General features: G+C 42.1%; 113 protein-coding genes and 2 tRNA genes (1 of these 115 running past the window's edge). 73 read left to right on the top strand and 42 right to left on the bottom strand.

The window, feature by feature from the left end; all coding sequences use genetic code 11:
• Nucleotides 1-209, top strand: partial view of an ATP-dependent helicase gene (locus ACSLP7_RS03070; protein WP_435577952.1) — the 3' end only. The gene continues 2,113 nt to the left of window position 1, outside the view; only the last 209 of its 2,322 coding nucleotides appear in the window; the start codon falls outside the window, past its left edge; it ends in the stop codon at nt 207-209.
• A gap of 21 nt (nt 210-230) precedes the next feature.
• On the opposite strand, the gene ACSLP7_RS03065 is transcribed toward ACSLP7_RS03070, so the two are convergent.
• Nucleotides 231-1,136, bottom strand: a complete 906-nt coding sequence (locus ACSLP7_RS03065) for an alpha/beta hydrolase (protein WP_435577951.1) — start codon at nt 1,134-1,136, stop codon at nt 231-233.
• A 123-nt stretch (nt 1,137-1,259) separates the two neighbouring features.
• A complete protein-coding gene (locus ACSLP7_RS03060; protein ID WP_435577950.1) occupies nt 1,260-2,153 on the bottom strand; it encodes an alpha/beta hydrolase fold domain-containing protein in 894 nt (297 codons plus the stop codon).
• Nucleotides 2,154-2,300: 147 nt separating this feature from the next.
• Between ACSLP7_RS03060 and ACSLP7_RS03055 the strand changes: the two genes are divergently transcribed.
• Nucleotides 2,301-2,918, top strand: a complete 618-nt coding sequence (locus ACSLP7_RS03055) for an L-threonylcarbamoyladenylate synthase (protein ID WP_435577949.1) — start codon at nt 2,301-2,303, stop codon at nt 2,916-2,918.
• On the opposite strand, the gene ACSLP7_RS03050 is transcribed toward ACSLP7_RS03055, so the two are convergent.
• From ACSLP7_RS03050 to ACSLP7_RS03030, 5 genes are all read right to left on the bottom strand, one after another.
• A complete protein-coding gene (locus tag ACSLP7_RS03050) occupies nt 2,915-4,333 on the bottom strand; it encodes an MBOAT family O-acyltransferase (RefSeq protein ID WP_435577948.1) in 1,419 nt (472 codons plus the stop codon). The genes ACSLP7_RS03055 and ACSLP7_RS03050 overlap by 4 nt on opposite strands.
• Before the next feature lie 6 nt (nt 4,334-4,339).
• Complete coding sequence (locus tag ACSLP7_RS03045; protein WP_435577947.1) at nt 4,340-5,377, bottom strand: hypothetical protein; 1,038 nt, start codon at nt 5,375-5,377, stop codon at nt 4,340-4,342.
• Between the two features lie 146 nt (nt 5,378-5,523).
• Nucleotides 5,524-6,036, bottom strand: a complete 513-nt coding sequence (locus ACSLP7_RS03040) for a lipocalin family protein (protein WP_435577946.1) — start codon at nt 6,034-6,036, stop codon at nt 5,524-5,526.
• Between the two features lies 1 nt (nt 6,037).
• A complete protein-coding gene (locus tag ACSLP7_RS03035) occupies nt 6,038-6,505 on the bottom strand; it encodes a DinB family protein (RefSeq protein WP_435577945.1) in 468 nt (155 codons plus the stop codon).
• A gap of 3 nt (nt 6,506-6,508) precedes the next feature.
• Complete coding sequence (locus ACSLP7_RS03030; RefSeq protein WP_435577944.1) at nt 6,509-6,982, bottom strand: Dps family protein; 474 nt, start codon at nt 6,980-6,982, stop codon at nt 6,509-6,511.
• A gap of 160 nt (nt 6,983-7,142) precedes the next feature.
• Between ACSLP7_RS03030 and ACSLP7_RS03025 the strand changes: the two genes are divergently transcribed.
• A complete protein-coding gene (locus ACSLP7_RS03025) occupies nt 7,143-8,654 on the top strand; it encodes an NADP-dependent isocitrate dehydrogenase (RefSeq protein WP_435577943.1) in 1,512 nt (503 codons plus the stop codon).
• Nucleotides 8,655-8,733: 79 nt separating this feature from the next.
• Here the strand turns inward: ACSLP7_RS03025 and ACSLP7_RS03020 are convergent, their stop codons facing one another.
• Nucleotides 8,734-10,611: a tetratricopeptide repeat protein gene (locus tag ACSLP7_RS03020; protein WP_435577942.1), complete on the bottom strand. Its 1,878-nt coding sequence runs from the start codon at nt 10,609-10,611 to the stop codon at nt 8,734-8,736.
• Nucleotides 10,612-10,940: 329 nt separating this feature from the next.
• Between ACSLP7_RS03020 and ACSLP7_RS03015 the strand changes: the two genes are divergently transcribed.
• Entirely contained in the window at nt 10,941-11,885 is a 945-nt protein-coding gene (locus ACSLP7_RS03015) for a hypothetical protein (protein WP_435577941.1), read from the top strand.
• Nucleotides 11,886-11,933: 48 nt separating this feature from the next.
• Here the strand turns inward: ACSLP7_RS03015 and ACSLP7_RS03010 are convergent, their stop codons facing one another.
• Complete coding sequence (locus ACSLP7_RS03010; protein ID WP_435577940.1) at nt 11,934-15,065, bottom strand: VPS10 domain-containing protein; 3,132 nt, start codon at nt 15,063-15,065, stop codon at nt 11,934-11,936.
• 246 nt (nt 15,066-15,311) lie between these two features.
• On the opposite strand from ACSLP7_RS03010, the gene katG reads away from it, so the two are divergent.
• Nucleotides 15,312-17,519 (top strand): catalase/peroxidase HPI, encoded by a 2,208-nt coding sequence (gene katG / locus ACSLP7_RS03005; RefSeq protein ID WP_435577939.1) that lies wholly within the window; start codon nt 15,312-15,314, stop codon nt 17,517-17,519.
• Between the two features lie 52 nt (nt 17,520-17,571).
• Here katG and ACSLP7_RS03000 read toward each other — a convergent pair whose 3' ends face one another.
• The 12 genes from ACSLP7_RS03000 to ACSLP7_RS02945 form a co-directional block, all read right to left on the bottom strand.
• A complete protein-coding gene (locus ACSLP7_RS03000; RefSeq protein ID WP_435577938.1) occupies nt 17,572-18,552 on the bottom strand; it encodes a DUF4421 family protein in 981 nt (326 codons plus the stop codon).
• A gap of 54 nt (nt 18,553-18,606) precedes the next feature.
• On the bottom strand, nt 18,607-19,593 hold the full coding sequence (locus ACSLP7_RS02995; protein WP_435577937.1) for a hypothetical protein: 987 nt from the start codon (nt 19,591-19,593) through the stop codon (nt 18,607-18,609).
• Between the two features lie 53 nt (nt 19,594-19,646).
• A complete protein-coding gene (locus tag ACSLP7_RS02990; RefSeq protein ID WP_435577936.1) occupies nt 19,647-20,525 on the bottom strand; it encodes a pirin family protein in 879 nt (292 codons plus the stop codon).
• A 2-nt stretch (nt 20,526-20,527) separates the two neighbouring features.
• Entirely contained in the window at nt 20,528-20,884 is a 357-nt protein-coding gene (locus ACSLP7_RS02985; RefSeq protein ID WP_435577935.1) for a hypothetical protein, read from the bottom strand.
• 79 nt (nt 20,885-20,963) lie between these two features.
• A complete protein-coding gene (locus ACSLP7_RS02980; RefSeq protein ID WP_435577934.1) occupies nt 20,964-21,677 on the bottom strand; it encodes a class I SAM-dependent methyltransferase in 714 nt (237 codons plus the stop codon).
• An 11-nt stretch (nt 21,678-21,688) separates the two neighbouring features.
• Nucleotides 21,689-22,405 (bottom strand): membrane or secreted protein, encoded by a 717-nt coding sequence (locus tag ACSLP7_RS02975; protein WP_435577933.1) that lies wholly within the window; start codon nt 22,403-22,405, stop codon nt 21,689-21,691.
• A 5-nt stretch (nt 22,406-22,410) separates the two neighbouring features.
• Entirely contained in the window at nt 22,411-23,289 is an 879-nt protein-coding gene (locus ACSLP7_RS02970) for a YitT family protein (RefSeq protein WP_435577932.1), read from the bottom strand.
• Between the two features lie 6 nt (nt 23,290-23,295).
• Nucleotides 23,296-23,826: a hypothetical protein gene (locus tag ACSLP7_RS02965; RefSeq protein ID WP_435577931.1), complete on the bottom strand. Its 531-nt coding sequence runs from the start codon at nt 23,824-23,826 to the stop codon at nt 23,296-23,298.
• Nucleotides 23,816-24,061 carry a DUF2007 domain-containing protein gene (locus ACSLP7_RS02960; RefSeq protein ID WP_435577930.1) on the bottom strand — a complete coding sequence of 82 codons (246 nt, stop codon included), beginning with the start codon at nt 24,059-24,061 and terminating at the stop codon, nt 23,816-23,818. The genes ACSLP7_RS02965 and ACSLP7_RS02960 overlap by 11 nt, the downstream gene beginning before the upstream one ends.
• Before the next feature lie 112 nt (nt 24,062-24,173).
• Nucleotides 24,174-25,034, bottom strand: coding sequence for an OmpA/MotB family protein (locus ACSLP7_RS02955; protein WP_435577929.1), 861 nt, complete (start codon nt 25,032-25,034; stop codon nt 24,174-24,176).
• A 79-nt stretch (nt 25,035-25,113) separates the two neighbouring features.
• On the bottom strand, nt 25,114-26,106 hold the full coding sequence (locus tag ACSLP7_RS02950; RefSeq protein ID WP_435577928.1) for a glycosyltransferase family 2 protein: 993 nt from the start codon (nt 26,104-26,106) through the stop codon (nt 25,114-25,116).
• Nucleotides 26,107-26,116: 10 nt separating this feature from the next.
• Complete coding sequence (locus ACSLP7_RS02945) at nt 26,117-26,560, bottom strand: type I restriction enzyme HsdR N-terminal domain-containing protein (protein WP_435577927.1); 444 nt, start codon at nt 26,558-26,560, stop codon at nt 26,117-26,119.
• A gap of 27 nt (nt 26,561-26,587) precedes the next feature.
• Between ACSLP7_RS02945 and holA the strand changes: the two genes are divergently transcribed.
• Entirely contained in the window at nt 26,588-27,586 is a 999-nt protein-coding gene (gene holA / locus ACSLP7_RS02940) for a DNA polymerase III subunit delta (protein ID WP_435577926.1), read from the top strand.
• A gap of 7 nt (nt 27,587-27,593) precedes the next feature.
• Here holA and ACSLP7_RS02935 read toward each other — a convergent pair whose 3' ends face one another.
• Entirely contained in the window at nt 27,594-28,292 is a 699-nt protein-coding gene (locus ACSLP7_RS02935) for a DUF6090 family protein (protein WP_435577925.1), read from the bottom strand.
• 42 nt (nt 28,293-28,334) lie between these two features.
• A complete protein-coding gene (locus ACSLP7_RS02930) occupies nt 28,335-28,715 on the bottom strand; it encodes a DoxX family protein (RefSeq protein ID WP_435577924.1) in 381 nt (126 codons plus the stop codon).
• A gap of 198 nt (nt 28,716-28,913) precedes the next feature.
• On the opposite strand from ACSLP7_RS02930, the gene ACSLP7_RS02925 reads away from it, so the two are divergent.
• The 10 genes from ACSLP7_RS02925 (at nt 28,914) to ACSLP7_RS02880 (ending at nt 43,990) form a co-directional block, all read left to right on the top strand.
• Entirely contained in the window at nt 28,914-31,712 is a 2,799-nt protein-coding gene (locus ACSLP7_RS02925) for a choice-of-anchor I family protein (RefSeq protein ID WP_435577923.1), read from the top strand.
• Between the two features lie 87 nt (nt 31,713-31,799).
• Nucleotides 31,800-32,711 (top strand): 1,4-dihydroxy-2-naphthoate octaprenyltransferase, encoded by a 912-nt coding sequence (gene menA / locus ACSLP7_RS02920; protein ID WP_435577922.1) that lies wholly within the window; start codon nt 31,800-31,802, stop codon nt 32,709-32,711.
• Between the two features lie 39 nt (nt 32,712-32,750).
• On the top strand, nt 32,751-33,431 hold the full coding sequence (locus ACSLP7_RS02915) for a metal-dependent hydrolase (protein WP_435577921.1): 681 nt from the start codon (nt 32,751-32,753) through the stop codon (nt 33,429-33,431).
• A complete protein-coding gene (locus tag ACSLP7_RS02910; protein ID WP_435577920.1) occupies nt 33,432-34,484 on the top strand; it encodes an o-succinylbenzoate synthase in 1,053 nt (350 codons plus the stop codon). It begins immediately after the preceding gene.
• A gap of 3 nt (nt 34,485-34,487) precedes the next feature.
• Nucleotides 34,488-35,441, top strand: a complete 954-nt coding sequence (locus ACSLP7_RS02905) for a lysostaphin resistance A-like protein (protein ID WP_435577919.1) — start codon at nt 34,488-34,490, stop codon at nt 35,439-35,441.
• A gap of 20 nt (nt 35,442-35,461) precedes the next feature.
• Nucleotides 35,462-36,541, top strand: coding sequence for an AMP-binding protein (locus tag ACSLP7_RS02900; protein ID WP_435577918.1), 1,080 nt, complete (start codon nt 35,462-35,464; stop codon nt 36,539-36,541).
• Nucleotides 36,542-36,607: 66 nt separating this feature from the next.
• Nucleotides 36,608-37,060, top strand: a complete 453-nt coding sequence (locus ACSLP7_RS02895; RefSeq protein ID WP_291186387.1) for a hypothetical protein — start codon at nt 36,608-36,610, stop codon at nt 37,058-37,060.
• Between the two features lie 200 nt (nt 37,061-37,260).
• The gene (locus tag ACSLP7_RS02890) at nt 37,261-39,468 is read left to right on the top strand and encodes a TonB-dependent receptor plug domain-containing protein (RefSeq protein ID WP_435577917.1); all 2,208 of its coding nucleotides are present in this window, start codon (nt 37,261-37,263) and stop codon (nt 39,466-39,468) included.
• A gap of 66 nt (nt 39,469-39,534) precedes the next feature.
• Complete coding sequence (locus ACSLP7_RS02885; RefSeq protein WP_435577916.1) at nt 39,535-42,633, top strand: hypothetical protein; 3,099 nt, start codon at nt 39,535-39,537, stop codon at nt 42,631-42,633.
• A 34-nt stretch (nt 42,634-42,667) separates the two neighbouring features.
• Complete coding sequence (locus ACSLP7_RS02880) at nt 42,668-43,990, top strand: M24 family metallopeptidase (RefSeq protein ID WP_435577915.1); 1,323 nt, start codon at nt 42,668-42,670, stop codon at nt 43,988-43,990.
• On the opposite strand, the gene ACSLP7_RS02875 is transcribed toward ACSLP7_RS02880, so the two are convergent.
• From ACSLP7_RS02875 to ACSLP7_RS02860, 4 genes are all read right to left on the bottom strand, one after another.
• Nucleotides 43,987-45,543, bottom strand: a complete 1,557-nt coding sequence (locus ACSLP7_RS02875; protein ID WP_435578015.1) for an amidohydrolase family protein — start codon at nt 45,541-45,543, stop codon at nt 43,987-43,989. The genes ACSLP7_RS02880 and ACSLP7_RS02875 overlap by 4 nt on opposite strands.
• 69 nt (nt 45,544-45,612) lie before the next feature.
• Nucleotides 45,613-46,872 (bottom strand): MFS transporter, encoded by a 1,260-nt coding sequence (locus ACSLP7_RS02870; RefSeq protein ID WP_435577914.1) that lies wholly within the window; start codon nt 46,870-46,872, stop codon nt 45,613-45,615.
• A 1-nt stretch (nt 46,873) separates the two neighbouring features.
• Nucleotides 46,874-47,932: a redoxin domain-containing protein gene (locus ACSLP7_RS02865; protein ID WP_435577913.1), complete on the bottom strand. Its 1,059-nt coding sequence runs from the start codon at nt 47,930-47,932 to the stop codon at nt 46,874-46,876.
• 36 nt (nt 47,933-47,968) lie between these two features.
• Nucleotides 47,969-49,597 carry an acyl-CoA carboxylase subunit beta gene (locus ACSLP7_RS02860; protein ID WP_435577912.1) on the bottom strand — a complete coding sequence of 543 codons (1,629 nt, stop codon included), beginning with the start codon at nt 49,595-49,597 and terminating at the stop codon, nt 47,969-47,971.
• 147 nt (nt 49,598-49,744) lie between these two features.
• On the opposite strand from ACSLP7_RS02860, the gene ACSLP7_RS02855 reads away from it, so the two are divergent.
• The 6 genes from ACSLP7_RS02855 (at nt 49,745) to ACSLP7_RS02830 (ending at nt 54,289) form a co-directional block, all read left to right on the top strand.
• Entirely contained in the window at nt 49,745-50,281 is a 537-nt protein-coding gene (locus ACSLP7_RS02855) for an NADPH-dependent FMN reductase (RefSeq protein WP_435577911.1), read from the top strand.
• A gap of 3 nt (nt 50,282-50,284) precedes the next feature.
• The gene (locus ACSLP7_RS02850; protein ID WP_435577910.1) at nt 50,285-50,722 is read left to right on the top strand and encodes a MarR family winged helix-turn-helix transcriptional regulator; all 438 of its coding nucleotides are present in this window, start codon (nt 50,285-50,287) and stop codon (nt 50,720-50,722) included.
• A gap of 15 nt (nt 50,723-50,737) precedes the next feature.
• Nucleotides 50,738-51,616, top strand: a complete 879-nt coding sequence (locus ACSLP7_RS02845; RefSeq protein WP_435577909.1) for a pirin family protein — start codon at nt 50,738-50,740, stop codon at nt 51,614-51,616.
• 94 nt (nt 51,617-51,710) lie between these two features.
• Nucleotides 51,711-51,893, top strand: a complete 183-nt coding sequence (locus ACSLP7_RS02840; protein ID WP_272832119.1) for a CAL67264 family membrane protein — start codon at nt 51,711-51,713, stop codon at nt 51,891-51,893.
• A gap of 12 nt (nt 51,894-51,905) precedes the next feature.
• Nucleotides 51,906-53,597, top strand: a complete 1,692-nt coding sequence (ettA, locus tag ACSLP7_RS02835; RefSeq protein WP_291187625.1) for an energy-dependent translational throttle protein EttA — start codon at nt 51,906-51,908, stop codon at nt 53,595-53,597.
• Nucleotides 53,597-54,289, top strand: a complete 693-nt coding sequence (locus ACSLP7_RS02830) for an HAD family hydrolase (protein WP_435577908.1) — start codon at nt 53,597-53,599, stop codon at nt 54,287-54,289. Before ettA ends, ACSLP7_RS02830 begins: the two co-directional genes overlap by 1 nt.
• Nucleotides 54,290-54,291: 2 nt before the next feature.
• Here ACSLP7_RS02830 and ACSLP7_RS02825 read toward each other — a convergent pair whose 3' ends face one another.
• Both ACSLP7_RS02825 and ACSLP7_RS02820 read right to left on the bottom strand, forming a co-directional pair.
• Nucleotides 54,292-55,062: a hypothetical protein gene (locus tag ACSLP7_RS02825; protein ID WP_435577907.1), complete on the bottom strand. Its 771-nt coding sequence runs from the start codon at nt 55,060-55,062 to the stop codon at nt 54,292-54,294.
• A gap of 71 nt (nt 55,063-55,133) precedes the next feature.
• Nucleotides 55,134-57,644: a VPS10 domain-containing protein gene (locus ACSLP7_RS02820; RefSeq protein WP_435577906.1), complete on the bottom strand. Its 2,511-nt coding sequence runs from the start codon at nt 57,642-57,644 to the stop codon at nt 55,134-55,136.
• Nucleotides 57,645-57,742: 98 nt separating this feature from the next.
• On the opposite strand from ACSLP7_RS02820, the gene ACSLP7_RS02815 reads away from it, so the two are divergent.
• Complete coding sequence (locus ACSLP7_RS02815; RefSeq protein WP_435577905.1) at nt 57,743-59,764, top strand: S9 family peptidase; 2,022 nt, start codon at nt 57,743-57,745, stop codon at nt 59,762-59,764.
• Here the strand turns inward: ACSLP7_RS02815 and ACSLP7_RS02810 are convergent.
• From ACSLP7_RS02810 to hutI, 5 genes are all read right to left on the bottom strand, one after another.
• Nucleotides 59,757-60,185, bottom strand: coding sequence for a hypothetical protein (locus tag ACSLP7_RS02810; protein ID WP_435577904.1), 429 nt, complete (start codon nt 60,183-60,185; stop codon nt 59,757-59,759). The genes ACSLP7_RS02815 and ACSLP7_RS02810 overlap by 8 nt on opposite strands.
• A gap of 190 nt (nt 60,186-60,375) precedes the next feature.
• Entirely contained in the window at nt 60,376-61,320 is a 945-nt protein-coding gene (locus tag ACSLP7_RS02805; protein WP_435577903.1) for a bifunctional helix-turn-helix transcriptional regulator/GNAT family N-acetyltransferase, read from the bottom strand.
• 65 nt (nt 61,321-61,385) lie between these two features.
• Nucleotides 61,386-61,988, bottom strand: a complete 603-nt coding sequence (locus ACSLP7_RS02800; protein WP_435577902.1) for a cyclodeaminase/cyclohydrolase family protein — start codon at nt 61,986-61,988, stop codon at nt 61,386-61,388.
• Between the two features lie 50 nt (nt 61,989-62,038).
• Nucleotides 62,039-63,082 (bottom strand): glutamate formimidoyltransferase, encoded by a 1,044-nt coding sequence (ftcD, locus tag ACSLP7_RS02795; protein WP_435577901.1) that lies wholly within the window; start codon nt 63,080-63,082, stop codon nt 62,039-62,041.
• Nucleotide 63,083: 1 nt separating this feature from the next.
• Nucleotides 63,084-64,325 carry an imidazolonepropionase gene (gene hutI / locus ACSLP7_RS02790; RefSeq protein WP_435577900.1) on the bottom strand — a complete coding sequence of 414 codons (1,242 nt, stop codon included), beginning with the start codon at nt 64,323-64,325 and terminating at the stop codon, nt 63,084-63,086.
• A gap of 96 nt (nt 64,326-64,421) precedes the next feature.
• On the opposite strand from hutI, the gene ACSLP7_RS02785 reads away from it, so the two are divergent.
• The 14 genes from ACSLP7_RS02785 to ACSLP7_RS02720 all read left to right on the top strand — a co-directional run bounded on the left by ACSLP7_RS02785 (nt 64,422) and on the right by ACSLP7_RS02720 (nt 77,814).
• Nucleotides 64,422-65,591, top strand: a complete 1,170-nt coding sequence (locus tag ACSLP7_RS02785; protein WP_435577899.1) for a trans-sulfuration enzyme family protein — start codon at nt 64,422-64,424, stop codon at nt 65,589-65,591.
• A gap of 5 nt (nt 65,592-65,596) precedes the next feature.
• On the top strand, nt 65,597-66,313 hold the full coding sequence (gene bshB1 / locus ACSLP7_RS02780) for a bacillithiol biosynthesis deacetylase BshB1 (RefSeq protein ID WP_435577898.1): 717 nt from the start codon (nt 65,597-65,599) through the stop codon (nt 66,311-66,313).
• Nucleotides 66,314-66,401: 88 nt separating this feature from the next.
• Nucleotides 66,402-66,477, top strand: a tRNA-His gene (locus ACSLP7_RS02775).
• A gap of 521 nt (nt 66,478-66,998) precedes the next feature.
• A complete protein-coding gene (locus ACSLP7_RS02770) occupies nt 66,999-67,982 on the top strand; it encodes a hypothetical protein (RefSeq protein ID WP_435577897.1) in 984 nt (327 codons plus the stop codon).
• A gap of 284 nt (nt 67,983-68,266) precedes the next feature.
• Nucleotides 68,267-68,473: a helix-turn-helix transcriptional regulator gene (locus ACSLP7_RS02765; protein ID WP_435577896.1), complete on the top strand. Its 207-nt coding sequence runs from the start codon at nt 68,267-68,269 to the stop codon at nt 68,471-68,473.
• A gap of 5 nt (nt 68,474-68,478) precedes the next feature.
• Nucleotides 68,479-70,752, top strand: a complete 2,274-nt coding sequence (locus tag ACSLP7_RS02760) for an N-6 DNA methylase (RefSeq protein ID WP_435577895.1) — start codon at nt 68,479-68,481, stop codon at nt 70,750-70,752.
• Nucleotides 70,742-72,097, top strand: coding sequence for a restriction endonuclease subunit S (locus ACSLP7_RS02755; RefSeq protein ID WP_435577894.1), 1,356 nt, complete (start codon nt 70,742-70,744; stop codon nt 72,095-72,097). The genes ACSLP7_RS02760 and ACSLP7_RS02755 overlap by 11 nt, the downstream gene beginning before the upstream one ends.
• Nucleotides 72,097-74,133: a DUF4357 domain-containing protein gene (locus ACSLP7_RS02750; protein ID WP_435577893.1), complete on the top strand. Its 2,037-nt coding sequence runs from the start codon at nt 72,097-72,099 to the stop codon at nt 74,131-74,133. Before ACSLP7_RS02755 ends, ACSLP7_RS02750 begins: the two co-directional genes overlap by 1 nt.
• Nucleotides 74,134-74,383: 250 nt before the next feature.
• Nucleotides 74,384-74,536, top strand: coding sequence for a hypothetical protein (locus ACSLP7_RS02745; protein WP_435577892.1), 153 nt, complete (start codon nt 74,384-74,386; stop codon nt 74,534-74,536).
• The gene (locus ACSLP7_RS02740; protein WP_435577891.1) at nt 74,537-74,914 is read left to right on the top strand and encodes a hypothetical protein; all 378 of its coding nucleotides are present in this window, start codon (nt 74,537-74,539) and stop codon (nt 74,912-74,914) included.
• A 184-nt stretch (nt 74,915-75,098) separates the two neighbouring features.
• Complete coding sequence (locus ACSLP7_RS02735) at nt 75,099-75,785, top strand: hypothetical protein (RefSeq protein ID WP_435577890.1); 687 nt, start codon at nt 75,099-75,101, stop codon at nt 75,783-75,785.
• Nucleotides 75,786-75,933: 148 nt separating this feature from the next.
• The gene (locus ACSLP7_RS02730) at nt 75,934-76,587 is read left to right on the top strand and encodes a DUF2306 domain-containing protein (protein ID WP_435577889.1); all 654 of its coding nucleotides are present in this window, start codon (nt 75,934-75,936) and stop codon (nt 76,585-76,587) included.
• Nucleotides 76,588-76,733: 146 nt separating this feature from the next.
• Complete coding sequence (locus ACSLP7_RS02725) at nt 76,734-77,243, top strand: GNAT family N-acetyltransferase (protein WP_435577888.1); 510 nt, start codon at nt 76,734-76,736, stop codon at nt 77,241-77,243.
• Between the two features lie 112 nt (nt 77,244-77,355).
• Nucleotides 77,356-77,814, top strand: coding sequence for a hypothetical protein (locus ACSLP7_RS02720; protein WP_435577887.1), 459 nt, complete (start codon nt 77,356-77,358; stop codon nt 77,812-77,814).
• Nucleotides 77,815-77,963: 149 nt separating this feature from the next.
• Here the strand turns inward: ACSLP7_RS02720 and ACSLP7_RS02715 are convergent, their stop codons facing one another.
• Nucleotides 77,964-78,221 (bottom strand): winged helix-turn-helix transcriptional regulator, encoded by a 258-nt coding sequence (locus ACSLP7_RS02715; protein WP_435578014.1) that lies wholly within the window; start codon nt 78,219-78,221, stop codon nt 77,964-77,966.
• A 227-nt stretch (nt 78,222-78,448) separates the two neighbouring features.
• Here ACSLP7_RS02715 and ACSLP7_RS02710 point away from each other — a divergent pair, with 227 nt between their 5' ends.
• The 4 genes from ACSLP7_RS02710 (at nt 78,449) to ACSLP7_RS02695 (ending at nt 81,682) form a co-directional block, all read left to right on the top strand.
• Entirely contained in the window at nt 78,449-79,225 is a 777-nt protein-coding gene (locus ACSLP7_RS02710; protein ID WP_435577886.1) for an MBL fold metallo-hydrolase, read from the top strand.
• Between the two features lie 219 nt (nt 79,226-79,444).
• Nucleotides 79,445-80,020, top strand: coding sequence for a TetR family transcriptional regulator C-terminal domain-containing protein (locus tag ACSLP7_RS02705; protein WP_435577885.1), 576 nt, complete (start codon nt 79,445-79,447; stop codon nt 80,018-80,020).
• A gap of 58 nt (nt 80,021-80,078) precedes the next feature.
• Nucleotides 80,079-80,975 carry an SDR family oxidoreductase gene (locus ACSLP7_RS02700; protein WP_435577884.1) on the top strand — a complete coding sequence of 299 codons (897 nt, stop codon included), beginning with the start codon at nt 80,079-80,081 and terminating at the stop codon, nt 80,973-80,975.
• Nucleotides 80,976-80,977: 2 nt separating this feature from the next.
• Entirely contained in the window at nt 80,978-81,682 is a 705-nt protein-coding gene (locus ACSLP7_RS02695) for an SDR family oxidoreductase (RefSeq protein ID WP_435577883.1), read from the top strand.
• Nucleotides 81,683-81,848: 166 nt separating this feature from the next.
• Here ACSLP7_RS02695 and ACSLP7_RS02690 read toward each other — a convergent pair whose 3' ends face one another.
• Together ACSLP7_RS02690 and ACSLP7_RS02685 are read right to left on the bottom strand one after the other, a co-directional pair.
• A complete protein-coding gene (locus ACSLP7_RS02690; RefSeq protein ID WP_435577882.1) occupies nt 81,849-82,997 on the bottom strand; it encodes an acyltransferase family protein in 1,149 nt (382 codons plus the stop codon).
• Between the two features lie 202 nt (nt 82,998-83,199).
• Nucleotides 83,200-83,976 (bottom strand): NUDIX hydrolase, encoded by a 777-nt coding sequence (locus tag ACSLP7_RS02685; RefSeq protein WP_435577881.1) that lies wholly within the window; start codon nt 83,974-83,976, stop codon nt 83,200-83,202.
• 90 nt (nt 83,977-84,066) lie between these two features.
• Between ACSLP7_RS02685 and ACSLP7_RS02680 the strand changes: the two genes are divergently transcribed.
• The 12 genes from ACSLP7_RS02680 (at nt 84,067) to ACSLP7_RS02625 (ending at nt 93,929) form a co-directional block, all read left to right on the top strand.
• The gene (locus tag ACSLP7_RS02680) at nt 84,067-85,989 is read left to right on the top strand and encodes a glycoside hydrolase family 3 N-terminal domain-containing protein (protein WP_435577880.1); all 1,923 of its coding nucleotides are present in this window, start codon (nt 84,067-84,069) and stop codon (nt 85,987-85,989) included.
• Nucleotides 85,990-86,180: 191 nt separating this feature from the next.
• Complete coding sequence (locus tag ACSLP7_RS02675; RefSeq protein WP_435577879.1) at nt 86,181-86,906, top strand: acetolactate decarboxylase; 726 nt, start codon at nt 86,181-86,183, stop codon at nt 86,904-86,906.
• Nucleotides 86,907-86,947: 41 nt separating this feature from the next.
• A complete protein-coding gene (locus ACSLP7_RS02670) occupies nt 86,948-87,418 on the top strand; it encodes a hypothetical protein (protein ID WP_435577878.1) in 471 nt (156 codons plus the stop codon).
• A gap of 129 nt (nt 87,419-87,547) precedes the next feature.
• Nucleotides 87,548-87,847, top strand: coding sequence for a hypothetical protein (locus ACSLP7_RS02665; protein ID WP_435577877.1), 300 nt, complete (start codon nt 87,548-87,550; stop codon nt 87,845-87,847).
• A 153-nt stretch (nt 87,848-88,000) separates the two neighbouring features.
• Nucleotides 88,001-88,873, top strand: a complete 873-nt coding sequence (locus ACSLP7_RS02660; RefSeq protein ID WP_435577876.1) for an RNA polymerase sigma factor — start codon at nt 88,001-88,003, stop codon at nt 88,871-88,873.
• Between the two features lie 118 nt (nt 88,874-88,991).
• Complete coding sequence (locus tag ACSLP7_RS02655) at nt 88,992-89,495, top strand: SRPBCC family protein (RefSeq protein WP_435577875.1); 504 nt, start codon at nt 88,992-88,994, stop codon at nt 89,493-89,495.
• 57 nt (nt 89,496-89,552) lie between these two features.
• The gene (locus ACSLP7_RS02650) at nt 89,553-89,981 is read left to right on the top strand and encodes an SRPBCC family protein (RefSeq protein WP_435577874.1); all 429 of its coding nucleotides are present in this window, start codon (nt 89,553-89,555) and stop codon (nt 89,979-89,981) included.
• 16 nt (nt 89,982-89,997) lie between these two features.
• On the top strand, nt 89,998-90,504 hold the full coding sequence (locus tag ACSLP7_RS02645) for an SRPBCC family protein (protein WP_435577873.1): 507 nt from the start codon (nt 89,998-90,000) through the stop codon (nt 90,502-90,504).
• A gap of 172 nt (nt 90,505-90,676) precedes the next feature.
• Nucleotides 90,677-91,051 carry a hypothetical protein gene (locus ACSLP7_RS02640; protein WP_435577872.1) on the top strand — a complete coding sequence of 125 codons (375 nt, stop codon included), beginning with the start codon at nt 90,677-90,679 and terminating at the stop codon, nt 91,049-91,051.
• A gap of 12 nt (nt 91,052-91,063) precedes the next feature.
• Entirely contained in the window at nt 91,064-91,570 is a 507-nt protein-coding gene (locus ACSLP7_RS02635) for a hypothetical protein (RefSeq protein WP_435577871.1), read from the top strand.
• Between the two features lie 103 nt (nt 91,571-91,673).
• Complete coding sequence (locus tag ACSLP7_RS02630; RefSeq protein ID WP_435577870.1) at nt 91,674-93,149, top strand: rhomboid family intramembrane serine protease; 1,476 nt, start codon at nt 91,674-91,676, stop codon at nt 93,147-93,149.
• A gap of 111 nt (nt 93,150-93,260) precedes the next feature.
• Nucleotides 93,261-93,929 carry a TapB family protein gene (locus ACSLP7_RS02625; protein WP_435577869.1) on the top strand — a complete coding sequence of 223 codons (669 nt, stop codon included), beginning with the start codon at nt 93,261-93,263 and terminating at the stop codon, nt 93,927-93,929.
• A gap of 2 nt (nt 93,930-93,931) precedes the next feature.
• On the opposite strand, the gene ACSLP7_RS02620 is transcribed toward ACSLP7_RS02625, so the two are convergent.
• Complete coding sequence (locus tag ACSLP7_RS02620) at nt 93,932-94,480, bottom strand: hypothetical protein (RefSeq protein ID WP_435577868.1); 549 nt, start codon at nt 94,478-94,480, stop codon at nt 93,932-93,934.
• Nucleotides 94,481-94,575: 95 nt separating this feature from the next.
• Here ACSLP7_RS02620 and ACSLP7_RS02615 point away from each other — a divergent pair, with 95 nt between their 5' ends.
• Genes ACSLP7_RS02615 through ACSLP7_RS02595 form a run of 5 tightly spaced genes read left to right on the top strand, consistent with a single transcriptional unit; the run spans nt 94,576 to nt 99,295 of the window.
• The gene (locus tag ACSLP7_RS02615; RefSeq protein ID WP_435577867.1) at nt 94,576-95,118 is read left to right on the top strand and encodes a DinB family protein; all 543 of its coding nucleotides are present in this window, start codon (nt 94,576-94,578) and stop codon (nt 95,116-95,118) included.
• A gap of 59 nt (nt 95,119-95,177) precedes the next feature.
• A complete protein-coding gene (locus ACSLP7_RS02610; protein WP_435577866.1) occupies nt 95,178-96,089 on the top strand; it encodes a hypothetical protein in 912 nt (303 codons plus the stop codon).
• Nucleotides 96,090-96,104: 15 nt separating this feature from the next.
• Complete coding sequence (locus ACSLP7_RS02605; protein WP_435577865.1) at nt 96,105-97,526, top strand: alginate export family protein; 1,422 nt, start codon at nt 96,105-96,107, stop codon at nt 97,524-97,526.
• 57 nt (nt 97,527-97,583) lie between these two features.
• Nucleotides 97,584-98,030 carry an amidohydrolase family protein gene (locus ACSLP7_RS02600; RefSeq protein WP_435577864.1) on the top strand — a complete coding sequence of 149 codons (447 nt, stop codon included), beginning with the start codon at nt 97,584-97,586 and terminating at the stop codon, nt 98,028-98,030.
• Nucleotides 97,973-99,295, top strand: a complete 1,323-nt coding sequence (locus ACSLP7_RS02595; RefSeq protein WP_435577863.1) for an amidohydrolase — start codon at nt 97,973-97,975, stop codon at nt 99,293-99,295. Before ACSLP7_RS02600 ends, ACSLP7_RS02595 begins: the two co-directional genes overlap by 58 nt.
• 70 nt (nt 99,296-99,365) lie before the next feature.
• Here the strand turns inward: ACSLP7_RS02595 and ACSLP7_RS02590 are convergent, their stop codons facing one another.
• Together ACSLP7_RS02590 and ACSLP7_RS02585 are read right to left on the bottom strand one after the other, a co-directional pair.
• Nucleotides 99,366-100,064 (bottom strand): hypothetical protein, encoded by a 699-nt coding sequence (locus tag ACSLP7_RS02590; protein WP_435577862.1) that lies wholly within the window; start codon nt 100,062-100,064, stop codon nt 99,366-99,368.
• 5 nt (nt 100,065-100,069) lie between these two features.
• A complete protein-coding gene (locus tag ACSLP7_RS02585) occupies nt 100,070-100,606 on the bottom strand; it encodes a hypothetical protein (protein ID WP_435577861.1) in 537 nt (178 codons plus the stop codon).
• A gap of 39 nt (nt 100,607-100,645) precedes the next feature.
• Here ACSLP7_RS02585 and ACSLP7_RS02580 point away from each other — a divergent pair, with 39 nt between their 5' ends.
• The 6 genes from ACSLP7_RS02580 to ACSLP7_RS02555 all read left to right on the top strand — a co-directional run bounded on the left by ACSLP7_RS02580 (nt 100,646) and on the right by ACSLP7_RS02555 (nt 105,813).
• Nucleotides 100,646-101,695, top strand: coding sequence for a M14 family metallopeptidase (locus ACSLP7_RS02580; protein ID WP_435577860.1), 1,050 nt, complete (start codon nt 100,646-100,648; stop codon nt 101,693-101,695).
• Nucleotides 101,696-101,706: 11 nt separating this feature from the next.
• Nucleotides 101,707-102,375, top strand: a complete 669-nt coding sequence (locus ACSLP7_RS02575) for a hypothetical protein (protein WP_435577859.1) — start codon at nt 101,707-101,709, stop codon at nt 102,373-102,375.
• Nucleotides 102,376-102,428: 53 nt separating this feature from the next.
• The gene (locus ACSLP7_RS02570) at nt 102,429-103,700 is read left to right on the top strand and encodes an erythromycin esterase family protein (protein WP_435577858.1); all 1,272 of its coding nucleotides are present in this window, start codon (nt 102,429-102,431) and stop codon (nt 103,698-103,700) included.
• A gap of 87 nt (nt 103,701-103,787) precedes the next feature.
• The gene (locus tag ACSLP7_RS02565) at nt 103,788-104,213 is read left to right on the top strand and encodes a hypothetical protein (protein ID WP_435577856.1); all 426 of its coding nucleotides are present in this window, start codon (nt 103,788-103,790) and stop codon (nt 104,211-104,213) included.
• A gap of 121 nt (nt 104,214-104,334) precedes the next feature.
• On the top strand, nt 104,335-105,093 hold the full coding sequence (locus ACSLP7_RS02560; RefSeq protein ID WP_435577855.1) for a thioredoxin domain-containing protein: 759 nt from the start codon (nt 104,335-104,337) through the stop codon (nt 105,091-105,093).
• 129 nt (nt 105,094-105,222) lie between these two features.
• A complete protein-coding gene (locus ACSLP7_RS02555; protein WP_435577854.1) occupies nt 105,223-105,813 on the top strand; it encodes an aspartyl/asparaginyl beta-hydroxylase domain-containing protein in 591 nt (196 codons plus the stop codon).
• 74 nt (nt 105,814-105,887) lie between these two features.
• On the opposite strand, the gene ACSLP7_RS02550 is transcribed toward ACSLP7_RS02555, so the two are convergent.
• Nucleotides 105,888-106,619: a bacteriorhodopsin-like gene (locus tag ACSLP7_RS02550; protein ID WP_291184874.1), complete on the bottom strand. Its 732-nt coding sequence runs from the start codon at nt 106,617-106,619 to the stop codon at nt 105,888-105,890.
• Nucleotides 106,620-106,723: 104 nt separating this feature from the next.
• On the opposite strand from ACSLP7_RS02550, the gene ACSLP7_RS02545 reads away from it, so the two are divergent.
• Both ACSLP7_RS02545 and ACSLP7_RS02540 read left to right on the top strand, forming a co-directional pair.
• Nucleotides 106,724-107,608: a Brp/Blh family beta-carotene 15,15'-dioxygenase gene (locus tag ACSLP7_RS02545; RefSeq protein ID WP_435577853.1), complete on the top strand. Its 885-nt coding sequence runs from the start codon at nt 106,724-106,726 to the stop codon at nt 107,606-107,608.
• A gap of 48 nt (nt 107,609-107,656) precedes the next feature.
• Nucleotides 107,657-108,886, top strand: coding sequence for a cytochrome-c peroxidase (locus ACSLP7_RS02540; protein WP_435577852.1), 1,230 nt, complete (start codon nt 107,657-107,659; stop codon nt 108,884-108,886).
• A gap of 51 nt (nt 108,887-108,937) precedes the next feature.
• Here the strand turns inward: ACSLP7_RS02540 and ACSLP7_RS02535 are convergent, their stop codons facing one another.
• On the bottom strand, nt 108,938-109,957 hold the full coding sequence (locus tag ACSLP7_RS02535) for a M28 family metallopeptidase (RefSeq protein WP_435577851.1): 1,020 nt from the start codon (nt 109,955-109,957) through the stop codon (nt 108,938-108,940).
• Nucleotides 109,958-110,175: 218 nt separating this feature from the next.
• On the opposite strand from ACSLP7_RS02535, the gene ACSLP7_RS02530 reads away from it, so the two are divergent.
• From ACSLP7_RS02530 to ACSLP7_RS02500, 7 genes are all read left to right on the top strand, one after another.
• Nucleotides 110,176-110,580, top strand: coding sequence for a hypothetical protein (locus ACSLP7_RS02530; RefSeq protein ID WP_435577850.1), 405 nt, complete (start codon nt 110,176-110,178; stop codon nt 110,578-110,580).
• A gap of 3 nt (nt 110,581-110,583) precedes the next feature.
• A complete protein-coding gene (locus ACSLP7_RS02525) occupies nt 110,584-112,380 on the top strand; it encodes a hypothetical protein (protein WP_435577849.1) in 1,797 nt (598 codons plus the stop codon).
• Nucleotides 112,381-112,458: 78 nt separating this feature from the next.
• Nucleotides 112,459-112,543 (top strand) — tRNA-Ser (locus ACSLP7_RS02520).
• A gap of 431 nt (nt 112,544-112,974) precedes the next feature.
• Nucleotides 112,975-113,577, top strand: a complete 603-nt coding sequence (locus tag ACSLP7_RS02515) for a hypothetical protein (protein WP_435577848.1) — start codon at nt 112,975-112,977, stop codon at nt 113,575-113,577.
• 61 nt (nt 113,578-113,638) lie between these two features.
• Nucleotides 113,639-114,022: a hypothetical protein gene (locus ACSLP7_RS02510; protein ID WP_435577847.1), complete on the top strand. Its 384-nt coding sequence runs from the start codon at nt 113,639-113,641 to the stop codon at nt 114,020-114,022.
• A gap of 35 nt (nt 114,023-114,057) precedes the next feature.
• Nucleotides 114,058-114,555, top strand: a complete 498-nt coding sequence (locus ACSLP7_RS02505; protein ID WP_435577846.1) for a hypothetical protein — start codon at nt 114,058-114,060, stop codon at nt 114,553-114,555.
• A complete protein-coding gene (locus ACSLP7_RS02500; protein WP_435577845.1) occupies nt 114,552-115,325 on the top strand; it encodes a DUF6624 domain-containing protein in 774 nt (257 codons plus the stop codon). Before ACSLP7_RS02505 ends, ACSLP7_RS02500 begins: the two co-directional genes overlap by 4 nt.
• The last annotated feature ends 18 nt before the right edge of the window (nt 115,326-115,343 follow it).

Genomic DNA, 115,343 nt, shown 5'->3' with positions numbered 1-115,343 from the left:
CTATGAGTAGAGCCACCTCAAACCCCGGAACAAATCTCAGCGATTCCGAGGTTCAGGTAGGGTCTATAGTGGAACATATCAAATTTGGTAAAGGTGAAGTCCTAAAACTTGAGGGAATAGGCAGCGACACCAAAGCTGAGATTCGTTTTGAACACGGCGGACTCAAAAAGCTTTTACTTCGCTTTGCAAAGCTGAAGCTGCTTTCTTAGAGCCGTGGCTTACAAGTACGTTTACTTTAGGTATAGTTTAACACCCTTTTCTATCTGTAGAAATGCCTCGTCCCATTGCTCATCATTCCAAGCATTGGAGTGACCAGCGTCAAATTCTTTTAAATGACTGTCAATACCTGCACGCTGTAGGGCTTCTAGGTAGTTCTCGCCATTAGTTAAAGGCACTTTCTTGTCGTCTTGTCCATAGATCAACAGTCGGGGAGAAGTAAAGATGTTGATGTTGTAAATTGGACTCAGACTTTCTAAAGGATCAGTTCCATAAGCTTCTGGATCAACCAAAAGCTCAAAGAGTAGTTCAAAGTTGTCAGCTCTGTTGAGGTAAGGGTCTGTAAAGTCTGTTGGACCAGCGATACTGGTTACGAACTTCACTCGATCATCAGTATCAAAGACACTGTCATACATGAGGCCAAGGTGTCCGCCAGAACTGCGTCCAATGATTCCAAACTCGGGCATAACGTCAAAACTTCCAGAAAGAGAAGTAACGTGGTCAATAACCTTTCCGATGTCATGGAATTGCGTAGGGAACGCAAAATTGTCCGCACTAGCTAAGGTATAGTTCATGTTTACGATAGCTACGTTTGGCATACGCTCTAACATAGCGGATACCATGTCGTTTAGATTTAGTTTGTCGCCGTGCATCCAGCTACCACCGTGCAACAAGATCAAGACTTTTGTCTTGCGTTGATCTCTGTTGATCGGTAAGTAAATGTCGTAACGTTGGTGTTCATTGTCGCCATAACTAATGTCACTAAACATTACTGATCGTTCATCATAAGCTGCTGAATTTTCAATGTCGGCGAAACTGATTTCCTCATAGCCTCTGAAGCTTGAGTTGATGGGTGCGTACCCAGTTAAAAGTAAAATTGCGGTAAGAACATACAGGATCGGGGTTTTGTAATTGAACATATGTAGGTTCTTTAGATTAGGTAGACCTAAAATAGTATTATTCCTACATAAAGACGATTAAACGCATATTAAATCGTTTAAATGCATAAAATATTAACATTTAAGCAAAAATGCGTTAAAATGTTACGGATTTACCGGAAGGTGTTCTAGTATGTATGCGATCAATTGCTGTTGTAAATTCTCATAATTCTCTGGACTCCAATCATCTCCGTGGCCACCATCGTATATAGTGAAGCTGTGAGAGATACTGGCGTCAGCCAACGCGGCTTCTAAATTGGTACCATTACTTATAGGGACCAATGGATCTTCATTTCCATAAAACATGATGGTCGGTGCGCTATTGGAATTGACCTGGAACACCGGGGACGTGGCTACTGCATAATCGGTATCAGCGGCATAAGCCGATTCATCAACTAAGAAATTAAAGAATATTTGGTATTCTGGATCGTCACTGTAGAACGGATCGGTAAAATCTGTTGGGCCAACTATACTGCACACCATCTTTACCCAATCTTCATCATCATAGACATAATCCATCATTAAGGATAGATGAGCCCCCGCGCTAGTGCCTATCAAAGCAAACTCAGGTACTATTTGTAGCTCATTGGCTTGCGCTTTAATCTGTGCTAAAGCTGCTTTTACATCCAAGAATTGATTTGGGAAGGCCGGATTCTCGAGATCTGCCAGTTTATAGTTAAGATTAACTATGGCGTATTGTGGAAGTTCAGTTTGAATGAGATCAATAAATGGAGTCATATCCTCCTTATCACCAGAAACCCATCCGCCGCCGTGTACTAAAACGATCACTTTAGTGGTTAGCGCAGTTCGTCCTGCAGGTAAATAAAGATCGTATCGCTGTAAAGGATCTTCACCATAACTAACTTCTAATTGAACAGAGGCCTCAAGAGGAAGCTCAATGGTTACCTCGTCATCTGTTGGGGTATCATTGGTCTGCTCATCAGATGAACATGCCCATAAAAGAAGCAGGGCTAAAACAAAGGGTATGTAGTTTTTCAAGCGCATTTTTTTCTCCACAGGGGCCGAAATAAATTCGGACTGTTTAATAAAAGACGCCTGATTTAAGAATTTATTACACTTTTATTAAGATTTTTTTTAGTTGGCTGCTGATTTTTTTTGCTGTAACTTTAATTCAACACTCAGAAAATGGCCACTTTTTTAAAGATATATCCAGAGAACCCGAACCCTAAGCATGTCGCTCAGGCAGTAGATATCATACGTCAGGGCGGTTTGGTGATCTATCCGTCGGACACGGTTTACGCCTTGGGATGTGATATAAATAATAAGTCGGCTTTAGAAAAGGTTGCTCGAATAAAAGGGGTGAAGTTGGAAAAGGCCAATTTCTCTTTTGTGTGCAAGGACCTATCGCACCTGTCTGATTTTGTAAAGCAAATTGACACCAGTACGTTTAAATTACTCAAACGTGCATTACCGGGTCCTTATACATTTATCTTACCCGCAGGGAATAACTTGCCTGCTGCATTTAAGAAAAAGAAAGAGGTGGGTATTCGGGTGCCTGATAACTCGATAGCGCAGGCGTTGATAGATCAATTGGGCAATCCCATCGTTTCAACTTCTATTCGCGATGAGGACGAGATCATTGAATACACTACAGATCCCGAACTCATTTATGAAAAGTGGCAGGACCAAGTAGATCTGGTTATTGACGGTGGCTACGGAGGAAATGTAGCCAGTACCATTATAGACTTAACCTCCGGAGAGCCGGAGCTCATCAGAGAAGGTAAGGGAAGTCTAGAGATCTAGAATTGGAAGTAAATAAACTGTTCGCCAGTTCCTTGAGCGATACAGATCAGAAACACCATTACGGCCCAAAATACCCCTAAAACTAGCGGATTTTGTTTGCTTGCCATTTCTTTAACGCTGCTGTTTCTCATGATCCAATGACAAACAAAAAGGCCTAAAATGACCATTCCTACTTTAAAGATCTCAAAGTAATTGAGCAGCTCTTTTCCTTCAGCATCCATAAAGAACATCGAAGCCAATAGCTGTTTTGCAGTACTGAATTCCCTCGCCCTAAAAAACACCCAGCTAATATTTACGCAGAAATAGGTGAGTAGTGCTAACGCAATTCCCGATGCGGTATTGATCTTAATGGATATAAATTTTTTGAGGATGCGTTCTACGACCAAATACAGCCCGTGAAGTGCTCCCCAAATTACAAAGGTCCAGGCGGCTCCGTGCCAGAGGCCTCCTAAGAGCATGGTGAGCATTAAGGCGACATACATGCGTGTGATCCCATGTCTATTCCCTCCTAGAGGAATGTATAGGTAATCTCTCAACCAACTGGAGAGTGAGATGTGCCAACGTCTCCATAGATCGGAAAAACCAATTGAGGCGTAGGGATAACGGAAGTTATCGGGAAGAATTATTCCCAACATCAAGGCAATACCTATGGCACAGGTGGAATAACCCGCAAAGTCAAAGAAGATCTGTCCGGAGAAGGCCAAGGTTCCTGTCCATGCATCAATGGTGGTCAAGAGTTCTTTTTGCTCAAAGACATAATCTGCTGTGCCAGAAAGCAAGCTGTCTGCCAATACGACTTTTTGAAATAAGCCTAGGGTCAATAAAAAACCGCCCCAATAGAACTGCTCAGCGGTGGCGCGTTTTTCTTCATAAAATTGGGTGATCAAGTTCTTAGCCCTTACAATAGGTCCTGCTACCAGTTGCGGGAAGAAAGTCACGTAGAGTGCAAAGTCAAAAAAGGTTCTAGCGGGTTCAGTTTCTCTTTTGTACACGTCTATGGTATACGACATGGTCTGAAAGGTATAAAACGATATTCCCATAGGAAGAATGATGTCCATAGGTTGAGCCTGAAACTCCATTCCAAGGGCATTGACCAAACTCACAAAGTTCTCCAAAAGAAAATCTCCGTATTTAAAGAAAGCCAGAAAGCCGAGATTTACGCACAAACTCAGCATGAGCCAGGCTTTACGCTTGCCAGCAGCCATGTCGGGTTTGAACAATTGTTTGGCAGCGGTCCAATCCACAACCGTAGAGATCCACAAAAGGATAACCAAGGGAGGATTCCAGAATCCGTAAAAGACATAACTGGCCAAAAGCAACATGCGTTTTTTGTTGGTCCAGTTTAAAAAGTTCGAATAATACAAGGCCAATACCACAGCCAAGAACACAAAGAACGTCAGTGAGTTGAATAACATGGCTGTTTATTTATTGGTTTGTAAAATGCCGTCAGCGATCATTTGATCTACCAAGGCTGCGGTGAATATATCGGCGTCCGGTCCACTTAGATGCGACCATTCCGGGCAATCAAATCCACTCAGTGCCGGATAGTCCTCAAAGTGATAAGCAGGTGCTTTGGTTTTAATGACCAAAGAATCCCAAGCAATAGTTCTGGGTAAGCGTTCATTTTCTTTTGCTCTAACGGGTCCCGTTGAAGGCGATCTAAGCAGTATAATTTTCCCGCCACGAGCGGTGAATTTCTCGAGATCTTTTAAAAAGAAGTTTGTGGTTCCATTGATATCCGGCGGACGAGTATCGTCCCCTTTCATAATTGCTGCCCAAAAGTTCTTAATGGTTCTAGCGTTTGCCGTGTCCGTAGCGCATAGCTGGGTCATTCGCAAATTTCTATCAGCTTCTATGTCTCCAAAGTTTCCGGTAGTCGGGAAGCTATCAATGGCCCGAGTTCCCCAAGTTTGACGATCTATAATGGCCTTGAGATCAACACTGTCATCACCGCTGTCTTCCTCCGCAGAGATAAAATAGAACGACTTTTGAAGCGGCATGGATAACCAGTGATTACTGCGTTGTGCATAGGTTCTCTTGTGGTAATGATCTACACGTGATTGCGGCCATTCCCAGGGCATGGCCTGAGGGAAGGTTGTCGAGAAGAACAAGCCCGGAGATACTCCAACCAGTATAGTGCCGTTGAAATCTGTATTGTTAACCAAGTCGTGGAATACAGGCAGTGGGGAGGAGCCTACATTGGCCAATTGTAAAGGTCTGCGGCCTATTTTTTCTTCCCAAACATCTAGTTGGATGTTAAACAAGACTCGGGAAGAGCCTGTGAGAATTACGTCATCTTGAGTGAGGTCTTGAACTCTATGGCGTTGCACTGCCCAAAGGTGCTGATTGTCGTCAATCACCATGACACTTTTCATGGTGCTTCTAAGGTATATCTCCCAGGCAGCAAGAAAGATCAAGGCCAAAGAAATAGCTAGAAGAAAAGATTTCTTCAAATTCATAATTGGTTGATTAGTCTACACTGCTAAACAACCGAAGCGCGATCATTTTGAAATAACAAAGTTTGGGGGAACATCTGACAACAGCCAGATATGAGTGAGTTTTGGTTAGTTAGCGATTTAAATATACTAAAAATCAGCAATTTGCATTAACGGTTGTGAAAGTCTCGATCCTTAACCGCTGTCCCCTCAGGAACCATATAGTCTACGATGGTTCGCTCCTTATTTCCAAACTGCTTGTGTTTGTAAGAAATTACCAAGGAATCGGGATTGAGAGTGATAATCCTGAAGTATTTATGGTCTTCTTCAATTCCCATGAGTTCGGGTAATTGCGCGCTTTCCCATTTTACAAAACTGCCGTTATCATTTTGAAAGGCTTTCCAACGCCCTTTTAAGGTGGGACCACAACTGCTACTGCTTCCATTGTTGTCATTAAACAGGCTGTCGCGTCTATAGGTAATTCTGTAGCGAAGAAAACAATCTCCCATATTCATTCGGTGACCGTCGTTGTAACGACTGGCCAGCATCCAAGTTTTGGCAGAATCTCCCGCGATAAGCGCATCCGCATTAGCGGGCAGGCTAAGTTTTACAGGGCCTTCTTCCCCACAACTCAGCAATACTATACCTAAAAGTGCTACGGTGACAAATTTGATCAAACGCATACTAAGCAAGCATCTTTTTAAGCATGACGATCTGCCCCAAATGATAATGGGTATGCTCTACCAAACCTGAAAAGTTGCGGTAGTAGGTACCGTATTTGGGATCGACAAAATCGGAACCCAGTTTTTCATCAGGGAATTCTTCCATAAGCGCTGCCAAGGTTTCACCTTGTTGCAAAGAATTCTGGATCATAGCTTGCCATTCGGCTTCTGTATTTAAAGGCGGATGATCAAAACTCAAAGCATCCTTACCGTTGAGTGGACCTCCTTTCATTACAGGTATCACCACCTCGTAGAAGTAATTGATATGAAACACCAGGGTGGCAATAGTATTGTAGCCGTCCTTTTTTTTAAGTGCTAAGGCAAGATCAACATCAGCCAGCGTATCTTTAATATTTACAGCAGTCCAATTACCACCCGTATGAACTTGACGAATTTGATTGGCGAGATTTTTCGCGATAGGATTCGTCACGATTTATTGATTTAAGTAGGCCGAATACATCCAAACCAATTTTTCCTGTTCGCGGATGTAATCGCTCATTAAAGCATTGGTTCCCTCATCTTCTGAATCTCCAGACATGCTGAGCAGTTCGCGTTCTAACGGAAGTAAAACTTCATATCCGGCCAGCACTGCCTTGAGCGCCTCTGCGCCGTCTGATACGTTTTTGGCTTCAGGAATCTTTGCCACCTTTAGAAAATCTGTATAGGTATGTAAAGGAGCAAAACCTAAGGTGAGGATACGTTCTGCGATCTCATCGATCTTGATCAACGAATCGTTGTAGAGTTCTTCAAATTTGAGGTGAAGCTCAAAAAACTTATCGCCTTTAATATTCCAATGAAACCCACGGGAGTTCATGTAGAAGACCTGATAATTGGCCAAAAGTTCGTTCAGTTTATTAGCGGTTTCTTCTGATGCAGCTCTGTTTAAGCCTATGCGCGTGGTATTCATAGTAGTGTATTTATTGACTTAAAGATACTTCAAATTTTGTGATCATAGCGGAATATAAGTCGTCCATTAAACATAAACATCGCTTATTCATTTCATAAAAAACATAAATAAAATTAAATGAAGATCATTTCTCAACTTTGCATAAATCAAATGAACAGCTATGCAAAATCAATTGCTAAATAAGAACAGTATTGCCCTTCAAACAACCACTCGCACACGAGTAGCAGTCGCCAAAGGAGACGGTATTGGTCCAGAGATTATGGACGCAACTCTAAAAATCATGGAGGCCGCTGGGGCCCAGATCGACGTGGATTTCATTGAGATCGGGGAGCAGCAATATTTGTCTGGGAATACTTCGGGTATTTCACCTCAAGCTTGGGAAGCTATCAAAAACAATAAGATCATCCTTAAGGCACCTATCACCACGCCACAAGGCAAAGGTTACAAGAGTCTCAATGTGACATTGAGAAAGTCCTTGGGCCTTTTTGCCAATGTACGCCCGGTAACTGCCTTACACCCCTATATACATACACCTTATCCAGAGATGGATGTGGTGATCATTCGTGAGAATGAAGAAGACCTTTACGCAGGTATAGAGCACCAACAAACCGATGATGTGGTACAGTGTTTAAAACTGATCACCCGTCCGGGTTGTGAGCGTATCATTCGATACGCTTTTGAGTACGCTAAGGCATACGGTCGCAAAAAAGTGACCTGTATGGTCAAAGATAATATCATGAAGTTGACAGACGGTTTGTTCCACCGGGTGTTTAAAGAGATCGCTGAGGAGTACCCTCAGATTGAAAGCAATTCGCAGATCATTGATATCGGATCTGCACGTTTGGCAGCACGTCCGGAGCAGTATGACGTAATTGTGACAGCCAACCTCTACGGAGATATCATTTCTGATATCGCTGCGGAGATCGCCGGTTCTGTTGGAATGGCAGGCTCTGCCAACGTTGGGAGGGAAGTGGCCATGTTTGAAGCCATCCACGGTTCTGCACCAGATATCGCAGGGAAGAAAATTGCTAACCCATCAGGCTTGATCAACGGTGCAGTGCTCATGCTCGCGCACCTGGGTCAAACCGAAGTAGCTGACAACATTAAGAATGCACTCTTGGCTACTATTGAAGCGGGAATTCACACCGCAGATATTTACAACGAAGGAACTTCAGCGCGTTTGGTTAACACCAGTGAATTTGCTGAAGCTGTGATTGCCCGATTGGGAGAAACACCAAAATCTTTAAAAGCGAGTAAGCTTTCTGAAGGAGCTGGAACCATTCAAATTCCTGAGTATGTGCGCAAGACTCGTAAAAAGGAATTGGTTGGTGTTGATGTATTCATCGATTGGAAAGGAGAGGACCCGAATCAGATCGGCGACGCTTTGACGGCCATTGATGCCTTTAAACTCAAATTAAAAATGATCACCAACCGCGGGGTTAAAGTGTACCCTAAAGGTTTAAAAGAAACTTATAAAACTGATCACTGGAGATGCCGTTTTGTGGCTATGGATGCCACGACTGATGGAACTCCAGTGTATCAACCGGTAGACTATGAGCAAGTGGTAGCGCTCTTGTCTAAACTGCACGCCCAAGGTTTTGATGTCATCAAAACAGAAAACCTGTATGAATTCGATGGTACACGCGGATTCTCACTAGGTCAGGGAGAGTAGTGTTTCATTTCCACAGTTAATTGTTTAGTTAGTTGATGCAAAACCTCCGCTCAATCCTTTATGAGCGGGGGTTTTCGCTTTATAAGGTGTTTAAGAAATCTACCAGGTCAGTCTCTTTGTCCAAGGCCAATTTTTGTTTGAGTCGGTACTTTGATTTCAGCACACTGTCTGGCAATACATTCAGCATAGAAGCAATTTCCTTAGTGCTTAGACGCATCCGCAGAAAGGAGGCCAAACGCATTTCTTTTTCCGTAATGGAATCGTTGATCTCTTTGATCTTATCATCAAAGTTGTTGTGTACTTCTGAGAAGTAAGATTTAAATACCTCCCAATCCTTGTCTTCTGCGCGTTCCTTTTTAAGCAATAGGATCAGCCTTCGGAATTCAATTTTAAAGAGCTCCGGGGAGCTTTTGATCTTCTCTAAGTTTTCTTTAAGCTCTTGAATAAAGGTGCTCTTTTGTACCAAATGCAGGGTCTGACTGGCCAGTTCCTTCTTTTTAAATTCGATTTCCTGACGCAGTATAGCTTCTTGTTTTTCGCGTTCGATCTTATTTTTACGCATGCGCTGCCTGAGTCCGAAGATCACCAAAAGACCAATGATCACTGTAGCAGCGAGGCCCAAACCGTAGAGCAATTTTGCCAACTTATCAGACTCTGCTTGTGCGTCTAGTGCTATGATCTCTTGTTCCTGCAAGGCCAAACGCGCTTCTTTTTTCTCCAGATCAAACTGCGCCCGCAGGTTTTCAATATTGTCTGAAGTCTCCGTATTGATGATGGAATCACTCAAAACCTTAAAGTTCTTGTGATGTTCTAAAGCCTTCACGTAATTACCGAGTTGCTCGTAAGCCTGACTTTTTACCCGTTGGGATACTCTTTGGAAAGAGATGGTGTTGTTAGGCACCGAATAGGTCAGCGAACGCTCTGCCAAGCGCATTGCCTGATTGGGTTGGCGTAGTGCTAAATAAGCTCCTGCCATTTTGTTTTGCGCCAGAGCGACCTTCCGTTTAGAATTAAGACTTTCTCCTAAGGCAATGGACTTTTCATAGTAGGAGATGCTGCGCTCCAATTGGTTTTGTTCGAAATAAACATCGCCAATGGTAGTAAAGGATGAGATCATGACCTCATTGGCTTTGGCCTTTTCACTAATATCGACCGCTTGGTTTAAATATTCCAAGGCTTTGTCATACTCCTTGAGGATCTTATACATGACCCCAATGTCGTTTAAGGCTTGGGCTTGGTAGAAGACATCGTTCTCTTTTTGATAAACCTTTAAGGCGATCAAATTGTAATCTATGGCCTTTTGCGTATTACCAATATTACTCTCTAAAGTGGCTAAGTGGGTATAGGTATCTGCAATTCGGATGGAATCTCCAAGGGCTTCAAAATATTTCAAGCCTTTTTGCACATTGGCTAAGGCGATATCGTAATACCCTTTGTTCTGATTGATCGTCCCTTTAAAATCATAAGCCAAGGCAATGCCCATACTGTCTTGATATTTCAGACTGTTGGCCAGATCCAGATCATTGATACTGTCTGCCGCGGCCATATTCCCCTGGCTGAACTCAATAATGGTCAAACCTCTATAGTTCGAGGAGATGCGCGGAACGTCTTCATCTGCTAAAGCGATCTTTAAGCTTTGATTGTAGTAGCTACTTGCAGAATCGGCTTCAAAAGTGGTGTAATAGTAAACCCCCAATTGATATAAGGCCAATGATTCTCCTTTGACGTTTTTTAGCTTCCGAGCCAATGCGAGCATTTCATCTGCATAAGGTTTTACTTCCGGAGTATTCCTATACATATAATAGTTGATGAGATTATTGATCGTTTTGAGTTTTAATGTGTCTTCTTTATGCTGATTGTATGCAGTAAGTAAACTGTCAATAGGGCTTTGGTTTTGTCCAAAGCTTATACCGCTGGATACTATAAATAGGACAAGAATTAGTCTTTTTGTGCTCATAATGTTGGCCTTAGTTGTTAGGTCTAAGATAGTTAGAATGAAGATGCAATCCATGACCCTTAAGGTGTCAGTCCATGAAAATCCGCACTGTAAATTCATGATTTTAACTAAATGAGAGGTCACGATTATGTTTTTAATTATCTTATTTTCAACCTATTGAGTGTTCTTTGGGAGAAGGTGATGTAGTCGAGCAGGATGATCTTATTGTCCATGTTTTTTACAGGCTGTCCATGCTTTGTCCATGCCCCTTTTTAGAAATTCCGTGCTTTTGACCCTAGGTTTGTGCTGTCCTTAAAATATGGGCAACACATTAACTAAAATTCTAAGTCATGAAATGCAATTCACTTTTTCTTTCCTTGCTGATGGTCTTCACGCTGATGGCCTGTAGCTCTGAAAATAACGACGACACTAACGACGACCCTGATCCTTTTGAAACTACGAATGATATTGCGCGTTCTATAGCGGAGTATCCCAACAGCGGAACCTTACTTTCTAGTTTAACTAGTGATCTTAGTGGTGAGGTCAATTACACCTTAACCTTTGAATCTGTCCCGGGAGCCTTTGCCATAACTACTGCTGGACTTACCGTAGCCGATTGGCTGGTCTATGATTATGAATCGCGCACAAACATTACCGGAACCATTGAAGCCAGTAATGGGACAGAAACAGAGATTTTGAGCATAGATATTGAGATTGACAATGTAGATGATATTTGGGCCTTCTTACACACTTCTGGGGACGCTTACTTAGATGCTGAACCGGGAGAATGGGTTCCAATTTTAGAAAGCGAATACAACGATCTGGCGAATTACTTGGCTATGACTACTAAAAGCGGAGCTTTAGATAGTGATTTGATCAGCCCGAGCTCAATCAGTTCTTCTGCGGGTAATGTGACTATTAGTACCGTAAATGACCAAATTATGCCTGACGGGAGCTATTTGTTCGCTTTTAAATACTACAGCTGGGTAAACAACTCCAACAATGTACAGGTAAAATTGTCTGAAGGAAACTTTAGCGGTCCTTTTGAGGATGTTGGAATGGCTTTCCCAGAACACGATGACGAATTCAACCATTTTGTGATCAAAGGTGCTGATACGCCTACAGACGGAGAAGGCTACTTGGGTATGTACGCGCCAAACAATTACGGCTCCAAGTCCAAATCAGGTGCCCAGTGGCTCTTCGGAACGGGTAATACATCAATACTTCCTAATTCAGGTACAAATTTCGTCCCCTTATACCAAGGAATCAGTACCACTTTAAAACAGTGGGACTAACAAAAAAAGCAGCTCAATGAGCTGCTTTTTTATGCTCTTCTATGGATATTAATCATCCAAGAATAAGGCAGGCAAGTCCAAAGACTTATAGAGTGTATTGTACTCTTGCATTTCATTGTTGATGATCGCATCGCGTTCGTCTTGATAGACTTTCCAATCATCCATAAGGTCCTTGAAACGCTGCTTTGCCCCAGCAGTTAAAGTAGGATCATCTTGATCAATATACCCCGCCAATACTCTAAACTGTGCATTGAGTTTGTTGTTGAAATTGATCACATCTTGGAAGGTCTTTTGCTTGGCTTGAATCAAATTCTCTTCCCATTGGGTAATACGCTTGCTGATCTCCTTTCCTTTTTCTATCAAGGTTGCTGCGGATTCATTGTCGGCTAAATAATCTGCGTAACGCGCAATCTGAGATTTGGCGGAACGCATTTTGGTCACGGACTCATGCATCTCGGTCACCACTGCTTCGATTTCATTGAGCATTTGCTGTTGAGCCGCCCAATCAGATGCTGTTGCTTTCACAGCTGGGTTTGGCAAAATGGTAGCCTGTGTTTCGCTTACCTTTCCATTATAGCTCATGCGTAGCGTATAAATCCCAGGGGCAACGCTACCGCCGTTCAAACCACCAAAGACAAAGACCTTGTCGACTCCAGGTATAGGATCTCTATCAAAGCCCCATGTAAAACGGTTGTATCCTGCTTTTTTAGGTAGCACCTGTGGTGGAGGTGGTCCACCTGGCCAGCTTTTAAATCCTTTAGGTCTGCTACTGCTGAAGCTACGGACCACTTTGTTGTCTTGCAAGATTTCCAATTTAATGTCTAAGCTGTCTACAACTTGATCTATATAATAGTCAAATGTTACTCCCATTCTCGGGTTTCTACCTTGTCCCGGAGCTCTGGAAACACCCCCAAACAGTCGATAAGTATCTTTAGGTTTAAAGATCTGGAAACTTGCATTACTTAAATCCAGTTGTTGTAGCGGACTCAAATCGTCCAAGATCCAAAAGGCGCGTCCAGAGGTCGCTGCAATCAAATCGTTTTGACGGATGTAAAGGTCATTGATTGCCACAACAGGCAAATTCAAATTAAATCGTTGCCAGTTCGCTCCATCGTCAAAGGAGACGTACATTCCAGTTTCGGTACCCGCATACAAGAGCCCTTTGCGTTTTTTATCAGCGCGTACTACTCGCGCAAAACCGTTAGCATCGTCTAAACCATTGACAATGCGGGTCCAACTTGCGCCATAATTATTCGTTTTAAATACATGGGATTTCAGATCCATAGATTTATAACGCATCACCACCACATAGGCCGTAGCTGGGTCGTGTTCAGAAATATCAATACTATTAATGATACCATCCTTGATACCCGGAGGCGTAATATTGCTCCAGTCTTGACCGCCGTTTCTGGTAATGTGCAGCAGTCCATCATCGGTTCCGGCATACAAGACGCCTTGTTCGTGTTGAGACTCCATAAGCGAAGTGATGGTGTTGTAATTTTCACCACCCGCTGCTTCATTAGTGTAGGGGCCACCACCAGGGCCGTGTTTGTCTTCTTCATTTTTGGTCAGATCTGGACTGATCTCCGTCCAGCTCATGCCTTGATCTGTACTCTTAAATACTACATTTCCCACGTGGTAGATCACCGAGCGATCATGAGGGGATGTAATGATCGGTGCATTCCAGTTGTAACGGTATTTGGCATCCTTAGGTGCAATACTCAGCCCGAGTTCTGGATATTGCTTGATCGATTTTTGAGCGCGCGAATCACGATCCCATTTGCTGAGATTCCCTTGATAAGTTCCGCCAAAAACTGTTTGCGGATCGTCTGGATCAAAAGCAATAAAGGCACTTTCACCACCAGCCACAGAATACCAATCTTTCCAATCGATTCCACCATCATTGGTTCTACTGGCAATACCAATGGCAGAATTGTCCTGTTGTCCTCCATAAACGTGATAAGGAACCTGATTGTCTGCAATTACACGATAGAACTGCGCCGTAGGTTGATTTTGTTGAGAGCTCCATGATTTCCCTCCGTTGAAAGAGATGTTGGCACCTCCGTCGTTGGAATTGATCATGTTCTTATTGTCTGCTGGATTGATCCACAAATGGTGGTTGTCTCCATGGGGTACGGGAATATTGCTAAAGCTACGTCCACCGTCAATGGATTTCATAACAGGAGCATTGAGTACATAAACCACATTTTCGTTTACAGGATCGGCAAAGATCTCCATATAATACCAAGAGCGTGCGATGTTCACACGATCTTTATTGACTTGTTTCCAACTCTTACCCGCATTGTCCGAACGATACACTCCGCCTTGAGTACCTTCTGCCTCAATGACTGCAAAGACGCGCTCAGAGTTTGCGCGTGAAACAGAAATTCCAGCTTTTCCAAAGGCCGCTGGCAGACCTGATTTCATTTTATCCCAAGTCTCACCGCCGTCCACAGATTTATACAATCCTGATTTTGGACCCCCAGATTGCATGATCCAAGGATAGCGTTCGTGTTCCCACATCGCCGCATAAAGGATACGCGGGTTGTTCATATCCATACTCAGAGAAGCCGCTCCAACACGGTCGTCTACATATAAAATACGATCCCAGCTCTTACCGCCATCAGTAGTGCGATACACACCACGCTCGCTTGAAGCGCCGTATTGTGCTCCTTGAGCGGTAACGTAAATAACATCTGGGTTATGCGGATGGATAATGACATCAGAAATATGACGCGACTTTTCCAAACCGATGTGTTTCCAAGTTTTTCCAGCGTCGTGGGAGATATAAACACCATCACCCATGGAGGTCATCACTCCACGAGCAGCGTGTTCTCCCATCCCGACAACCACTACATTCGGGTCACTCTCTGCAACGGCAATAGCACCCACAGAGCCCATTTTAAAATATCCGTCAGAGACGTTATTCCAGCTTATGCCGCGGTCAGTGGTCTTCCATACTCCACCACCGGTAGAGCCCATATAATAGGTGTTGGGATCGCCAATCACCCCAGTACTGGTCACGGAACGTCCTCCTCTAAAAGGGCCAATATTGCGCCATTCAAAGCCGTGGAACAGGCTGTCTTCTATTTTCGGGGACTTGGCTTTCTTATTGCGCTGTGCGTACCCGGAGATAGGAAGTAGCAGTGCACATAAAATCAAAATTTTTAAGGATTTCATCGGTTGGAATTTAGTATTGTTGGTTGTCTTCTAAGGTACGAAAAACCTTCGTTTCTTTTTTGATGTTTTGAGCAAGATAAACTCTGCATTACCACAGATGCTGTGGTTTAGATCGATTCAGCTCCGCAGTTAAAATCAGCTTAAGGATATCTATTATTCCGATATAAACATTACTGATAGCTTCCCAAAAGAAATAAGAGATGCTTATGGTAAATTTGAAGAAACAAAATCAAAAATCATCGAAAAATGGGAAATAACGATCATCCGGATATCAATGGAATGGACGCCAGCCAATGTCCTTTCTTGAGCGGAAAACAAAACACCGTAGGAGGTGGCGGGGTTAAAAACCGCGACTGGTGGCCTAACGAATTAAAGCTGAACATTCTGCGTCAGCACGCTACAAAATCAAACCCAATGGGTCCTGATTTTAATTATGCCGAAGCTTTTGCGAGCATCGATTATGATGGCTTAAAGAAAGACTTGGAAAAACTAATGACTGATTCTCAAGATTGGTGGCCGGCAGATTACGGACACTACGGAGGATTGATGATCCGTATGGCTTGGCACAGTGCAGGAACCTACCGAGTAGGGGATGGACGTGGTGGAGCCGGAACGGGTAACCAGCGTTTTGCACCAATCAACAGTTGGCCAGACAACGGAAACTTAGATAAGGCGCGTCTTTTGTTGTGGCCGATCAAAAAGAAATACGGAAATAAACTCTCTTGGGCTGACCTTATGATTCTTGCTGGAAACGTGGCTTTGGAATCTATGGGCTTCCCAACTTTTGGTTTTGCTGGAGGTAGAGAAGACATCTGGGAGCCAGAACAAGACGTATACTGGGGAAGTGAAACCGAATGGGGTGCAAATGAAGATCGTTATGAAGGCGGTAAGTTAGAGGACCCTCTAGCGGCTGTGATGATGGGTTGGATCTATGTAAACCCAGAAGGTCCAAACGGTAATCCAGACCCGATGGGATCTGCTGCAGACGTACGCGAGACCTTTGGACGTATGGCTATGAACGATGAAGAAACTGTTGCTTTGGTTGCTGGAGGGCACACCTTTGGTAAAGCACATGGTGCTGCGGATCCAGGACAATATGTTGGACCTGAACCACACGGAGCCACAATGCAAGAAATGAGTACCGGTTGGAAGAACACCTATAAGTCTGGAGTTTTAGAAGATACTATTACCAGTGGTATTGAAGGAGCTTGGACGCCAAACCCAACGCAATGGGATGCCGATTATTTTGATGTACTGTTAAACTACGACTGGGAGCTTACTAAGAGTCCTGCTGGAGCCCACCAATGGACACCAACAGCCGAGTCTAAAGCGAGAATGGCACCAACTGCTGGAGATCCGAACGGGCAACAAGCCTTGATGATGACCACTGCGGATATTGCCTTAAAGACAGATCCATCTTATTTGGAGATTTCTAAGCGCTTCCACGAAGATCACAAAGCTTTTGAAGATGCTTTTGCTCGTGCTTGGTTCAAATTGACGCACCGAGATATGGGGCCTAAAGTTCGCTATGTAGGACCAGAGGTTCCTGCAGAAGATCTTCTTTGGCAAGACCCGATCCCTGCTGGATCTAACAGCCTTAGCAAGGACGATGAGACTTCATTGAAAAAAATGATCTTGGCTTCTGGCTTGAGCATTCCTGAATTGGTGAGAACTGCTTGGGCTTCTGCATCTACGTACAGAGATACCGACAAGCGCGGAGGAGCCAACGGAGCACGTGTTCGTTTGGAACCGCAACGCAGCTGGCCAGTAAACCGCCCGGAGGAATTGAATAAAGTTCTTGGCGTCTTAGAAGCGATCCAAAGCGAGTTTAGCGGATCTGTTTCTATGGCGGATTTGATCGTACTTGCTGGAAACGCAGCCATTGAAGAAGCGGCTCGTAATGCTGGATATGAGGTGAGTGTTCCTTTCCACGGAGGACGAGGAGACGCTACCCAAGAGCAGACAGACATTGAGCAATTCAACTACTTGAAGCCTCTAGGTGATGGGTTCAGAAACTACGTAAATCCAAACATCGATGTAAAAGCAGAAGATCTGCTTGTAGACAAAGCCAACTTGATGGCGCTTTCAATTCCAGAGATGACTGTTTTGGTTGGAGGAATGCGCGTATTAGGAGCTAACTATGACGGATCTGCTCACGGCGTATTTACAGACAATGTAGGTGCTTTGACCAATGACTTCTTTAAGAACTTGGTGGACATGACCTATACTTGGAGTGTTGCAGATGCTGACGAGAAGACCTTTGAAGGACGTGACCGCAGAACCGGACAGGTTCGATTCACAGGAACACGCGCTGATCTGATCTTTGGATCAAATACCGAGTTGAGAGCCGTCGCTGAGGTTTATGCCACAGATGATGCTACTGAGAAGTTTGTAAACGACTTTGTAGCTGCTTGGACTAAAGTGATGAATGCAGATCGATTTGATCTAGCATAAAGGATTAGACCTTATAAATTCAAAAAGCGATCTCCCAAAGAGGTCGCTTTTTTTATAATCCGAATTTCTCATTGATCTTGCGCGCCTGACGGGCAATAAATTCTGGAGGATCTAATCGGATGCCTACAAATACTCGTGCGTAAACTTGATCATTCAGAAGAGAACTGCCACCGCCATTATTGGTAAAGGTGGATTCAAAATTTAGAAAGGCACCTGCAATGAAGCGTTCAGAACTGTAACCCAATTGAAGCCCTCCATCTAAGGCAATAGGGTAGCGGGTGTCTGTTTCTCTAATGCCAGTAAACTCCTGAGTGGATTCGCTGAATTGAATTCCAATTCCGGGCGAAAGCTGCGGTGAGATAAACCAATGCTCATCAATAACCCAAGTGTAATAATATGCAGCCAGTAACTCAAATTCAAAATTGTTCTCCACTTCCTTGCCTTGATCAAAAGTTCCGGAAACTCTGCGATAGCCGTAGCGAAAGGTCGGCACAAAACTTCCAGCGCTTTTGAGCTGCCATTCCGTATTGTAAACAATATTCCGCAATGAGAATCTATCGTTCAAAACATAGGCCGTAGAAGCGCCCCAGTAGATCGTCCTGAGGTCTGGGAATTGCACAAAGGGGTCTGAATCTGGATCCCAATCGGTAATAAAATCTCCCGTATTGGCGACGTAAAAGCCTTGATTGCTTTGATAGTTGAGCTCTTGAGCCCATTTGCCCAAAAAGAATCGAAAACTAAAATCTGTGAGATCACTTGCTCCTTTGCGCTTGTCGTCTTTATTGGAGTTAAAAAAGCGCGGGGCAAATCCAACGCTAAATCCTAAGAATTCATAGTCCAAAGAAAGTGCGACTCGCAAACTGCTGTTGGTGCTTAAAAAAAGATCGGGCTGCACGCGGTCAAGGACCTGAAAATCCTCATTCTGCGTATCCAGATTGAGTTTTAGGATGATCTTATCCACATAGGATTTGATATAAAGACTGTCAGCTTCTTGAGCAGAGACGCGGCCAAATACAAACAGTAAAAAGAACACCAGAAGCGGCTTGAACTGGTTGCGATATGTCTTTGTTTTTAGAATGCTGAAGGATTAATTAAATCGTACGGATTCTAAAGTTGCCTTGTATTGTGGCAGTCGTTGCAAAGGGTCATCAAAGGCGCTAGAAATAAATACTAAGGCGCTATTGGCTCCGTTGAGAATGGCCGCGTAAAAAACACCACTTCTATCTCCGGAGACCACTGTAGTCTCTAGCACCGTTGCCGGCATACCGTTGATGACAATTTGTTTGGTAGGAGTAGCTGTGATCTTTAGTTGTCCTTGTTGACTTTCTTCAACCAATTGCTCAAAATACTTTTCTTGTGCTTCTACCGGAAGTACAGGGATGGGAGCAAAGTTCATTGAAGTCGGTAGAGCCTTCTCAGATTCTGGATTGCCGTTTTTATTGTAAATGTCTACCTGTTTGCTCAGGACGGCAGGCTTAAAACCGGTAATGTTTGGATCAAAGGTGTAAAAGGGGCCAGAGAGATCTTCAGCGTTTTGCTCCTTATCATGGACCATTGTTTTGAAGATATCCAATACTTCATTTCTTGCCGTTGGGCTATCGCTAGGATATTCTCCAAAGATCAAACAAACAAAGTCATCGTCTCCAAAAACGATTGACGCCTTGCGTTGAGTGGGTAAATTAGAAGGGCCGTCTAGAAAGATTCCGGCATAGGGTCCAAAACGGATGTCGCGCACAATATCAACCTGCGTCCCTCCAGCTTCTATATTCTCACGACTAAAGGCCTTTTTAGCATTTTCAAATTTAGCCGATGGCGTTTCTACGATTTGAATGAAAGTATTCTGATCCTTTTGAATTTGATTCTGTGCACGAACAAACTTGAATTGTTCAGGAAGCAAGGCATAAACCTTAGAACCTGGAATGCGTTTGTGTGCTTCCGTGAGTCTGGAGTTTATGGTGTCTGGAAAACGTGTAGGGTCTGTCTGCGTAGTGACAGTAGTCTGCTTTTCTTCTTTACAAGCAGTAATCATTGTAAAGCAGCTGAGCAGCAGTAGCGTAAAAATCTTGGTGCGCATAGTAGTTCTGAGTTGCCCTCAAAACTAAAGAAAATTGCGCAAACCTTGATTCCTTATCGCTTGAGTTGAGGAATTGGAATATAGGTGGAATCTCCAGGAACTTTAGGGAATTTTTTAGCTTCCCAGTCGGACTTGGCCTGAGCCAGGCGCTCTTTATCTGAAGAGACAAAGTTCCACAGTAAAAAGTGCTCTTGCCCTAAGGGTTCTCCTCCAAATAAGAGCAGCTGCGTATTGGCGTCCATGCAGATCTCGCATTGTTCATCAGTTTTGCTGATCAGCATTTGTCCTGCATCTACTTTTTGTCCATCCACATTGATCTGTCCTTGTACAATCACAAAGGCAACTTCTCCGCGCAATTGTCCAGCCAGTTGCAAGGTGGTTTCTTCTGCGGTGAACACATCGACCATAAATAAAGGCGAGTAGCCCTGTAGTGGTGCTTTTCTGCCGAAAGCCTCTCCGGCTGCTAGTTTAAAGTGTATGGGACCTTCTTGCCAAGTGGGAATTTGATCTGCTGAATAATAATCAAAGCGCGGCTCCATGGTTTCTTTTTCTGGTGGCAGTGCTACCCAGATCTGATAACCGTGCATATCAAACTCGCGGCCGTCTCTTAATGCTTGAGGAGTGCGCTCGGTATGTGTGACACCAATGCCTGAGGTCATAAAGCCAACATCTCCTGGTGAGATCACTTGAACACTTCCCACGCTGTCTCGGTGTTCTATTTGCCCTTTAAAAAGATAGGTGAGGGTACTGAGGCCAATATGCGGATGTTGATCTACATCCATATACCGGCCAGGACCTAATTGAGCCGGTCCCATATGATCAATGAAGGTAAACGGACCTACTTGCCGTTTTTTACGAAAAGGCAGCAGACGCCCGACCATAAAGTTGCCCAGATCTGCTTGCCGCTCATTGACTAAGAGGTCGTTGTTCATATTTATTCTTTTTTGACTGGCTTGTATGATACCGCAGCCTTTGCAATAACTTCAGTGTCAAAATAGATCTCCAGACCTTTGGAAATGATGAGTTCTTGAGTTTGCTCAGGTTTAACGGCAAATTCCTGAAGGATCTCGCCCTCTTTTTGAACGCGAATAGAGAAGGCGCCTTTACCAATATTTGACACCACTATAATGCTGTCTTCATAGACATAAGGGTTAATAGTTGCATCTTGTCCTGGGCCTTTCCCGGTAATAGACATGCTTTGATTTGGATCCAAATCTATAATGGCAGCCTCTTGGCCGGTTGCGTTGAGCATAAATCCAAATAAGGCGATTAGTGTAATTTTTAGTTTCATGATTGAAGTTTTGTTTAAAGATAGTTGCGATCTACAGCTCTGATTGCCAACAATATCACAATTCTTTTATAAAAGCCTCTTAATTCGCCTTGGCAAAGACCATACAATGCTGCCAAGGCAAGTTTCCTATATTCTCAACCAACTTAAAGCCTGCGGCTACCATTTCTTTTACCGCTTGAGCCTCCGTCATTTTATGGGTCTCTTTGATAGGTACAGTTGGGTCTTCTCCGCGGTACTCGATTAAATATAATTTAGCGTCAGGGCGCATAGCCTCATAAATGGAGGCCATCATCTCTACAGGAAAGCTGAATTCGTGATACACATCTACGATTAACACCTTATCTACTGAGTTTTTAGGAAGATTCGCGGTCTTCTCTGTGGACTTGATCAAAGTGACGTTATCTACCTCAAGGGCTTCAATACGGTATTCCATGGCCGCCAACATTTCATTTTGAATGTCTACGCCATAAACCGTTCCCTGACTGGCTAAGGGTGCCATTCTAAAAACGTGGTAACCAGAACCAGCACCTATATCTGCAATATCATCATCCGGGCCGATCTCCATATTGGCAATAAGCGCGGAGACATTCTCTTCCTTTTCACGTTCCGGACGTTCCAGCCAACCCATGCCTTGAAAGCCCATCACAAAGGCAATCTCGCGTCCCATATACCATTTACCGGTCCCGTTGCGGTCACCGGATTTAAAGGTATATGGACCTTCTTGTTTCTCTGTTTGCCCTTGGCAACCCCAGAGCGGAGTCAAAAGTAAGAGCAGTACTATTGTCTTTTTCATAGCTAAATTTTTTACTGCGGACTGCGCTCACTCCAAACCTCGTATAGTGGGTCGCCTTTACTAGAGAACCCTGAATGGTGCCAGTGGCCGTCTACGAGTTTAAAGTCAAATTCCAAAGCGGCTCCCACACGGGATACGTCTCTGGAAAAGAACTCAATATTTTCTGTGTATTTACCATCAACGGTAGTATAGCTGCCGCCACCGGTAGCCATGAACTGTTTGGTCTCTGTGTTGTAAGCGATCCATTGAAAACGCGTCCCAGAAAGAATCTTCATGGTTTTTCTCGGTCGTGAGGTGTCCCGCTCTTGCATTTCTCCGTTGCGCTTGCGTCCAGACATCAGCCAAGCTCCATTTAGCGCTCCCGGACTTCCGTCATCTACGCGCGTAAAAACCCGATCATCACCTACGATCTGCAATTCTTTATCAGTTAAACGGATGTCAAAACTGATGGAGTTTCCAACCGCTTCTGGATTGTCCGAATTGAATTCCACCGTTTCTGTTAGGGTGTTTCCTTTTTTACTCCACAATCCACCATTGGTGTGAATAAACGTACCTGACTTGGCATCGTATATGGTCAGCACTTGAAAGCCATCGGCAAAAATGACCACCTGTCTTACTTCTTGCCCTTGGGGAGTAGTTCCATAATATTCCCAGGCTCCAATGAGCTCTTGCCCTTGCAGACTGAGTGAACTCAGCATAAAACCTACTGCCAAAAGTATATTTCTCATAATCTTTAGTTTGATTTTTTGGAGGGATCCCGACTCAGATATTTTCTCAATATGCCTCCGCGGACGTTGTTTACATCGAACTCAATGACAAAGGCATTGGGATCCAAACTATCAATTAAACGCTGTACGCGCCGAATGTCAATACGATTGATCACCGAATGAATAATCTCTACGTCATCTTTTTCACCGCGACTCCCCACACCTTTGGTGCCTTTATAGACAGTCATCCCAATACCGATCTTTTCTGTGAAAGCTTCTCTTAGAATTTCTGGATGTTCAGAGACAATCATCAGTCCTACATGATCCTCAAATCCTTCTATGGTATAGTCTATGGCCTTGGCGGTAACGATATAGGTCAAAATAGAGTAGAGGGCCACCTCCACAGAAAGCAGGAAAGCTGTGATTCCAAATAGGACAATATTGAACACCAAAATTACCCGTCCAATACTGAGGCCCCATTTTTCATTGATATAGATTCCAAAGATCTCCGAACCGTCCAAAACGGAACCGTTTTTAATGGCTAAGCCAATTCCGGCGCCTAAAAAGAGACCGCCAAAAATGGAGATGATTAGTTTGTCATCCGTGATGGATTGAAAATTCTCAAAGTGAATCACTACGGCTAAAAGCAGCACAGAAAAGATTGATTTGATCAAGATCTTGCGCGCTACAGTGAACCAGCCAATGACAAAGAACGGTATGGTAATGATGGGTAGGGTGTAGGAGAGCTCTACCTGAAACAGCTCAGAAACTAAAATGGCAATACCTGTTACGCCACCATCTAAAAAGCCATTGGGTAATAAAAATGCTTTAAGTCCAATGCTTGCCAAACAAACTGCCAAAGCAATTTGGAGCAATTCAAAAATCAGCGATCGATTCAAACTCATACGGCCTTAGGGTCTGTTTTGAATATATTCCGCTGGGATCGGATTCTCAGGCGTTTCTTGCGTCCAATAGATGTTTACGATCCACCAACGACTGCCGTCAAATTGCAATTGAATACTATTGATGCCGCGCATAAAGGGCTCAGAGTCCTTTTTGGAGCGGAAGGATTCATAGGTACTGAAAACTTGGGCTATGGTCCCAAAACGATCTTCCTGCCTGCCGATCTCTTTTTCGTAAAAGCCGTTTTCTACCAACCAGGCCCCAGAGCGTTTGATATAATCATCAGGACTCATATAAACGACTTGATAACCGCCGTCCTTGGTTTTGGCCGAAAAGATCAATTTAGCCTCCTCTTTAAAAAGATATTTAAAGAGCTCCCAATCACGCGCTTCACCTTTTTCTCCACTGATCACTCCGTAAAGCGTAGCGATCGTTGCATCAATGCTTTCTACTTTAGTGAGCTGATCCGTTTGGTCTTGGGAAAAGCTGGTTTGACATCCAAGTATCAAAGCCAGCAGTAGTAGTGTTTTAAGCTTCATCGGTCTGTTGGTTGTTTATAAAATCTTCCACAATAGCTTTGGCCTTATCAAGATCATCTTGATGTACCTTCAATCTAACAGTGTTTGGAGTACCGCCACCAAATCCAGCAGTGATGCCGGCTTGGTAGTCATTTTGTACCATGGCATCGATTCCTGCTTGCTCTAACAATCCTTTTAGGAGGATCACGCGAACTTCTGTTCCGGAGTAGATGGTTTCAAATTCTTGTTCACTCATGTTGTTATTTTTAAGCCGCGGTTACTTCGAAAAGTGACCTTCCTTAAAGATAAGGTATTCGCATAAAAAAACCGCGCTCGATGGCGCGGTTTATGCTTTGTGTTTGAACGAACTAGTTATTGATCGCAGGATCTTTAAGTCCGTCTTCAATCATGTTGTAGAACTGATCAATCTTAGGCAGTACTACAATACGTGTACGTCGGTTTCTAGCTTTTCCTTCTGGGGAATCATTCGGTGCTACCGGAATGTATTCTGAACGACCTCCTGCAGTCATGCGTTTAGGATCAACTCCGAATTCGTCTTGCAGTAATCTTACTACCGCTGTTGCGCGAAGCACACTCAAATCCCAGTTGTCTTTCACTCCAGAACGACTGATAGGATCAGTATCCGTATGACCTTCTACTAAGAATTCAAAATCAGGTTTGTTATTAACAACCTTAGCCACTTTTCCGAGAACTTCTTTGGCACGCTCGGTAATGGCATAGCTTCCACTCTTGAATAGGAGTTTGTCAGAGATGTTTACGTAAACCACACCTTTCTCTACACTAACTTCGATATCTTCATCATCCAAGTTTCCAAGCACTCCTTTAAGGCTCTGAACCAAAGCGAGGTTTACAGAATCTCTACGAGTAACTGCATCTTGAAGCTTGCGAATGGTCAAATCCTTCTCTTTTAAGCTCTCCAATGATCTTTCCAAGTTAGCAGCACCTTGTTGGGTAAGTGTGGTAAACTCCCCGATCTGCTTGATAAGATCTCCGTTAGTAGCGTTTAAAGAAGCAACTTGTGATTCCAAAGAATTGGCTCGGGCAGTGAGTCCCGCTTTTTCTTCTAGACAGCTGTTGAGTTTAACGGTAGCTGAATTCAATAAATCTTCTGTGTTGCGTTGTTTGGCTTCTAGTTCTGCGTATTGTTTTTTAGATACACAGGATACCGCGGTAAGGGCAATGGCGGCAATTAATGCTATTTTCTTCATAAATCTCAGTTTAGTTACGTAAAATTAGTTGTTATGCAGCTTTGCTAAAAATCCTTAACAATACTTTAGGTAAAGGTAGTTAAAGCTTGCTAAAAGTGCGCAGCCCAGAAACAAAATACTTCCACACTACACTGTTAATAACGTAGTAGTTTTGAGTGTTGTAAGTATCTGGCTTTGTTTTGGTTATATCGCTGTAGTTTCTGTAAAAGTCCATGTGAGCCCTAAAGATCGCGCTCACATGACCAAATTGCCCTTTGATCAAAAACCGCAGGGCAGCAACACCGTCAAGAACCATTCGAACAAAAATGCGCTTTTTAGCTGTGAATCCGTTGAGGTTTTTGGCCAGGCAGTACAGGGAGTTTCTAAAGTTGTAATAGGTCTTTTTGGGATGCATGCTGGGTAAGGTTCCTCCACCTAAATGGTAAACTGAACTCTGAGGAATGCACTTCACTTCTCGGCCTAAATGAAACAAGCGCCAGCAAAGATCAATCTCCTCCATATGAGCAAAAAAGCGCTCGTCAAAACCTCCGGCAGTTTTAAAAGCTTCCTTGGTAATGAATAAGCAAGCACCTGTGGCCCAAAAGATATCGATGGTTGAATTGTATTGACCTTCATCTTTTTCAAGGGTGTCAAAAATACGTCCGCGGCAATACGGATAGCCGTATTTGTCAATAAAGCCACCAGCAGCTCCAGCGTATTCAAAATGGTCGGGATTGCTGTGATCCAAGATCTTGGGCTGTGCAGCGGCGAGTTGGTCGTTGATTTGAAAAGCCTCAATGACAGGGTCGAGCCAATTCGGACTTACTTCCACATCACTGTTGAGCAGTACCCAAAGCGGTTCATCTACCTGCTTTAGGGCTTCATTGTAACCCCCAGCGTAGCCGCTGTTGGTCGGGTTTTGTATTAAAGTGATCTGCGGATACTGTTCCTTTAGAAAAGCCACTGAATCGTCTGTGGAAGCATTGTCGGCCACGTAAATGTGAGCTTCAGCGCTATGCGCCACCACAGAAGGCAAATAGGTCTCCAACAGTTGGCGTCCGTTCCAGTTCAATATGACTACAGCGACTTTCACGTTTGCAAAGTTAGTTATACGAAGGCAGTTCTGGTAGGAAATTATATCGGCTGTTGGTGTAGTCGAGCTGACAGTAATAATGGGATAAGCCATTGGTGACCATCAGTAGGTCTGCACTCAAGGCTAAATTGTATCGCGCTATCTGATCAAAAGTATCTTGATTGATTGCTACAGAAGGCGCTTTACATTCCACCAAAACCCTAATTTTCCCATCGGGATGAAACACCACCACATCGTATCGTTTCTTTAAGCCGCTCACTTCCAGTTGCTTTTCCACATTGATCAAACTCAAAGGGTATCCCTTTTCTTGATGTAAAAAATGAACACAGTGTTGACGCACCCATTCCTCCGGGGTGAGGACCACAAATTTTTTTCGGATCACATCAAATACTCCGGGCTTATTTTTGGTATTTTTGAATCGGAACTCGTATGGAGGAAACGCCAAAGGCTGCATGGAACAAAGGTGCAGTTTTTTTTTGAGATGGATGACGTAAAATGCATAGTGACCGATATTAGAAGCGGTAATTTCAAACCCATTTATTTTTTGATGGGTGAGGAGGCCTATTATATCGATCAGATTGCTGATTTCATTGAAGAGAATGCCTTAGATCCTTCCCAGAGAGACTTCAATCAAATGATCCTCTACGGCCGTGATGTGAGCATTGATGATATTGTGGGGCAGGCCAAACGCTTTCCCATGATGGCAGACCGCCAGGTGGTTATTGTTAAAGAGGCTCAGGACCTTTCACGCACTATCGAGCAGTTGGCTGCCTATGCGGAGAATCCGCAGCCCACAACAGTGCTGGTGATCTGTTATAAATACAAGACACTAGATAAGCGCAAAAAGCTGTACAAGACTCTCGGTAAAAGTGGCGAACTCTTCACGAGTAAAAAACTCTATGAAAATCAAGTTCCAGATTGGATCCGACGAGTACTTAAAGGTCGTGGCTACAGCATAGCTCCAAAGGCGGCGCAAATGCTCGTGGAATTCATTGGTACTGATCTTTCCAAGATCAATAACGAGTTGGAAAAACTACAGCTCATTGTTCCAGTGGGTACAGAGATCAGTCCAGAGATCATTGAGGAAAACATTGGGATCAGCAAGGATTTCAACAATTTTGAGTTGCAAAAAGCCATAGGAGAGCGCAATATTAAAAAGGCCTACCACATTGCCAATCACTTTGCACAGAACCCTAAGAACCATCCGCTGGTAATGACTGTAGCGCTGCTGTACAGTTTTTTCAATAAACTACTCAAATATCACGCTTTGCCCGATCCGTCTGCGGCGCCTAAGGTTTTGGGAGTGAATCCTTATTTCATTCGCGATTACCAAACGGCTGCACGCAACTATCCTATGAAACGCGTCAGCGCAATAATCAAAGGAATTCGCAAAGTGGATATGAAAAGCAAAGGAGTGGGAGCCCACAATATGAGTCAGGCAGATCTTTTAAAAGAACTGCTGATCACTATTTTCGACTAATCTTCTTTTATTCGATAGACTCTGGAAGTAGGCGCTCGTCAATTTTTTCTAAAGCGAGCTTGGCTTGCCCTTTATATTGCTTTAAAGCAGGCAGCAGATTTTTACAAGCAATGACATTAAAGAAGGCTACACGGTTGCGGTATTCAGGGTCATTGGTAATATACTCCAGATACTCTTCGGGTAGTTTTCCGCTTAATATCTCCGCAAACCAGGGTTGGGTGTTACGCCAGTGCTCCAAGGTCTCATAGGTGTCGGCCTCTACGCGTGAAGAGATCTCATCAATGACATCTATAAATCCACTGTAAAACTGTACCAGTTCAATGGCCAGAGAGTCTCTATTCTCTTTACTCTGATTGAAGCTGCGGAGCTGTCCATAGCCTTTATCGTTGAGCTTGAAAGGAACGTAAGTGGTGATTATAGAATGGCAATCATTGCACTCCTCATAATTCTCACGGGTAAACGGTCCTTTTACAATACTGTCGGCAAGTTTTTCACGTGCTTCATAATAAGGAATAATACGCCCCACCAAGGTGGTGTCTATGATCAGATCGGCCTTGACATCAGAAAATATCGCTAAGAGTTCCTCGCGCTCCTTTTTCTTCTCGTTGGCGTTATTGATGGCCAAAGCGATCAAAATACCCGCTACTACTAAGATGATTTCGCCTAAAGCATATAAAAGGTATTTCCCGACTTTGCCTTTGCGCATCGCGTCTAATTTAGAGAGTTTGAATATCCGGCCGCTCAAGGACTAAAAGAGTTGTTTTATGGTGTACTTTCCGCCACCCATCAAGGCAATAGCGGTAAAACCAACCAAGTATAATAAGGCCTTTTCCATATTGGCAAACGGATCGTTACCGTGAACAATAAATGCGGCAACGGCCATTGTGATGATCACTGGAATGGCAGCCAAACGGGTTCTGAGACCAAGAATGATCAATATAGGACAGATCGCCTCAGCAAAAACCGTGAGAATAAAACTCAAGGTAGAACCTATTCCTAAGGGATCGCCAAAGCTCATATCGCCTTGAAACAAATTCATCAGTTTGGGAATTCCGTGAAAGAGCATGAGGGCGGACATACCCACACGCAATACCAAAAGACCAGTTTGGTAGTTTTTAGATACGCTCATAAAAGTCAGTTAAGTTGTTCGATTTAAAGGTACGCAAATTCAGATAACCTTGTTTTTACCATTTCTTAAAAAAAGCGTTGGCAAACTGTTAGTAAGCCAGCCATTAATCACAATAGGGTAATATTCTTCTAAAGTTCAAGCCGCTTTACGGCGGTAATTTTAGGCTGATTTAAATCCAACAATATTTATCAAATTGACATGAAAAAAATTACAACGACCTTATTATTACTCGGCGGGATCTTTGCTTACGGGCAGGATGCTGGCGTAGGTACTGTTATTGCCGGTACCAGTTTTGAAGAGCCTGCCGCTGTTGGCGGTTCATATACAGATACCGGTGATGCTGCTGTGGCTCATGATCTTGTGAACAATGCGGGAGAGCCCTTAGTGGACTATGTAGCGGCAGCTACTGAACTCGGTTTTGACGCCGTTTACGAACCTTACGACACTCCAGGTTCTGGCCTTACAGATGGTGACTTTGTGGGTGTAACTGATTTTACAGGAGCTGTAGGTGCTTACACCGACGGGACTCAAGGCTACCAGATCTCTGATTCCGACGGAAACATGATCACCACTTTTGATCTTGTAGACATGGGTGGATTCACCAACAATGAAGTGTCCTTGGACCTATTTATTAACAGCACCGGTTATGAAGGCGATGGAACTCTGAATGAAAGCGGTTCTGACCGTATCCGAGTTTATGTGGTTGATATGACAGACGGTACCGAGTACGATCTTTTAGATACTACAGGTTCTGACATTAATGACTTAGCCATTGAAGGCGCTTGGCAAAACTTAAGTGTTAGTTTGCCAGACAACGCTCAAGCTGAGTTGGTCTTTGAAGTTCGCACCAACTCTTCTTCAGAAGCGGTTTATATGGACAATGTGGTCTTTACTGGCGAGGAAGTTCCTCCAGCAGCAAGTTTTACCTTGCCTTTTAATTCAGTTCCGGAAGACGGTGGAAGCATTGAAGTAGAAGTAGCAATTGCAGAAGCACCTGCTGCTGATGTGACTGTGGATGTAGTATTGGTTTCTGGTGGAACTGCTGCAGAAGGAGCTGATTTTACTTATGCTGCCACTCAAACTGTAACCTTTCCTTCAGGGATTTCAGCTCCGCAAGCACTCAACATTCCAATTATCAATAATACGGATGACGGAAGTGATGTGTTTTTTGTGCTAGAATTGCAAAATCCATTAGGAGTTTCTATAGATGAGGATGACCTAACCGCGATCTACATTTTAGATGACGACACCGTGGTTCCTAGTGCGGACCCTGCTGTTTTGGACATCAACTTTGTGGACAGTTATTTGGTTGACGGATCTGGAACTGCAGAGATCACTGCTTATGATCCAGATACGCAGCGCTTATTTGTAACCAATTCCAACAGTGTAGAGATCCTAGATTTTAGTGATCCCTCAAATATTTCCTCAATTACCACTGTTGATGTATCTGGTTTTGGCGACGGCGTTCAGTCCGTAGCGGTAAACAACGGAATAGTCGCTGCAGCCATTGCTGCCGATCCTGCCACAGATCCAGGAGTGGTATTATTTATGGACACAGATGGAGGTTCTCAATCTACAGTAACTGTTGGAGCCCTGCCTGATATGTTGACCTTTACCCCTGACGGAACCAAAGTTTTGGTAGCTAATGAAGGAGAGCCCAATGATGATTACTCCATTGACCCAGAAGGGAGCATTGCTGTGATTGATGTTACCGGAGGTCTTGGATCTATTGATGATTCAGATGTGGCGATTATTGACTTCAACGCTTTTGACGGTACGGAAGCGGCTTTAAATGCAGCCAACATTCGTATTTACGGCCCTGGAGCTAATGCTTCTCAAGATTTAGAGCCAGAGTACATTACCGTTGCTAACGACAGCCAGACCGCTTATGTGGTGTGTCAAGAGAACAATGCCTATGCTGTTGTTGATTTGAACACAAATACGGTGACGGATCTATTTAGCTTCGGATTGAAAGATCACAGTTTGCCTCAAAACTCTTTGGACGTTTCTGACGAGACCGATTTTGTATTCAATGCGAGTTGGCCAATTTTTGGAATGTATATGCCAGATGCCATCGATTTCTATGAAGTAGGAGGAACAGGGTATATCGTTACCGCCAATGAAGGTGATGCACGTGAGTATGATACTTACGAAGAAGAATTCAAGATAGACGATGACGAATACACTTTAGATCCAGCAGTATTTAGTGATATTGACATTTTAGAGCTAGAATCTAATTTGGCAGAGATCAATGTTTCTAACGCCTCTGGAGATACAGACGGAGACGGAGAATTTGAAGAGATTCACGTTTACGGAGCGCGTTCTTTCAGTATTTACAATGCAAACACTGGAGCACAGGTCTTTGACAGCGGAAACGACTTTGAAGTGATCACTGCGGCAGATCCAGTATACGGAGGAATCTTTAATGCTAGCAACAGCAATAACAACTTCAAGAACCGTTCAGACAATAAAGGGCCTGAACCAGAAGGTGTAGTTGTTGCAGAGATCGGAACTTCTTTTTACGCCTTTGTTCTATTGGAGCGAATTGGAGGTTTTATGACTTATGACATTACAGACCCTAACAACCCGGTATTCATTGAGTACAATAACTCTCGTGGAGCTGTACCCGGAGATGATGAATCTGGTGATTTAGCACCAGAAGGTGTGGTTTATGTTTCCGGTGAGCAAAGCCCTACGGGTATTGCACATTTAGTGATCTCTAACGAGGAGAGCGCTACTTTGAGCATTTGGTCTCTAGATAATGTTTTGAGTGTGGACGAGTTCCAAACTGCTGACGATAAATTCACCATCCATCCAAATCCTACAACCAGCACGGTTTTCTTTAGCACCCCTGGAGATTACACCATTTACGACATTCAAGGAAGATTGATCGTACAACTTAAGCAACAGGCATACTTTGATGCTTCTGGCTTACAGACTGGCGTTTACCTAATCCAAGATCAAAACGGACAGATACAGCGTTTGCTTAAGAACTAGTTTTACCAAATCTGCTGTTTATTGAATTCGCCTCATCACGAAAGTGTGGGGCGGATTTTTTTTACCGTATTTTTGCAAAAACACCTTATGACTACCACCAAAGCTTGGATCAGTGCTGCGCGCTTGCGCACCTTGCCGCTTTCAGTTGCGGGCATTATTGCAGCGGCTGGTTTGGCGATAAGAGCTGATCTATTTGATCCCATTATTTTTCTCGGTTCACTCTTTACCGCAATTGGGTTTCAGGTACTTTCTAATTTTGCCAATGACTACGGAGACGGCGTAAAAGGAACCGACAATGAAGATCGGGTAGGACCCATGCGCGCCATGCAAAGTGGAGCGCTCACTGCTGCAGCTCTTAAAAAGGGAATGCTCATCACCGCTTTGATTACCTTGGCCTTGGCCGTAGGCTTGATTTATCGTGCCTTTGGGTTGGAGCAACTGCTTTATGGCATTGTGTTTTTGGTCTTAGGTGTAGCGGCAATTATCGCCGCTGTTAAATACACAGTAGGAGATTCTGCCTATGGATATCGAGGTCTGGGCGATGTTTTTGTTTTTTTATTCTTTGGATTGGTGAGTGTGGTTGGGGGTTATTTTCTTTATGCCAAACAATTGGACACTTACGCCTTCTTACCTGCTATTGCAATAGGGCTTTGGAGCGCTGCAGTATTGAATCTCAACAATATGCGAGATCGCGAGAGCGACGCCAAAGTAGGCAAGAATACCTTAGCTGTAAAACTGGGTAAAAGCGGTAGTTTAAACTATCACACCTTTTTGATTTTGGGCGGAAGTCTTGCTGCTGTGGTGGCAATTTACCTCAATTGGGAGCAGTTAAGTTATTGGAGTTTATTGCCCTTTGTTGCTGTGGTTTTGCTCAATAAACATCTAGTTGCTGTAAGAAATACAGCCGATCATAAAAAACTCGATCCACAGTTAAAAGTAGTCGCACTTTCCACCTTTTTATACGCACTGCTTTTACTGATCTCCCACTTGGTTTCCTAAGCCAAGAGTGCGTATCTTTAGGTCAAAACAACAGCCAGCATGCAAATTCAATATTTGGGGCACAACACCTTGGTAATAAAGACCAGTTCGCACAACATCGTGATAGATCCCTTTATTAATGGAAATCCACTCATTGAAGACAAATCCATTCTCGATTCCATAGAAGCAGATTTTATTCTGCTTACTCACGCCCACCAAGACCACGTTTTAGATGCTGAGGCCTTGGCCAATCGCACGGGAGCTACTATTGTATCGAATTATGAAATTGCCATGCACTACGGTGCAAAAGACATTCCTGTTCACCCTATGAATCACGGCGGACATTGGAGTTTTGATTTTGGTCGTGTCAAGTATGTTGCTGCTGTGCATACCAGTGGATTTGCAGATGGTACTTACGGAGGCGAGCCCGGAGGTTTTGTCATTGAGGTTGATGGCAAGACCATTTATGTAGCCGGCGATACTGCCTTGACTATGGACATGAAGCTCATCCCAATGGAATACAAACTAGACTTAGCCATTTTTCCAATAGGGGATAACTTTACCATGGGTTATCACGATGCTGTGCACGCCAGTGACTTTGTGCAGTGTGACCGTGTCTTGGGCGTGCATTACGATACCTTTGGTTATATCGAGATCGATCAGCAAGCAGCTCGTGATGCCTTTGCGGCAGCGAATAAGCAACTGGAACTCTTACCGATTGGCGGATCATTGACTGTTTAAATGAAAGCCAGTTATCAATCCTACATTTTAGATTTTAAAAGGCCTAGCGGGACTTCTCGAGGGATATTGACCCAAAAGCAATCCTATTTTCTTCAGCTTAAAGACGGGGAGCGTTGGGGCATCGGTGAATGCGCATTGCTTCGTGGCTTAAGTATAGATGACCGCCCTGACTATGAAACTAAGCTGGATTGGCTTTGCAAAAACATTAATGAAGATCTGAGTTATCTAATGGCTGAGCTGGTAGAATTTCCGTCCATCCGGTTTGGCTTAGAGATCGCATTGGCGTCGCTCCGCAGTGATAATCCTTATGAACTCTTCCCTTCGGATTTTACACAAAAAGAAACACCTATTCCCATAAATGGACTTATTTGGATGGGTAGCCCGGAATTCATGACCGCGCAGATCGAAGAGAAATTAGAGGCTGGTTTTGACTGTATTAAAATGAAGATCGGCGCTATTGATTTTCAGCAAGAGCTCAATATTCTCAAACACATTAGAGATCGCTTTGATGCGAAGACTATTGAATTGCGCGTTGATGCTAACGGTGCCTTTACTCCTGAACAGGCCTTGGATAAATTGCACCGACTGGTGGAATTTGAACTGCACTCCATCGAACAACCCATAAAGCCTAAACAATGGGAGGCCATGGCAGCCATTTGCGAGCACACTCCGCTACCGATCGCTTTGGATGAAGAACTCATAGGGATGCATGATGCGGCAAAACAAGAGCGAATGCTCGAGATCATCAAACCACAATATTTGATCTTTAAACCGAGTCTGCTGGGTGGTTTTGCGGCCACAGACGGGTGGATCGCTGCTGCAGCAAAGCATGACATTCCCTGGTGGATCACTTCCGCCTTAGAAAGCAATATCGGTTTAAACGCAATTTGTCAATATACCTTTTCAAAAAGAACTATCTTGCCCCAAGGTCTGGGAACGGGCAGCCTGTATACCAACAACACAGAATCCCCATTGGTGGTGGAATCTGGTTTTATCAGATACAGTCAAACCGGAACCTGGAATTTGAACATGTTGAATCTAAAGCCTTTATAAGTCATGTATATCGCACAGGCGTATAAATCACTTTACCAACCGTGGCGCTACCTTTTAGGGGTGGTCATGGTATTTATCGGAACTCAATTGGGTTCTATCCCTTTTGTTGTTGCCATTTTTATGAAACAATCCGCGGAAGGCGGAAGCATGCTGGAACTCACAGACGAGACCGACATGCTCAATATTTTGGATTCCAACAGCACCTTCTTTTTTATGCTCTTAGGCTTTGCAGTAGGGCTTTTGGCCTTATTTCTTTGGGTGAAATACGTTCATAAACAAAGCATTACCAGTTTAACTACTGCCCGCAAGAAGATAGATTGGGGCCGATTTTGGTTCGGCTTCTTACTCATTGGAGTGACAACTACAGTTCTAACAGTTTTAGACTATTACGGCAATCCAGACGATTACGTACTGCAGTTTGACGCGAAGCTTTTTGCCATCTTGGCTTTAATCGCCGTGATCTTTATACCCTTACAAACAAGTATGGAGGAGTACTTATTTAGAGGCTACCTCATGCAGGGAATAGGCGTTATGAGTAGAAATCGCTGGTTGCCACTCTTGATTACCTCCTTTGTTTTTGGAATGCTGCACTATTTCAATCCGGAGGTAGATAAACTCGGAAACATAGTTATGGTGTACTACATCGGGACAGGTTTGTTCTTAGGTATCATCACCCTGATGGATGAAGGGATGGAACTCGCCTTAGGTTTCCATGCCGGCAACAATTTAATTGCGGCCTTACTAGTAACTGCGGATTGGACCGTGATTAAGACCAATTCAGTTTTCTTAGATGTATCAGAGCCTGCTGCAGGATTTGACGTGCTGGTCCCTGTATTGGTGATCTACCCGATATTCATCGCTATAATGGCCTTCCGTTATAAATGGAAAAATTGGTCAGAAAGACTTTTTGGAAAGGTGCCACCACCTCCCGAACGCGATCCACTAGAATTCCTTTAAAACAGTATTCCCCCTAAAACATGGTTGTGCATCCTGATTTTAAACTCAACGGTCTGAGCTACGAGAGTCCTCAGGATCTCTTAGAGTTTACCGCTGTGTTAAAGCAGCAAGGAGCAGCCCATGAAATGGCCTTAGCCAGTTTCTTAAGTGAGTGGGGAAATAGTGAAGATCATATCATTGCCACAACTTCTGGTTCCACTGGAACGCCCAAGCCTGTGAAGCTGTCCAAGGCGGCAATGATTCACAGCGCTAAGACCACTGGTGAGGCTTTAGAACTAGGTCCAAAGACAGAGGCTTTACTCTGTTTGTCTTCAGATTATATTGCTGGGAAAATGATGATTGTCCGGGCCTTGACCTTAGGATGGCATTTACACGTAGTTGCGCCCTCTATGGAAGCATTGACGGAGTATGATTCGGCCTATGACTTTGTGGCCATGGTTCCAGCCCAAGCCATGCATTCTATCACTGCCTTGGAAAAGGTGGGGACCTTGCTTATAGGCGGAGGGATGGTTTCAAATCAATTAGAGCAAGCCCTTCAAGGCGTTGCCACCAAAGCCTATGTTTCTTATGGCATGACCGAGACGGTTAGTCATATTGCGCTTAGAAGATTGAATGGAGCAGCTGCCTCTGAGAATTATAAAACGGTTTCTGGAGTTAGTCTTTCCTTAGATGCTCGTGGCTGTTTGGTTATAGAGGCTCCGGGTATTTCCTCGGTTCCTGTGGTGACCAATGATTTGGTGGATTTGATCAGTGAAACCGAGTTTAAATGGTTGGGGCGTATTGATAACGTGATCAACTCCGGAGGGATAAAGATCTATCCAGAACAAGTGGAATCGGCCTTAGAGGAACAATTGGATGTGCCTTTCTTTGTCGCTGCGGAGCCAGACCCAGTTTTGGGACAACGCGTAGTGCTAGTGGTAGAGAGTCCTTCTCCAGACGGCCGAGCCTCAGGGGTCCATAAAGATCTGTTTGATGGCCTTCCCAAATACTCTCGCCCTAAAAAGATTTACGGCGTTTCTAAATTCAGATACACGGAAACGGGTAAGATCCGTCGCAATGAGATCTTGTCTTTACTGCAGAATTATCCTAAGAAAAGTTAATCCTTGGTATGGTTTTTGACTTTTCTGAGTGAAATTTAAGATATTTGTACTCTAAAAGTTAGACTGATGAAGTTGAAGAATTTACTCCTTATCACTATTTTGATCTTCGGATCGTTAGGTACTGCCGCCGCTCAAAACCTCGGACAGATCCAACGTGGACAACGCGGATATGTACCGCCACCACTTCCAAGGGACCAAGGTGCCATCGCCATTGAAGACACCTTAGAGGATATTGATGAGAAGATGGACCTCTATGAAACGGAGTTTGAACTAGATGCTTTTGAAAAGGCAGTAGTCAAAAACTACATTGTAGAATACGAAAAGGAGAAAATGGGCATTATGGCTGATGAGAGCATCACCTATGATGTCAAACAACAATCCTATAAAAAACTAGACGAGAAGCTTTCTGGCAATCTGGTCACTGTGCTTACAGAAGAGCAGGTGGCGCGTTTTGGAGAATTGCACTTCGGTGACAAAAAGAAGAAAAAGAAGAAAAAACGTCGAAACAGAAATAACTAAAAAAAAAGGGCCTTGAGCCCTTTTTTTTATGCCTTTAGTTACTGATTTGTGGGTAAGCCTTTAACGGGTTTAACGAGCTTTTGCGATATCCTTTGTTTTTTTGAACTTAAGCGGAAGACTGTGGTAACTAAAGAGAATATCAATTATCTTTAGGGGACTGGTACCATTTAATCCGCTTGGACTAACTAACCATTATTGATATGAAAAGACTTGTTCTCCTCTTTACCCTTACGTTATTATGTTTGGCCTATGCTCCAGCTCAAGACACTGCTGGAGAACTTACACTCCTATACGATACTTCCTATGATATGCAAGACAAGGACTTTGCGGCAGAACTGCAGTTCTTGGACTCTTATTTCAATCAAAACCCAGAGATTAAGGTGCGCTATATAGCCTTTAGTAATACCGTCATCCAAGAAGGAAACTATACGATTACAGGAGGAAATTGGACCGGTTTGCGTCGGGAACTGGAACAGAGCATTTACGACGGTGCAGGTAATTATGATAACCTATTTGATGGAGTTAATTCTGACGTGATCTTGGTGACCAACGGACGCGCAGACCTTCAATCATTCCCGTCAAATTTTAAGCATAAGATCAATGTGATCTGCAGTGTGACCAATTCCAATCAAAAAGGCTTGGAGGGCCTTGCACTGCGCACAGGAGGGACTTTTTTCAATGTTTTCGCTACCACTAAGGAAGTTCCCTCAGGAGACGGCATCATCACCGTTAGTGGAACTGTAGCAGATGGAAATGGCGCTTTAGAAGGAGTGTCGGTTTTTAATCGTGAGACTGGAGCGCGTACCCTAACCGATGCCTCAGGGAATTACAGCTTAAATGCTAAGATCAATGGAATCTTAGAGTTTACCTATGTCGGTAAGAACAGTCTTTTGACGCGCGTACCCGAAGACGGCAAAAAGAACGTCCAAATGATCGCTGGGAGCGAGGTTTTGGATGAAGTTATACTGACGGCCACTCTAGAGTCTAACGAGGATGAGGTCAACACAGGCAATATGCGTGTAGCTAAAAAGCGCTTGGGTTATTCTGTAGAAACTATTACAGACGAAGCCATCAGTGATCAGGATATAAATCTTGAGACGGCCATTCAAGGGCAGTTTTCTAACATCAACCTTAAGAACGATCAAGACATCTCTCAGTTCCTCTCTCGTGGAAACAATATGAGTATCTTATTGGACCAAACAGGGCTCATTGTAGTAGATGGCGTGCCCATTGAAAGCAGTCCTGGCGCTTTGAGCGGTGTTACGACAGGGAACAATGGAATTGGAACACTAAACGACCGTTCCATCTTTGGTCAAGGCGGTTTGTTAGATCCGGCAAACATTGCAGACATTACGGTATTGAAAGGCCTTGCCGCAACCAATAAATATGGAACTCTAGGAAGAAACGGAGTGATCTTGGTGACCACTAAAACGGCTGCAGTAAGTAAAGCCACCACTCGTGATAGCGCCATTCCTTTGGGAACCACAGCGACTTATACCGGATCTGCGGAAGATATGGCTGCTTTGCCAGACACGCCTTATATGAAAGCGCTGCAACGCGCCAAAGATATTGATGAGGCTTATAACATTTATTTAGAGCAGCGACAGCGTTATGGACGCAATTCTTCCTTCTTTATTGATGCTGCAAGTTATTTCAAAGATTGGAACAATGCAGTACTCGTCTCTAGAGTTTTATCCAACGCGAAACTGGTTGCAAAAACGGCCAGTGAGTTACGTGCTACGGCCTATCAATATGAGAACTTGGGTCTCTTTAATGAAGCTGTAAGTATCTATCAGGAACTTGTTGAGGCTTGGCCAGAACAGATTCAGAATTACCGCAACTTGGCTTTAGCGCAAGAAGCTGCGGGAATGCCTAAAGAAGCTTTAGAAATTTACAAAGCCATTGACAACAAAACCTTAGCGCAAAACGGTCAGTTGGGGAATTTGCAAACCACTTACGTAAAAGAATATAAGAATCTTTTGTTCCGCCACAGACGCAATTTTGATCTTAGCGGAGTACGCGACTTTTTCAAGAGTAATGTAACCCTTAGAGCACGAGTGATCTTTGAATGGAGCGATTATGATGCCGCCTTTGACTTGCAGATCGTGAATCCGCAGAATCGTTTCTTTACTTGGAAACACGATCAAACCTCCGATGCCTTCCGCTGGGCGGACGAGCAATCTTTAGGTTATGGGTTGGAAGAATTCTTTATGACCAATCAGGACGTGGGCGAGTGGTTGTTCAATGTCAACTATAAAGGCAAGATCACTGGAGATAACGCTTTGCCGACTTATTTGAAGGTCACGGTTATTTATGATTTTGGAACGCCAAACCAAAAGCAGGAAGTTCAATTGGTTCGTCTTGAAGATCTAGGAAAAGAACAGACCGTACTTAAGGTGAATCTATAGGCGTCTCATTTTTTTTGTACCTTGAGCTAAGCTTTCTGAATGTCCCTCCCCGCATAATTTTATACTATGCAAAAATGGTTTCTTAAAGGGCTCAATCCGCTAGTCATTCTGTGGATATTGCTTTCACTGATCCTGCTCTTCTGTACAGCAAAATTTAGACTCAACGATTATATCGCCGCACCGCAACACGGCAAATTTGAGAATTTTGATCTGATCACCAAATACATCGTCAACAACGGTAAACTCCTGTGGTATCGCGCCTTTTTTATTGTCGATTTTATCTGGGCTTTGGTCTTTCTATCACTGCTGGTCAATATAGTGATGAAGATGAACGGTATTAAAAGCAGTGACCTCAGAACCCGCAAATTTGGTCTGATCCACGTATTTACCATCGTAGTTTTCTTTGCCTACGTTTTTGATGTCATTGAAGGCTTTTCTTATCTTTTTTACTGGAAGGGATGGGCTTCCTTCTTTTCCGATGCTAAGTTTGCGGCCTACGGGCTTACTATAGGACTCTTTCTCTATTGGGCCTTAAAACGATATGTTTTTACAGACTTCCGTTCGTGGTTCCGGTTCTTTCAAACCTCTATTCTAAGTATACTCTTTATTGCTATTGTTTACCTCTTACTTACGGCCATGCCGCAAGGAGGAACGCTAATTGTGGATATGTTCAACAATCCTTGGAATATCGTTTTACTGTTCGCGTTGTTGACTTTTCTAGCGATCATTCTGAGTCATTTCCCGGTTTATGTCGATATCTGGCTCCACGGTCATAAAACGGGGATAAAACTATTCATGGCAAAGACCTGGCATCGATTTGCAGGTTGGGGGATCATCTATTACGGAACCCAATTATTGCCTGGAGAAAAGCCAGTGATCAGTTTTGGGAATAAGCGCGTAAGTTCCCTTAGAAGAAGCTTGGGGATTCTCTTGTATATAGCCATGTTCCATATTATTCTCGGAGTGGCAGAAGGTTTTTACGGCCTGTATTTCAACGCTTCGCAGATCACCGCGTTCTTGCTGATTCTATCATTAATCATTTACGCTGCAAAAGGGCAGGAGTACACTTTTTGGAAAGAGACCTTGACAGATCCAGACTGTTCTGATCTACAGAAACAGGAAGTGGTTAAAACCATAGTACGCTATGTGAACCGCTTCCCTAAGTATTTCGCCTTTTGTCTGTTTATGGTTGGATTGACCACGGTTTGTGCCATTTATTTTGGCTGGAGCCGCTGGACCGTACTCTTCTTCTTGGTCACTTTAGGCCTGCAGATGTTCCTGTACATCTACTTCAAACTCTGTCGTACTTATTTTAAGTATGTGTTCTACTCTCAGGCTTTGTATGACTACAATCCGGATATGTATGACGAGAATCGCAGACAGCTCTTTTTAAAGTATCATCCCAAACCAAATCTAGGCAAACAATGGTATCTCAAACAGTATGGGAAACTCAGTGATAACGTGCGTTATTTGATCTTGATGCAGATCAGCGGAGTATCGTCTTTTGTAATCCTGTTAGCCGCCAATTTTAGTTTTGATCTGGCGCAGGCTTTGAATCCACTGGTGATCATTTTGCTGTATATCATCTTGTTCTATTCGATCATCATCATCACCTTTAAGCATATACTATTCTATCAGCGCAGTGCTACCAGCGTTAAAAAGTATCGCGAGTGGTTCCGCTACGGAATACCGGTTTTGGTGATCTTACTTATCGGTTGGGCCTTTTACAGCACCTCATTACCCAATGACTTGCACGAACTCGCCGTAATTGAACGGGAAAAGCCACAGGTCAATTCCGATAAATACTTGGAAAAACGCACTCAGGATATTCCCAATGGCGGCAAACGCAACTTTTTCTTTGTAGGTTCCTACGGAGGAGGTCTTAAGGCCAATTTGTGGAATATGCTGCTGTTCAATGAACTGGACAAGCGCAGTGAGGGTAATTTTAGTGCGGAGACCTTGGTGATGAGTGGGGTGTCCGGAGGTGCTGTGGGAATTGCGAATTACGCTTCCATTGTCAATGAGAACGACGATCCAGCGGCTAGAGCTCGCGCCATTTACAATATTGGCACCTCGAATGTATTGAGTAACGAGCTTGTTTATCTTTTGGGTAAGGATTGGATCAGAGAATACATACCGCTAACCTATAATGGCAAGGATCGCTCGTATAAGAGTATGCAAGACCATGCCCGTTACACAGGCATGGGGGATCGCTACCATACCACAACTTTTTCTGATTACTGGTGGGAATTACAGCAAAAGCGCAAAGGCAAGTTCCCAATTCTGATTATGAATACCACCTCAACCATTGGGCGTCAAGGGGTAGTGAGTACGGTTAATTTTGCGCCAAACACTTTTCCGGCAGCAGACAATCTCTCCGATTTCAAAGACAGCTGCGGGGAATGTGGATTGACCTATTTTGGTGCAGTCTCTACCACCAATCGTTTTCCTTTGTTTAGCCCATCCGCAGAGATCCGTGGCAAAGGAACTTATGTAGACGGAGGATATTTTGAGAATTCGGGCATGCTGAGCACCTTGGAGATCTATGAAACCCTCAAAGCAGAATCTGGGGATTATCACACCAAGATTCAACCGGTCTTTGTGAATATTATAAACTCCTTGGATTATTATGTCGCCTACAAAGTACTTGAGGATTGGAATTTTAAAAAGGTCACTCAAGAGAAGTCGGGTGAACTGGCCGCCATCTTAAATACTGTGGTCTCCATTGATAAATTACCGCGTTACGTTTTTGATAAGATTGAAAAGAAAGGATTTGTGGTGGAGCCAATCATGATGCCGCATCGCATTACGTATGAACGCGTAAAAGCCGTGCTGCGTGGCGACGTGGATGATCCTGTCCGGCTAATGAAGTACATCAAAAGGCATAACGATACCATAAGTTGGGTGCTGCGTGACTATGAAAATTATGACCTGCGTCAATGGGGCGTGGTAGAACCTCCATTAGCGCGTGTTTTAAGCGAACCTGCGGTGCGTTATCAAGAAGCCATGGTGTTCTTTCATCCGGAGGTACAACGGGCGCTGGCGCGTATTGATGCCTATCTGAATACTCCAGAGATCATTGACAATTCCTTCAAGCAACGCATTCAACGTAGCATAAGAACGGACAGTCTGATCAATCCGTATCAGAACATAAAGAAGCAATAGTTGTTTCGTATCTTTAGGCTTTAATCCAGCCATCATGAGAATTTTAGTATTTGTCGCTTTTTTGCTGACACAATCTGTTTTCGGTCAATACGAGATCCTTTCAGAGCGCGAACGTGCCAACCTAAGAGATGAGATCCTTGCGGATCGATTCAACAACCTCTTACCAGAACTCATGGACCGAGCTGGAATCGATATGTGGATCCTAATTTCTAGAGAGTATAATGAAGATCCAGTAATGCGGACCATGTTGCCTGCCAAGTGGTTGAATGCCCGCAGACGGACCATATTGGTTTTTTATCGAGACGCTGCTAATGGAACCATTGATAAATTGGCTGTGGCGCGTTATAATGTGGGCGAGAACATTCAGTCTGCTTGGAATAAAGAAGAGGAGCCTGATCAGTGGAAGGCTTTGGTACGTTTGATCAAAGAGCGCAACCCTAAGAAGATTGGGATCAATACTTCTGATTACTTCGGAATTGCTGATGGTCTTGTCAAGACCGATTATGAGGGACTCTTGGAGGCTCTGCCTCCGGAGGAAGAAGCCAAGTTGGTATCCGCAGAACCTTTAGCGATAAGTTGGATAGAGACCCGCACACAAATGGAGATGGAGCTTTACAATACCTTGGTGCAGATCACTCACGATATTATTGCAGAGGCCTTCTCACGTAAAGTGATCACTCCTGGAGAGACCACTTCTGATGATGTGGTTTGGTGGATGCGTCAAAAGGTGACCGACCTTGGGTTGGAGACCTGGTTTCACCCAACTGTGGATATTCAGCGGAGTGATGAGGCGCTTAAAAGTCATATAGAGTCTTTTTCCAATGGTTATAAGGACAAAACCATTATGCCGGGGGATCTGTTGCACTGCGACTTTGGAATTACTTATGTCGGACTAAATACGGACTGCCAACAACACGCCTACGTATTGAAAGAAGGGGAGACAGAGGTTCCTAGTTATTTGGCAGATGCTTTTAAACTTGGAAATCGCTTGCAGGACATACTCACTGGTAATTTCGTAATCGGGCGCAGCGGGAACGAGATCCTTTTAAAATCCTTAGGAGAGGCCAAAGCAGAAGGTTTGCGTCCGTCCATCTACACACACCCTTTAGGAACTTACGGCCACAGCGGAGGACCGACTATTGGCATGTGGGATTCTCAAGGAGGTGTGCCAGGAACAGGCGATTATCCGCTATATCCCAATACCGTATACGCCATTGAACTCAATACCACAGTCCGTATTGAGCCTTGGGATAAAGACATTCGCGTTATGCTTGAAGAAGCCGGATTTTACGGGCCTAAGGGCTTTAGATACGTCAATGAACGCCAAGAGGCTATCATTACCATTCCAGGCAATTAATCTTTGATTCCAGGCTGCTTTAAGGTAAACCCTTCCGCTTCTTTTGCGGCGTCTACCATGGCTTTTACGTCTGCCAATAAGGCTTTGGCGTCATAGATGATCCCGTCTTTGATGGTGTATTTTACGCCACCTACGCGGACCACTTCATTATCTTCCGTCAGTTTGATCGCGCCTGTGCCGTAAAGTACTTTTAGATTCTCAAGAGGATTTTCTTCTACGATCACAAAATCAGCCAGCTTTCCAATCTGCACAGAGCCAAGGTCTTGATCTGCACCTAAGGCTTCTGCTCCGTTTAAGGTTGCAGATCGGATCACTTCTAAAGGATGAAATCCAGCTTCACGCAACAATTCAAGTTCTCTGACGTAAGCAAAACCGTAGAGTTGAAAGATGAATCCGCTATCAGAACCTGCAGTAACGCGACCTCCACGATTTTTGTATTCGTTAATGAAAGTCATCCAAAGGCGGTAATTCTCCTTCCAAGCAACTTCCTCTTCCGTACCCCAAAAGTGCCAGTAACTTCCATGAGAAATCTTACTGGGTTGGTAAAAACGCCACAGGGAAGGCAAGGTGTAGTCCTCATGCCATTCCGCTCTGCGCGCACGCATCAAATCTCTACTAGCTTCATAAATATTGAAGGTTGGATCTAGTGTAAAGTCTAACGAAAGCAGTTCTTCCATTACTGCGTTCCAGTGATCAGAATAAGGTTCTGCAGCTTGTTGCCATAGTTTCCCGGCTTCACCAAATCGGTGTTGTTCATTCTGATAGTTGTAGTCCAGCGGATAATCCTGTACCGTCCGATCATCAAAGAGCGCTTCAGGTAAGCCGTACCAGTGCTCCATACTGGTCAATCCTGCTCTAGCAGAGTGGAGTACATTCCAACGCGCCACACTCATTTGGGCGTGATGCATGGCAGAACGTAAGCCTAGCTTGCGATTTTCATCCAAGGCCGCTGTCATGATCTCGGGTTCTGCTCCAAAGAATTTAATACCGTCCGCACCGCGTTCTGCATTGGCTCTGACCCAGCGGCGGGCCAATTCTGGAGTTGTAATTGGTACATCATCCAAAGGGTTAAAACTGCTTGAAGTCTGCCCGAAACCTGTATATGCAAATATTCTAGGAGCAATAATGCTGTTTGCTGCTGATCTTTTCTTCAGATCTAAAGCCCAATCAATCCCTCTACCAGAAGGTTCTCGAACCGTGGTGATACCGTGCGCCATCCACAGTTTAAAAACATAGTCCCAATCGGCACCTTGAGCCACACCACCGATATGTCCATGCATATCAATAAAACCAGGAAGCAGATACATGCCTGTGGCGTCTAGTTCCCGCCCACCGGCTTTGAGTTTTGGTCTGCCAGAATCTTTAATCTCCACCCCGGGATATCCGACAACTTGAATTTGGGTAATTCGGTTTCCTTCGACTACAATGTCGATAGGACCTCTTGGCGGAGAACCATCGCCGTTAATAAGGGTTACGCCGCGAATGATAAGTTGGTCGTAAGGCCCTTCACCTTCGGTTTGGGCATAGGAAATGAGTGTGAAGCATAAAGCCATGACAAGGCCAATGCATTTTGTGAATGATTTCATGAATGGTTGTATAGTTGCAACCAAAAAGGTACGGATTTATTTTCGGTTGATCCGCAGCAGTACTAAAGAAGCTAAAAGTCCCACAAGAGCAAAACCTCCCAGCATTAAGAATACGTATCGGTATCCTTGTGCTCCCGGCCAATTGTCAATTAAATAACCCATAGCCGGACTGGTGAAGATATCGGGTGTATATCCGATCAGTGAAATTAAACCTACCGCTGTCCCTGTGAGCAGCACGGGAACCTTACTTTCTTTAAGCGTTGCAAAATAGAGCGCGCGCGCGCCGTAGATGCCGGTTGCACAGAGCAGCACGCCCATGACAAAGAAATAGGTGGCATCGGCCTCAATGAATCCGAAGCCAAACAAAGCAGCACCAATCACGCTCAGAACAAAACTGATAGTCAACCAGCCGGTAACGCGACTACGATCGGCTAAAAAACCAAAGAGCAAGCCCGTAATTGGACGTAAGTAGAGCAGGGTAGCGCCAGTCTTTGCTGCATCTACCTCATTAAAGGCCATAACGTCTCGCGCGTAGCGAGAGAATACATCGGTCAATTTATAACCTACGTAAGCAGATAATATGATGATCATCAAAAGCCAAACCGCAGGAATTTTAAGAACCGTCCAGATATCCTGCCAACTGATCTTGCTGAGTGTGGTTTCGCCTTCCGTATCCGATTTCATAAAAAACCATACCAAAACTCCAATTACACTGACAATGACCGTGGTGGTGTAGATCACGTATGAAAATACCTCTTGACGCTCTGCTGGGCTTATTTCGGTGATATCCGCAGAAGAAAAAGCAGCTAAGATCCAAATGCCCATAGAGGCGAAAAGCGCTCCGACTAAACCGCGTCCACCGTCAAGAATACCAAAGGCGCGGCCTTGACTTTGATTGCCACCCCAAACGCGCGTAGCCTTGATCATGGCAGCCCAAAACAGAAAGATGGTAGTGAAACCCCAATATCCAAATAGGATCTTTAAGCCTGTTATTGAAGGGTAGCTGGCCATATACAAGCCGCCAGCGGCAGTTGCCCACAGAGAAACGGCCATTAATTTTCGAGCGGGATATTTATCGGCTAGCGGTCCGCCAAAAACATAGGCGCCAAAGGCGACAATTCCATAAATGGATTGGGCCGTGCCAATTTGAAAGTTGGTGATCTCAAAGGCATCTAAAAAGGTCTTTCCAAATACGCGGATCAAGACAAAAGGCAAAATAAAGACTGCCTCTCCCGCTAAGATCAATAGCAACAGGTAAACGCTTCTTTTAATGCCTGGAGAAAGGGTAGTGCTCAAATTATTTTAAGAATCGCGCTTGTAAATCGTGTAGTTTGATATCGGCTTCAACTATCGTGCCCGTGCTGTCTATCAAGATGTTGCTCGGAATTGCTAGCAGGTAGAACTGCTCTGCCGTTGGACTGTCAAAGCCTAAGGTATCTGCAACCTGTTGCCAATTGAGTTCATACTTTTCAATGGCAGCTTTCCAGGCCGTGGTATCCTCATCTATGGAAACCCCGAAGATCATGAGGTCTTTGCGTTCGGTATTGGAAAGTAGTTCTACATATTCCGGCATTTTCTCCAAACAAGGTCGGCACCAACTCGCCCAAAAATCTACGAGCGTATACGCACTCTGCGAAGGATCTAAGGCAGTGAGTTCACCTTCTGTGTTGACGAGCTCAATCTTGCCAATTGGCTTTCCGGGAGCGTAACGGGTATCCTTTACGATCTTATTATCAATCAACATCAAATCATCAGGGCTTTGAACGTCCTTGTCCAATACTGCTAAAAGCTCCTCTGTTCTGGCGACTGTCAAGTACTTAGGGCCTAAGGTGAAATCTGCTAATAGTTTGCCTGAGTAAGGATGCGAAGGATTTGCCTTCACAATTTCCACCACCTTGTCAATGATGAGCGTATTGTAATCTGGATTGTCTTGAATGCTTTTGCGATAGGTTTGAAAGTTAGCCGAGAGCTCATCTCCGTAAGATCCCACAATAGAATCCGAAGTAAACATATAATAAGTTTGGTCTCCAGAAGGCTGAGAGGCTGTAGTTAAAAAGATCTCGCTCGCTCCTGGCTCGATATAAAGATAAGCTACACCAGAGGGCGGCTGCATATGCAAATATCCTTGTACTGGGTAAGGTACTTCCCCATTAAAGCTAAAGCGTCCGTTCTCTACTTTCACGGAATCTTTTACCCGATAGGTCGAGTCTCCTGGTTGGGTGTAATTCAAAAAGAGATAACCGTCATAATCACTGATGGTTCCACTAATAGCATAGGTCTTGGGTTCTTCTGCTTCTTGGCAAGCAAAGAAGGTAACTGCCAGTAGAAGTAGGGCAGTCCATTTGTTTGTGCTCATTTAATAGATTGTTTAGCTAGTACTCTAAGATACAAACTAAACTTGAAGCACTCCCATGTTAAAAGGCTTTTCTATAGGCGCGTGGTTCGCTGCTTCAATCCCCATGCTGATCCAGGTTCTGGTGTCCATAGGGTCAATCACCGCATCTGTCCAAAGACGTGCAGCCGCGTAATAGGGAGAGATCTGCTCGTCATAACGCGCTTTGATCTTGTCGTATAGCGCAGACTCTTCTTCTTTGGAGATCTCTTTTCCGGCCTTTTTAAGCGATGCAGTTTCAATCTGCAACAATACTTTAGCCGCCGAGTTTCCGCTCATCACAGCCAGTTCTGCGCTTGGCCAAGCAGCGATGAGTCTTGGATCATATGCTTTCCCACACATGGCGTAGTTTCCGGCTCCGTAAGAGTTTCCAATGACGATGGTGAATTTAGGCACCACACTGTTGCTCACAGCATTCACCATCTTAGCACCGTCCTTAATGATTCCGCCGTGTTCGCTTTTGGATCCCACCATAAAGCCGGTTACATCTTGCAAGAATACCAACGGTATTTTCTTCTGATTGCAATTGGCTATAAAACGCGTGGCTTTATCTGCGGAGTCGCTGTAGATCACTCCCCCGAATTGCATCTCTCCTTTTTTAGTTTTGACGATCTTACGCTGATTGGCAACAATACCAACGGCCCAACCGTCAATTCGAGCATAACCGGTCAAAATGGTTTGCCCGTAACCTGCTTTGTATTCTTCAAATTCTGAATTGTCAACCAAGCGCTCAATGATCTCGCGCATGTCATATTGCTCGGCGCGAGAGGCGGGCAGTAGGCCAAAGATCTCCTCAGCGTCTTTGGCGGGTTTACTTGCGGCTATTCTATTGAAACCAGCTTTGGGATTCTCTCCCAGCTTGCTCATTAAGTTTTTAATAGTTGTAAGAGCGTCAGCATCATCTTTGGATTTGTAATCCGTAACGCCAGAGATCTCGCAATGGGTAGTGGCTCCGCCCAAAGTCTCATTGTCTATGGATTCACCAATGGCTGCTTTAACCAAATAGCTTCCGGCAAGGAATATGCTTCCGGTCTTATCTACGATCAAAGCCTCATCGCTCATGATTGGAAGGTAAGCCCCACCTGCTACGCAACTTCCCATAACTGCAGCGATTTGGACAATACCCATACTGCTCATGACCGCATTGTTTCTAAAGATGCGTCCAAAGTGTTCTTTATCCGGGAAGATCTCGTCTTGCATCGGTAGGTAAACCCCAGCACTATCTACCAAATAGATTATAGGAAGCCGGTTCTCAATAGCAATCTCTTGCGCTCTTAAATTCTTTTTAGCGGTAATGGGGAACCAGGCTCCAGCCTTCACAGTGGCATCATTGGCTACAACCACACATTGCACGCCTTTCACATAACCGATCTTTACCACCACGCCTCCAGAAGGACAGCCACCGTGTTCTTGATACATGCCGTCTGCAACAAAGGCACCGATCTCAATACTTGATTTTTTATCATCTAAGAGGTAGTCAATACGCTCACGGGCAGTCATTTTGCCTTTGGCGTGGAGTTTTTCAATGCGCTTTTCACCACCGCCTAATTTGACTTTTGCCAATCGAGTTCTAAGGTCAGAACGGAGTAATTTATTGTGGTCTTCGTTTTTATTGAAGCTGAGATCCATGAATGTGAATTTTGTCAAAATTACGAAATACCAAGGGATTCCAGAGGTGTGGCAACCATAAATCCTTTTAAAATATTTACATGGAAATAGTTTCCTTGGAAAATAAATATTTTATTCCTAAATTTGTACCATAAACACAATCACATTATGAAGAAGATAATCGCCTTTGGGGCCAGTAACAGTAAAAATTCGATCAATAAACAACTCGCAACTTATACTGCGAATCAATTAGCGGGTGCAGCCGTTGAGGTGCTGGACTTGAACGACTATCCACTTCCGATGTACGGAATAGATCGGGAACAGGAATCAGGAATTCCAGAGAATGCTCAAGCATTTTTGAATAAGATCAAAGCTGCTGACGGAATTGTGATCTCCTTTGCGGAGCATAATGGAGCTTATGCTTCAGTCTTTAAAAACCTCTTTGATTGGATGTCGCGTATTGACGGCAAACTGTGGTCAGAAGTCCCTATGTTTTTGATGGCGACTTCTCCTGGAGGACGTGGAGGACAGACGGTCTTAGATATTGCAGCAGGCCGTTTCCCGTATATGGGTGGAAACATTGTTGCTAAATTCTCGCTACCGAGTTTTGGAGACAATTTTAGTGAAGCAGGTATTGCTGATAATGACTTGGCAGCCACCTTTAACGAGCAGTTGAACTTATTTGAAGCAGCTGTTAAAGGATAGGAGATGGGTGATATTTCTAAAGAAATACAATCAAAATTCAGCTCCGATCGGGTCAAGGCCTTGATCAACGTGATGTATACGGCCAATTGGATCAACAATCACCTAAACACCCGATTTAAGCCCTTTGGCATCTCTCCACAGCAGTACAACATATTGCGGATTTTAAGAGGAGCAGGAGGCCCAATGCCGACGCAAACGGTTAAGGAGCGTATGATCGACCGGGCGCCAAATGCCACAAGACTTATGGACAAACTCTGCGGCAAAGGCCTTATGGAACGCAAACCCTGCGCTACAGACAGACGTGTAGTGCATGTAGAAATTACCAAAGCCGGTTTGGCTTTGTTGGATGAGATCGGAAGCGATCCAAATACTCATCTGCTTAAAAACTTAAGTCAGGCAGAAGCGAAACAGCTCAGCGCACTGCTTGATAAAATTAGATAAGAAAGGAAACAAAAAATGAAACGAGCAAGTGTAAAACAATTAGGGCAAAGTCCTTTTGTAAATATGGGACCTATTGAACTACGGCAACCCATCCCAACGCGCAGTATTGAAATGGTAGACCCATTTGTATTGTTGCATCATTACGGACCCTATGAGATCAGTGCGGAGTCTAATCCCTTTGATCTTGGGCCACACCCACACCGCGGTTTTGAGCCCATTACCTTTTTGATCCAGGGAGAACAGCTCCATCGTGATTCTTTGGGTAATGAAAGTGTTGTGAAAAGTGGAGACGTACAATGGACCACCGCCGGGCGCGGTATTATCCATGCGGAAGGACCCACCAAAGAATTCGTAGAGCGCAGCGGAACCTTAGAAGGAATTCAGCTTTGGCTCAATTTACCGGCCTCCAAAAAGATGATACCAGCGAATTACCAACACGTTCGCGATGAAGATTTTGCAGTCTTTCAAGGTGAGGACGGATTATCTGCCGTACAAGTCATCGCAGGTCAATTGGGAGAGACTCCAGGAAAGATCGAAACCCAAACTCCGGTGAATGCTTATATGATTAAACTCCAAAAAGGCGCTGAATTGAATTTGCCTTTGGCCCAATCACATTATTCGCTTTTGTATCTGTTGCACGGAGCTGTAAACGTCAATGAGCAGTACAATTTGATGGAAAAGGCAGACCAATTAGTCACTTTTGAACAAGACGGTGATGGCTTTTCTTTGAAGGCCACAGCAGACGCTCAACTTTTGTTTTTGAGTGGGGAACCTTTCCATGAGGAGATCGCTAGTTGGGGTCCATATGTGATGAATACACAGACGGAGATCATGGAAGCTCTAAGAGACTATCAAATGGGCAAAATGGGTTACCTGTCTGTAACTGCGGGATAAGGATTAGGAACCTCCGCATCAAAGCAGCCTTCGGGCTGCTTTTTTTGTTAAAAATGTGCGATATTTGTCTTCCTCGCTAAAAAACTAAAAACGTATGGGAATGAACAAGAATACTGTCTTGGCATGGGCCACGACCATCATGATCTTGGTGGGCTTAGGACTAATCGCCATGGGTGCCTTTAAGTATGATGATGTAGCAGGCTGGGGCTTTGCAGCCGTAGGTATAGGATTTTTTTGTATTGCCTGGGTATTCAATGCCCTCAAAGGACGCGTATAACACACCAAATATATGAGTGACGATAAAAAGGTCATCTTTTCGATGTCCGGGGTTTCTAAAACCTACCAATCAACCGGAAAACAAGTATTAAAAGATATTTATTTAAGCTTCTTCTACGGAGCCAAGATCGGGATCTTGGGTCTGAACGGAAGTGGTAAATCCACCTTAATGAAGATCATCGCAGGAACGGAGAAGAACTACCAAGGAGATGTAGTCTTTGCTCCAGGTTTCACTGTGGGTCTGTTGGAACAAGAACCACAACTGGATGAATCCAAAACGGTCATTGATATCGTTAAGGAAGGTGTTCAAGAAGTGGTGGATGTCTTGGATGAGTACAACAAGATCAATGATATGTTTGGTTTGCCAGAGGTTTACGAGAATGCTGATAAGATGCAGGAACTCATGGACAAACAGGCCAAGCTTCAAGATAAGATTGACGCCACCAATGCCTGGGATCTAGATACTAAGCTGGAGATCGCTATGGATGCGCTTAGAACGCCTCCGTCAGATACACCGATCAACGTACTTTCTGGAGGGGAACGTCGCCGTGTTGCTTTGTGTCGATTGCTTTTACAAGAACCAGACGTACTGCTGTTGGATGAACCTACCAACCACTTGGACGCAGAATCTGTGCACTGGTTGGAGCACCATTTGGCGCAGTACAAGGGAACGGTGATCGCGGTAACGCACGACCGCTACTTCTTAGACAATGTTGCCGGATGGATCCTTGAGCTCGACAGAGGTGAGGGTATCCCTTGGAAGGGTAATTACTCTTCTTGGTTGGATCAAAAATCCAAGCGTTTAGCCCAAGAGCAGAAACAGGCCAGCAAGCGTCAGAAGACCTTAGAGCGTGAATTGGAGTGGGTGCGTATGGCGCCAAAAGGACGACAAGCCAAACAAAAGGCACGTCTGAACAATTATGATAAACTGATGAGTCAAGATCAGAAACAACTTGACGAAAAACTAGAGATCTACATTCCTAACGGTCCGCGTTTGGGAACCAACGTTATTGAAGCTTCTGGGGTTTCTAAAGCCTACGGTGAAAAACTGCTTTATGAGGATCTGAACTTCAACTTACCTCAAGCCGGTATTGTCGGGATCATTGGACCTAACGGGGCGGGTAAGACCACCATCTTTAGAATGATCATGGGAGAGGAAAACGCAGACAAAGGAACCTTTAGCGTTGGAGACACCGTAAAACTCGCTTATGTAGACCAAAGCCACTCCAATATTGACCCGGAGCGCAGTATTTGGGAGAATTTCTGTGATGGACAAGAACTCATTATGATGGGCGGAAAGCAAGTGAATTCAAGGGCTTATTTAAGCCGATTCAATTTTGGTGGAAGCGATCAGAATAAAAAGGTGAGCACCTTATCTGGTGGAGAGCGGAACCGCTTGCACTTGGCTATGACTTTAAGAGAGGAAGGCAATGTTTTGCTGCTGGATGAGCCTACCAATGACTTGGACGTTAATACCCTTAGAGCCTTGGAAGAAGGTTTGGAGAACTTTGCGGGTTGTGCCGTAGTGATCTCTCACGACCGTTGGTTCTTGGATAGAATTTGTACACACATCTTAGCCTTTGAAGGAGACAGTCAAGTCTATTTCTTTGAAGGTAGCTTTAGTGATTACGAAGAAAATAAGAAGAAGCGTTTGGGCGGTGATCTGATGCCAAAACGTATCAAATACAAAAAACTGATCCGCTAGTGGATTTGCAAAACCTCAAGGCCATTGCCTTTGATGCAGACGATACCCTTTGGGTGAACGAACCGCTTTTCCGTCAAGCTGAAGAGCGGTTCTGTGAACTCATGGAACCCTTCGCAGACAAGGAAGACTGCAATCGGGAGCTCTTTGGGTATGAGATGCAGAATCTGCCGCTTTACGGTTACGGTATTAAACCTTTTGTGTTATCGCTCATTGAGGCCGCTATGCGTATTTCAGACGACAAAGTTCCGCTTAAAGTGATCGATCAGCTCATTGCGATGGGGAAAGAGATGCTGGAGGCTCCTGTAGAGGTCCTTGATGGGATTGAAGATACCTTAGAAGGCCTGGTGGGCAAATACCGCTTAGTAGTTGCCACCAAAGGAGATCTGTTGGATCAGCAACGCAAACTCATTAAATCAGGTTTGGAGCCGTTCTTCCATCACATTGAGATCGTATCGGACAAAACCCAAAAAGAGTACAATAAATTGGTACGTCATTTAGATGTTCGCAATAAAGAATTCTTAATGGTCGGAAATTCTGTAAAGTCTGATATCCTGCCTGTTTTAGAGATCGGTGCCTATGCCATTCACATTCCTTTTCACACCACTTGGGAACATGAAGTGGTTAGAGAACCCGTGGTTCACCCCAATTTTAAAGAGCTCTATCAAGCGACAGAATTGCTAGAATTACTGTAGCATCAATTAGCTGGCGCGGCCAATAGACCTTTTAGCCGTGTAATGATGCTTTGCAATACGGTAAAGATGGCATCCGAAGAAAATCCGCCCAACAAGGCCAACACGCTTTTGTCAAATAGACTGATGGAATCAGCAGAGCCTCCCGCAGGAACCACAATGATCTCCGAAACTAAAAGCCCGGCAATGACTCCAAGGACAATAAGTGCCATATAGTAAATGGAATCTTCTGCAATTAAGGTCCCGTTTTTAACTGCGGAGCTGACCGTTTTCAGCAAATAAAAGGCAACGCCTAGGCCAGAGATCGAGGCCAAAAAGACCAAGTTTAAAAGCAAACTGCGCCCTTCATTATCTAATACGCCTTTATCCAGTGAATCATTGTTAACCTCTGGAGATAGGGCTGTGAAAACAAAACACGCCAGAAAGACTAAAGCTAGGAGCATTAAGTTTCGCACCAAAGGGAGCCTTCTAAAAATAGACTTTTGCTGCTCGTCTTTATACAGGGCACGCGTATAGCGTATACTTTTTGGCGTGGCAGGACTGATGTTCTTCACCAATACATTATGCGCGTTGATCAGATCTTCTACAGAGCTGTTTTCTATAAGACCTAATAACTGAGTGTCTATGGGAATGGCGTTGCGTGAGGCATAGCCTAACATACAGTTGATATCACTGCTGAGTTGCGCGGTGATCTCTGGGCTGATTCCAGATTTGGTCGTGTTAGTTTTAGTGGTTTTTGGTTTTGCTGCGGATGTGGCTGCGGTGGCGGTAGTCATGGTGATCAGTTAAGGGTTGGCAACTAAAATAGCTCCCAACCCATAACCAAACACGCGTGTTTTTACTCGATTTAACGCTGAACCAAAAGTTGTTTAGATGCAGTCTTGCCGTCTTGCTGCAGTTTTACAATATACTGCCCAACCTGTACATCATCAATGCCAACTTGAACAATTCCGTTTTGCGGAAGCTGCTCAAAGGATTTTACAACTCGACCGTTGAGGTCATAGATCTGTCCCTGAACTTTGGCGCTGGATGGCAAGCGAAGTTCCACCGCCGTACTAGCGGGATTCGGGTAAAGAATCACCTGTGCCTCCAAGGCTTCATCGGGACTACTCAGTACCAACTGATCCAAATCATAGCTGTACATAGAACGCCCAAAGGTCCCTACAAACAAGCGGCTCGTTGGCACGTGTAATTTTAGGTCTCTGATGATCGTTGGAGGTAAATTGGTTCCTAAAACTTCCCAACTTGCGCCATCGTTTTGAGAGTACCAAACCCCCGCGTCTGTTCCCACAAAAAGCACATTGGCTTCATTGTAAATAACAATTTCATTGGTGGGAATACTCGGTAGGTTGCTGGAGATGTTCGTCCAATTTTGACCGCCGTCTGTAGTTTTAAAGACATGTGGATCGTAATCCAGCAAACTAAAGCCAGAAAAGGTGACATAAGCGGTCATATCATCGTCTGGGTCAATGGCAATAGCGGTTACATATCTATTGGGCAAACCGTCATTGATGAGTTCCCAATTGGCACCGCCATCGGTGGTGATGTATACATTACCATCATCGCTTCCCGTATAGATCACATCCAAGTTGTTGTAGGAAGGAGCAATAGCCGTCAAGGTTCCGTAGGAGAAGGCTCCGCTGGGATGCTCTCCATCAGTAAGGTCAGGGCTAATAGGACTCCAACTCACCGCGTTGTCTGAAATGTATAAACGATTGGCTCCGTAATAAACCTTATTAGAATCAAAAGGGGAGAGCACCACAGGTGTGTTCCAGTTTCTTCGGTCTGATGGACTGATTCCAGCAGTAGCAGAAACAAAGGTGAATCCTCCATCAGTAGATCGACCCAAACCTCCAAATTGAGACTCTGCATATACCAACAGATTGTTGTTGGGATCTACATTACAATGGAATCCATCGCCACCCCAAATAGGAGTCCAGTCACTGTCCCCATCGGTCAGGGTTCGTATGGTATTGTTGTCTTGTGTACCTCCGTAAAGACGCGTAGGGTCCGTAAAATCAACCTCAATATTGTAGAATTGTGTGATTGGAAGGTTTAAGAATTTATTCCAGGTGTTTCCTCCGTCTGAGGAGGTATAAGCGCCACCATCGTTACCTGCAAGGATAAAATTCGGATTGGAAGTTGAGAAGGCCATGGCGTGATGGTCTACGTGCATACCAAAGACCTCATTCCAATCGGCTCCGCTATTGTTGGTTCTAAACAAACGCTGTCCCAAGACATAGACCTGATCTGGATCAGTAGGAGAGACCCTTAGGTTTCCAAAATACCAACCAAAGGAAGCATTGATAAACGAAATATCGTCCAAAGCCACTAAGCTCCAGGTATCTCCTGCATCTTCGGATTTATACAGCCCGTCAAAGTTGTTTGTTATGGGATTGGTGGTGTAGGAGGCGTAAATGACGTTTGGATCAGAAGCTGAAATACTCAGCCCGATTCTTCCTGTTTCTGTTGATGTCGCCGGCAGTCCATTGCTAAGCAATTCCCAAGTGTCTCCGCCATCTGTGGATCTGTGAATCCCAGAGGTCACTCCAGCATAATCGCGCTGCCAGGGTTTGCGCGTACGTTCCCACATGGCGGCATAGAGAATGTCTGTATTCACGGGATTCATGGCTACATCGATCGCTGCTGTGGAATCTGTGACAAAAAGCACCTTTTCCCAAGTGTCTCCAGCGTTTAAGCTGCGGTAGATTCCGCGTTCGCTATTGTATCCGTATAATTTCCCTGTAGCGGCCGCGAAGATGCGGTCCGGGTTTGATGGGTCTACCACAATGCGCCCGATGTGATCGGTATTTTCTGGTCCGATGGATTCCCAATTGTCTCCACTGTCTGACGAACGATAGATCCCATCGCCAAAGAACGCACCAGAAGTTGCACTGGCATTGGCTTCTCCCGTACCTACATAAACGCGAGACGCATCACTAGGTGCAATGGCAATGCTTCCAATAGAAGGCTTTCCAATAACGTCAAAAATCGGCGTCCAATTGGCTCCACCATCTACGGTTTTAAAAACGCCGCCCACGGCGGTGGTTATGTACATAATATCGTCGCTGTCTGGTGAGATGGCCGCATCGGTGATCCGTCCTCCTGTGTTGAGCGGGCCTTTAAGCGTCCAAAGGTCGGTGCCTGTAGCAGCTTTATTGACTAAGGCCTCTTGATATTGCTCCACTGCGGCATCCATGGCCTTGGCGTTGATCAAATTGTCTGGATAGGCGCGCTGTAGATACATCCATTCGTTCGGATAGGTCTCTACATCGGGGCCTTGAGCCGTGGGTTCTGTATTTTCAGAACAGCTGATTAGGGTAGCGCCCAGCAAAAAGGCGAGTAGTGTAGGTTTCAAAAGCATCTTTTTTCTTTAAAGATATTAATTCTCAGGAATTTATAAATAGGGGTTTTTCATTGCTTTTACATTGAGTATTTTTATAAAAATTTTAAACTATGCGGATCTTATTAAGCCTCACCCTGTTATTTTTTGTTGCTGATTTCAATGCCCAAGAGGTATTTGAACCTTTAGATGTCTTTGAATTGGAATATGCTGGAGATCCGCAGATCAGTCCAGACGGCAGTCAAATCGTTTACCGACGTACTGGGTTTGATATCATGAAGGACCGCTCCTTTGGTAACCTTTGGATAGTATCTGCCGATGGAAAGACCCATCAAAAGCTTACACCGAATGATGTCAATGAAGGCAGTGCTAGTTGGTCACCTTCAGGAGACCGCTTGGTTTACAGAGGCAGCTCAGATAAGGGTTCCGAGCTTTTTGTGATGTGGATGGACAGCGGCCGTAGTGCCCGTTTGACCCAATTGGAGAAATCGCCTTCTAATTTGAGTTGGTCGCCAGACGGCCAGTGGATCGCCTTTACCATGAAGGTAGATGCAAAAGCGCCGGTAATTGCGCAAATGCCCGCCAAACCAAAAGGTGCGCAATGGGCAGATGCTCCTAGGATTACAGATCGCCTAAAACATGAGGCCGATGGCGCTGGTTACCTCAAACCCGGATTCACTCACATCTTTGTAGTGCCTGCCAGTGGTGGAACTCCGCGACAAATCACTAGCGGAGATTTTAATCACAGCAGTTCACTGAGTTGGACGGCTGATGGAAAGCACATTTTATTTTCAGCCAACAGAAACCCCGATTGGGAGTACGATTTTAGAAACTCAGAAGTATACAGCGTTGCAGTGAGTTCTGGGGCTGTTAAGCAACTGACAGATGCTCCAGGACCTGATAGAAGCCCAATGGCCTCTCCAGACGGTAAGCGCATCGCTTATTTAGGTTATACCGATAAGGTGCAAACTTATCAAACCACCAAACTCCGCATTATGAATGCCGATGGCAGCGGGCAGCAAGATATCTTTCCTGGTTTGGATCGATCGGTAAAAGACATACAATGGAGTAAAGACGGACGCAGTATTTACTTTATGTATGATGAATACGGCGAGACTAAGATCGCGCGCTTTAATCTTAAAGGTTCCTATACTGATTTGGTGGGCTCTGTTGGAGGAACAACCTTAGGACGTCCTTATGCTAGTGGAAGCTACAGCCTGTCTGACGCAGGGAATATTGCCTATACTTTGTCCAAGCCAGACCGACCAGCAGATGTAGGCTTGTTTACTGCAAGTAAAGGAAATACAAAGCAACTGACCACTTTGAATGAAGACCTTTTGGCCAATAAGACCTTGGGCAAGGTAGAAGAGTTGTGGTACAAGGCCTCTACTGATGGTCGTGACCTACAGGCTTGGGTGGTGTACCCTCCCAATTATAATCCGGCGAAAAAGTACCCGATGATGATCGAAAATCACGGTGGACCTATTTTGAATTATGGCGACAGATTCTCTGCAGAGATCCAATTGTATGCCGCTGCTGGATATATTGTGTACTATCCCAATCCGCGTGGTAGTACGGGATACGGAGAAGAGTTTGGAAACCTACTGTTCAACAACTATCCCGGAGACGATTATCAAGACGTAATGGACGGAGTGGACGTATTGATCAGCAAAGGAATTGCTCATGAAGAGCAACTCTTTGTCACTGGCGGAAGTGCCGGTGGAATTATGACGGCTTGGATCATTGGAAAGAACAACCGTTTTGAAGCCGCAGTAGTAGCTAAACCCGTGATGAACTGGATCAGTAAAACCTTAGTGGCCGATAACTATTACGGGTACGCCAACAGCCGTTACCCGGGGCAACCTTGGGAGAACTTTGAAGGTTATTGGAAGTTCTCGCCGCTTTCTCTTGTAGGGAATGTTGAAACCCCAACCATGGTTATGGTGGGCATGAATGACTTGAGAACTCCTCCTAGTGAAGCCAAACAGCTTTATCACGCCTTAAAACTGCGTAAAATAGAAACTGTTTTAGTAGAGATTCCCGAAGCCTCACACGGTATTGCGTCTCGCCCGAGTAATTTGATCACTAAGGTAATGCATACGCTGGCTTGGTTTGATAAGTTTAGAACTAACTAGAAGTAGCCGTTTCTTTCTTTCTGCGGACTCTACTGATGAGTTTGTAGCTCAATACGTGACTGATCGCCAGTAGGGCAGCCGCCCAGGCAAAGGTCTCTTTAAAGTAAGGAGCCAAGTAATTGGTTTGTCCGTCTGTGGCCTTCCACAGCTCAAAGGTGACCAAAAAGGCAACCCAAGACATGAGTCGTATACCTAAGCGTTTATAGCGCTCGTCTACACTAAAGAGCAGAAAATGCACCAGTACCATTATCAGTAAAGAAGGAACACTCACCACAAAGAAGATCCAAAGAAGCAGCAGCCAAATATTCGGGTCAAAGAAATTGGTAGGTGCGTTCACTAAGAGATACACTAAGGAGATCACGAGTACATGGGTGATCCAGAAAACCACCAATCCGTCCGTTGATTTTATTTTGTTAGACATACCAGGCCTGTTGCGTTAAAGAAATTTAGAAGCAATAGCAAACTGACAATTACAATTTACCGTATCCCGAAGCGTGATTTATAGGGATGAATACCCTGGGACCCTTGAAGGTCGATCAAAAGAATTTTCATGCTGTGGGAGTTGATGCTTACTGTAAATATACGCAATATTTAAGCGAGCTGAAATTCAGTTAGTTGAGTGGCAAATACATTTTGATATTGCTGCGCTCATAAGGAGAATCAGATTCTACAGGAATTTCTTCAAAGCCGTATTTACGGTAGATATGAATCGCATTCTCTAAAATGCGGTTGGAGTAGAGCAGGAGTGCTTTCCAATTTTGCTCCTTGGCAAAGCTAATGCAGTGTTGCATAAGTTTTTGTCCTACGCCTTTCCCGCGAGCTTCAGGTGAGACTGCCATTTTAGTAAGTTCAAAAAGATTGTCTTCAATTCTTTTAAGGGCCACAGTACCCAAAACTTTACCGTTTTGCAAGGCGTAGAATATATGACCTCCGGGATCTAAAATGTACTGCTGAGGTTTGCTCAGTACTTCGCGATCAAAATCCTCCACATAAAAGTAAGTTTCCAGCCACTCTATATTCAAATCATAAAAGGCTTGGCTTAAAGAGGGTTCGTGGGTTTTAATTTCGATGGTGAGTTCCTTTTGGATGCGTTCTTTGACGGTTTGCATTAATGTTTCTGATCTAAGCGCTTGTTCAAAATGATCGATATGCGCCAAGAGGCTGTCCGATTGTAGCTGGGTAAATTCTTTAACCGTCCTGTCCAAAATCTCCCAAATTGGACTCAAGCGCTGAAACAATTTAGTTCCAGTAGGAGTAGGGCTGATGGTCTTTTTGCGTTTGTCCTCTGGGTCGAGCTGTAAATGGATCAAACCGCGCTGTTCCAGTTTTTTGATGGTTTGGGTTACGGCAGGCTGACTGGTCTTTAAAGCGTCAATGAGTTCATTGTTGGTGGTCTGTTCCCGCTTGACAATATTGTAGAAGGCAGGGAAGAGGTAAGGATCAAAATCTATGTTTTGATCCGTATACAACTCCTGAGTCTGCTTCATCAAAGTGTCACTAACCCGTTTTAAACGCGATCCAAGACTGATTTCTCCTAAAGAACGAACAATATCCATAACTAATTATATAAGTACTTATGCAAATATATAAAGTTCTATTGAATTGCAATAGGGTAAGTGTATTAAAGTTTCTCGTTGATCAGTGCGATCACTTCACTTTCCGCAGCAGCGGCCTGCTCACAGAGTGCAGCAGCACGAGCCAGAATGTCTTCTGCAAAAGCGCGATCCTTTAAGTCCTTGGCATTGATCTTTACATTGAAATAGGCACCAAAGACAGCCGTTTTAGCACAAAGAATCCCAACAGCAGAATCCGAAAGCGAACTCTGCAAGCCATCTTTAAGCATGGCGTGCATGACTTCCATGGAATCCAAAGCGGTTTGCATCACTTGGAAAGGAACCTCTGTAGCATATTGCGTGGCCGCTTCAATGGCTGCTTTACGCGCCGCCACGTCTGCTTCACTGTCCTTAGGCAATCTAAAGGCATCCATGATCTTGTTGAAGGAGTTGGTGTCTTCATCCACCAAGAAAAGCAGCTTGTCCTTGTAGGCTTGTCCTTTTTCTGCCCATTTGGAATAGAACTCCCATTTATCATCCCAGCCGGCTTTGTGGGCGGATAGGTTAGCAACCATAGTTCCTAAGGCCGCACCGAGTGTACCCACATAGGCAGCAATAGAACCTCCACCGGGAGCCATGGATTCTGAGGCAGTCTCCTCAGCAAAACACACTTACGGTGAGATCGATCAATTTGTCGGCGGAATCATCGGCGAGCATGTATTCAATGATACCGCGCCTTTGGGTCAAAAGGTTTTAGATCGTCCAGCCCTAAGGATTTCACAGCGATCTTGATCTTTTCACTTTCTGAGATTCCTAAGGAACGGCTTTGTTTGGTCAGGTAATAATCCGCAGCATCTAACATGGCCTTAAGCGGCACCAATCCAACCAATTCCGAACCCGTAACACGCAAACCGCGACGATCCGCAGCTTTGCAGGTCTCGTCAAAGGCAATATGCATGGGCGTAATGGAAACATTGGTCAAATTGTAAGAGATCTGCGCAATGCCGTATTCCTCAATATACCAACCAATACCTTTTACAGCCTTTAGCTTTCCAGGGATAAGAACAGGCTCTCCATTCTCATCCAATACTTTCTTGCCTATAATCGGATTGCCCTCGCGCTTTACACGTCCACGCTCGCGAATATCAAAGGCGACAGCATTGGCACGGCGGGTAGAGGTACTGTTGAGGTTTACGTTATAGGCGATCAGAAAATCGCGAGAGGCAATGGCCGTAACTCCTGTCTTGGCTACGTTTTCATTGAACTCCGCAGGGCCAAAATCTGGAGTCCACTCCGGATCTGCCAATTTGGTGGCCAAACCTTCATATTCGCCTTCACGGCAATTGGAGAGGTTTTTACGCTTTTCTTCTTTGGCTGCAGCTTCATAGAAATATCCGGGAATGCCCAACTCTTTCCCAACGCGCTCACCCAAACGGTGGGCATAGGCTGCAGTTTCTTCTAGGCTGATGTTCGCAATAGGCACCAAGGGACAAACGTCTGTAGCACCAAAACGCGGATGCTCCCCGCTGTGTTGGCGCATATCAATGAGTTCACTGGCCTTTTTGATCAAGAGGAACGCAGCTTCAATTACAGGCTCCGGCTCCCCCACAAAGGTGATCACCGTTCTGTTGGTAGCCGCTCCGGGATCAATGTCCAAGAGTTTTACGCCGGGTACGGTCTCTACAATATGAGCGATATCTTGAATTTTGTCTGCATCGCGTCCTTCACTGATATTAGGAACGCATTCAATGAGTTGTTTTTGCATTTTAGTTGGTGGGTTTATAGCTGTAACCGCTAATAAGTACTTCTTGGATATGATTTTGTCCAAACGAATAAGGCAAATAGCCTATGGATGGAATGGGTTCTGTGATGATCAAATTGGCGCGTTTGCCAACAGTAATACTGCCTACTTCTGCTTCAAGGCCCATGGCGTAAGCTCCGTTAATAGTTGCCGCGTTAATCGCTTCTTCTGGCGTCATCTTCATTTTAGAGCAGGCTAAAGCAACTACCAAATTCATGTTTCCACTAGGGGCAGAACCTGGATTGTAGTCTGTGGCCAAAGCCAATGGCAAGCCAGCATCTATGATTCGGCGGGCAGGCGTGTAAGGAATTCCTAAAAACAAACTGCAGCCCGGTAAGGCCACAGGGATGGTTTCACTGCCTTTTAAAGCCTGAATGTCATCTTCGGTAAGTTCTTCCAAATGATCCACACTCAAGGCATTGTGTTTAACGCCCATGGCTACGCCGCCATTAGCCGTGAATTGATTCACGTGGATTTTGGGTTTTAAATTGTACTGAGCTCCTGCCGCCAGCAGCCTGTCTGTATCTTCTAAAGAGAAATATCCGTCCTCACAGAAAATGTCGATATAATCTGCCAAACCGCTGTCTGCAATGGCTGGGAGCATATCACTGATGATGTGATCAATATAGTCTGCGGAGGTTTCAAAGCCAGCTGGAACAGCGTGAGCTGCTAAAAAACTGGTGCGTACTGGAATGTCATAGTCATAGGAAAAGCGCTTGGCGATCTTGAGCATCATGCGCTCGGTCTCCATGGTAAGGCCATAACCGCTTTTGATCTCTATGGCTCCTGTTCCCATTTTGATCACGGCATTCATTCTTTTCACCGCCTGAGCGTAGACCTCCGTAATGTCTGAGGCGCCCATGGCTTTGGCAGAATTTAGGATGCCTCCGCCGGCCTCTGCGATCTCTTGATAGCTGGCTCCTTTGAGGCGCATATCAAATTCCTTTTCACGGTTACCGGCATAAACCAAGTGGGTGTGTGAATCACACCAGGTGGGCAGCACATAGCTTCCTTTGACGTCCTTGACTTCTGTTATGCCTTCAGTAGGGCAGCTGTCCATGGTTCCAAAACCACTGATCTTTCTGTTTTCTATGGTAAGCCAAGCATTTTCCAGTTGAGGAAGCTCTTGCATTTGCGCCCCGCTGAGGTAACGCACACCTTGGTCTCTCACTTGTACCAAGGCTTTGATGTTCTTGATCAGGATCATGAATATTTAGCTGCAGTTGATGGGTAAAGATAACAAAGCTCCCGCGATTTTGAGTCTGACAATTTTCGTAATTTAGAAGCAGAAAATGACAATCCCATGGCTCAAGGAAAATTAGGTTTAAATACCGTTTGTACCCATACCGGAGAAGTGCCAGACGAGCAGTTCCAAGGGGCAATTTCGCCCATCTACCTCAGCAGTTCATACGCCTATGAAGGTGTTGATGTAAAGCGCTATCCGCGTTATTTCAACACGCCCAATCAAGAAGGACTCTCTAAAAAAGTTGCTGCTTTAGAAGGCTGTGAGGCGGGAATGATCTTTGGAAGTGGAATGGCCGCAGTAAGCACCACGCTCATGGCCTTTTTGCAAAAAGGAGATCATGTGGTCTTGCAAGAGGCACTTTACGGCGGAACCTACAATTTAGTAGTGGAGGAATTTGAGAAGTTTGGGATCGAGTACAGCTTTACAGAAGGCTTGAGTGAAGCGGCCTTTGAAGCAGCCGTGCGTGGGAATACTAAAGTGGTTTATGTGGAGACTCCATCCAACCCGCTTATGAAGGTCACGGACCTTGCGATGATAGGCCGATTGGCTAAGAAGCACAATTTGGTCAGCATGATAGACAATACGTTTGCTTCTCCCGTGAATCAAACGCCTAAGGACTTTGGCATTGACATTATGATCCACAGTGCTACCAAATATATGGGTGGACACAGCGATATTTGTGCCGGAGCCGTTGCGGCCTCTCAAGAACATATTGATCGTATTTGGAACCTGGCCAAGAATTTTGGTGGCAGTTTGAGCGATATGACTGTGTGGCTCTTGGAGCGCAGCATGAAAACCATGGCCTTACGCGTGAAGCAACAAAACGCCAATGCTTTAGCCATGGCTGAGTGGTTGGACGGCCGTGAAGAAATTGGGCGCGTCTACTACCCAGGCTTGGCGTCTCACCCCGATCACGAATTGGCCAAAAGCCAAATGCGAGGATTTAGCGGCATGATGTCTTTTGAGTTGGCCGAAGGGATCAACGCAGAAGCATTTTTAGAAGCGTTACAACTGATAAAACCTTCCATGAGTTTGGCGGGTGTGGAATCTACCATGCTATTGCCGAGTAAGACCTCACATTTCCTTTTAGGGGAAGAGGAGCGCGCCAGACAAGGCATTTCTGAGCAGCTCATTAGATTCTCTGTGGGAATTGAAGAAGTGGAAGACCTGCAAGGCGATATTGTGGCCGCTTTAAAACAAACCGCTCAAGTACAACCTGTAAACTAAAGGCATTGAAATTAGATATACTCGCCATTGGGGCGCATCCGGATGATGTAGAATTGGGCTGCGGAGCCACTTTAGCCAAGGAGATCGCTTCTGGAAAAAAGGTCGGTATTCTGGATTTAACAAGAGGAGAACTCGGTACCCGCGGCACGCCGGAGATTAGAGATCAGGAGGCCAAGGCCGCAGCAAAAATATTAGGAGCGGTAGTGCGGGAGAACATTGCCATCCCGGACGGCTTTTTTACCAACTCCAAAGAAAATCAACTCAAGATCATTGAAGTGTTGCGCAAGTATCAACCCGATATTGTGCTTTGCAACGCGGTAGACGACCGACATATTGATCACGGCAAAGGATCTAAACTGGCCAGTGATGCCTGCTTTTTAAGCGGCTTAAGACGTATTGAAACTACGCATAATGGCGAGGCGCAACAAGCCTGGAGGCCTAAACTGGTCTATCATTATATTCAATGGAAGAACCTGGAGCCGGACTTTGTGGTTGATGTGAGCGATTATATAGAAAAGAAGCAGAAAGCTGTTTTTGCCTATACCAGTCAGTTCTTTGACCCGAACAGCGATGACCCGTCTACGCCCATAAGCAGTTCTAACTTTAAAGAGAGTATTTCTTACCGAGCCAGAGACTTAGGACGTTTGATAGGGGTGGAGTACGCTGAAGGATTCACGGTGGAACGCTACGTAGCCGTGGACAGCCTCTTTGATTTGAAATAAATTTTTTTGGCCCGCATATTGCGCTAAGGAATTAAAGTGATTATATTTGCCTCCGCTTATTAGCAAACCAGTATGATAAGCGTTAAATGGTGGTTGTAGCTCAGCTGGTTAGAGCGCTGGATTGTGGTTCCAGAGGTCGCCGGTTCGAACCCGGTCTTCCACCCAGTAAAGCCTTTGCGCATGTGCGCAAGGGCTTTTTTTGTAAGCGTCCGCGAAGCTCGCTTCAGCGGAAAGCGTAAAAAAAAACCCTGCAGTTGCATTGCAACTGAGGCTTTACTAGCAGGTTTCTTTTATCCGGATCACGCCGAGCAGTGCGAGGCGTAACCTTTTTTGAAGCTTTACAGAATGAGTTTCTATAACTGCCGGCGCGGCAGGCTGGCCCCTCGTGTAAAATGTCCACTGGACATTTTATGGTCACTCGGTCCTGAATCACACGCATTTGCAACACAAATGCGTGTAACGCGACCTTTAAACTGCTCCACTTAATGATGTTTTTCCTAACTTTAAAGTCTCCCCGTTAATATTCCCCACGTAATTAAAACTAACAGCGACAAGTAAGCTGCTGACAAAATGAGTACTTCCCCTTCGGGATGCCTCCACCAAATGTCCACCGGACATTTGCTATTGCTTTGCAATAGTTTGTTACAGCAGTATGCGAAGACGTTGTGTGTCATTAAAGAACATTATGAAAAAATTCATTTACTATCCGAATTTAGAACCACCAAATACAGAATGGCTGAAATTTTCAATTCTGTATATGGAAAAGTTCGAAAGTATTGTTCCTTATGATAGACGACATTTGATTTCAGACGAATACAATAGACTTCTGAACGAAACCGACTTGGTAGAAATGTACTCACCTGAATATATGCAAAGTGAAAGAGCTACAATCAAATCAATTGAGGAAGCTCAAAAATTCTTGCAAAATCCATATGGACGTGGACCTTTAATGAATAGAATAAACATTGAGAGAAGTTGGAGGACTGAAAGAAATTGGACGTATCAAATCTTCACAGAAAAGTTTTCACCTCAATTTAGTGAGTTTTGCGAAAGTGAAAGGATAGGAATAAGAAATGGACAAGGTTTGATGTTACCAAAGGAGTTAGCATTCATATTTATGACTCATTTAGCTCAAGAAATTTCCTATGAGAGAAATGGTTCAATAATAACTGACAGCGTTGAATTTGATAATTATTCAAACTTTTCGAGAGTATACAATCCTGGAGTTAGAAATCGGAACAAGTTTATGAAAGGAATTATAAACTTGCTTGTTCCTGCTAATATATCGGAAATAAGCTTTGATAGGTTAATTGAATTCAGGAATAGAAATAGAGAACACATTTCAGCATTTAATAATCAGATTAGTCTTTTAGAAGATTCAATTGGCAATGGGATTACAGAAAGAGAATTCATTAACAGTTTCAATCAAGTTTATTCCGAATTGACAAGAGAAATAATCCTTATGGGAATTGGACTTGCTTCAATTCCTTTTGCAACATATATGCTTATTAATAATCCCCAAGCCTTAACTGCTGAATACACTAAGGAAATATTGGGTGCAATCGGAATAAGTGCTGCTGGAACCTATGCAATAAAAAGAGCTCTTTTTGATACAAGAGAAAGACGACTATGTAAAAAATATTTTACGAATGTTGAACGACTAAAATAACGCCACACAACAATGGCTATAATTCATTGCTAGGTTCTAACTAATTTTAAAACAATTAACTATCAATAAGGCCCGATTTCTTACCGACAATTTCCTACCGGAAATCGCCACAACGAAATCATAGCCGAGACCGTTGTACGCAAGCTGAAAAAAGAGCCGACCGCACGTTCAAGCACATTTCATTTTGCTCGTTCCTCACAAAATAAAAAGAGCTTTCACTTTCCCAACGCTCTTTGACTGAATTTCATTAAAAGTTGATATATTTGCATTAAATGCTAATTAAAATGAATAAAAAGTCAATTAATAGACTGAAAGCTGTTTTGGCTGAAAAAGGTAAAACCAATAAATGGTTAGCTGAAAAGCTTGAAAAGAACGAAACGACAATCTCTCGTTGGTGTACAAACGAAGTACAACCTTCTTTAGATACTTTGGTGTTAATCGCAGAACTATTAGCAGTTGATGTTAAGGATTTAATAAACCCAACTCTTTAAGCAAAATGAAAATTGAAATACAACAAAAAGGAAATCAGATTTTTGCTCCATTAAAGGACAAATGGTTGGTTCAAACTCCAGAAGAGTTAGTTAGACAGGAATATATCAAACGACTTGTGAATGATTATGAATTCCCACTTGACCAAATGGCTCAAGAAGTGCAAGTAAACAACTCACAAAGAGGGCAAGGACGTGCTAGTGCTGATATAGTTATCTGGAAAAGTAAGAAAGATAGACAAGAATCAGTTAGCCCAATTATTGTCATAGAGTGTAAAGCAGAACATATTACTGTTAGAGAAGAAGACTACTTTCAAGGGTATAATTATGCTTCTTGGGCTGGTGCAGATTTCTTTGTAACGACCAACTTAAAAGAAACAAGAATTTTCAAAGTAGTAAAGGGTAAAATTCCTAAAAGACTTGAAGAAATTATCGATATTCCAGACGCTAAAAGTATACAAAGCGATAAGAAAATTGATGAAATTTTAAAGCAAACAAAAGCATTTACGAGAGATGAGTTTTCAAAACTGCTCTTTAATTGTCACAACATAATCAGAAACAATGACAAGCTATCTCCTGAAGCTGCATTTGATGAAATATCAAAAATCCTTTTCATCAAAATCAGATATGAAAGAACAAATTCAGGAAGTCAAATATTCTCAAGAAAACAGTTTTTATCGGATAAAGAAGCTTACGACAGACATAAGTCCAAAGATAGTAGGCCTTTTTACCAACAATTGTTTGAGAGTACGAAAGAAGATTTTAAAAATGATGACCTATTTGCTGAAAACGAAACAATTCGAATTAGAGAGAATAGTTTTGAAGCAATAGTTGAAAAACTTGAAAAGTATAACCTTTCAACGACTTCAGATGATGTAAAAGGTATAGCCTTTGAACAATTTTTAGGAAGAACGTTTCGAGGTGAATTAGGTCAATTCTTTACACCTAGAACAGTTGTTGATTTTATGGTTGATGTGCTTGACCCACAAGAGGGTGAAGTTATTTGCGACCCTTGTTGTGGTTCTGGTGGATTTTTAATCAAAGCTTTTGAATACGTAAGGGCAAAAATTGAAGATGAAATTCAGGAACAAAAAGAAAAAATAAAGGAGAAATATTTCAATCAAGACTTCGAAAAACTAACCGAAAAGAAAAAAGAAGAAGTTGAAGAAAAAGTCAACGAATTATTTAATTATCTGAATCAAGAGTTAGATATAAATAACGAAAAGAGTCGATTACGTGTACTTTCTTATGATTGCATCTTTGGTACGGATGCAAACCCAAGAATGAGTCGAACTGCAAAGATGAATATGATAATGCACGGAGACGGACACGGAGGTGTTCACCATAATGATGGTTTATTAAATGTAAATGGAATTTTTGAAAATCGCTTTGACGTTATTCTAACGAATCCTCCTTTCGGCTCTCGAATCGAAAAAAGCTTAAAAATTACCGAATCTGATAAGTACACTAACGAATCTAGAATTAAAGAATATAAGAAACGATATGGTAAAGCATACGAAGATGCCTTAAAACAAATTAATGACAATATTGGTGAATCATTACTAGGTCTGTACAAAACAGGAAAGATGAGTTCATTGACAGAGGTTTTGTTTATTGAGAGATGCATAAATCTTTTAAAGCCTGGTGGAAGAATGGGAATAGTTTTACCAGAAGGAGTACTCAATAATAGCAATCTTCAAAGAATCAGAGAGTTTGTAGAAAGTAAAGCCAAAATTGTATTGATTACGTCAATCCCGCAAGACGTATTCATTGCAAGCGGAGCAACGGTAAAACCAAGCCTATTATTCTTTAAAAAATTTACTGAAGAAGAAGCAAAGAATTGGAAAAGCATATCTGCCAAGGTTAAGAGAGAAATTGAAACTAAATATGCTCCCGAAATAAAACCAATAAAAGAAAAATTATCATTGAGAGGCAAAGGAGCACCATCAACTGACGAAAAGAAAAAACTACGAGCTTCTTTGAAAGAAATTCAAAATAAAATCAGCATTGAAATAAAAGCTGGAATTAAAAGTGAGTTTGATTATACAATTCCAATAGCGGAGGTTGAAAAGGCAGGTATAAGTACAACAGGCTCAAAAATTGACAATGAATTAGAACCACTTGCAAAGGAGTTTACAAAATATAGGAAGGAAAACCACCTATGGAATAAGAAATTTGACTACATAGATTACGAAGTTGATGATAATCACAATTTCTACCGTATACCATTTGCTGGTAATCCTGCAATTGCACAAGAACCCGAAGTTTTTTATGGAAAGTAGTACAACATTGATTCATACCATACCTTTTTCTGAACTCGATATTTGGGATGTAAAATCCTTTTTCCATCAAGCTGATATTTTCAATAGCAAATATCCAGTTGTTCTTTTTGGCGAATTTCTTAAGAAAGCATCAATTGACAAGATTAGTATTGATAACGACAAAGAATATAAAATACTTGGAGCAAGGGCTTATGGAAAGGGAGCATTTGTTAATAGAATTGTTAAAGGTGATACACTCAAAATGAGAAAGTATCAGAAGGCTAAAAAAGACCATCTTTATTGGTGCAAAGTTGATACTAAAAATGGAGCATTTGGAATCATAACAGAAGATTTGGCTGATGGTGTTGGCTCTTCAAATATGACATTTGCTAGTATAGATACTGAAAAAGCTAATCCAGATTTCGTTCAATTACTTTTTCGCAGCAGAAAGATAAACGAATACATGGACGGTTACGTATCAGGAACTACCAACAGAAAATACATTAAACCAGACCAGCTAAGAAATGAAATAAAAATAGTTTTACCTGACATTAATGAGCAAAACAGGATTGTATCAGAATATGATTCGAAAATAAGAATAGCAGAAGAACAAGAAAAAAAGGCTAAAGAATTAGAGATTGAAATCGAAAAGTATATTCTAGATTCACTAGAATTATCCAAACTCAAAGAACGTAAAAGTAGTAAGGGGTTACAATTTATCAACTATAAGAATATTGAAAGGTGGGACATTTTAGCAAAAGATTTAAGAATTATTAATGGTCTTTCAACTTCTAAATATGAACTCAAGAAATTGGGAGAGGTATTTCAATTTCCTTCTAGGTCTTGGAAAAAGAAAGAATTCAATGGTGATGAATTTCACTACATTGAATTAGGAGCAATAGATGAAATACTTGGAATTACCACTGTAAAAAAGATTGACATTAAAAAAGCACCAAGTAGAGCTACTCAAAAAGTCCAAAAAGGTGATTTAATTATTGGTACAACTAGACCGTATTTAAAGAGATTCGCCATAGTTACAGAGGAAAACGATGGTGATATTTGTTCTTCAGGGTTCTCCATAGTAGCTCCTAATCCAAAATATGATTTGACATACCTTAAAGAATTTCTTTTTTCATATTACGGAATTGAGCAGTTGAAGAATAGAATGACAGGAGCAACCTATCCTGCAATAACAAACTCCGAACTAAAAGAAATTCTCATTCCATTTCCATCTGTACAAATCCAGAGAGAAATTGGGAATCACATAGATAAATTGAAACAAACGATAATCGAATTAAAAAGAAATGCAGAAGAAAATAGGGCAGTTGCGATAAAGGAATTCGAAAGAGAAATATTTAGTAACTAATGAAAATTAAAAAGCTTGAAATAAAAGGTTATAAAAACCTCAAAGTAAGTTTAGAGCATAAGTCTGATGCTATTGCTCTAATAGGTAATAATGGAAGTGGAAAAAGTAACCTTTTAGAGGCTTTGAGTATCATTTTTAAAAATCTTTATGCGGATGAGAATAGCACTCCCTTTGATTACACTATCGAGTATGTTAACAGTGCAAATCAACACATAAAAATTGAAAAGAAAAGCTCACAACTAAACTACTTTGTCGATGATGAAACTCATATTTCGATAAAGGATTATTTACCAAAAAAAGTCATTGCGATTTATAGCGGTGAAGAAGATAGATTATGGAGGAAATGCTTTGAACCATTTTATCTGAACTTTGTAAAGGACATTAACAAGAGTGCACGAGAAGGCATAATGAGTTATAATCAAACTCCTAAAATGCTTTATCTAAATAAATATTACTGGCATCTCTCGTTACTATCCTTGCTCTTATCTGATAATGAAGAGAATCAAAAATTCGTCAAAGAGGTCTTGTCTATTACAAAAGTTAACAAGATTAAATTTGATTTCAATAAATCGAATTATCAAGAATACAAGAAAAGTCTAGTACTTGATTTTATTGATAAAATTGACAACAAGTCAGAATATACTTTAACTCAATTCAAAAAAATCGTGGATGATAACGGATTTAGTGTCGATGATGTTTACAAATACTTGTATTTAGCCTATTCTCCAAAAGACTCCAAAATAGTTAATGACATCAAAATCAAATTCAACGACCATCTTTCAATTGAAAGTTTGAGTGAAGGAGAGAAAAAACTATTACTACTTAAGTCTGCCTTTGAATTTGCAGAACAAGAGGACAGTTTATTTGTACTAGATGAGCCAGACGCTCACATACATATAAATAATAAGGATAAAATAACTGCAATTCTTGACCCATATAAAACCAACCGACAAATAGTAATAACCACACACTCTCCTACTGTCACAAAGGCAATTGAAAATGAGGAATTATTTATGATGGATGATGGTGAAATCATTGAAAGAAGAGAGCAGAAAATTATTGAGAATTTAACGGGTGAGTTTTGGAATAAACACCAACAAAGCACATTCCTTTCTAGTGACAAAAAACTGATATTACTTGTTGAAGGTAAACACGATAAAATTCACATTCGAACAGCTTTTGAAAAGCTATCAGGCGAATTTAATTCTTTGGATTTTGATATTTATTCACTTGGTGGAGAAGGTAAAATTGCACCATTTATGATTGGACTTTATGAAGCCAACTTAAAGAATGATATAACTTATGTCGCGATTTACGACAACGATGGTGCAGGGAACAGTACATTGAATAAGGCAGGTTTTGATAAAGAGGTTGATAATTGTGGTTACAGAAAATTGAAAGAAGATAAAATTAAACACAATCATTTCTTTGCAACTAAGCTTATAAAACCGAAAGACTTTACTGAAGATTGTACCATTGAGACAATGTATGAGCCTTCAAAATATCAGGAAGCATATAAAGAGGCAATGGATAAGACTTTACCATATTTCTCTAACAAATCGATTGATAAAATCAACAAAGAAATAAAGGATGCTTCAAAGAATATTTTGGCGGAAAAATCAAAGACTTTTGATGTTGAGGATTTCAAAAATTTCCGACCTCTTTTTTCTTTGTTGACAAAAATTATTGCCGACAACAAATCTGCTAAAGAAGAAACTACGTTAGAGACTGTGAATTTTAAAAATGCAAAAGGTTACTTTAATTCAGAAGATGAAACTTTAAAGCTGTTAAGTGGAAGTAGAATAAATAAGGATTTTACAGCTGCTACCAAACAATCATACAAAGATTCAAGAACTGAATTGGTGACTTCATTGCAACATTCAGTTGATGGAGATGAAATTGTTATAAACCAAGATTATACTTTCGATTCTCCAAGCGGTGCTGCGAAATTTGTGAATGGAGGAAATAGAAACGGTTGGACTTCTTGGAAATGTGAGGACGGAGAATCACTTAAAGAGAAATATAAAAATGAATAAGCCAACGCAGTGTTCAAGCACATTGCAATCCTCGTTCCTGTGGTTGCAAAGAGCTTTCACGCCAACGCTAACAAACTGAAAAGAAAGAAAGCCAGCGTACAACATTGTGTATAAGTAATAGCGGTTTAAGTGCTAAAACGATATATAAAATATAAAACAAAGGTCAGTACAAAGCTGAAAAGTTAGTGAGTAGAAATCCGCTACTACTCATACACGAGACCGTTAGCCACAAGTTGAAAAAACAGACACTATGGAAAATCAACCGAAATTTTTACCTGAAGATGAAGATGCTTATGAGCCAAGTCAATCAAAACCAGCAAAACCTGAAAGCGACAAATCATTTTTACTCTATTTTATAATTGCAGTTATTGTAATCATTATAATCGGTCAAACGTTTGGTTAAATGAGATACGAAGTACCAAATTCATATAATTGGTTTGCTAAACTGAATTTGACCCAATTCATTCCGTGGAATTTTGAATCAGAAATTAATCCGAATTCATCAATCAACGAACGATTTAAAATTGAGTGCGAACAAAATCGAGAAGTTCTGACTTTTGGACGCAGGCAAGATATGGACACTTTTGTCGGATTTGAAATTGTGGACGGAAAAGTAACGGAAAATATAATTGTATTTCATCCGTCATTTGGAACAAATGTCAAAGGTTGGAATATAATCGAATCTGAACATTCTGACTTCTTTGACTTTATGCAAAATAGAGTATTGCCTGAAATGAAAGAATGGATTCCAGAAGATGACGTAAATGTTTATATCAAATAAAAACCAGTGGCTAACAATGGCTATAATTCATTGTGGTTTTGTGCCACACCAAAACAAAAGTATAAATCAAACGGCTGGATTTCGGCGGAATAATCCTGCGGATGATTCCACAACGAAATCATAGCCGAGACCGTTGTGCACTATGCTAAAATACTTGCTTTACATATCAATCTTCTTTACAAGCGTGACTGGTTTTGGTCAGAGTATTAAATCAATTGTTGAGTATAAGAATATCAATGATTCATTAATAAAAACAAGAGCCACTTATTTCAATCAACAAGGTGAAATTACTCAAGACACTATCGTTTGGTTGCCTGATCCTATTAGTTTGTCTGAGGTTTTCAAAATTCATGAAAATCGATTCGTAAATAATTCGAAAACACTAGAATTAGAGTACGATTGGCATGTGAAATCAGACACTCGTATTGTTCGTTCTTTTTCGACCATTGAGTATGACTCTGTGACTAATTCAGAAATCCTTCATTGCTACGAAGCAGATTCACTTTTGCGATTTATACGTGAGGTTAAGTATGAAAAGAACACTATAGTTTCCAACACTAAATCGTGGGAATTTAATCCAGTTCTAAAAGAGAATGATAAACCTGATCTCGTTTTAATTGACACAATTTTCTTAGACGAGTTAAACAGACCAATTCGCAGTTTTAAGTATAACTCAAAAGCCAAGGGACCCGTTAATAGGTTTTTCACTTACTCCAAGGATTCAGTGACGGAAACGATTGTTGTTGGAGACTATGAGAAAAGCTTTAAGAGATTATATCCTGAATTACAGTTAACAATAGATTTGGCTCGGATTGATTACAAGGTGAAGACAGGAAAGAGTTATAAATACGAGGTTGAGTATTACGAGTAAAAAAGCACAGTGCACAACAACGCATATACCCCATACCAGCTACTTATACACAAAAAATGAGTAGCTTTAAATAAACTAATTTTTTGTGTAACCCAGGTTAGCGGTTAGCTGGCACAGGGCATATACGAAGACGTTAGCTGCAAGCTGAATGAACAAAATATCAACAAAAATATTAATCGGTATTTCGACTCTATTGATTTTATTCGCCTTGGGAGAATCGATTGGTAGAATAGGTGATTTGCATCTAGCAAAAGTAAACCCAGAAGTTTTCGACCCAGATTCTCACGATTTACATTATGCCCAGAATCCTGTAATAATGTACATACACGTTATTGCTGGAATTATATTTTTACTGACAGGTTCATACCAACTGATTCCATACTTCAGAAGAAAAAGAATCCAAACCCACAGATTTGTCGGAAAAGTATTTTTGCTAATAAGCTTGATTGTTTCTATATCTGCTATTTCACTTGCAGTGCTATTCCCATTTGGTGACATTTTGGAAACAATTTCTAATTTGATTTTTGGCACTTATATCTTGTACGCTACAATCAAAGGTTATACTTCGATTAGAGCAAAGAAAGTAATTGAGCATAGTTATTGGGTACGAAGAATTTTTTTTATATCGCTATCTATAGCGACTATTAGAATTATTATGATTCTAGGAATCGTAGTTAATGGGCAAAGCATAAAGGAAGTAATGGGAATTTCATTTTTACTTGGTTTCCTATTACATTTTGGGGTTATTGAATTATGGATAAGAAACCATAGGAATAAAAAAAATAATAAAGCCAGCAGCTAACAATGGCTATAATTCATTGTGGTTTAGTGCCACTCCAAAATAAAAGTATTAATCAAAGGCTGATTTCTAAGCGGAATAATCCTGCGGATGATTCCACAACGAAATCATAGCCGAGACCGTTACCTGCAAGCAAAAGAAACAGAAGATTGAAATTAAGAACAGCATCCATACAAGACCTTGATTTGGTTCAATATTGGGACACAAAACAGCACGTGATTGACTGTGACCCTGATGACGATTGGGATTGGGAAAAAGAACTTAACCGAAGTCCAGAATGGAGGGAACAACTTATAGCTGAAATAGATGAAGAACCAATTGGATTTATTCAAATAATTGACCCTCTATTGGAGGAAACTCATTATTGGGGCGAAGTTGAACCGAACAAAAGAGCTATTGATATTTGGATTGGAGAAGAACATAATCTGAATAAGGGATACGGAACAAGAATGATGAATCTCGCTATTGAGAAATGTTTTGAAAACGAATTGGTTGATGGTATTTTAATTGACCCGTTGAAATCCAATATTAAAGCTCAAAGATTTTACGAAAGACTAGGATTTGAATTTGTTGAAGAAAGAGATTTTGATGGTACAACGTGTATCATATATGAATTAAAAAGAATAAAGCCAGCAGGTAACAATGGGTATAAAACATAGGGCGGACAGTGGATTCCGCAAGTTTTCGGAACTTAGCAGGCTTTGTCTCGGTGGACAAGTACGCTGCTCCGAAATGCCCTACGTTTCATACCCGATACCGTTGGCAAACATTATGAACAAGATTCTGACAATTATTTTTCTTTTAGCCTACATTCCAAAATCTTTTGCATGTCTTTGTTTAAATCTTTGGAACGAGTGGGATGAATCAGAGGTTAGAGAACAATTTTCATATACTGATGTAATTTTCATCGGTGAATTAAAATCTATTTCACTCGAGGAGAAATGTTATGAGTTTGAAATTATTAATACGTTCAAAGGTGATTTAAAAAAAGAAGAAATAGTTCAAGGTTATTACATGAATTCTTGTAGTGCAATGCCAACCTTGAACGGTAAGTATCTAATCTATGGTTCTTACTATAATTTGGATGGGAAAATGATACTGGAATATGGTCAGTGTAGTTCTTCAAAATGGATTGAAAAAATTCACACACAGGAACTTGCTATTTATTTTGAGAAGGAACTTGAGTTTTTAAATCGTCATTTTGACACGAACGTTGAATTAGAAAACTAACGTTAGCCAACAACGCATACAAACAATGCACGTTTATGCTATATTTATAATCTCCCCGTTTTAATAAAGATTAATCTAGTCTGATCGTATGGGTCGTGTCAAGTTTGTGCACTATTTGTATACGGGGACGTTAGCATAAATACAAGAACTCACTTCAATACTTTATAATTATCAACGAACCAAGAACTAATATCTATCAACTTGTTTGACAAGGCAAAACCGAAATCGGTAAGTGCATATTCCACTTTTGGAGGCGCTTCTGAATACACTTTCCTTTTAACTATTCCATGCTCTTCTAATTTCTTCAAAGTCACAGTCAGCATTCTTCCAGAAATACCATCAATGTTTTTTTTGAGTTCTGAAAATCGGAGAATTTCGTAATATCCAAGATTATAAATACAGAACAATCCCCATTTATCGAAAGAAGCAGACAATAGGTTTTTTGGTTGGACAAATGCCCTGTTTGAGAAAAGGTTCTGTAGAAATATAAAATTTTTCAATTTTTTTCTTAAGCTTAACTTGCTGTAAATCAGTTTTGGTTACCATTTTGTTCATTAGTTATCTATATGTAAGTTATTGTATATCTGTACTTAAAAACATATTTTTGGTTACTTAAAGTAACTAAAACAAATATATGGAAGATTTTGATATAACATTTAAATGGATAGGCGCTTCTACCTGGATATTAAAAGTTGATAACCTAAAAATAGCTTGCGACCCTACTCTATGTAAGAAAGATACAATACAAGACCATAGATATTTTAAGGCTAAAAGACGGACTGAACCAAAATTTGATAAGAAAGATTTTGAAGGCATAGATTTTTGGCTTTTAACTCACGCACATGAAGACCACATTGATGTTCAGGGGCTAAATGTGATAGAACCTTCTACTAAAATATATGCAAACTCTAATCTAAAGAGATGGTTGAAACTTATTTATGCTACTAATGTTGACTATCTCAAAAGCGGAATGATGGAGAAATTTGAATATGAGAACATCAAAGTATCCATTGAAGCAGTTCCTTGTGTTCATGCTAGCAATTTTATAGCTGCGAAACTTGCGGGAAGTGTAAATGGTTATTGGTTGACCATAGAAAAGAGCAATTCAATTATCCAGATATATGTTACAGGCGATACTATTAATCATAAAAAGGTGAGAACTTTCATCAAAGGTCGAAAGGCCGATATAGTGATTCCAAATATAGGTGCTGGTGGACTAGATAAATTTGGTGGACCTTATACTTTTACCGCTAGTCAGTTTATGAATTTTAACCAAACATTAAATCCTAAAGTAATTTTACCTGTTCACCATAAAACATTTTCAATTTATAAAGAACCTATTGAAAAACTTTATGAATATAATGATGATAGAATTTTGAAATTCGATGAAGGAGAAACATTTGGATTGTAATAGTACTTATGCTAACAACGTGTATAATTAATTGCGGTTTGCTGGCTAAGAGAAGGATCTTTTCTTACAATTCACTTTATTACATTGCGGAAAAATAAATCGTGTACTTTTCCGCAACAAACCATACACGAACACGTTGGCAATAATAAAAACCTAAAAAAACTATTCGTTTATAAATTTATTATTACATTTGTAGACGACTGGTCTAATATTAAAATAATGAAAAAAGAAACAGTAGAAAGTATTTTAGAAATTGGAACTGATTTAATTCTAAAAAATGGATATCATAATGTTGGCTTGAATAAAATCCTGAAAGAAGCTAATATTCCTAAAGGTTCATTCTACTACTACTTCAAAAGCAAAGAAGATTTTGGATTACAAATAATCAAGTATTATTCTGAAAAATCTTTAGTTGTACTGAAAAGGTATTTAGAAGATAACTCTAAAAATAATAAACAAAGAATAATTTCTTTTTTTAATGATATGAAAGATATCTATACTGCTAAAGAGTATAAAGAAGGTTGTTTACTTGGAAATTGTAGTACAGAATTATCTGATTTTTCTGAATCATTCAGCATTTCGATTGCAAACGAATTGAATGCTTGGGAAAAATACTTTGAAAAGTGTATTCAAGAAGGACAAATTAAAGGGAATATTAAAATAAGTGAATCTCCTAAGATTTTAAGTGATTTAATCCTTACAATGTGGGAAGGTGCATTATTAAGGATGAAATCTTCAAAAAATGTAAAATCTATAGAAACATTTATTCTATATCTAGAAAAACACATATTATAATTTTTTTTATCATTTAATAGTAGACTGGTCTAATAACAAAAAATTTAAAACAAATGAAATGAGAAATTCAAAAAACAAAACAGTAGTAATTACAGGAAGTAGTAGCGGATTCGGTTATTTAACAACATTAACATTAGCTCGAAAAGGATATAAAGTATGGGCTACAATGAGAAATAGTGAAACAAAAAACGCTTCAAAAAAAGAGGATTTATTAAGTATTGCTGAAAAAGAAAATCTAAAAATATCAGTTCTTGATATGGATGTAAATGATGATAATTCGGTCATAACAGCAATTAATACAATTGTCAAAACTGATGGAAGAATTGACCATCTTATAAATAATGCAGGTTATATGTTTGTTGGCATTACAGAAGCTTATAGTATTGAACAAGCAAAAGAACAATTTGAAACGAACTTCTTTGGTATTCTACGTACAACAAAAGCAGTTCTGCCTTATATGAGAAAACAAAAAGACGGACTAATCGTAAATGTAACATCGTTAGCAGGAAGACTTACTTTTCCTTATTTCGGAATTTATTGTGCAAGCAAACACGCTGTAGAGGCCTATTCACAAGCTATGAGATACGAGTTAGCACCATTTGGCATTGAAGTCAGTATAGTAGAGCCTGGTCCATTTGGCACAAACTTATTATTTACAGGTCCTAAAGAAGAAAATCAAGATGTATTTAACGCTTATGGAGAACACAAAGATGTTCCATACGCTATGTTAAAAAACTTCGAAGGTTTTTATGCAACAGATGATGCACCCAATCCACAATTAGTAGCAGACAGTATTACTGAACTTGTCGAATCTGAAAAGGGAAGTCGTGCAGAACGTGTTGTATCAGGAATTGATTACGGTTTAATTGATTATAATACTAAAGTTGCACCAATTCAAGAGTCATTGATAAAAGATGCATTACAAATGGGACACCTTTTATCTGTTAATAAGTAAATATGAAACTACAGAATAAAAATGTGCTTATTACCGGTGGTAGCTCTGGTATAGGTAAAAAAACTGCTAGAAAATTTATAGAGAAAGGTGCTAACGTAGTTATTACCGGACGGGATGCTAATAAATTAAAAGAAGTAGCCAATGAGTTGGGTGCCATCCCTCTCCCATTTGATATTAGCGATTTAAAATCTATCCCTATAAAGGCAAAAGAAGCAGTAAACTTATTAAAAGGAAAAATTGATGTCCTAATTAATAACGCAGGAATTGGTGTATTTCCATTACTAGGGGAAGTAACCGAACAAAATTTAATGGATGTTTACAATACAAATGTCTTTGGTTTAGTTTTATTAACACAAGAAATTCTTCCTCTTTTCAAAAAGCAAAATTATGGAGATATTATAAATATTGGTTCTACAGCCAGTTCAAAAGGATTTGCAAGAGGTACTGTTTATGCATCTTCTAAATTTGCTCTAAGGGGTATAACACAATCGTGGCAAGCAGAATTACGAAAAGATAATATTCGCGTTTGTTTAGTTAATCCAAGTGAAGTAACTACAGCATTTGCCGATACAAACAGACAAGAACGGAAAGAAGAATCAAATAAATTGGGCTCAGAAGATGTTGCACATACAATTGTTTCAATTATAGAAATGAGAAAAAAAGGATTCATTCCTGAAGTTACAATTTGGGCTACAAATCCATTCTAAGAATTACTATTGCCAACACGGTATATAAAAAACAGCAGTTAAGAGCTAAACTTTAAGTATAGTTCTTAACTGCTATCTTTGTTTTAATCTGAAAAGTAGTTTAAATAAACTGCTACTTTTCATATACAAGACCGTTGTAAAAAATTATTACGGAATCACCTCTATGTTATTCTTGTTTTTTCTTCCATTTCATTCCGAATAGAATTCTACTAATAATTGTGTTTCTAATAATAAAATGATATAGTATCCAAATAGTGGTAATACATATTATGACCAATAGCAATAACTTCAAAGCTATATTTATCTTCAATTGAAGGACATAATACCCAGACACAACAATTATGGCTTGATGAAGAATATAAAAAGGGTAAATAGCTGTGTTTAAATAATTCAAATAGATACTAGAATGATTCAAGTATCTCATTGCAAGGCCAATTGAAGCAAGTATAATTACCCAAATATGAATTCCATTAAGTAATCCATATAAGTACAAACTTGAATTTTGAAGTCTAGGCTTGTTTGTTTCCCAACTCCAATAATATTCAAAAAACAAAACCGATGCCAAGATAAGTGCTATAGATAAAAACCATTTCCTGTATTTCAAACAAGATTCCCAAAATGAACTAATTGCGCTGAAAATGAATCCAAATAAATAAAATGTTATTGACGAAACAAAAACGAACCAATCGTCAATTAAACTACCTTGTTCAGGCCAATCAATATATAGCATGTAGAAATACAAGATAAATGGAATTGCTAGCGACAAATGTGCAAAAGGAGAGCAAAAAACCTGATTTAAAAATGATTTTAATTTATTAAACCATTTAAACTTTGCTAAAGAAAAAATGGGCAGCAAGAGAATTGTAAAAACAAATAAGTAAGCAACAAACCACATATGACTCCAAGTAAAAGGGCCTTCAGGATAAGGTACAATTTCATAAACTTGAGGATAAAATTCTATGAAACTCATAACAATTCTTCCGTTTTGTAACCATTCAAAATAAACTTGAAATGGTGTAATAAAGAAAATCGCAAATATTAACGGAATTAATAAACGTAATGTGCGCTCACCAAAAAAAGTTAAGACAGATCGTCTTTTTAATGAAAAACGAACTCCTACTCCTGAAATAAAAAACAATAAAGGTAACCTCCATTGATGCGTCCACCAGATAATCCGTGTAATCCAAGGCGATGTCTCATTATTATTAATCTCCCAATTATAATTCTCAACAAAAGGAACAGCACAATGGAATAAAATAAGCGTCAAAAAAGCAAGAACCCTAAGCCAGTCGATGTAATATAAACGTTTACTCATAATATAAGGTTGGTTACTATTATAGAAGACGTAAAAATAATTAAGTTGGTTGCCTGCACCCATAACTTTTTACAACACCGTGTATAGCTCATTGCGGCTGAATTCCTAACCGGAATTAATTGCAATTTGCTATCTTTCAGTTACGGCGGAAAATCATAGCTGATTTCCCGCAACGAGCCATACACAAAACCGTTGGCAATCATTAACCGAATCCAATCCCATCTTTAATAAGCTGATCATAAACCTTATCATTTATGGAGTACAGATAAGGTGCTTTGTTCGATGCCCCCGTCATTAACTTTTCATGCCGATCAAGAAAGTTTAGCTTCATCATCTTTCTTTGAAAGTTCCCCCTATCCAACTCTTCACCTAATATGGCTTCATAGATTAATTGCAGATCATACATAGTGAACTTGGAAGGAAGTAATGATCTGCCTAAAGGAATGTAATTAATTTTTTGCCGTAAATGTCTTTGGGCTTCTTCGATTATTTGTCGGTGGTCAAGGGCTAGATTTGGTAGCTCATTAAGAGATATCCATTTGCATTCATCACTGATTTCATCTGGAGTGGGATTCACAATTGAAGCATCTACCAACGCCATAAATGCAGTGGAAACAAAACGTTGCTCAAACCATTTTGATAATTTCCCCTTGTGTTCTTGTGGCCACAAACTTTTAATTATTTCAAAATTTCGCCCATCTCTATCGGTCCATCCTCTTTTCACAGAACTGAACGTATGAAACTGTTGTAAAAATATGTTTTCTACACCAGTTCTTTGAAATAGAAGATCGGTTACTGCATTTTCCATGGTAGCATTCTTAGGAAGAAATCCGCCAGGCAAAGCCCATGTATTTGTTTTTTTATATCTAAGCAGCAGAATGTGGAGTCCTTTGTGGTGATAGCCAAATACCACACAATCCATGGATATAGAAGGCACTAAATCTTCTATTTGATCATAAAATGATTTGTGTTTATTCATTCGTATAATAAACTAGGGATTCTATTTTGTCAATTTAACAAATTGACATAAATTTGTAATATGTCATAGTGACAAATTAACTAAAAAATTATGAAAGCAACCCTATATATTTCTATCGCAGTAATCCTATTGTCAAGCTGCCAGCCCAAAACAGTCAATAAACTAGATCTATTGGTTGCACGTACATCTGAGGTCATAGTGAAGATTGATGGCAACGAATTTAGAGATCTTAATAGCAATGGAAAACTGGACCTATATGAAGACTCCAAGTCCAATGTAGAGGATCGAATTGAAGATCTTTTAAGCCAAATGACGTTGGAAGAAAAAGCAGGAATGATGTTCATCAATGGAGCTCCTGTAAGCGAGGATGGTGACCCTAATCAACCTGGAAGCGGGCCTGCAGCTCGTATGATGACTACTCCAGCTTCCTTAGATAGTTTAAAGATGAATCACTTCAACATTTGGAGTATACCAGACGATCCAGCCGTTTTTGCTAAATGGTATAATAAAGTTCAACTAATTGCGGAAAAAAACAGGCTGGGGATTCCTGTAACAATTGCATCTGACCCCAGACATCACCTAGGTAAAAATGTTATCCAGATGGCTGCTAATGGCTTTAGCCAATTTTGTGAACTACCAGGTTTTGCTGCATTAAATGATGTTCAATTGGTTAGAGAATTTGCCGATGTGGTACGTAAAGAATATATGGCTATAGGCATCCGAGAAGCACTATTTCCTCAAATAGATTTGGCCACTGAACCAAGGTGGGCCAGAATCAGCGGAAACTTCAGCGAAGATGCGGAGCTTACAGCACGACTAGTCAAACCGTACATAGAAGGACTTCAAACAACGAGCCTAAGCAACGGCATTGCGTGTATGACGAAACATTTTCCAGGTGGCGGTCCACAAAAGGAAGGATTAGACCCTCATTTTTCAATACAGAAAGGACAGATATATCCTGGTGATAATTTTGATTATCACTTAATCCCCTTTGAAGCTGCTTTTGAGGCTAATACCTCTGCCATAATGCCGTACTATGGTATCCCTGTTGGACAAACAGATGAAGATGTAGCCATGTCTTATAATAAAGCGATAATCACCTCATTACTAAGAGAGAAGTACCAATATGATGGAGTAGTCTGCACAGATTGGGGGTTAATCACTGACTTACCAATGGGACCTGAGATTGTATGGAAAGCACGTGCTTGGGGTGTAGAGCATTTAAGTGATTTAGAACGTGTCGAAAAAATCATAAATGCCGGCGTAGATCAGTTTGGAGGTGAGAGTCGACCAGAATTGGTGGTGCAGCTGGTAAAAGAAGGACGAATAAATGAGGAGAGGCTAAACGCTTCAGTTCGCAGACTCTTGCGACAGAAATTTCAACTTGGACTTTTTGAGAATCCTTTTGTAGACGAATCTAAGGTAGCAGAAACACTGCAAGACCCGAAATCAATCGCACTTGGCGAGAGAAGCCAAAAGGAATCAATGACGTTACTTAAAAATAAGGAGAATACGTTACCCTTGAAAAAAGAGACCAAGGTTTATATAGAAAATATTGATAGCACCACAGTAGCCGATTATGCGACCATCGTCAGCTCTCCTGCAGAAGCTGATTTTGCAATCATTAGATTGAACACACCTTGGTACCCTGCAGATTCTAAAGTTCCTTTCGCACGTAGTTTTCATCATGGTGATTTAGATTTTAAAGGTGAAGAAAAAAGTAGGATTTTGGATCTATTAAATAAAGTGCCTACAGTTGTTGACATTTATTTAGATAGACCTGCTGTAATTCCTGAAATTACCAACGCTGCAACGGCATTAATCGCCAATTATGGTGCAAGTGATAAATCGGTCTGTGAAGTACTTTTTGGAAATACCTCACCACAAGGGAAGTTGCCCTTTGAATTACCTTCTTCAATGGAGGCCGTAAGGAATCAGAAGACTGATGTTCCTTATGATAGTGAAAATCCATTGTTCAAATTCGGTTTTGGATTAACTTATGATATCGATTAAAAGCTCTCTGAATAATTAATTTCAACGATTGCCAACAACGTGTATAAGCAATAGCGGTTTAGGTGTAAACTTGAACCGTTTTGTATTTAATTAAGTATTTTGCTATCTGAAAGAAAAGCAGTTTAAAATCCACTACTGCTCTTATACTAAACGTTCGCGGTAATTTGAAAAAGAGAAAGTTAAAGATGAACATGAAGCATTTAACGATTGGACTTCTGACAATAGGATTGATAAGTTGCAACTCGACATCGAAAGAGAAAACCACAGAACAAACAGAATCCTATTCAGACATTAAAATTGTCGGTGCAATGAAAAATGTTATGTGGAAAGGTGAATTAGCTGGTAGCATTGAACTTGATACCGTTTCAGACATAACTGGACTCTACGGACTGGGTCCTGTTAGCTACTTGACAGGCGAGTTGCTAATTAATAACGGGAAGAGCTACGTGTCTAAAGTGACGTCAGACTCCACAATGATCGTTGAAAGAACGTTTAACACTACCGCACCTTTCTTTGTTTATGGTAACGTAACACAATGGCATCAAATTGACCTCCCAGCTGATGTTAAGACCATTCAGGGTTTAGAGAGATTCATTGATGACAGGACAAGGGAGTTTAAAAGACCTTTCGCCTTTAAATTAATGGGACAAGTTTCAAGTGCGATTATTCACATTCAGAATTTACCTGAAGGAACAAAAGTGTCATCACCAGCCGAAGCTCATCAAGGACAGACCAATTACAATATTGAAAATGAAGATGCCGAAATAATTGGTTTTTTCTCAACCGAACACAAAGGGGTATTTACACATCACGACTCATTTTTGCATATGCACTTGATAACAAAAGACGAAAGTAAAATGGGACATTTAGACGAATTAGAAATCGGAGCAATGAAATTGTATCTACCGAAAAAATAGAACCTGGTAACAATGGCTCTAATTGAGCTTCGCTAAAAAAAATGAAACCAAACCCACAACTCCTAAAATTCATCGAACCTTATGATGAGCATATTCAAAATCTAGCTTTGGAGTTGCGGAATTTTATAACTGATTTAGTTCCGGAAGCAAATGAATTGATTTGGGACAACTATAATGCGGTAGCAATGGCGTATTCCAAATCAGAAAAACTTAAAGATGCCTTCTGTCATATTGCGATCTATTCTGGACATGTGAATTTTGGATTTAATCGCGGAGCGGAATTAACAAAGACAAGTATCAAACTAAATGGAAAAGGAAAGTTAATCCGGCACCTTAGCGTGAAGGACTTTCAATCTTTCCCGAAAGAGGAAATACAAAGTATGATCTGGGAAGCGGTCGGAATTTCCGAAAACTTGAACAGTGCTTTAATCGATAAGAAATCTCAACCCAAGAGTATCGTAATGTCAATCTCTGAAAAGAAGATTAGACCTGGCAATAAAACCAGCGGCTAACACAGGCGATAATTGCCTTAGCCAATCAAATTATAGATCATAACCAAAGAATCCGGAAGAGCAAAGCAAGTTTATTCTCAAGCTATTTCTACTAAAGATTATAGTTCGGGTATTCAAACCCTTAGCGAAATGATTCAGAATGGAGAAGACATTTGCAGCGCTTTATCCTTGAGATCTCATTTGCACTATTTGACGGCCAATAATGATCAGGCAAAACACGATTTGAATGCTGCCATTGAGTTAGATTCTCAACGTCGTGGTTTGTACTATGACAGGGGAGTTCTTCACAGTCATATGAAAGAGTACTATCTGGCACTTAAAGATTTTTGTGAGGCCGTTAATCTTGCTCAACTAGCTGGAGACAATGATCTTATTGATGCCGCAGAACATCATTTTATTGAGCTCCTGGAGAAGATGAGGAGTACGTGATAGTGAAGAATGGTGGAAGTGATTATAAAAAGGTGTATTGATCACAGTCGCACTTTAGTCAGCAACGAAACAAATACAAAGCCCTTAGTTAAAGCTCAAGACAAACTTTGTAACACCTATCCAACACTTGTATCTAACAAGAAAAGAGATCATATGAATCAACTGGGAGATAAATATTCAGAGGAAGAAAATTTAGAACTGCTAAAGGCTTCTTTAGATGGTAACAAAGATGCCTTGAATCAGCTTATAGAGATCCACAGGCCTTATATTTTCAATGTGGCATGGAAGTTCACCTTTGACCCTCAAGATGCAGAAGATTTAACGCAAGAGGCTCTTATCAAGGTGATCACTAAGCTATCACAGTTTAAGTTCGAGAGCCAATTTAGAACCTGGCTCTATCGTATTGTTTTTAACGAATTCTTGCTTTCTAAACGACGAAAAGGGGAACAACAATTCTCAGATTTTGAGTTTCAAGGAGAACGACTTGACTCCATTGAAAACGCCACTTTTGACTCTAATGAAGAAAAGGAGTACGAGATATTGGCAAAGGAACTCAGGTATCGGTGTCTATCTGGTATGATCATGTGTCTTACCCGAGAGCAGAGGCTTTTATTTATTGTGGGAGAAACCTTTGGAGTAGACCACAATTTAGGCTCTGAAATATTTGGAATGTCCAAAGCTAATTACAGAGTAAAGCTGCACAGAGCCAGAAAAGAGTTGATCAACTTTATGCAGAAAAAATGTGGGTTGATGAATCCTAAAAACCCTTGCCGATGTGTCAAAAAAGCAAAGACAATGCACAAAAATGGTTATCTCACTGAAGACCGACAGTTTTTCAATGTGGGTTACAAAACCAGAGTAAGCGACTACGCTTTTCAGAATAGTGAATTGATTGCAGATATTGTAGACAAAAAGCACTTGGAGTTACTTCGAGATATTCCAGCTAAGGATGATTTTACTAAAGAAACCATCGTGGAGGAAATTATTGGGAACAATGAATTACTCGATTTTTTTGAGCTAAACTAATACTGGCCTACACTTGTAAAAAAGCCCGTGATTTATGCAATCACGGGCTTTTTATTTTCCGTTTTGTAACACCTGATGGAATTCTGTATCCAAAGGGCAAATTAAAGATTTAGACAGAATGGAAATAAAAAAAGAAATCCTAATCAACCAGCCAATTCATGAGGTATGGGAGGTTTTGGGCAATCAATTTACTACCGCCTACAAATGGGCAAGAGGCTTGACTCATTCCGAAGGTTCTGGGAAACCAAAGCTTGATGGGGCACCATGCAGCAACAGAACCTGTGAAGTTCCTGGTTTTGGAACGATTCAGGAAGACATCAAAAAATTCGACTCGAATAATTATGTGTTAGCCTATGAAGTTGTGAAGGGCTTTCCTGGGTTTATCACTACTGCGGTTAACACATGGACTCTGGAAAGAAGAGGAAGCAATACGCTTGTGTGCATGCACTTGAAAATGCAAACCAAAGGTTTTAAAGGTGCCATTATGGGACCCATGATGAAAATGCAGCTCAATAAAACGGTGAGTGGTGTTCTTGAAGACTTAAAAATATTCGTTGAAACCGGTAGCCCCAGTGATTACAAACAAAAGGAAGTAGCAAAAAGCAGGAAGAAAGTAGCTTAATTCTGTAACACATCAATTAAGACAGTATCAAAAGGAAAATATTAAAACGAAGTAATTATGAAACAGCCAAAAGTTAGCGAAAGTCTTAAAATTAATGTCCCAGCGTCAGGCATTTGGAATCGAATCAAATCATTTGATAGGGTAGAAGAGTATTCAGGAGGGATGATTTCTCACAGTGAAGTAATTGGTCAAGGATTGGGTTGCGAACGAATTTGCACGATGAATACTGATCAAGGAAAAATCGTCATTAATGAGGTAATTACTGAGTTTAATGATTCTGGCAAGCACTTAAAATATTCAGTTCATAATCCACCTATGCCTGTTACGAATATGGAGAACAGCATTTCTGTAAAAGACCTTGGTGCAAGTAGCGAAGTGACTTGGGAAAGTTATTTTGAAGCCGAAGAAAACCATGTTGAAGTAGTTAGTTTGATGCTTCAGAAAATGATCAAAATGAACTTAAACGGAATTAAAAATTTGTTTTAACTAAAATTCAATAACAATGAAAATCAAAAATCTTTTATTCGCCGCTTTAATGCTATTGTTGAGCGGATATACTGCATCTGCCCAAAATATGGGCGAGCCAAAAGTTCAATTCAGCAAGGTCATAAATAAGTCGGCAGATGAAATGTGGAAGACCGTTAGAAAGCTCGATCAAGTTCACAAATATTCTTCCGTAATCGCCAAGGTAGATTGGAATGGTAATATGGGAGTTGGAGGAGAAAGAGTTTGCCAAACAGCAGATGGGCAAGGATTCTTTAAAGAAAGAATTGTAGCCTATGATGAATCGTCAAGAAGCTTCTCATATGCATTACTAGAAGGTGCACCTGTAAAGGGAATGACTAACTTTATGCAAGTAGTTGATCTAGGCTATAATAAGTGCATTCTTGTTTGGTGGTCGAATTACGACGAGTTTATGAAAAACCCACAAATGACGGAAGGTCAATTTCAAGCCTTTATGCTAAGTTCAATTGAGGAAATGACCGATAAAATGGCCAAAGATTCATAATAGGCAGTACCTCATAGGGTGTTTAACAATAGCGGTTCAAGTATAGACTTGGACCGTTTTTCGTTTAAATAAAGTAAATTGTAATTTGGGAAGTAGTTGTTTAAAATTCGAACCGAATTATCTACATACTTCAGTATTACATGTAATGGCTAAAATTAATAAACTTAAATTCTTGAAATATTTTGTTCCGACTGAATTGGAAATCAAAAAAAGAACTGTGTTTAAAAACGGCGCTTCAATAAGGACTGAATACAAATCGGAAGATGAATATTGGGTAAAATACTTACCTGGTAATCGTGCGGATTATTTTGTACCAAACTTCATCTTTAAAACAAAAAAGAGTCTAAAAATAATACCTATTCCAAATTTTTATACGTTCCTTCTTATTCCAATCGCTTTAGTTGGTTTGATATTTTTTGAGAAAGTTAAAATGGAAAATATTTGGACTGTTATAATTGCACTGATTCTATTTATTGTTTTAATGCAATCAATACTCATTTACCCAAGCCTTCAGGTTATTAAAAAGAAAGTTAACGAAAGAGAATAAAGCCTTAACGAGATGTCAAAAGACTATCAATATTTTCACGATGTTTTAGTAGCCTGGTATCAGGGTGAAGAAACGGGGTCCGAAATCAGAAAGAAAACAGCAGATTTTCTAAATCTTGAATTTTACAAAGAGGATTTTGACTTATTTATTGATGCATTAGAAGTGGCGATTGATGAGTACAATGATGATTTTGGTTACGAGTGGGAAGAATATAAAGAGTATGCAAAAGACACTGCTCCAACCGTCAAAGGTTTATGCCACAATATTGAGCAAGTGCTTTTAAAAAATCTTGAATTTGACGAGTTCCTTGATTGGGCAACTTGGCACAATATAGATTGTGGCGAAAGTACGAGCGGTGTATTTGAGAACGATAATATTGAAGAGTTCTGTTTAGTATTTCTGCCTAAAAATGAAGAGTTGATAACTGATGATGTTCTAAAAAAGGTACTTCCTATTATTCAGGAAAGCCACCGGATGAACAAAGTAGAGTTTGAAAAGAAGATTAAAAGTTTATTGTAGCGGTGAGATAAACTCTGGTAAATTTCCCACTCACAAAACTTCCCAAAAAAGAAATATCTTAGAAGAAGCTAAACCAGACAATCAACCAAACCATCTTTAACGCATGGCTCTAGGAAAATCTTCGCAACACCTCAAAGAACTTACTTTTACCGATCAATCTCCAGAAGACACGCTCACCTTACTTATAGCCGCGGCCAAGGCCATGGACTGGAGCATTAGTAGTGTGGCGCAAAACGGCTTTAAGGCCAGAACTAAAATGTCCATGAGTTCTTGGAGTGAAGATGTGACCGTAGTAGTAGAGGAGCAGACGGTAAAGATGAAGAGCATCTGTACGGGACAGATCTATGATTGGGGCAAAAACAAGCGCAATCTAGAAGGTTTGCAACGGGAGTATGAGAAATTGGTATCTCAGACCGATGCTGAAGGCATCGCAGCCTTAAAAGCAGATCAAGACTCCAATGAAGACCTGCAAGCTGCTGAGGTCATGGAAACGCAAGTGCAAGAGGAAGAGGCTTCTGGTGGACTCAAGGACTTCTTCAGCATTTTTGTACCCACAGAAGGCTATTTCATAACGCCTATTTTGATCAATCTAAACATCTTGATCTTCATTCTTATGGCGGTTTCTGGCGTCGATATTATGCTGCCCGATAACGAGAGTCTCTTAAATTGGGGATCCAACTTTAAACCGCTCACCATGAGCGGGGAGTGGTGGCGTTTGGTGACCAGCTGCTTTGTGCACATTGGCGTATTCCACCTCTTGATGAACGCTTATGCACTTTTGTATATCGGAATCCTATTAGAACCCTATTTGGGTAAGGGGCGTTTTTTAACCGCCTATTTAGTCACGGGGATCTTATCCAGCACGGCCAGCTTATATTTCAATGACTTTACCATCAGCGCAGGAGCCTCTGGAGCCATCTTTGGGATGTACGGGGTATTCTTGGCCATGTTGACCACCAAACTCATTGAGAAAACCGAACGCAAGGCCTTGCTGCTGAGTATTGGCGTCTTTGTGGGTTATAATTTACTCAACGGCTTTCAAGAAGGCATTGACAATGCCGCTCATATCGGTGGTTTGGTGAGTGGTCTGATCTTAGGTTACGCCTGGGTGCCAACCTTAAGGAAGCCTCAGGATGAGCGTATGCAAATGACCAGTATCATCGCAGCTGCGGCGGTTGGTTTAAGCATAGTTGTTGGTGTTTTGACGATGGGTAGCGGTAAGGATATTGCGAAATTTGAGCCAGAGATGGATCAGTTCATTGCCTTGGAGCAAAAGGCCATGATGATCTTTGATATGCCTGTCACGGCAACGGATGCAGAATATCTGGTGGAGATCGATCGCAATGGAATCCCTTCTTGGGAAGAGGCGCTACAAGTTACTGAGCGCATCGCCACGTATGATCTTCCCGAGGATTATTTGAAGCGCAACGAACTTTTAAAGGAGTACTGCCAACTGCGTATTGAGAGTTATAAGCTCATCCGAAAAATGATTGCTGAAGATACCGAGGCCTATCAGGAACAGATCAATGAATACAACATGCGCATAGATGGAATCATCACTTCCTTGAGTGATTTTTAGCGGTGTTACATCTCTTCTAGCATTTGTTACAATAGCACCATCCCCTGGAGGTGAGCAGGCTTAGTTTTACATCGAAATCAAAAATCGATTGCTAACACTAAGACTTTACTCATGAAACGTATTTTATTTTTCCTCGCGACTTTGCTCACTGCCTCAAGTTTTGCACAAGACAATTGTAGCACGCTCTATCCCGCCAATGAAGGCCAAACCTTGGTTATCCATCAAATGGACAAAAGGGGCCGCCTGCAGACCATTTTAGAGTACACCACCTCAGAAGTAACCGATGACGGCATGACCATTGCCTTAGCGGTTAAAGACAAGCGCAACCGTTATCTAACCGATAGCAGTTTTAAAGCAATTTGTGAAGGCGGAGTGACGCGCCTGGACGCTGCCAGTTTGGTCTCCTCTCAATTGCAGCGCTATGAAGGAATGGAGTATTCTATAAACGGAGACGATCTGTTCTTTCCCAATAACTTAGAAGTAGGAGAGACCCTGCCCGATGCTTCCGTAGAGATGCGCGTAGACGCTGGAGTCATGGCAATCACAACAACAATTTCCATGACGGATCGAAAAGTGATCGCCTTAGAAAATGTTACCACGCCAGCAGGGACTTTTGAATGCTATTTGGTAACCTATTCCAACCGGGTTTCAGTCAGTGGCATGGCTCAAAACCTGACCTGCAAACAATGGATTTCTCCGGGTGTCGGGATGGTCAAAGAAGAATCGTATAAAGCCAACGGCAACCTATTGACCCAAAGCGTGCTTCATGAGATCCGCTAGAATTATTGGCTGTTACTTTTTAGGTTGAGTTCGTTGTAGTGATGCGTTGCGAGATATTCCTGTCTAAGACTTTCCAAGTATTTCTTTAGAACTCCATGCTGCTCGTGATTGATGTTCAGGACATCTTTAAGGGCTGCATCTCGCACCTTGATGATAATGTACCATTGACCATTGCGGGAGGAATGAAAGTCTTCCAAAACAGGCGCGGAGCCGTCGTTCTCCAATTTGGCGTCTACCAAGATTGGGATCAGATTGATGGTCTTGGTGGTGCGTTCGCATTCATAGAAACTCAAGTATAGTTTTTCACCATCGAGTTCAAAGGGTACATTGTATTCCACCTCCGTATAGGCCAGATCGTATTTGCTATTCACATAGCTGTAAAACTCGTTGGCGTCTTTGGGATCTTCAAAAGCAAAACCATAGCCTTGCGGCAACTCCTTGGAGAATTTCTTGGTCTCCACAATTTTGTGCGTTTCTATTTTGGGCGCGATCCGGGTTGGGATGCAGCTATAAAGGGTCAAAAGCAGTAGTGCTAGGGTGGCGGTCTTCATAGTTTTTCTTTGCCTGCTGTAGGAGCAAAAGTCGCGCCAAAGTGGAAAGAATGTCTTAACTTTCTTAGCATTCTAAGAACATCAAAGATTCTTCTATGAAAAAGATCATGTACTGCAGTATATTTTTGCTGATGAGTTGCGCTCCGCTAATTGCGCAAGCCCAAGACAACGCGTTTGTTCGGGATTATGTGGAACGTCTGGAAAACTCTCGAAAATACCTCTTGTTGGTGGCTGAGCAAATGCCAGAAGCGCAGTACAATTTCAAACCTACCCCAGAGTCTTTAAGCTTTGCAGAGAACTTGATGCATATTGGCTTTGCTATGGATTGGCACAGCCAGTCTTTGTTGGGAGGCCGAGAAGCCAGAACCTGGGCTACGGATACCGTTTTCAAAGTGGCGGATAAAAGCAAGGCAGAGATGATCGCTTTAATTGACAAGACTTTTGAACAGGCCCTATCACTGCTCCAAGAGTTTGATGTAAAACAACTGGAAGATCGTTTGGACTATTTTGGACTAGACCGAACCAAGCGGCAGATCTTTATGCTTTTGGCAGATCACATCACCCACCACCGTGGACAGATGTTGGTTTCTTTACGATTAAACGGGATAGTGCCTCCACGGTACGTCTTGTATCAATAAACACAATTAATGTTTTGTTTAACATATTTTGATTAACTTTAAACAAAATATGTTCAAGCTTGAAAAAACTCTACTCGTTTTTCTTATCGGAATCGGCCAAGATTCGCATTGAGCGTTTCATACTCTATGTGGCGTTTATGGGATTCTTTGCGCATTTGGCCTTGATCTATTTGAATAAGTGGGGTTGGATGTCGCTATTTGCAGACTCAGAACTTTTAGAAAATCCAATATCTGCAGTATACACACCTTTTTCCTTCATTTTGGTTTATGAGGTGTATTTACTGATCTACTACCTGCCAAAATCGTTCACTACCTATATAACCAAACAGTATCAGATCATTACCCTAATTATTATCCGCAAGCTGTTCAAAGACCTGTCCGCGCTGGAACTCAGTACCGATTGGTTTGAAATAAAGGGCGATCTGCAATTTACCTATGACCTTCTGGCGTCGCTGATTTTGTTTTATTTGATCTATCAGTTTCAAAAACAGGGAAAACGAATTCCAAGCAGGTCGAGCGTGCCTAAAGAAAAGACAGACCGTTTCATTGCTCGTAAAAAGCTCATAGCAACATTTTTGGTTCCCTTGTTCTGTTTATTAGCAGTGGTCACTTTAGTGGATTGGTTGGGGGCTGTCTCCTTTGAAAGCGCGTCTATGCCAGCCTTGAGCAGCATTAACAGTCTCTTTTTTGACGAGTTCTTTACCCTACTGATCTTGGTTGATGTAGTACTGCTGTTGATCTCTCTATTTTATACGGATGAGTTCCATAAGATCATTCGCAATTCAGGTTTTGTGGTTTCCACTATTTTGATACGTATGTCCTTTGGAGTCAGTGGTTTGATCAGTACGGTGTTGATTGTTGTAGCCGTTTTATTTGGTCTGATGATCATCCTTACCCACAATCAATACGAGAAAGATAAAGGCGTAAAAAATCCAGGCCTAGGATTTGGCTCGATGACCAATAGAGAATAATATGAAACTTCCATCATGAAAGCCTTGAGAACAAAAATTATCACAATCATCTCCTTAAGCCTATTTGGGGTTATTGAAGCGCAAGAAACAGATTTTTTGACTGTGTATAAAAGTGAAGGCATTCAAATCCAAGGCTATTTGCAGTTTGGAGTCAATGCCGTGGCAGAGACCAATCTGTTTTGGAATTTAGCCGATGTCCCAGAACTGGACTATGACTCAGACACCCAATGGTTGGAAAGCTATGCCAAGCCTGGCCTTGGATTCACGATCCCTGTGGGCAAATCTAAGTTTTACGGCCGTGTGTCTGTGGTTTGGTCATCAACTCTAGGAACAGATGCTTTTGATGAAGGCGATACGGGCAGGTTTACTCTGGAGGAGTCTCATGTGGGTTACTTGTTTGCAATAAACGAGCACAGCTCTTTGGATCTATCCGTAGGTGGTCGTGAATTAAAACTCGGAACCGGAATGCTCATAGCCAATGGAGGGGTGAGTGGATTTGAGCGTGGTGCGCTCAAGTTTGGTCCGCGCAAAGCTTGGGAGATGTCTGCTATTGGTCATTACAACAACAAAAACTTCAACGCACGCGCGTTCTATTTGGACCCGAACGAACTCCCATCCAACGATACCAAAAATGAAATTGTCGGTTTTGATGCCAATTGGACGGCCTCCCCAAACAAATTTTTTGGCCTCAGTTATTTGAATGTGATTCGTTCTGAGGCGCCTTATCCACAAGCAGCTCCTGGAGGCGATGGCCCGCCAGAGATCGTTGCTGGAGGTCGTGAAGATTTGAACGCGTTGAGTTTTTACGGAAAGACCTATCCGTTTAAAGGGAAGTTCAAAGACTTTTTTACTGCTTTGGATTTTGCATATCAGTGGAACGAACGTTTGGATCTGAATGCTTGGGGCGGTCGGGCGCAATTGGGTTATGACTTTAAAAAGATAAAATGGAGCCCAACGCTTATGGCAACCTATCAGATCTTTTCTGGGGACGATCCCGATACGCCTGGGCTGGAACGTTTTGATCCTTTGTATTATGAAGGATCGCCCAGCGCTTGGTCTACAGGTTCTAAATCCTCTATGGTCTTTATCAATTCCAACTTGAGGTCCTTTATGCTTAGCTTACGGGTGATGCCGAGTCAGAAAGACATTCTTACCCTGCGCTATGCGAGTATTGCAGCACAACAGCTCAGAAGCCCTATTCAGTTTGGACAGGCTGCTCGTGTGGAATTCTCAGACGGTATTCCAACAGTAGTTTCTGGGGTGACCGAGGCTAATTTGGCTAACGATATCTTTCTAGAATACAACCGTGTGGTAAACCGTAATCTATTTGTCAACGCCGGGTTTGCTTTTTCCTTTGCGGGAGACGGCATCAACAACATTGTGGGAGAGACCGCCGCATGGAGTGGTGCCTTTGTCAATGTTGTATTCAATTATTAAAAAGAACATTTTGTAACTTATGATCAGAAGAAATCAGACTAAATAACACAGGAATAAATGAAGAATAACTACTTATATGCGCTGCTCTTTTTTAGCCTACTGATGGGTTGTAAAACAGATCAGCCTGCAGATTCAGAACAGGCAATGGCCACCATGTACTTTGGAGGAGAGATCCTCACCATGGTTGGAGATACACCCCAATACGCGGAAGCCTTGGTGGAACGTGACGGAGAGATCGTTTTTGTAGGTAAGAGTGCAGAAGCCATGCAGGCTGCAGGGAAAGGACATAAAATGGTTGACCTACAAGGAAAGACCATGGTCCCTGGCTTAATAGACGGTCATGCACATTTTACGAGCTTTTCAGCTCAGGCTATAGGCGCACAGTTGTTGCCTTCTCCAGACGGTCGCGCAGACGATATTCCAACCATAATCGAGGTGCTAAAGGCATGGAACACTCCAGAAAATCGAGAGCTTACGGGTTGGATATTCGGGAACTGGTTTTGACGATTCTGTCATTGCAGAGAAACCGCTTTCCCACCAAACACGATCTGGATCAAGTCACCACAGAGTTCCCGATCATGATCATTCATATTTCAGGACACTTTGCTGTGGTGAATTCCAAAGGCTTAGAATTGTTAGGAATCACTGCCGATACGCCAGATCCAGAAGGAGGTATCATCAGAAGAGAACCAAACTCGCAAGAGCCCAATGGGGTCTTGGAGGAGTTAGCCGCCATCCCCAATATGTTTGCCGCCATGATGCCTAAAACTCCAGAAAGCAATATGCGCTTTTTTGAAGCGGGTCAAGAAATGGCGCTCTCTTATGGGTATACAACCGCTCAAGATGGACGTTCTATGGATCTGTCGCAAATGACCACCATGGCCGAACAACAGAAGCTGAGGTTAGATGTGGTGAGCTATGTGGATTATTCGGTGACGGACAAATACATGGACACACCTTGGAACAGCAAATCTTATATCAACCATTTTAGAATTGGCGGGATGAAGCTGACCTTAGACGGTTCTCCTCAGGGAAGAACGGCATGGCGAACCCAACCCTATTTAATCCCGCCCGATGGTGCAGCCGCTGATTATGCGGGTTATCCTGCCATTCCGAATGACGAGGATGTGACGGCAATTTACGAGAAAGCCTTTCAGAACAATTGGCAAACCCTCACCCATGGTAACGGAGATGCCGCCATGGATCAAATGATCAGAACGTTAAAGCCTTTGGCTGAGAAGTACGGTAATGATGACCGTCGCTTTGTGCTTATTCATGGGCAGTATATCCGCATGGATCAATTGGACGAATTTAAAGAGCTTGACGTTGTTTTGAGCCTGTTTCCCTTGCATACGTATTATTGGGGCGATTGGCACCGGCAACTCATTGGGCAGGAATTGGGAGATAAGATCAGCCCAACCCGATCTGCTTTAAACAAAGGCTTAGACATAACCATACATACTGACGCTCCTGTGGCCTTGCCAAATTTGATGCGCGTTATTTGGACGGCGGTGAGCAGAACCAGTCGCTCTGGAGCAGACATAGGCGCAGACGAGCGTTTAACGCCTTATGAAGCCCTGCAGGCCATTACCATTTGGAGTGCGTATCAGCATTTTGAAGAAGACACCAAAGGAACGCTAGAGGTCGGCAAGATGGCAGATTTAGTCGTCTTAGATGCAAACCCGCTGACCGTTCCTGTAGACGATATTAAAGACATTCAGGTGCTAAAAACGATCAAAGAAGGCGAAGTCGTTTTTGATCGGCAATAACTAACCATCAACCTGAAAACAAAAACCCTCGGCGAAAGCCGAGGGTTTTTTAATGGTCGCGATTTTGGCTTTATTGCTTCAAGTACACCAAACGCTCTAAACGCGCTAGCTCTTTATCATCAACGTATTTGCCAATTTCCTTTCTAAATTGCTCCATAGAAGTGTATGGACGGTACTCTTCAAATTCATGGGTCATACGGTCTCCAACTCCAGGAAGCGCTTTGATATCTTCGTTTGAGGCAGTGTTGAGCTCCACAGGAACAAAAACGTAGTTCAAGTAGTATTCCACCTGCGCCTCATCCACATATTTCCCGATCTCCTTGCGGAACTGCGCCACAGAGGTATAGGGTCTGTATTCTTCAAACTCATGAGCCATTTTGTCTCCTACACCCGGGATCATTTTAAAATCAGCCTCGGCAGTAGTATTCAAATTGAAAGGAACAAAGATGGCTTTATACAGCTCCTCCTTGTTTGCAGTATCTCCCAAGAGTGCATCAAAGTCATTCATGCTTAAAAAAGGTTGTGCTTCAATAACCTTGGCGATCAACTCGTCGCTCATCCCAATCGCTTTAAGATTATCTTCTGTAGCAAGGTTTGCATTGAGAACTGTTACTGGGATCTCATAACCTTCTACTACAGTTTCTTCTGCGGATTTGGTTTCGGTTTGCTCCGTGGTGGTGGTTTCTTCTGCAGTTTCTGCTTCTTTCTCCGATTTACAAGCCGTGAATGCTAGTGAGGCAACAAGGGCTGCAAAAAGTAATTTGCTCATTGTTTTCATGTTTGTTGTTTTATTAAAAGGGTGTAAGTATATCCAATCAGTGCCAAGGCGATCATACTCCCAGGGGCTAAAGCAGGCAGTGCGCCTGACAGACTTTCCGTAAAGAGATCCCAGCCTTGAGCGCCAGGTTTGATTTCTAATTCAAATTCATAGTTGGCCTTCATATGAAGGTAAACGCCCACCAAACCGCTCAGAGCGGAAAGACCGAGGATTCCCTTAAAAATGCGCAAGGAAAGCCCCGAGGGTTTGCTCATTACCCAAACCATGCCAGCTAGGGCAGCGCCAATGCAGATCAGGGGAATCAATTGCCAAGCATCTTCATAATGATCCAATAAATACAGCTCAAGCCCAGTGCCAATCAGCATGAAAAGCAAAGCGATGAGGAGTATTTTTAAAACGGATCTGTGGGGTGATGCTGTCATAAGCCAGACAAAAGTACAACGGTACATCGGCTTAAAAAAATTATTTAGAAGAATTCTAAATAAAGAAATTGTTGTCTTAGCCTTAACCGAAGTTAAATTGGCGCTAACCAATATTTTCGTAATTTCAAACGAGATTCCAATCCAACCGCAATGACCAAATTTTTCAGTGTATTAATTTGTTTTCTAACACTCATTGGTGCTAATGCGCAAACTGAATTTCAACGGGCGTTTCGCGACGCCATACCAGTTTCCCGAACCAATATGTCTGTCGCTCTTGAGGACGCACAAGGCAACAAATCAATGCTGCCTATAGTGATCTTAAAAGGAGCAGAAGCTGGCCCCACTTTTACCTGGCTGGCTGGAGTACACGGTTCTGAATACGCCCCAATCATCGCTACTCAACAATTATTAGAAGAAATTGATCCTGCGCAGCTCAAGGGGACTTTGGTGATCTTACCGCTTCTCAATGACGGTGCCTTTTACGGCCGTGAGGCCTATATCAATCCGGTTGATGGCGTCAATCTCAATAATGCTTTTCCCGGAGATGCCAACGGCAGTATCACTCAGCGCATAGCGCATTATGTAACTGAAAATATCGTTCCGGTGTCTGATGTCTTTCTTGATATTCACTGCGGAGATGCTCCAGAGGATCTTTTGCCTTTTGTGTGTTATTATGTGGACGAGAATCGGCCGCAGCAGACTGGTTTGGCCAAACGCCTTTCTGACGGCAGTGGCTTTGAGTACTCTGTGGCATATCCTTTTAATATCGACTATAAAGAGCCTGCCAAATACGCCTTTAAGCAGGCGGCTCAAGATGGCAAAACAGCTTTGAGTATTGAGTCGGGTCGATTGGGATTGGTGGAGAAAGAGGCAGTGGATCTAGTAAAAACCGGCGTTTACAATATGTTGGATATCATGGGAATGTACGCTGAGGGAAGCGGTCCGCATCCTGAGCTAAAGCTTTTAGCTGATCAGATCTATATCGACTCCACCGTTCAAGGCATTTTTTACAGTGACCTAAAGGCGGGAGATCAAGTTTTAGAAGGCCAAGAGGTTGGCTATACCACCGATGCCTTTGGCCGTCGCTTGGAGACTTATCACGCTCCAAAAGCAGGAACTGTGCTGTATATGCTGGCCACACCACCTATTAATGTGGAGGACACTGTGATGTGCATCAGTACAAAAACCTTGAAGAACTAAATAGCATCGTCATGAAAAAAATCACACTAACCCTAATTGCTGCTGTATTTGCTTGCGCGTTTTCTTGCAACACACCTGCGGAACAAAAAACTTCAGAAGACTTAACTACAGCTGCTGACAGCACGGTCGCATCAACAGTTTCTTATGTTCCTATTGATTCTGATGAGGCTTTGATTCAAACTGCTTTGATGGCTGCGCCGGAAGCGGGTAGGGCGGGCGCCAAGGTTATTGGTTACAATACAACAGGAGAATTTGTAACCCTGCGTGAGGGTACTAATGAGTTCATTGTTTTGGTGGACGACAGCAGTCAAAAAGGCTTTAATGCGGCCTGTTACCACAAGGATTTAGAACCTTTTATGGCCCGAGGGAGAGAACTGCGCGTAGCAGGCAAGAGCCCGGAGGAGGTCTTTGCCATGCGCGAGGCCGAAGCAAAAGCAGGAACCCTGCCCATTCCCACAGGAGCTACTTTGCATATATATTTTGGCCCGAGTACCAATTATGACCCACAGAGCGGCGTTGTAGAAGGCGCAAAATTGCGCTATGTAGTCTATATGCCTTTTGCGACCGCGGAGTCTACAGGTCTGCCGGAGTCGCCCGTAGCGGCCAATCATCCTTGGATCATGAACCCTGGGACCCACCGCGCACATATTATGATCTCCCCGATAAACAATCCCCAATAGAAAATTGCGTTTTATAAAAGCACGCCAATGTTGAACTAACCGCTTACTAAACCATGAAGTATTGGAAATCGCTCCTAACTATGGGGCTGCTGTGCGTTGCACTGAATGCCTTTGGGCAAAACTACCTGAAAGACCATCAAATTAAAGTTCAAACTTTTGATGCTATTGACTCTAACCGGTTGAGTCAGCACATTGATAGCATTGCAGACAATGCTCGGATCATTGGCTTGGGAGAAGTCAGTCATTACACCAAGGAATGTTATTTGTTCAAAGCAGCCATAATCAAACAACTCATTGCGAAGGGTTACCAAGGTTTGGTTTTGGAAGTTGATTTTGGACAAGCCCTGCTTTGGAACAATTATGTGACCAAAGGAATCGGGAACCTAGATGATTTGATCGCGGAAAGTGGCTGGTTTACCTACCGTACCGAGGAATTCAAAGCTTTGGTAGCTGCCATAAGAAATCACAATGAAAGTACGGCAACACCCTTTCAAATCTTTGGAATGGAAATGACCGCTATCAATCACAACTTGGCTTGGTTGATCAATTACTTTAAAGACTTACCAGATTCAGCAGATTTGATGACCGCACTGCAAGAGGAACGCCCAATAGTAGCTTTTCAACAGCATACCGAAGCGCAAGTGCTCAGTTACTGGAACCTTTATTATTCGGTCAAAAATCAATTGGAAGCTAGTCAAGATCAACTCATTGAGGCTCATGGAGTACAAGACTTTGCCATTGCCCAGCGTTTGGCAGAGATCTTAAGACAGTACGCTACTTACGTGGCTCAGGACGAGTTCTTTCTACAAGTGGAATTACGGGATCAATTCTCTGCCCGCAATGTTTTGTGGACTCTTGAGCAATTAGGAGAAGACTCCAAGATTGCTATTTGGGCCCATAACGGTCATGTGGTTAAGAAGTCTGTCTTGTTTGAGTACGATATTTTGGGCTATTACCTGAGCAATTGGTTTGAGCAAGACTATTACAGCATTGGCTTCACCTTTAATTCCGGCAGCTTTGGTGCTTTTGGCTCTCAAGGCTTTCAAGAGTGGGAACTTCCTGAGGTAACGGACGTTTCGGTTACAAAAGAACTCGGTGCCTTGGATAGCCCTTATACTCTAGTGGATCTAAGAACGAGTTTAGACCGCATGGATGCACAGACGCGAGAAGCTTTAGGCGTGCCGGTTCCCATCCGCAGCGATGTATCAGAATCTTATACTCCCGGTGGAGACGGGCTTATGGAGCTCAATTTGTCTAACTCTTATGATGCTTTGATCTATATAGATAAGACAAGCTATCCCACAACCATTCCTTGGAAGCGCTAAGCAATCGCTTTGACTTTTAATAAGATAGCAGTCGGTTTAGACACTTAAATTCCTTAACTTTAAGTACAATTAAACCAACAACGTATTATGAAAAACTTAAAAAATTCCCTCTTAGCCCTTGGGGTAGTAGCCTTAGGCTTTGCCGTTTATGGTTTCACCACTGCGGATGAACCCACAACACCGACTGTTGAAACCGTGACACCTGTAGCCGCTCCTGCCAGTTCTATTTCTTTAGACAACGCCCGTTTACACCGAAATCTGTATCTAGAAGAGAATCCAGAAGCTGCTTCTGATTTTACTTTTGACTACGAGCAGGTAAAGCAGTTCATTGAGCATATTGAATACCGCAAATCTCAAGGTGAAGATGTAAGCAAGATCCGCGTTTATCTTTCACAATACGAGAATGGTAAGAATACCGCCTTTATTGCTCCTGTGAAAGAAGACGGAACTCCCAATTACGATATTGAAGTGATCAATCTTGGACAACAAGGTCATCCGCCAGGACACTACTAGGCTGTTTAAAACTTTATAAAACGCAAGCTCTCAACGGCTTGCGTTTTTTGTTAGAATACCCGTTATTGGGTATGGATTGCGGCTGCTTTTAGGCCGTAATTTGTTTTCAAATAATAGAATCATGAGAAATTTTTGCACCGCCTTATTGGTACTTTTTGGATTGAACTCCGCCTTTGCCCAAACAGAAATCAGCGACTTTGAGATAGAAGATAGACTGCTGGTCAATAACGACCGCCTTATAATAATGGACTTTTACGCCACCTGGTGTGCGCCCTGTAAAAGAATGGAACCCATCATTGCCCGCTTAGAAGAAGAATTCCCTAATGTGGACTTTTACAAGATGGACGTGGATAAGAATGAAGCCGATGATGTTTTAGAAGTAGAATCCATCCCAACCTATATCTTCATTAAGAACGAGGAGAATTTGGAATGGGTTGAGGGCGCTATGTCCTATGAAGACATGAGAGCCAAAATTTTACAGTATACCGGAGGAAGTGGTGGCTCAGGCAACGCACCGATCACTTCTGTAACCGACGATTTTGACCCGGATTATTACCACGGGGATTCTGACGAGTTCAGCTCAGCGAAGATCCGCAGTTTGTCTGGAGATTGGAGCGCTTTGAATTCTCTGGCTTGGCACGCTTATCTTGAACACAATGACGTTCAGGTATTGCTCAAAGCCATTGATATTACCAAACAATCCATTGAGCTGGATGAGAACTACTTCAACGTTGATACTCTGGCCGCTTTACTCTACAAGACCGGCAACTATACCCGAGCATTGAAAGAGGCCAAACGCGCAATTACGCTGGCCAAGCAAAGTGGTATGGACTATACGACAACCACGGAGCTTATTGATAATATCATCGATAGGATGTAATCCATCTTAATAAAATAATCAAAACCACCCTTAGCGGTGGTTTTTTTGTAGGTATAAACCCCTGTTTTAGGGGCATTCACTTGTGCTAGCTATGGTATTTTATATCTTTAAAATACTAAACAATTCATAATGTCCACTACCGCTAAACAAGTATATAAAGATCGCATTCAACTGCCATTTCATTTTGATGCAGCAAAGATCTATGAGGAATTCAAAGCCTTACAACGCAATCAATTTGAGTATTATGACGTGGTGCCGATGCGTTCTCCGGCACATTTGGTGGACCGCTCTTTGCCGTTTCCGCCGCCGGCGGAAGACTATGCGGACGGAACCTGGTGTGATTGGTTGAACAATCCCGAGTTAGAATCATCTCCCTATACCAAATCCATCTTGGAACAGTTTCAAGAGCATGCTACCGTCAATTTAGTGCGCTTGCTACGCTTGGCTCCCGGAGCCATTGTAAAAGAACACACAGATCCTACACTGGGAATTGAAATAGAGCGCTCTATGGTGCGTTTAACCATTCCGGTATACAATGCGCCAGGGGTAGAGTTTTACCTCAATGACAGCTTACTAACTATGAAACCAGGGGAGTGCTGGTATTTGCGTTTGACGGATCCGCATCGCATCATCAATGCCAGTTCAGAAGAACGTGTGAATCTCACTATAGATATCATTCCCAACGCTTGGTTTAGAGACCTATTAGAAAAACATCAATAAATCAAAAAACCCTCCGCGATAGCAAGGAGGGTTTTTCAAATGCCACTTAGGCATTACAACATAAGTGGGTTATACTATTCGGCAGTCGAAGTTTGTTGTACAGCAAGGTTATAGATAACCAAACCGAACCCGATCTTGTTGATCGCATCTGCGATGTTGTAGAACACATCCATGCTCAATCCACCAAAGATTCCTTCATACCATCCTGGCGTACCGGCCATGTATCCTATAGGGTAGATAGCCCATCCTACCAATACGAACCAGCAAAGGATCTTGTGTGAACTTGCAACGGATCCTCCGGCAGCTTTGGCAAGCTTTGCAGCTCCACCCAGCCAGATCTCGTACACAATAACAAAGTAAGCAATACCAGATACAAGACCCCACAACCAAGCGTTGTCTCTATCCACTCCTTCTCCCCAGTATCCTGTGACAAGCATCACTACAGATAATAGGATCAGTTTCCACATTAGGGATTTCTTGGCTCCTGCTACCTTTAATATTAGGTAGAACTCCACACACATGAGTGGTACAGTTAGGATCCAGTCCACATAACGGAAGAAAGTTGGAGACTCCATATTGGTTGCCCAATAGTCACGCATGTACCAATAGTGTACTGCAGCAATGAACGTGATTAAACCAGAAACGAGAATCGAAGTCCTCCATTTGCGGTCAAAACTGCCCATTGATAAAAAGAAGAAGGCAGAAGCTGCCATCATGGCCATACACCCTACAAAGAAGGTGAAGCCTACGTAATCGTCTGGCGCCAATTTAGGTACCAGTGAAATAAGGTTAGCAAAATTTTCCATATACGTATGAATTATTAATAAATTTGTTGAACTAAAATTACGAATAATTAAACAAAAATTGGTTATTTTGTTTAATAATTTAACATAGCAGTTAAACAAAAACCATGGTAAAAACCCGCGAAATACTGATTATTATTACGTTTTTCAGCTTATGGCTTACCAATTATTTTGCTGCGGGTTCACAGTCAATTTTAGCATTTTCACTCCTTTTTTCTGTAGGTTTAATACATGGGTCGAATGATTTACAGCTTTTAAACAAGACCTTTTTCAAGACAAAAAGAGCTACTTTTTTCACCCAGCTGGGATTGTATCTATTGGTTGTATTCACTGCCTTCGCCTTGTTTTTTTGGTTGCCGGTGGTTGCCTTGACACTCTTTATTATAGTTAGCGGATATCATTTTGGAGAACAACACTGGGATGAGTTTTTTGGCAGAAGTGCCTGGAACAAAATGTTTTACGCTTCTTACGGGCTTGGAATTCTGTTCCTGCTCTTTTATTTAAATCCAGAAGACACAACAGCGGTCATTGAACAATTAACCGGATTTACCGTTCCAATTCAGTGGTTTGTTTATGGGCTAATGGGGTCAGGAGTTGTTTTTGGCCTATTACTTATAATATATACCTACCAGCAAAAGATAGCACCTGCGAAGCTAGCTCAGGAGCTACTTTTATTGGTTGTTTTTACCATCTTGTTCTATTGGGCATCTTTGGTTTGGGCCTTTACCATTTATTTTATTTTTTGGCACAGTGTTCCTTCTATAAAGGAGCAAGTGCATTATCTCTACGGGAAGGTGACCAAGAAGAGTGTTTTGAAGTACCTGCGCGGTGCGGTTTGGGTTTGGCTAATCTCTATGGTAGGATTGTTAGTTTTCTTTAAGCTGATGGAAACTGGAAACCAATCCTTTTTGACCATTTTCTTTTCTTTTTTAGGCGCTATAACCTTTGCCCACACAGTGATTATCTCTAGAATGTTCGATCAGCAAAATTGAAATTAAACCTTTTTGGTATTTTGTAGTCCAAGTACAAACTACTGAACAATGAGATTATTCCCCAAGATGGCCCTTGTGGTGGCCTGCTTTTTATTTTTTGCTTGTTCCAATGACGATTCCTACTCAGATGCTACAGACGATGGCGATACCCAAAACGACAATGACGATCAATCCGGAGGCGACACCGATACTGGTGGCGACGACACGGTAGATCTGAGCCTTTACTTTGGCGGCTCTATTGATCTGGATAATCTGGCTAACTATGCCGATCAGGATGTCCCTGACTTTATTGATCTGGATCAGACTGGCCCGGATTATATTACAGATGCCGCCGCTACCCTGGGCCGTGTCTTATTTTATGACACCAATCTTTCGTCTGATAACACCATTGCCTGTGCGAGTTGCCACCGACAAGAAAACGGCTTTTCTGATTTGGCCCTGGCCAGTAGCGGAGTTAATGGCAGTACAGGAAGACATTCCATGCGACTCATCAATTCTAGATTTTCTAATGAAGGTCGATTCTTTTGGGACGAGCGTGCCTTGTCTTTAGAAGACCAGAGTACTCAACCTATTAGGGATCACAACGAGATGGGCTTTTCAGGAGAAGCTGGAGCCCCAGACTTTGATGATCTTTTAGCGCGTTTGCAGGATATTGAGTACTATCCGCTGCTCTTTACGGCGGCTTTTGGAGATGATTCTATTACAGAAGTGCGTATGCAGCAAGCTTTGGGACAATTTATAAGTAGTATTCAATCCTTTGATTCCCGCTTTGATGAAGGCCGAGCCACTGCACCTAATGATGGTGCGCCTTTCGCGAACTTTAGTGCTCAGGAAAATCAAGGAAAGCAATTGTTCCTGGCGCCTCCTGATTTTAACGGAGCTGGAGAACGCATTGGTGGAGGAGTAGGTTGTGCTGGTTGCCATCGCGCACCGACCTTTAGTATAGACCCGGCTAGTTTAAACAATGGCGTGATTGGCGTATTGAGTGACCCAGGTGCTACAGATCTGACCAATACCCGCTCTCCGAGTTTGCATGACGTTCAGAATAACGGGCCGTTCTTCCACGACGGATCTGCCAGTTCTTTGGCAGCTGTAGTTGAACACTATAATAATGGTATTGAGCTCAACGCCAATTTGGATCCGCGTTTAAGGCCTGGCGGAAATCCGCAGCGATTGAACATGACCACAGCAGAGATTGATGCGCTCATTGCCTTTCTAGAAACGCTATCAGGCAGTGAGGTCTATACCGATACAAAATGGTCTGACCCTTTTCTATAAAACAAAAAAAACCGGCGCAAAGCCGGTTTTCTTTAAAAGTCTTGTTTGCCTTTATGGCTTTACCTTGTCCGCAGTAATGCGTCCGTCGCGGTTGGCAACCTCCCAAGCGGTAAGGAAGATCAACTTAGTACGTTTTGCAAACAGTTCATAATTGATCTTGTCTGCAGTATCCGTGATCTTGTGATAGTCCTCATGCACTCCGTTAAAATAAAAGATCACAGGCACTTCGTTCTTAGCAAAGTTGTAGTGGTCTGAACGGAAGTAGAATCGGTTTGGATCATTTTCCTCATTAAAGGTATAATCGATATCTAGATTCACGTAAGTATTGTTCACCATTTCTGAAACATCATGCAGTTCTTGGCTGAGTCGGTCACTACCAATAAGGTAGATGTAGTTTTCACCACCACCTCTTTTGTCAGGAGTAACTCGTCCGATCATATCAGTATTAAGGTTACAAACCGTGTTTTCTAAAGGATATATAGGATTGTCTGTGTAGTAACGTGAACCGTATAGTCCAATTTCTTCACCAGTAACGTGCAGGAACAAAATAGAGCGTCTTGGACCGTTACCGTCTTTTACGGCTTGTTGGAACGCCTGAGCCATTTCCAATAAGGCCATATTACCCGTTCCGTCATCGTCCGCGCCATTGTAGACGTTTCCTTTCTTATCAATACCGATGTGGTCGTAGTGAGCGGAAAGTACGATTACTTCATCCGGGAATTCTGAACCTTTAATAAAGGCAAGTACATTGTCTGATGGCTTTGGATCTCTCGCTCTGGTAAAATATTCCGCTGGAACCGTTTGTAAGTATTCATCTGCGCTTACCCCTCCGGTGATACCTTCTGCCTTGTAGAAATCAATAAGATATTGAGCCGCTTTCTTTTGACCTTCAGATCCTGTCATACGCCCTTCCATGTCATCCGCGGAAAAAGTATAAAGTCTAGATTTAAGTTCATCAACGGTAATGGATGCTGCGTAATCTAAGTTAGTCTTTACAACTTTTTTATTGTTCTGTGCTGGTCCGCAGCTAATGATAAAGGCCGTCATTAAGGCCATTAAAGTATACTTCATGTTCCGATTTTTATTGTTGAAGTGATTCTCGCTGCATCTATCTGCAGCGCTAAAAACCGAGTAAAGATAAGGCAATCCCCAAGTTTTTCTGTGAAATATTTGTGAAAACCAAACCTAAAGTAGAGCAGGGGAAAACCCCTGATTTGTAAAAATACCCGCTAATGGCGAGGAATATTTGCCGAGCTCCTGCTATCTTTAAGTCAACTAAACGCACTACCATGGCACTGAAGCATACTACCGAAATTCCCCTTGACGACCTTCCCCAGGCAAAAGCACTCTATGAAGATTTAAAAAGCCAGAAATGTATATTGATGATCGTTCTCGGTGATTCGAAGGCTACTCAAGACGGCGTTCAGATCGCTGATGACCTTGCTCCAACTTCACCGGGCAATTTTACTCGTAAAGTAATGTGGGTCAAAAATCACACGGTACTCAAAGAAGAACTGGAGCCCTATTTACATGCAGCTGAGATCATTAAAGACGATACGCCTTATGAGGAGATCAAATGTTTTTGTTTGACCCTCTCGCCGCGCAAAGCGCAAAGCCGTATTCACAAAAATGGTGTTATGGATTACATCCGCGTAGAACAACTATATATAGAAGCCGAATCGCAATCCCTTTAAATCATGAGAATTTTACTCACCCTTTTGCTGCTTGCCTTTACCCTCACGACAAGCGCACAACAGTCCATTATTACTATTACAGAAAAATCAGGAAAGAAGATCACTGACATTCCTCGTAGTGGGGAACAGGTGGTTGATATTAATTCTGAGTTGACTTTAACCATTGACAAAGAGGCTTTAAAGGCAAAGATCGTTGACAATATTCCAGAGTTGCAGGGCAGTTTTGATTTGCAAACACAAATTGATCAGTTTGAAGCCGCGCTTAATTTTCAAGATCAAGTACTCACGGCCATGGAAGGCAATCTAGAAGATGCTGAAACTATGGATGAATTATACGCAGGTCTTACAGGTTTTTACAATTATTTAGGCAGGCAGGGAACTAACTCCCCGATTTATAAAGAAACTGCAAGTCTTCTAAACCGGTATTTCAGTAATGACGTGAACACATTCGTTGCTGGTCAGAAGGTCTCCAAGGAATACTACGTGTTTACCCATCTCAATGAGGAATTGAGCAGTTTGAAAACCGAACTCGCAAAGCAGCCGAACACCTCTTATTTTGTGAGCATGACGGCCTATTTACAAACAGAATTTGGCAAAGCAGGACGTGTACATATTGAGAATTTTGACAATTATGCTTTGCAAGAGTTTTATGAGGTGCCGCGTTGGGTTACTACCTTATCTCCAGATCAGTTACAAAGCCTGAAAGAAATACAAGCCCAAGCTCAAGCCAATAATGAGCGGCGTGCAGATCTATTTGAGGAACTAAAAACAAAGTTTCTAGCGGCCTTGCCGGATCTAAAATGTGCCCAAGAGGCCAAAGCTAATATCACAGCCTTTCTCACAGACGGAACGGTCTCTAGCCGTTTGAGTACTGCGGTAAAGGACAAGGCACAGGAGCTCATTGTTCAATATGAACAGATTGTAGGGCTTATTGAAACAGTAAAAACCACAGTCTCTGGTTTAAGTGTGGATACGGTATTTGAGATTTACGGCCTGATAGATCAAGTTAAAAAGCAGGCGGAATCAATTAAAAATGTCTTTACAGATTTTGATGCCTTGATTCAAGTGATTGCTGGGATACAGGCCGAGGTAGATGCACTCTCTGATGAAGTGAAAGACTGTGTTAAGAAATTGAGCAATTTTGGTGCTGCTTTTGACCAATTAGTGGGGATACTCAAAGGTCATCAAGATCGCTATCAAGACAATTTAGAGCTTGGAAAAGAGGTGAAACGCTTTACCGTGGACAACATGCCTGCTGAAGGCTTTTTGCCGCTTAAACGCTCTGGAAAAAGGGAAGACGGCGACCGATTGGAGTTGAATTTGCTTTTGGGAATTCCTAAAGAAGGGAAGGACCCGACTAGTACTAATCCAGATGATTATGATTTGATCAAATTAGAGCCTTGGCTCTTACAAATGCAGACCCTGGGATTTTATTCCCGAACCTATGTGGGGCTCATTATGGCAGATCCTTATAATGCCGACAGTCTTTCTGGAGTGGAAGCCCTACAGGAACGTCGCTTTTTATATGCACCCTCTGCCGGATTGCTGCTCAAAGTAGGCTTGCGAAATTCTCGTTTTTATAACGATTTTTTAAGCCCAGGGATCGGAATATCCATCTCGACTCCAGATTTTGATACCAATGGAGATCCCGAGTTTGGGACCGGTTTGGTCCTAACCGCTTTTAAGAACATACTGAGCATTGGAATCAATTATAATGTGACCTTGGATGTACCGTATTGGTCCTTTGGAGTGAACTTACCGTTCAATCTGCCTGGCATTCCAATTAACCGCCCGCAGTAGCGCGCTGAAATGATCTTTAAAAAACAACACTTTTCTTTTTTATAAAACAAAGGAGTGATTATATTTGCAACCGCTTAAGGAGAAATGGCAGAGTGGTCGAATGCGGCAGTCTTGAAAACTGTTGAGGGTCACACCTCCGGGGGTTCGAATCCCTCTTTCTCCGCAAAAGGAAACCCGCAACGAGAGTTGCGGGTTTTTTAATTTAAGGCCGCGGCAAATGCTTGCATTTGTAAGCGGTCGTAATTAAAAAACCCAAACGGCTTTGCCGTTTGTAGGTTTATATGATTGCTCAGGAACCCCCTCTGGGATGCTTCACGAAGTGAAGCAATCCCAATGCTTGCATTTGTAAGCGGTCGTAATTAAAAAACCCAAACGGCTTTGCCGTTTGTGGGTTCAATGCTTGCTCAGGATTCCCCTCTGGGATCACGAGCGTAGCGGGTAATCCCTTTACCGCTTTCCTAAGCACACGTATTTAAAGTTGTCTCTATGTATTTAATCCAACCCAGAAAAAGACAGGCATAAATGTGTGCGAATCTAAAGTGATCAAGTAGTGATTTCCTTGCTCGAGTTGTTCTATTACAAATAAGTATCTCTATGATCATTAGTAAATCCAAGATTTTCCTGCTTGCCATAGTTGTTTTATTCTCTATTAACCAGAATATTGCACAAGAGCTATTTACCGAAGTAGGCGTTGGGATTGGGAATGTAATTGGAGAGGAACACAGAAAGGGCAAGGCAGAAATCTACTTTAACGTGATAAAACCATTTAGTTTTGGTGAAGTGGGTCTGGATATTGCCACTGGTGGAAATTTCATCCCAGGCAACATAAGCGGCATTGAAGATGGTGTTGAAATCTTATCGCCCAACGACGCTAAATATACCGCTGTTACGGCTTTTTATCGTTTGTCGATTTTCAAGAACTTGTACTTAGAGCCCCGAGTTGGATATGCGTCACTTTATTATTTTATCAATGCAGATGACGACAGAAAAATAAGTAAGTCCAACTTGGCTTATGGCCTCGGAATTGGTGCTACTATTCTTAAAAACTTTTCCTTATCCTTGAGGTATCAGCATTTAGGAACCACTCCGAGTTATGAAGGAACTAAACAGAGTATTACCATTATTTCAAATTCCGAAGCATTAAATTTGGTGCTATTACGAGTGGCATATCGATTCAATTGGAATTCTATTTTTTAGATTGATCCACTATCACTATCGTGTTAACCACTATAAAAAGAAACCTCGAATTTATCATAGCATGAAAGGATCCTACTTTCTTTTGTTTTTACTTGTAACTGCTCTTTATTCCTGTGATGAGCAAAAACTGGGTGATGGGTATTTCTATTTGCCTAAGTATGAAGCTGTAGATATAGGATATCCGGAACAAGAGGCTATAATTTATAAATCTGATCAGCAATATTCTTTTAATGAGGTCATTATTCGTGGTGATGTTGTTGCCGTTAAATCAGACGAGCGGTTTATTATTGCCAAGCGAGACTCCTTGCTGCATAACGGGCAAAACTTGGGAAGAGAAGATTTCTTTATAGTTTTAAAGGAGCAGGATAGCGTTCTTGGGCCGCTCTCTGAATCTAGTTTTGAGAAAACACTTATTGAACTAAAGATTAATCTTAACCTTAAATAGATATAATCAGGAGTAAATCGAATCAGAATAATCTAATGAAACGAACTTTAATATTCCTCCTAAACACTTTATTAATTGCGGTATGCTCCTATGGTCAGAATACTCAAAATGATCTAAAATCAGAACTTATTGGAACTTGGGAGTTTGTAGAATTAATAGACGCCCAGAACAAAAAAATAGATACCATTTTTCACAACATACCTGGTATGGCCAAGGCCGGGTGGGAAATTCCAAAAGGACCACTGTTGCGCTATAATTCGGATGGAACTTATGCTAAAGAATTTACCCCAGAAAATATTGATACAGGCAAATGGTATTATGATAAGAACAAGAGTTCGATAATTCATCTACTTTACTATGATAAACCCTATGATGAGTTTGCGCAGTACTTAATAGATGAAGGTCATGCCCGAAAGGACGATAACGGAGACTATTATGAGGTGATCACAAGCACAGTAGATGAAATAACAGCAGATACACTTGTTTTAGTCGAACGCGACGACAGGCGCAGAATATATAAGAAAAATCAATGAAAAGAATAATTGTCTTAATCCTCTTTGGACTTTTAATAATCAGCTGCAAAGAGAAAATAGCAGAACAGCCAGTAACTCCCAAGGTGGTTTTTAATCAAGAGCTGGCTAATGAACTCGAACAAATGGGCGAGGTAGATCAGCTAGCTGCACGTCATGCTTATCCACCAGAAGGCTACAAGCATCTCGATCTTGAACAGTGGAAGGCCGTTAAAGACAGTATCTATAAAAACAATCAGCGCAGGTTAATAGAAATTCTGGAGGCCTATGGCTATCCCGGTTTTGACCTTGTTGGCGAGGCCGGAGAGAGTAACTTCTGGGTGATAGTGCAACATTGTGATCACGATCCGGAGTTCCAACAAGAGGTATTAAGTCTTATGAAAGTTGAGGTTGATAAGGATAACGCCAGTCCTCAAAATTATGGCTTGCTTGTTGATCGTGTAAACTTGAACACCGGAAAGCCCCAGGTTTACGGTACCCAAGTGACTTACAACCACGATATTGCACAAGCTATTCCTATCAATTTAGCAGACAGCGTTACAGTCAATGATAGAAGGAGTGCTTTAGGCATGGAGCCTTTGGAGGTCTACTTGAATGATATGACCCTGATGCATTTTGAAATGAACAAAGAATTCTATGCAAAAAAGGGATCACCGAACCTACATTGCATAAAACACAATAAGCGTAATCATAGTGTAATGAAAAGAATATTCGGAATCTTATTAGTGGTAAATCTTACTCTTGCCTGCCAAGAGCAACAGAATACCTTTTAGAATTAATGAAAGACAAAC

Source organism: Gilvibacter sp., from assembly GCF_965601605.1.
GTDB lineage: Bacteria > Bacteroidota > Bacteroidia > Flavobacteriales > Flavobacteriaceae > Gilvibacter.
Note: the sequence above shows the minus strand (reverse complement) of the source record. Positions and strands in the feature narration are given on the sequence as shown.

What these genes read in the sequence shown, in the direction of transcription:
- ACSLP7_RS03065 (WP_435577951.1), bottom strand. Translation starts at nt 1,136, where the DNA reads ATGTTCAATTACAAAACCCCGATCCTGTATGTTCTTACCGCAATTTTA.
- ACSLP7_RS03055 (WP_435577949.1), top strand. Translation starts at nt 2,301, where the DNA reads ATGGCCACTTTTTTAAAGATATATCCAGAGAACCCGAACCCTAAGCAT.
- ACSLP7_RS03050 (WP_435577948.1), bottom strand. Translation starts at nt 4,333, where the DNA reads ATGTTATTCAACTCACTGACGTTCTTTGTGTTCTTGGCTGTGGTATTG.
- ACSLP7_RS03045 (WP_435577947.1), bottom strand. Translation starts at nt 5,377, where the DNA reads ATGAATTTGAAGAAATCTTTTCTTCTAGCTATTTCTTTGGCCTTGATC.
- ACSLP7_RS03040 (WP_435577946.1), bottom strand. Translation starts at nt 6,036, where the DNA reads ATGCGTTTGATCAAATTTGTCACCGTAGCACTTTTAGGTATAGTATTG.
- ACSLP7_RS03030 (WP_435577944.1), bottom strand. Translation starts at nt 6,982, where the DNA reads ATGAATACCACGCGCATAGGCTTAAACAGAGCTGCATCAGAAGAAACC.
- ACSLP7_RS03025 (WP_435577943.1), top strand. Translation starts at nt 7,143, where the DNA reads ATGCAAAATCAATTGCTAAATAAGAACAGTATTGCCCTTCAAACAACC.
- ACSLP7_RS03020 (WP_435577942.1), bottom strand. Translation starts at nt 10,611, where the DNA reads ATGAGCACAAAAAGACTAATTCTTGTCCTATTTATAGTATCCAGCGGT.
- ACSLP7_RS03015 (WP_435577941.1), top strand. Translation starts at nt 10,941, where the DNA reads ATGAAATGCAATTCACTTTTTCTTTCCTTGCTGATGGTCTTCACGCTG.
- ACSLP7_RS03010 (WP_435577940.1), bottom strand. Translation starts at nt 15,065, where the DNA reads ATGAAATCCTTAAAAATTTTGATTTTATGTGCACTGCTACTTCCTATC.
- katG (WP_435577939.1), top strand. Translation starts at nt 15,312, where the DNA reads ATGGGAAATAACGATCATCCGGATATCAATGGAATGGACGCCAGCCAA.
- ACSLP7_RS02995 (WP_435577937.1), bottom strand. Translation starts at nt 19,593, where the DNA reads ATGCGCACCAAGATTTTTACGCTACTGCTGCTCAGCTGCTTTACAATG.
- ACSLP7_RS02990 (WP_435577936.1), bottom strand. Translation starts at nt 20,525, where the DNA reads ATGAACAACGACCTCTTAGTCAATGAGCGGCAAGCAGATCTGGGCAAC.
- ACSLP7_RS02985 (WP_435577935.1), bottom strand. Translation starts at nt 20,884, where the DNA reads ATGAAACTAAAAATTACACTAATCGCCTTATTTGGATTTATGCTCAAC.
- ACSLP7_RS02980 (WP_435577934.1), bottom strand. Translation starts at nt 21,677, where the DNA reads ATGAAAAAGACAATAGTACTGCTCTTACTTTTGACTCCGCTCTGGGGT.
- ACSLP7_RS02975 (WP_435577933.1), bottom strand. Translation starts at nt 22,405, where the DNA reads ATGAGAAATATACTTTTGGCAGTAGGTTTTATGCTGAGTTCACTCAGT.
- ACSLP7_RS02970 (WP_435577932.1), bottom strand. Translation starts at nt 23,289, where the DNA reads ATGAGTTTGAATCGATCGCTGATTTTTGAATTGCTCCAAATTGCTTTG.
- ACSLP7_RS02965 (WP_435577931.1), bottom strand. Translation starts at nt 23,826, where the DNA reads ATGAAGCTTAAAACACTACTACTGCTGGCTTTGATACTTGGATGTCAA.
- ACSLP7_RS02960 (WP_435577930.1), bottom strand. Translation starts at nt 24,061, where the DNA reads ATGAGTGAACAAGAATTTGAAACCATCTACTCCGGAACAGAAGTTCGC.
- ACSLP7_RS02955 (WP_435577929.1), bottom strand. Translation starts at nt 25,034, where the DNA reads ATGAAGAAAATAGCATTAATTGCCGCCATTGCCCTTACCGCGGTATCC.
- ACSLP7_RS02945 (WP_435577927.1), bottom strand. Translation starts at nt 26,560, where the DNA reads ATGCAGCCTTTGGCGTTTCCTCCATACGAGTTCCGATTCAAAAATACC.
- holA (WP_435577926.1), top strand. Translation starts at nt 26,588, where the DNA reads ATGGATGACGTAAAATGCATAGTGACCGATATTAGAAGCGGTAATTTC.
- ACSLP7_RS02935 (WP_435577925.1), bottom strand. Translation starts at nt 28,292, where the DNA reads ATGCGCAAAGGCAAAGTCGGGAAATACCTTTTATATGCTTTAGGCGAA.
- ACSLP7_RS02930 (WP_435577924.1), bottom strand. Translation starts at nt 28,715, where the DNA reads ATGAGCGTATCTAAAAACTACCAAACTGGTCTTTTGGTATTGCGTGTG.
- ACSLP7_RS02925 (WP_435577923.1), top strand. Translation starts at nt 28,914, where the DNA reads ATGAAAAAAATTACAACGACCTTATTATTACTCGGCGGGATCTTTGCT.
- menA (WP_435577922.1), top strand. Translation starts at nt 31,800, where the DNA reads ATGACTACCACCAAAGCTTGGATCAGTGCTGCGCGCTTGCGCACCTTG.
- ACSLP7_RS02915 (WP_435577921.1), top strand. Translation starts at nt 32,751, where the DNA reads ATGCAAATTCAATATTTGGGGCACAACACCTTGGTAATAAAGACCAGT.
- ACSLP7_RS02910 (WP_435577920.1), top strand. Translation starts at nt 33,432, where the DNA reads ATGAAAGCCAGTTATCAATCCTACATTTTAGATTTTAAAAGGCCTAGC.
- ACSLP7_RS02905 (WP_435577919.1), top strand. Translation starts at nt 34,488, where the DNA reads ATGTATATCGCACAGGCGTATAAATCACTTTACCAACCGTGGCGCTAC.
- ACSLP7_RS02900 (WP_435577918.1), top strand. Translation starts at nt 35,462, where the DNA reads ATGGTTGTGCATCCTGATTTTAAACTCAACGGTCTGAGCTACGAGAGT.
- ACSLP7_RS02895 (WP_291186387.1), top strand. Translation starts at nt 36,608, where the DNA reads ATGAAGTTGAAGAATTTACTCCTTATCACTATTTTGATCTTCGGATCG.
- ACSLP7_RS02890 (WP_435577917.1), top strand. Translation starts at nt 37,261, where the DNA reads ATGAAAAGACTTGTTCTCCTCTTTACCCTTACGTTATTATGTTTGGCC.
- ACSLP7_RS02885 (WP_435577916.1), top strand. Translation starts at nt 39,535, where the DNA reads ATGCAAAAATGGTTTCTTAAAGGGCTCAATCCGCTAGTCATTCTGTGG.
- ACSLP7_RS02880 (WP_435577915.1), top strand. Translation starts at nt 42,668, where the DNA reads ATGAGAATTTTAGTATTTGTCGCTTTTTTGCTGACACAATCTGTTTTC.
- ACSLP7_RS02875 (WP_435578015.1), bottom strand. Translation starts at nt 45,543, where the DNA reads ATGGCTTTATGCTTCACACTCATTTCCTATGCCCAAACCGAAGGTGAA.
- ACSLP7_RS02865 (WP_435577913.1), bottom strand. Translation starts at nt 47,932, where the DNA reads ATGAGCACAAACAAATGGACTGCCCTACTTCTACTGGCAGTTACCTTC.
- ACSLP7_RS02860 (WP_435577912.1), bottom strand. Translation starts at nt 49,597, where the DNA reads ATGGATCTCAGCTTCAATAAAAACGAAGACCACAATAAATTACTCCGT.
- ACSLP7_RS02855 (WP_435577911.1), top strand. Translation starts at nt 49,745, where the DNA reads ATGAAGAAGATAATCGCCTTTGGGGCCAGTAACAGTAAAAATTCGATC.
- ACSLP7_RS02850 (WP_435577910.1), top strand. Translation starts at nt 50,285, where the DNA reads ATGGGTGATATTTCTAAAGAAATACAATCAAAATTCAGCTCCGATCGG.
- ACSLP7_RS02845 (WP_435577909.1), top strand. Translation starts at nt 50,738, where the DNA reads ATGAAACGAGCAAGTGTAAAACAATTAGGGCAAAGTCCTTTTGTAAAT.
- ACSLP7_RS02840 (WP_272832119.1), top strand. Translation starts at nt 51,711, where the DNA reads ATGGGAATGAACAAGAATACTGTCTTGGCATGGGCCACGACCATCATG.
- ettA (WP_291187625.1), top strand. Translation starts at nt 51,906, where the DNA reads ATGAGTGACGATAAAAAGGTCATCTTTTCGATGTCCGGGGTTTCTAAA.
- ACSLP7_RS02825 (WP_435577907.1), bottom strand. Translation starts at nt 55,062, where the DNA reads ATGACTACCGCCACCGCAGCCACATCCGCAGCAAAACCAAAAACCACT.
- ACSLP7_RS02815 (WP_435577905.1), top strand. Translation starts at nt 57,743, where the DNA reads ATGCGGATCTTATTAAGCCTCACCCTGTTATTTTTTGTTGCTGATTTC.
- ACSLP7_RS02810 (WP_435577904.1), bottom strand. Translation starts at nt 60,185, where the DNA reads ATGTCTAACAAAATAAAATCAACGGACGGATTGGTGGTTTTCTGGATC.
- ACSLP7_RS02805 (WP_435577903.1), bottom strand. Translation starts at nt 61,320, where the DNA reads ATGGATATTGTTCGTTCTTTAGGAGAAATCAGTCTTGGATCGCGTTTA.
- ftcD (WP_435577901.1), bottom strand. Translation starts at nt 63,082, where the DNA reads ATGCAAAAACAACTCATTGAATGCGTTCCTAATATCAGTGAAGGACGC.
- hutI (WP_435577900.1), bottom strand. Translation starts at nt 64,325, where the DNA reads ATGATCCTGATCAAGAACATCAAAGCCTTGGTACAAGTGAGAGACCAA.
- ACSLP7_RS02785 (WP_435577899.1), top strand. Translation starts at nt 64,422, where the DNA reads ATGGCTCAAGGAAAATTAGGTTTAAATACCGTTTGTACCCATACCGGA.
- ACSLP7_RS02770 (WP_435577897.1), top strand. Translation starts at nt 66,999, where the DNA reads ATGAAAAAATTCATTTACTATCCGAATTTAGAACCACCAAATACAGAA.
- ACSLP7_RS02765 (WP_435577896.1), top strand. Translation starts at nt 68,267, where the DNA reads ATGAATAAAAAGTCAATTAATAGACTGAAAGCTGTTTTGGCTGAAAAA.
- ACSLP7_RS02760 (WP_435577895.1), top strand. Translation starts at nt 68,479, where the DNA reads ATGAAAATTGAAATACAACAAAAAGGAAATCAGATTTTTGCTCCATTA.
- ACSLP7_RS02755 (WP_435577894.1), top strand. Translation starts at nt 70,742, where the DNA reads ATGGAAAGTAGTACAACATTGATTCATACCATACCTTTTTCTGAACTC.
- ACSLP7_RS02750 (WP_435577893.1), top strand. Translation starts at nt 72,097, where the DNA reads ATGAAAATTAAAAAGCTTGAAATAAAAGGTTATAAAAACCTCAAAGTA.
- ACSLP7_RS02745 (WP_435577892.1), top strand. Translation starts at nt 74,384, where the DNA reads ATGGAAAATCAACCGAAATTTTTACCTGAAGATGAAGATGCTTATGAG.
- ACSLP7_RS02740 (WP_435577891.1), top strand. Translation starts at nt 74,537, where the DNA reads ATGAGATACGAAGTACCAAATTCATATAATTGGTTTGCTAAACTGAAT.
- ACSLP7_RS02730 (WP_435577889.1), top strand. Translation starts at nt 75,934, where the DNA reads ATGAACAAAATATCAACAAAAATATTAATCGGTATTTCGACTCTATTG.
- ACSLP7_RS02720 (WP_435577887.1), top strand. Translation starts at nt 77,356, where the DNA reads ATGAACAAGATTCTGACAATTATTTTTCTTTTAGCCTACATTCCAAAA.
- ACSLP7_RS02710 (WP_435577886.1), top strand. Translation starts at nt 78,449, where the DNA reads ATGGAAGATTTTGATATAACATTTAAATGGATAGGCGCTTCTACCTGG.
- ACSLP7_RS02705 (WP_435577885.1), top strand. Translation starts at nt 79,445, where the DNA reads ATGAAAAAAGAAACAGTAGAAAGTATTTTAGAAATTGGAACTGATTTA.
- ACSLP7_RS02700 (WP_435577884.1), top strand. Translation starts at nt 80,079, where the DNA reads ATGAGAAATTCAAAAAACAAAACAGTAGTAATTACAGGAAGTAGTAGC.
- ACSLP7_RS02695 (WP_435577883.1), top strand. Translation starts at nt 80,978, where the DNA reads ATGAAACTACAGAATAAAAATGTGCTTATTACCGGTGGTAGCTCTGGT.
- ACSLP7_RS02690 (WP_435577882.1), bottom strand. Translation starts at nt 82,997, where the DNA reads ATGAGTAAACGTTTATATTACATCGACTGGCTTAGGGTTCTTGCTTTT.
- ACSLP7_RS02685 (WP_435577881.1), bottom strand. Translation starts at nt 83,976, where the DNA reads ATGAATAAACACAAATCATTTTATGATCAAATAGAAGATTTAGTGCCT.
- ACSLP7_RS02680 (WP_435577880.1), top strand. Translation starts at nt 84,067, where the DNA reads ATGAAAGCAACCCTATATATTTCTATCGCAGTAATCCTATTGTCAAGC.
- ACSLP7_RS02675 (WP_435577879.1), top strand. Translation starts at nt 86,181, where the DNA reads ATGAAGCATTTAACGATTGGACTTCTGACAATAGGATTGATAAGTTGC.
- ACSLP7_RS02670 (WP_435577878.1), top strand. Translation starts at nt 86,948, where the DNA reads ATGAAACCAAACCCACAACTCCTAAAATTCATCGAACCTTATGATGAG.
- ACSLP7_RS02665 (WP_435577877.1), top strand. Translation starts at nt 87,548, where the DNA reads ATGATTCAGAATGGAGAAGACATTTGCAGCGCTTTATCCTTGAGATCT.
- ACSLP7_RS02660 (WP_435577876.1), top strand. Translation starts at nt 88,001, where the DNA reads ATGAATCAACTGGGAGATAAATATTCAGAGGAAGAAAATTTAGAACTG.
- ACSLP7_RS02655 (WP_435577875.1), top strand. Translation starts at nt 88,992, where the DNA reads ATGGAAATAAAAAAAGAAATCCTAATCAACCAGCCAATTCATGAGGTA.
- ACSLP7_RS02650 (WP_435577874.1), top strand. Translation starts at nt 89,553, where the DNA reads ATGAAACAGCCAAAAGTTAGCGAAAGTCTTAAAATTAATGTCCCAGCG.
- ACSLP7_RS02645 (WP_435577873.1), top strand. Translation starts at nt 89,998, where the DNA reads ATGAAAATCAAAAATCTTTTATTCGCCGCTTTAATGCTATTGTTGAGC.
- ACSLP7_RS02635 (WP_435577871.1), top strand. Translation starts at nt 91,064, where the DNA reads ATGTCAAAAGACTATCAATATTTTCACGATGTTTTAGTAGCCTGGTAT.
- ACSLP7_RS02630 (WP_435577870.1), top strand. Translation starts at nt 91,674, where the DNA reads ATGGCTCTAGGAAAATCTTCGCAACACCTCAAAGAACTTACTTTTACC.
- ACSLP7_RS02625 (WP_435577869.1), top strand. Translation starts at nt 93,261, where the DNA reads ATGAAACGTATTTTATTTTTCCTCGCGACTTTGCTCACTGCCTCAAGT.
- ACSLP7_RS02620 (WP_435577868.1), bottom strand. Translation starts at nt 94,480, where the DNA reads ATGAAGACCGCCACCCTAGCACTACTGCTTTTGACCCTTTATAGCTGC.
- ACSLP7_RS02615 (WP_435577867.1), top strand. Translation starts at nt 94,576, where the DNA reads ATGAAAAAGATCATGTACTGCAGTATATTTTTGCTGATGAGTTGCGCT.
- ACSLP7_RS02605 (WP_435577865.1), top strand. Translation starts at nt 96,105, where the DNA reads ATGAAAGCCTTGAGAACAAAAATTATCACAATCATCTCCTTAAGCCTA.
- ACSLP7_RS02600 (WP_435577864.1), top strand. Translation starts at nt 97,584, where the DNA reads ATGAAGAATAACTACTTATATGCGCTGCTCTTTTTTAGCCTACTGATG.
- ACSLP7_RS02595 (WP_435577863.1), top strand. Translation starts at nt 97,973, where the DNA reads ATGGAACACTCCAGAAAATCGAGAGCTTACGGGTTGGATATTCGGGAA.
- ACSLP7_RS02590 (WP_435577862.1), bottom strand. Translation starts at nt 100,064, where the DNA reads ATGAGCAAATTACTTTTTGCAGCCCTTGTTGCCTCACTAGCATTCACG.
- ACSLP7_RS02580 (WP_435577860.1), top strand. Translation starts at nt 100,646, where the DNA reads ATGACCAAATTTTTCAGTGTATTAATTTGTTTTCTAACACTCATTGGT.
- ACSLP7_RS02575 (WP_435577859.1), top strand. Translation starts at nt 101,707, where the DNA reads ATGAAAAAAATCACACTAACCCTAATTGCTGCTGTATTTGCTTGCGCG.
- ACSLP7_RS02570 (WP_435577858.1), top strand. Translation starts at nt 102,429, where the DNA reads ATGAAGTATTGGAAATCGCTCCTAACTATGGGGCTGCTGTGCGTTGCA.
- ACSLP7_RS02565 (WP_435577856.1), top strand. Translation starts at nt 103,788, where the DNA reads ATGAAAAACTTAAAAAATTCCCTCTTAGCCCTTGGGGTAGTAGCCTTA.
- ACSLP7_RS02560 (WP_435577855.1), top strand. Translation starts at nt 104,335, where the DNA reads ATGAGAAATTTTTGCACCGCCTTATTGGTACTTTTTGGATTGAACTCC.
- ACSLP7_RS02555 (WP_435577854.1), top strand. Translation starts at nt 105,223, where the DNA reads ATGTCCACTACCGCTAAACAAGTATATAAAGATCGCATTCAACTGCCA.
- ACSLP7_RS02550 (WP_291184874.1), bottom strand. Translation starts at nt 106,619, where the DNA reads ATGGAAAATTTTGCTAACCTTATTTCACTGGTACCTAAATTGGCGCCA.
- ACSLP7_RS02545 (WP_435577853.1), top strand. Translation starts at nt 106,724, where the DNA reads ATGGTAAAAACCCGCGAAATACTGATTATTATTACGTTTTTCAGCTTA.
- ACSLP7_RS02540 (WP_435577852.1), top strand. Translation starts at nt 107,657, where the DNA reads ATGAGATTATTCCCCAAGATGGCCCTTGTGGTGGCCTGCTTTTTATTT.
- ACSLP7_RS02535 (WP_435577851.1), bottom strand. Translation starts at nt 109,957, where the DNA reads ATGAAGTATACTTTAATGGCCTTAATGACGGCCTTTATCATTAGCTGC.
- ACSLP7_RS02530 (WP_435577850.1), top strand. Translation starts at nt 110,176, where the DNA reads ATGGCACTGAAGCATACTACCGAAATTCCCCTTGACGACCTTCCCCAG.
- ACSLP7_RS02525 (WP_435577849.1), top strand. Translation starts at nt 110,584, where the DNA reads ATGAGAATTTTACTCACCCTTTTGCTGCTTGCCTTTACCCTCACGACA.
- ACSLP7_RS02515 (WP_435577848.1), top strand. Translation starts at nt 112,975, where the DNA reads ATGATCATTAGTAAATCCAAGATTTTCCTGCTTGCCATAGTTGTTTTA.
- ACSLP7_RS02510 (WP_435577847.1), top strand. Translation starts at nt 113,639, where the DNA reads ATGAAAGGATCCTACTTTCTTTTGTTTTTACTTGTAACTGCTCTTTAT.
- ACSLP7_RS02505 (WP_435577846.1), top strand. Translation starts at nt 114,058, where the DNA reads ATGAAACGAACTTTAATATTCCTCCTAAACACTTTATTAATTGCGGTA.
- ACSLP7_RS02500 (WP_435577845.1), top strand. Translation starts at nt 114,552, where the DNA reads ATGAAAAGAATAATTGTCTTAATCCTCTTTGGACTTTTAATAATCAGC.